Raw genomic sequence first — 115,343 nt, 5'->3', positions numbered from 1 at the left:
TTCCAGAAACGGGTCGTGGCCCGAGGCAATAGCCTCGCGTACATCCAGGTGTAGAAAGGCGTTTTGGGGAAGTTTTTCCAAAAACAGCGGAAAAACAGGGACTACGTATGTGACTTTCGGTTCTGGTTTGGTTTCCTGCTGCTGCTTTACCGTAAACCCCAGCGGTGCGAGTTTTTCAAAAAACATATCCACGTCACAGCCGCCCAAGCGGGCAGCATCGGCAATGGTGACGCGGGCCGCCAGAATTTTCCGCAGCACGGGGTTGCGCAGTTTCTCAAAGTGCTTGTTGATGCCGGCAATGGCCTCAATGGCTGCCGGGTTCGCTTTTATGAGGGCCGAGATTTTGGTGGCGGGGGCAATTTCCATGGCTGGCTTGCGGCTTAAGTGAAGGGAAGAGGTGGCGGCGTTTTCGAGCTGTTTTAAGAAAACAGGACGAAAAACAGCCATGGCAGCGTTAGGGACAAGCCCTTGTGGTTGCCCCTACTCCTTCCAGAATTCAGGGGTAAAATTATCGACCTTGGTTTCTGTCTGGTGGTGCTGCTCCATGAGTTTGCCGGCTTCTTCCAGGTCTTCCTGGGGCACTACCTTTTGCAGGTACGGGAACAGCTCGCGTTCTTCCCAACGGATATGTGACACCAGGTATTGTTCCAGGGTCTGGAATTGCTCCGGCACCAGGCGCTTTCCGTCGCAGATTGAATCCACCACCCAATGCAGGTGGCGGTGCTCTTCTTCTATTCTTACCCGCAGAATATCATTGGGCACTAAAAACCGCTGCAAAAGCCACTCCTCTTCCTGGCAATGCGGAAAAAGAATCTGGTTCCAAAAATACTTCACGTAGCCCTGCATGGCGTTCAAGTCGGTTTTATTTTTGAGGCCTTGCCTGAGTTTCCAGCAGAACAGCAGCCCAAAATGGTGCTCTCTGGATAGCGGGACCAAATTCTTATCTCGTTTTAAGGGAGTGGTTCCCTGTTCCATGGGTTTGGTGGGATAATCCCATTATTGGTATTGTGGGCAGGCCCATGTTGGGCCTGCCCTTTTCTTTAGTTTAAAATCTCTTTCTCTAGCTCCAAAGCTTTGGGAAACAGGATGTTGTTTTCCAGGTGGATGTGGCGGTGCAGGTCATCTTCAAACTCCTGCAGCTTGGAGAAAGCAACTTGATAGGTAGCGCAGGCATCGGCGGGTAGGGTAAAGTTGTCTGTAAGTTCGCGGATGGCTTCCAATTCGCCGCCGGCGGCCTCATGCTCCATTTCCATCATGTTAATAGGATTCTGGATGCTCCCGAAGCCCGGGCGGTCCAGCTTTCCGCCATTCTGCTTGGCCTCGTTCAGTTGCTTAATGAACGGAAACAGCACGCGCTCTTCTTTTGGCATGTGGCTTTCCAGCTCGTTGGCCACGTTGGTGAAATGTTTGGCCACCTGCAGCAGTTCAGGATGGTTGGCTCCGTGCACGCGGGCAATTTTAGAAGTGTACTCATTTAGCGCTGGAATAGCTTCGCGCACGTATTTGTGGTGGATGTTGACAATGTAATCAGCTAAAAAAGACAAATCCCAACTCGCAAAATCCGTTTGGACCCCGGCCGACGCCTCTGGCAAGGCCTTCAGCTCGTGCTCTACCACCGCTGGGTCAAGGCCCTTCTCCTCACACACCTGGGCTACCGATTTCTTGCCGCCGCAGCAGAAGTCTATACCGTATTTTTTAAAAACCTGGGCCTTCCGAAAATCTTTGGCCACCAGTTCGCCTATGCTTTCTTCCTCTGAGGGTGTCAGTTTGGCAATTTTCACTTCCCAAACCTCGGGGCCCTGCTCCAGGTACTCCCATTTGAAGATGTTGCCCCGCTCGCCCAGCAATTGGTAATACAGCGGTTTCGGGTCGTGGTCGTTGTGGATGATGAAGGCCTCACCGCCTTTCAATGCATCAAACCACTCAAAAATAGTGGGGTGTTTCATGCGAGGTTCCAGCATGGTAACATCTAATACTTCTATGGTTTCTGTAGTTGGCATAGTGGTAAAATTTAAAGCTGTTAGTAAATCGTGAAGTAATATTTTATAATAAAAGACAAAAATGTCTTTTATTGGATTGCGTTGATTCCAATAAAAAAAACTTCTCCTCTCAAGAAGTTAGCTTTAGGTTCTGGCTGTTATTTTGCTCAAATGTACTGGAAAGGCAAGTTCATTACGATGATGGGCGTTAGTTTCTACTATGACTTTTATCATGTTGCTCCGTTTTAGGGCTGCTTTTCAGAAACAAGACTATAAACAATTGGTCTAGAGGTATTCAACTTTAAATGCCGCTCCCTTTGCCCATGCAAGTGCGCACCTTGCGGGCACCTCCTGGTGGTCCACCATCTTCGGCTCTTCCCCTAGCTGGGCCAGGAAAAAGAGCAAAATGCCGAGCGGCAACAAAATGCTTATCCCGAACAAAAGCAGATAATAGCCAGGAATGGGCCCCAGGTTTAACCAGAAAAAGGTACCCTGCAGGAAAAGGAGCGCTTCCGTCAGAATAAAGGCTGAGAGAAACAAGCCCATGCCCCAGCGGCTCAAGCTCCTCTTAAAACTAATCCAACCCAGCTTCGCGAAAAAAGCAAAGACAAATAGGCTGATGCAACCTATCAGCACCAGGTGCAGGTAGCCAATAATAAATAACCGGAAATTAACGGCCAGTTCGGCCATGTACGGAAAGGCAGTAAGTAACTGCATTCCGGTTTTAAGCACAAAGGCCAAGCTGGCCAGAACCAGCAAACCGCGGCCCCAATTTCCAAACAAGTTTAACATCCGCCCGCGGGCGGGCCAGAGCATTTGCAACAGCAGGGCCAGCGCCACCAACTGCACCAAGGCCGCTGCTCCCGCTAACAGAAATACAAAGCTATTGGGCTTCGTCCAAAGGACGGAGAGCAGGTAAGCTGGCGAGCAGGCCCAGAACATCAGCTTAAAAAAAGCAAGGGCAGTTTTAAGAGGAAAGGTAATACTATGGTGCTCCAGCAGCCAGAACAACAGCCCCAGCACGGCAAACACAAACCATCCGTTGTATTGGAAATGCAAATAAAAATAGATGGCGTTGTAGTACATTTCGCTGCCGCTATGGCCGGTGGCCATGATGGGTGCCATGGCCAAAGGACCTAACGAAGAAAGTGCCAGAAAAAATAAGGCCGCCTTGACCAGCCGAAAGGAAAAGCGGTGTTTCCCTTGGCTAACTCTGGCGGTTTTGGCATCCTTTAGAAATTGGTAGATAAACCAGTAACTCAGCAGCAGGTGCGCTGTGGAAAAGGTAATGGAGGCCGGCGCGTAGCCCTGTATCGGGAAACTCACCAACATACCCAGTACCGCGCCCTGTGAGAGCCAGAATTGCCAGGTGTAGGTGGGCTTGTTGCGCAGCTCTTCCGGCAAAAAGGAAACCAGCAACGCCACAAAAAGGGCAGCATAAAGCCAACCCAGCAAAGCCACGTGCGAATGCGCGTGGAGCAGATACTTATAATTTACCCAAAATACCGAGCCCACAAACATATACCGCAGCAGAAGCCCCAGAAAAGCCACCACCACCAGGTTCGCCAGCGCCACCAAAAACCAGTTGCGCTTCGACGAAAGGCTCAGAACCCCTCCTTTTGCTGCCGCTGATATATTATTCTTATCCATCTGCTTTCCAGAGCACAGCTATCACACAAAACTAACGTAATGGCAAAAAAGTAATAAAAGACATTCATCTCTTTTATTTATGACATTTATCATTTTCCTTCAAATTCAGGCAAAAGATATTTGAGCACATAATCGAACAATTATTTCACTGGTTCTGAAGTTCCAATTCAACTTTATGGATGTCAAAATTTTCCATCATCTTTGGTTAGAAAGAATGGCAAAACGGCGTTTACTCTTAAGTATCAAGGCATTAGTTCTACTACTAAGCCAATTTTTTCTCTACAGGCTTCGCGCATATTTTTTTACTAAAACTAATAATCATGAAATACAAAAAACTCTGGATTGGATTCATTGTCGTTATTGTGGGGTCCTTTGCCGTTCTCGGCTACTATGGTTCTGAAATTTACCGCCAGGCACCGCCCATTCCAGAAAGGGTGGTCACGGCCTCAGGCCAAACCATCTTTACTGCCCAAGATATTATGGATGGGCAAAACGTGTGGCAATCTACGGGTGGGCAGGAACTGGGCTCCATCTGGGGCCACGGTGCCTATACCGCCCCCGACTGGACCGCAGATTGGCTCCACAAAGAAGCCATGTTCTTCTTAGACCGCTGGGCCCAGGAAGCCAAAGGCACCAACTTTGATGCCCTGGACGAGGAAACGAAAGCCATGCTACAGGCCCGCTTGCAGAAGCAGATCAGGGCTAACGGCTATGATCCCGCCACCGGTACACTTACCATCTCCGACCTCCGCGCCGAGGCCATTGCCGGGGTAAGTGGGCATTACACCGGCCTGTTCATGAACGACCCGGCCCTGGCGGAATACCGCGATGCCTACGCCATGAAAAACAACACGGTGGAAGACCCAGAGCGCATGCGCAAGCTGAACGCCTTCTTCTTCTGGGCGACCTGGGCTTGCGTAACCGAACGTCCTGGTCAGGATATCACCTACACGAATAACTGGCCCGCCGAGGAGTTAGTAGGAAACCGCCCCAGCGCGGACCTCCTCATCTGGACTGGTTTCAGCGTAATCGTGCTCATCTCGGGCATTGGGCTGCTGGCCTTTTATTATGCCTCGCATAAAGAAGAAGAACTGGACCACAGCAGGCTCCCCAAGGAAGACCCCTTGCTGGGTTTGCAGGCCACGCCCTCTATGCGGGCAACCCTTAAATACTTCTGGATTGTAACCGCGCTCATTGTCGTGCAGATTTCCTTTGGGGTAGTTACGGCCCACTATGGCGTGGAGGGCCAGGCCCTGTACGGCTTCCCGCTCTCCGATTTCCTGCCCTACTCCATTACCCGCACCTGGCACGTGCAACTGGGGATCTTCTGGATTGCCACTTCCTGGCTGGCTACCGGCTTGTATATTGCCCCAGCCGTTTCGGGCAATGAGCCGAAATACCAGCGGCTGGGGGTAAATTTCCTGTTCATTTGCTTGCTCATTATTGTGGCGGGTTCGCTGGCCGGGCAGTGGTTCGGTGTTATGCAGAAACTAGGTTACGGGAAGAACTTCTGGTTTGGACACCAAGGCTATGAATACGTTGACATGGGCCGCTTCTGGCAAATTTTCTTGCTGATAGGATTGTTCCTGTGGCTTTTTTTGATGGTACGCGCCATTTGGCCCGCCTTTAAAAGTGATGCCGAAGGTCGGCATTTGCTGGGCATGTTCCTCATCTCCTCGGCGGCCATCGCCCTGTTCTGGGCCGCAGGCCTTATGTGGGGCCAGCACACCAACTTAGCAATTGCCGAATACTGGCGCTGGTGGGTGGTGCACCTGTGGGTAGAGGGCTTCTTTGAAGTATTCGCTACCGTGGTCATTGCGTTCCTGTTCGTGCGGATGGGCTTGCTGGAAACAAAAATGGCGACTGCCACCGTGCTTTTCTCCACCATCATCTTCCTGTTTGGGGGCATTATCGGTACGTTCCACCATCTGTATTTCTCCGGAACGCCCACTTCGGTGATGGCCTTGGGGGCCACGTTCAGCGCCCTGGAAGTAGTGCCGCTGGTGCTCATTGGGTTTGAGGCTTACCATAACTTCACCATCAGCCGCTCCACCACCTGGATCAAAGCTTACAAATGGCCCATCTACTGCTTTATTGCCGTGGCGTTCTGGAACCTGGTGGGCGCGGGCGTGTTCGGCTTCCTGATCAACCCGCCCATTGCGCTGTACTACATGCAAGGTCTGAACACCACGCCGGTACACGCCCACACCGCGTTGTTCGGGGTGTACGGGGTGCTGGGCATTGGGCTGATGCTGTTTGTATTGAAAGGTTTGTCCAGCCGAAGACGCTGGAAAGACGGGGTCATCAGTTTTGCGTTCTGGTCCATCAACATTGGCCTGGCCCTCATGGTCCTCATCAGTGTGCTGCCCATCGGGCTAATGCAAACCTGGGCCAGCGTAAAATATGGCCTCTGGTACGCCCGCTCAATGGAATTCATGCAGACGGACACCATGGAAATCCTGCGGTGGCTGCGCGTTATCGGGGACACTATTTTCGCGGTGGGCGCAGGTGCCCTGGCCTGGTTTATCATCGGCCTGAAAACTGGGCACTCCTTGGAAGATGACGAAGACGTATCTAAAAACATTCCGGCCCACGAAGAATTGGTAAATAAATAAGAGAGCATTTCCACACAAAGCTGTTTTCAGGAGCGGAAGCCGTTTTAGGCCTCTTTTCCTGAAAACACTACAAAAAATTCCAGGTCTGATTCTGCCTAAGTTAAAGACTTTGTCGGTTTTGTCTAGGTTATTGAAATGGCTTTCGATGTTTTCTTAGGAGGGAGAAACCAACAGCCTCAGCACTGCCCTCTGGGCAGCCAGAACTGACAGAGTATTTTTGCTCCTCGGCCGGAAAACCACCAAGGCCACAAAGACAGCCGAAAGCCACCACCACCAGAATAAACAACGGTCATTGAAAATAGGTCTGGTATTGGCTCAGGTGCAGGGCCAGGCGGTCGCGGGACTTTGCGGCGGCTGGCAGGTCGTTGCCACTCAGCACTTTTACATCCGCCAAGATGGGCATCAGGTACGTGTGCAGCATGTCGTGCTCCGGACCTTTCATTTGGCAGTCGGCAAACACGGCCTTAAACCCAAGTTGTAAGCTCTGTCCCAGTTCATTTAATGCTGCCAACGAGTTGGTTTCGGTCAGTTGCTGGTGTTGACGCATCAGGTCCTGCAACTGCCGTAGGTTCGCCTTGGTGGCCTCGTCGGCTTGCCAGCGCTCTTCCCCGTTCAGCGCAAGGCCATGGGTGGTTGCGGGCTCTGCATGGGCGGTGTGGGCGGTTTCGGGGTTAGTAACGGGAGCGGTTTCGGGGTTAGTAACGGGAGCGTCTTGGGAAGAGCAAGATGCCAGCAGGCAAGTTGTTACGAGGAATACACATAAATTCTTCATGGGGAAGGGTTGAGCATATAATACAAATTGGCCCTTATATAAGAAGGCTGATATCCTTAATGAGCGCATCCGTTTTTAAGCAAGTGTAACGGAATTCGGGCCGATATAAAATGACATCCATCAATCTAAATCCTGTCATTAATCTGGATAAGTGCCCTCCAAATTTAGGAAAACTTTGAACGTTCTTCTCTCCTTTCCCGTGCACTGTTAACAGAGCTCACGTTTTTGGTCTGGTTTCCGGAAAAAAGCCAAAAAAACAGCACATAGGTTTCAAAGGCTCAGATGAAGATTTACGCTAAGTAAAAAGTAAAAAGTGTAGACTAGAAAGTGTAGACTAGAAAGTGTAGACTAGAAAGTGTAGACTTAAATATCCTATACTTTCTACTAATACCTTCTGTTTTAGGCCTATTTTGGCCAAATCAGGCCTAAAATAGAAATTATTAGACTATTCTTTTACTTACAGGTCTTTTCTGGAGAATATTCTCTTGGCCCAGAGCAAAGGGGCCAACACCCACACCACCAGCAACCCAAACGCGAGGGAAATACCCCAAAGACTACCCAAAATACTCTTGTACAAAGCACCCGTATAACCCATCAGAGCGGAGACATCCAGGTTCAGCAACACCAAGATGCGACCCAAGTCTACCGGGTTCAGGGCTGTCATCGCCAACGTGGCATGCTCCAAAGGGTAATCGCCGAAAGTATACAGAATGAACAGCACAATACCGTCATAAATAAGGGCGAAGTAAAACCAAAGCATCAAGGCGATACCTATACCTTTGGCCTTGTCGCGCGTAATCACTGATGCCAGAAAAGCCATCGCCACAAAGATGAAGGTGATAAAAACTCCCGTCAGCACCAGGTATACCCCCGTGAGACTAGCCCCAAAAAGCAGCACCGGAATGCCAACGCCCACCAGAAAAGCGGCCGAGAGCGCGAAAGCCACGCCTAAGTACTCACTCAGGAAAATCTTCCGGCGGTCTATGGGCTGGGCCACCAGCAGTTCTATGAACTCATAGGAGTTGTAAAAGTGGGTAGTGGCAAACACAATGCTGATGAGCGGCACCGTGAGCAGCACCAGGTTCAGCAGACTGAGGAGGCCTTTGTCTGGGCTGCCGCCCAGGTTGAACAACCCAATGGAGAGCAACAGCAGAAACAGGGTATAGGCGATGATGATTTTACTTTTGACGATGTCGTAGAGTACGTACTTTATGATCTTGCCCATGGCTTAGTTCTCCCCGTTCATGATTTTGGCAATGGCCCGGCTCAGGCGCTCCTCGTTGGTCTGCTGCTTCAGGCGGGCGATGGTCTCGTGGAATTTCACGCTTCCGTCCACCAGGCACAGCACCTCGTCGGCCACTTCCTCCACCTCGCTCATGATGTGCGAGGTGATGAGGATCAGCTTACCTTTCTTCTTCTCCTTCAGGATCTTGCCTTTCAGGATCTCGGCGGAGATGGGGTCCAGGCCAGCGGTGGGCTCGTCCAGGAGCAGCACCTGCGGGTCAAACATGAACGCCAGCGCCGCACTCACTTTCTGCTTGGTGCCGCCAGAGAGGGCACCCATGCGCTTCTCGTACATATCCGGTAGGCCATACAGGCCAATCAGCTCCTCATCCACCACCTTGCCGTCTTTGCGTATGTCCCGCACCATCTCTATCACCTGCCTGATCTTCATATTCTCTGGGTAGCGCCCAATCTGGGGCATGTACCCGATCTGGCGGCGGTAGGCGTGTTTGTTCAGCACGCTTTCGCCGTTCAGCCTGATGTCACCGCTGTTGGGCAGGGCCATGCCCAGAAGGCACTTGCCCAGGGTGGTTTTGCCTGCCCCGTTGGGGCCTATGATAGACACTACTTTGCCTGCGGCAAACTCAAGGCTCACGTTTTTGAGCACCTGCAGTTTACCGTAGGACTTGCACAAATTTTCTATCGTTATCATGGTTTATCTTCTTCATCAGCGGTTGTCCGTCAACCAGTTGTTCGGGGGTGATGCTCGGCAGCACTTTCTCTAGGTTGTCCAGCAGGTTCACCATAAAGCTGCGCATAAACATCACCGCCGGCGGCACCCGCTCCACCAGCATGGAGAACAAACTTAGGGGGCGGTAGGGCACATCGCCCTGCTGGTCTTTGTTCAGGTCATATCCGGTGTACTTGTCCCAGTAGTTTTGCTCAAAGTGGTTTTCCTGAATGGTGCCGTTGGTGCTCACGTCAAAGGAGTTCCCGGTGAAATTGTTCAGCCGGAAAGTGTCCTCCCTACAGGTGGTCATCAGCTTGACGGCCCAGCCGTTGCGCTCAAAATCGTTGTTTTTTATGTCCAGCTGGCTGGAGCCTTCCATATGAATGGCGGTGGTGTTGCGCCGGAAGGTGTTGTGGCGGATGACACTGTTGCTGATGTCCCTCAGCAGGAGACCGTAAGAGGCGGCGCCCCAGTTGTCTTCAAAGGTGTTGTGCACCATTCTCACGTGGGTGGTATACATCACAGCCACGCCGGCCCCGTTGTTCCGGAAGGTATTGTAGGTATAGGTGTTGCCGTCTGAGAACATGAAGTGCATGCCGTAGCGCATGTTCTGGTGGCTTGTGTTGTGGTGTACCTGGCTGTTCTTCACCACTTCCAGGTAGATGCCGTCACGGTGGCCCTGCACGTTGTTGCCGCTTATCTCCACGTTGTCTGTGTAGTACAGGTGAATGGCGTTGCCCAGGGAAGATTCGTTCTTGCCCTTGTTCTCTCCTATGACCTTATTCCCCTTGATCACGATCCTGTCAGAGTTTTGCAGGTAGATCGCGAAGTAGGTTTTCAGGATGGTGTTGTCCAGTATTTTGATATTGATGCGCTCAAACACCCTGATGGCGGCATCGTCCCTGGTATAGCTGGTGGCCACGTTTTTGAGGGTGAACCCTTGGATGGTCACATTGTCGGCGGTCACGCCAATGAGCTGCCCCGTGAAGTTGCCGTCAATGACCGGGTTGTTTTTCCCCATGAGGGTGAGCGGCTTGTTTATCTCTATCCTGGATTCCTGGTACACGCCGCCGTTCACCAGCACGGTATCGCCGGGCTGGGCCTGTTGCACCGTCTGCTTCACAGACGTAAGGGCACAGGTCCTGCACACCGTTAGGGTGGCCCCTGCCGCGCTTTGCGCCAGTACCAACGGCAGCAGGACACTGACTACCGTTAGCAAACTTTTAGTGGTGTTTCTCATCATTTTTCACGATTGCCAGCACCTGATCCCAGGTGAGCAGTTCTGCGCCCTGCTCCTGCTGTATTTTCTTGGCGGCCTCTGGGGTAGAAACGGCCAACAGGTTCATGCCCATGGGGCTGGGCAAGGCTGCGCTCCGCACAAAGTGGGCCCTGTTTACATTTATGAGCTCTGTGGGGTTAGAAAAGTCCGTTACCATCAGAAAAGAGGCTTTCTGGCCTTCTTCCGGCTTGCTGTTGACATAGGCCGCCAGGCATTCAACTGCGTCAAAAAAATAAGGCTTGCCTTTGTCATTCACCAACTCTGCCCCGTACCGCACATCTGTAATGGTCATGTTGCAATGCGTGCAGTTGGCGTTGCCGTAAGGAACCGGCTTGGGCTCCGTTGAGCAAGCCGTCAGCAACAGGACGGCTGGCACCACCCAGCCATAGGTGAAGGATAAGATTCGTTTCATGAGACAGGGGCTTTATTTCTAGGCCGCTTTAGGCCTGGAACTTAGATAATAGGCCAAACAGGAAAATAAGACCCCCAGCAAAACACCCAGACTGCCCCAAGCGGGCAAAGACAAAGCTTCAAAGTTGAGGAGTTGCTTTCTTCCCAGCATAGGCGGTATGTAGGTCATATTTGGTACTTTGATAGGGGCCTGGGGGTTCAGGTTGGTTCCGAACTCGTGCAACCACAGGTAAAAGTCCACTAACCCTACGGCCCCGCCTGCCATCAGCAGAATCACCCAGCCCAGCACTAGTTTTCTTTTCCCTAGAAAGGCCGCTACCAGGCCTAATACCACAAGAAAAACCACAATGTAGGGCATGATTTTGAGCTCGGCAAACGATTCTGCGTGAATGGGCGCCATGCCAATGTAATGGTTGAGGATGTTGAAGTTCTGGAGCACTGACTCAGAACTACCGGCCAGTTTATTGACCCAGATGTGCAATTCCAGCCCTTCGGGGTATTGGGGGGCTTTCAGGTAGATCTTCCACATAGGGAAGAGAAACAACAGGCCCGGCGACAAGGCCGCGAGAACCATTAATCCTTTGTGGTATGCCTTCATCCGTTTTACGTTATGGTGAAATAGAAAAGACAGCAGAGTCTTTTTAGAAGCCTCCGCTGTCTTTTTCAATTTAAAGAAATTATTTACCTATATAAGCGGTAGCAGGGGGTGCCGGCTTTTTCACGCCGGTAGAGAATTTGATAGGTACGTTAGACCCTCTCTTGGAAACCCGCACGTAGCCTTGCATTTCCTGGTGCAGCGCAGAGCAGAAGTCTGTACAGTAGAAAGGGAAAACACCTTCCTGCTTGGGTACCCACCTCAGGGACTGGGTGGAGCCCGGCATGATCAGGGTCTCTGCGTTGTTATTTCCCATGATGGCGAAGCCGTGCGGTACGTCCCAGTCCTGCTCCAGGTTGGTGACGTGGAAAATCACCGTGTCACCTACCTGTACCCCTTCAATGTTATCTGGCGTGAAGTGGCTTCTAATGGAGGTCATGTTCACCTTCACCGTTCTGCCTTGGCGGGTCACGCTCACGTCTTTCTCGTTCTTGACGGCTTGGGGGTGCTTGTTTTGATCCAGCTTGAAGAACTTGACGCTGTTAGGCGCTATCTTATTGGCGGCAATGCCCTGCGCGTAGTGCGGTTCGGCCAGAGTAGGGAAGTCCAGGAGCAGTTTCATCTTATCCCCGCTGATGTCTATGAGCTGGGCGGAGTGCAGCAACTCTGGGCCGGTGGGCAGGTAGCGGTCTTTGGTGACCTTGTTCATGGCAATCAGGTACTTGCCGTAAGGCTCCTTGGTGTCACCCCCTGGAATCATTAAGTGGCCGGGAGAGTAATACACCGGAATTCTGTCTTTCACCTTGAAGTCTTCAAGGCTCCATTTCACTACTTCAGAAGAAACGAACATGGTGGAATAGGCATTGCCTTTGCCGTCAAACTCAGTGTGCAAGGGCCCTAAGCCCGGCTCTTTCACCTCAGCGTGCAGCACAGACTCATACTTGAACACCGGAATACCGTTCACCTCCCCGTCAAAGTCTTTGTTCTGGATGGCTTTCTGCATTTTAGTGAAAGAGAACACCGGCAGTGAAGAAGCCAGTTTACCGTTTACTACCATGTACTCGCCACTAGGGTCTACGTCAATGCCGTGCGGCGATTTAGGCGCCGGAATCAGGTACATCATGCCCGGGCACTCTTCCGGAAGCAGGTAACGCACCTTTTTCTTTACGGTAGAATTGACCCTATGCGTGCCGTGGTCCATCTTGTTGTGGTAGTAGTTGGCTGGCATTTCGTGCGCCTTGCCCTCAGCGGCATACTGGGCCGCCAATTTCCAGTTAATGGCCGCCAGGTAGTCGCGGTCGTTCTGCGAGGCCCCCAGTTCCTTTAAAGTACCAGACTTCTCTGAGTTGTAGGTGGTAAAGAACACCCAGTCGCCTGAGGGGCCCTTACCGCCGTTGGCTAAATCGTAGTCAAAGCCGGGCACTAGTACCTGGAAATCCAGTTCCATGTCACCATGCTCTTTGTCAACCTTGATAAAGGAGATAGAACCCCTGAACTTGTCTTTATACTCTGACAGGCTTGCATCTCCTGTCCCCCCCTTCATGTCAAGCGGCACACTGAAGCGGGTACCGGCAATAACGTACTCGTTGTTGTTGGTGGGGTAGGGCGAACAGTGGTTACCCGCGGAGTTCGGGATCTCCATCATCTCCACGGTCTCAAACGTGGTCAGGTCTACCCGGGCCACGCGGGGCGTGTTGTTCCCGTTCACAAACAGCCAGCGGCCATCTGTGGTCCCGTTGGCGCGGGAAAGCTTGGGGTGGTGGAGGTCGTCCCAGGGCACAAACCCGTGCGAGGTCATCAGCATAGGCCTGGTCTCTTCGTTATAACCGTAGCCGTTCTCAGCAAATTGGCTAAAAACCGGGATTACCTTGAGCAGCCTGCCCGAAGGGATACCGTAAACCGCCACCTGGCCGTTGAATCCGCCGGACAGGAAGGAGTACAGCTCATCGTGTTTGCCCGGTGCCACATACACCGCCGTGGCGGCATCTGCGGCAACGGCACTTTCTTTGATATTGGCATCCTCACCCTTGCCAGAGCTGTTACAGCTTTGCAGCAAGGTCCCCGCTGCCAGCGCCACCAACAGGCCGACTTTAGGGACAATACTCTTAAATTTATTGATTCGTGTTTCCATGATTATTAGTTGTAATATCTACTAGCTTTTGCTGTCATTCTGTCTCAGGTACTCCAAAATGGCCCGGGCATCGGACTCGGTAACATTCTGGTTAGTCATCTGGGTCAGGTGCTCAGCCAACAGCTTCTTAGCCGTAGGGTCTTTCTTGGTCATTTCCTCGGGGTTGACGATCATGTTCATGATCCACTCCGGCTTGCGGCGCTCCGTTACCCCCGCCAGACCCGGGCCCACTACTTTCTGGTCACTCAGTTGGTGGCAGGCAGTACATTTGCCGTCAAAGATGGCTTTGCCGGAAGTGGCGAGCGCCTGGTCTATCTCAGTCCCCACCTCCACGTTTTTCACGGGACCAACGCCAAATCCGTTATCCGCCGCCTCTTTTTCGGCTTCCGCTACGGCGTCCTCGTGCAGAGTATACTCGGGTTTGCTGGCGGTTTCCTTCTGCTCAGAAGAGCAACCGGAAAAAAGAGCGGCACACATAATGACTACCACCTGCATCCGCAGGGGAGACTTGATTGTGTTTACGATGCTGCTGAATTGTTTTTTCATGAGGTTTGGGGTAAATGGTTGTGGTGTGAATTATGAAACAAAAGTAAAATTTATTAAAAGAAAAATAAGAGACATGTATCTCTTTTATTAATGACTTCAATCATGATTTTATTGTATTTCATTTCATACTTCAAAGGAAAGGATACAGGCAACATTCACCAGAAGTGGTTTCAAGGCTTCTGAGACCAAACGAATTCTGAATCAGTATTCACAAAGGACAGAAAACACTTTGCCGTCAATTGACATGGAGAAGATATGACCTCTGTTCAAGTAGGCCATTGTCTGTTTTATGTCATAATCCTTTATTGGCTTGTCCGTGATAGGGAAAATATAGAAGGGAAAGGCTCGTAGGAATAGATTGAACCGGGCACCCTACTAAAAATGATGGGAAGAATGCCTGTTGGACAGATAACTTCGACCTTTTCTCAAGAAATTTAATTTCGTTTCTGCACCATGGCTTTGGGCTATCCCTGCCACGGTACCCTTTACTGCTGCCGCTGGTTAATTTCTGCGGCTGATGAAACGGTGTCTACTTCAAGGTCTTTGGAGGTATCTGACTCATACTCTACCTGCGGGTTTCTATTATCACCAGATCCTATCTCTACGCTCTCATCCGAAATTTTGCTATCGAGGTTTGAGTTTTCAGCGTTGTTTTCAGTATTGCCGCAGGCAAAAGCAAAGGCTCCGAGTAGAAGAACAAGTAGTTTTTTCATAAATGCTTAATTTATTTTGATTTTGTTTAAACGTTTTAGTGACTTTTTTGTTTTGCTGACGCCTGATTTAGGATAAAACGGCACGACTTATATAGCGTTTAAAGGGGGGTGTACCCGGGCTGGGGACACGCTGTTGCATCTGAGGTTAGCTGTCAGATGGTTCTTCGCAACAGACATTGTCGTGGCATAAATGGCGCCCTTGCTCATGGAGTAGGCAAAACGGTCGGGGATGCCTACATGCAAAGCAATGGAGGCCAAGTCAGGATGACTCCTCCTCGCTATTCCTTTATCTTCGCCACAGTCGCCTGCATACAGTATTAATTAGGCTCCTATGACGTTTACTTGGTAGATTTCATCCAAATTCGTCTTCAGGAAACCAGCCAATGAAACCAGTGTTATAGTAATTGAGGCGGGTTGGGAAGACAGCGTTGCTTCCAGGCTGATTTGAGTAAACCAAGTGGTGCAGGGTCTCTAGAGGCCCTTAGATACGGGAAGAGGAAGAAAGCACTACAGGATTCCCGCACCAGCCCAGCGCAACCTCCTTCCTTTTTTCTCCCTTCCGTAAACGGTCCTTACCCGCCGCGGCCCGGGAAGGCGCGCGTTCTCCCGCCGACGGAAGGAATCCCGGTGGCGGCCGATCCCCTTTCTTGCCGCCGCGGGTGGGATCGGTTCTCCAGCCAGGCTGTATGCCCCTGTACCGGCCAGCTTGAATAAGCAACGGCAACAGATCGGCCAACATGTCATGGCACGAGTCCCATTAAAGATGAGATCAATAAACGCTCGTTTTCTGGACTCCTCCCGCCTCCCCTGCCGACCGCACCTGTTTTACGCCTGACTCGTCCTGAAAAAAGTTGCCCCCTGAAGGTTCCGGCCATTGTTCTGCACTGAAAAGCCCAATGCAGCGTCAGTTCTCCGGCGACATGGGACAGAGGCGCTGTCCCAACGAACGACGCTATAAAGATGTTCACTCCTAAATATAATTATTCTATATATATTGAACTTTCTCCGCCTAAGACAGGTTGCTTTCGCAGACTCACCCGAAACCCCACCCCACTAAAATGAGCCTTGGCAAGGTCCTGGTTATAGACTATGATGAAATATCCTGTTTTCTTGTCGAAAGGGTTATGTCCCGGAACGGGGGCACCGGGCAGCTAAGCTTTGCCAAGCACGGCAAAGCGGCCTTGGATTTACTCGAAAGGGAAGTGTTTGACTTGATTCTCCTGGAGATCAATTCCCCTTTCATGGAGGGCGCCGAGTTCCTACGCGAGCTGGACCGGCTCCAGGAAAGAAGGGGGGCGGACCTCCCCAAAGTAGTGGTGGTGACCTCCTCCGTGCGTCACACCTTCCTAGAGGTACCTCATCACCGTATAAAGGGGTATCTGCCCAAGCCGTTCTCAGACAGGCATATGGAGTTTCTGCGTGCCCTGCGGCAGGACGAGGGAATCCAGGAAGTCTCTCCCTAGAGCCCAGCTTATGGACCCATTGGATGGGACATGCAGAGGAGAACGTATTTCATGATTAAGATTTTTTCTGTACGGGATTCTCCGAAGAGATCACCAGTTAATTCATCAAATGCCCCTGCATAGCAAAGGTCTATACATTCCAGCCCAGATTTCAGGAAGGACTTATTAAGTACCTTTTAAGTAAGGGGCTTGTTTGCTGAAGCAAACTTAAGATAAGAGATATCTGTCTACTGAGGAACTTCAGTTGCCATGCTTATTTAACTGTGCTCGCCCTATCCTTTGATTTCAGGACGAGTCACCGGCAGACATCCTGATGGAACTTAAGGTATTGCTTAGGGGATAGGTGCAGATAATGCTTAAAATCGTGGATCAGCTGGCTTTGGTCATAATAGCCGCAAGCGTCTATGATCTCAAACCAATTGGCTCGGGCAAGGTCATTTTGTAAGAGGTCAACGGCTTTTAAAAAACGCCGGTAGCGGCTGATCTCCTTAGCGGTATAGCCCAGATACTTCCTGTGGTTGAGTTGGATGGTCCTCTCACTCTGCTTTGTTGCCTTCGCGATCACTTTGATAGGGTTGAATGCGGCGGAAGCATCCCTGTAAGGCATTATTTCCCCAAAGGCGGATTCCCTATCCTTCAGGTAGGGTCTGCAGAAATCCAATATCAATGGGACACGGCCGTCAGGGTCAATGCCTTTCAGTAGGTACCAAAGTTCAGTGAAACAGTTACCCCTATGCAGACCGTCCGGCTCGATGGGGGTTTGGCCAGCCGAGGGTAATTGCCCGAAAAAGCGGTAGAAGGCATCATCCCTGAAGTTGGCCACCAATATCTCGGCACCGGAGGGCATCTCATAGCCGAAGGATTGCTTTACGGGACCCAGGATAATGCATTTGCCGACTTGTATCCGGTTTCCCATATCTGAGCGGAAAGACACCTCGCTGCCAAAGCTGAAGACCATCATGGTCTGGAAGGAAGGCAGGAACGTCTTGTGGATGGTTTCCCCGGTATTATTCCCCGATATATAGAAATGCGTGAACACCTCTTCGAATTCGGCGGGTACGGCCATTCGGAAGCTGCTAGATCCGGACTTATTTTCCATAGAGAATTAGATTCGCAAAACAGGAACTGCCTGCCGACGGAGTGGTGACCCATACATTGGGGTTCTAAGATTTCCCCATCTCCGGAAGCAAGGCAAAAGGCAGTAAGGTACGAAATAGTTCGGCAATGGTGCTTCCCCTCATGCGGTGTCTTGGGCAACAGGAACCTCATGTGGGTAAGGAAGCGATGGCGGTTGTTTTAGCGGGACTTCGATCCTGCCGTAAATACCAGTCGGCCGTTGCCTTTATCCCTACCTCATAGGGGGTAGGCGTGAAGCCGAAGGCTTTCTCGAACTTGGAGGAATCAAAGCGGAAGGCAAACTCGTCCTGGTAGTTCATCTCGTAGGCCTCTCTCATGAAAGGGTTGAACAGCCCGATTATCCCCAGAAGCCATTTGGGGAGGACTGAGACCTTGCCTGGGGCCTGCATGGCTTTGGCCGCGAGCGCCGTGAACTCCCGTCCCGTCAGCGCCGGCTGTACCGAGGGCAGATGCCAGGTCTGTCCGAAGGCATGCCCGTGGGTGGCCAGCAGGTAGAGCGCTTTGGCGGCATCCGGCGTATAGCTGAAGGAGCGGGGGACGTCGGCATTGATCGGCCATTGGGCTTTCCTGCCTTTTGCCAGGTTGGAGAAAACATACACGCCCGGCGCACTTTTATCGGTAACCCCGGGACCGTAGAAATCGACGGCCCTGGCGATGATAGCCTGGATGGAACCGACCTTTATCGCCTCTTCCAGCATCCGGGCCACCTCCTCCCTTACTCTCCCTTTCCTGCTGCAGGGTCGGTAGGGTGTCTCCTCCGTCATCCCTCCCTTGACTTTCCCGTACATGTACACGTCGTCGAAGAAAATCAGCTTGGCGTCCGCCTGCTGGCAGGCAACTATCACATTCCGCATGATCACAGGCCAGTCGCGCCGCCATACCCGGTGATCGTAGGCGAGGCCGATCAGCAGGTAAACCACGTCGGAGCCTGCCACCGCCCGGCAAACAGCCTCCCGGTCCAACAGATCGGCGGCGAATGTCGCAGTCCCCGCCACTGGTTTTGGGTTCCTGGAGACCAGGCGTATGGTTTCCTTATTTTCTTTCAGTACCGGGATCAATGCGTTCGCGATGGTGCCGTTCGCCCCCAACAAGGTGTGTAATGCCATTTCCTTACGTGTTAACCGTTTATGTTATTCTTGATTGCCAGGCAAAACTACACGGTACACCCGGGTGGGAATTGTAAGAAAACGAAGCCAACCCTTCGGTTCTTGCTGCTGATGTGGTTCACATAATGGCCGGGAAGGCACATGTTCAAGGCTTTGACCCATGAAACAAAGGGATACAGCGAAGAAGGCCTAGCAGATCCAGGCCTTTTCCGCTGTATCCCCACCTCTGATGCCGCCCCATCATGGCCCAATCGGAAGCCGCGCCATTCACAGGCAGGTGATGACCGGAAACAAAAAAGAAAGTTCGCTGAGGAAGAGCTCAGCGACATTTGCCACCTCTTCCACTTCCCACGGCCCCTTTGTTTTCTAAGCTGTTCATGGTTCTGTGGCGCAAAATGAGGGTAGGGGTTTCATACCGGGGCTCAGGCCATGCCGCCATTCACCCCGATGTTCTGGGCGCTGATCCATTTGGCCTCGTCGCTGGCTAAAAACAATACTATCTGCGCAATATCCTCCGGTTCCCCGATGCGGTTGAAGGCGGAGAGGGAAGCCAGGCGGTCCATTACCTCCTGCGGTTTGCCTTTGGTGAAAAGTTCGGTATTCGTCGGGCCCGGCGACACCGAGTTTACATTGATTCCCCGATGGCCCACTTCCTTGGAGAACACCCGGGTTAGTTGCTCCACCGCGGCCTTGGTCGCTACATACGTGCCGTAGGTAGGCAGCATGAGGCGGTTTACCGAGGTAGAGAAGTTGATGATGCTGCCATTGTCCTGCAAGCGGGTGGCCGCTTCCCGCAGGGTATTGAACGTCCCCCTCACATTGGTCTCGAACTGACGGGTGAAGTCTTCGTCCGTGGTGTCCTGGATGCGTTTGGTGACCATGATACCGGCATTGTTTACCAGCACATCTATCTTGCCATACCTGGCAATGCCGGCATCGAACAGGTCTCTGACCTGGTCCGCCTTACTGACATCGGCCTGGACGGCCATGGCCTCCCCGCCTTGTTGTTCTATCTCGGAAACCAGTCGTTCGGCCGCCTGCTGGCTACCCGCGTAGTTTACGATTACCCTGGCCCCGGCAACGGCCAGTTTCCGGGCGATGGTGGCGCCGATTCCCCGGGAAGCGCCGGTAACCAGGATTACTTTTTCTTTTAAAATGCTCATTTTTTTTGCGTTTAAGTTACCTTACGGAGATGGCGGATGGGAGGCCGGGGAAAGGACGGATATCACAGCATGAAACACAGATACCTGAGGTGAGGGGGTGCAGACGGTGTTAGCGGCTGGCATTCTTGTACCGTCCGCTTTCCAAGTCGTCTTTCAGTGTCGCCAGGGCATTCCTGAGCAAGCCGTTTATATCCTCTAGCAGCAGCAGCTTGATTATTCCACGGGTAATGGAATTCTTAGGGACAACCCTATAGGTCCATTCAACTTTCACCTGCCCGTCACCAAGGTCTGTGAAAACCCAATCGCCTTCGATTCTCTCTGCTAAAAAACGCAGTTGGGAGGTGAAACTTTCTATCCTGTAGGAAAACGAGGTATGGGGCACAACCGTCAGAAGGCTTTCCTTTGAGGTGGAACCGTCTTCGAAAAAGACAGTCCTGCTCATTCCTGCTCTGATCCATTTTTCCTTCTCGTCGGTTCTTACGATTGCCGGCAATCGCCCGTACCGTTTGAAGATATGGGCCAAGTCCACGGGCACGATGTAATTGAAGGCACTATCCAGGGGGGCGTTAATGGTTGCCGTCACTTTTGTCTGGGGGAATTCCCCGTTGCTTTGGGCGAAGGCCAATCCACAGGAGAATGCCGTAAGCGCAAGTGTAATCCAGAATGTTGTCATCGTGTTTCTTTTTGGTTAGGTCGCAAAACTCGTAACCAAAGAATCGGCAACACTTGCCATTTGGCAAAAAGCGGCAATCAGATATTCCTCCTAATCCTGCTCAACGAAGACTGTGTGATTCCCAGATAGGAGGCAAGCAATGAGAGCGGGATACGGTTGGCGAGATGGGGGAATTTTTCCAGAAAGCTGAGATACCTTGTTTTAGCGTCCTCCGCCAACATTGGACTGATTCGGTTCACCTTTTCGACCAGGGATTTTGAAGTTATCTTGTTGATAATGCCGTCCCAGCCTATGATGGTCAGAGAAAGTTCCCTCAGTGCCTCCGATGAGAATACGATGAGTCTGCAGTCCGTGATGGCCTGTATGTATTCCGAGGAGGGAATCTGGGTGGAGAAGCTGTTCAGGTCAACCGCAAAGTTGTGTTCATCGATAAAATACCTGGTGATCTCTTCGCCCCTGTTGTTGTAGTAGCAAACCCTCAGAATACCGTCAGAGACAAACGCGACTTGATTGGCGATTTTTCCCGCCTCTGAAAAGTAGCCGTCCTTTTTAAGGTCTACCACTCTGGCCTTACTCTTAACCAAGTCAACCTGTTGTTGGTTTAGTTGTCCGAATTGGAGTAGATAATCTATGAGTGCTTCCATTTCCGCAAGTTGCAAAATATATCTCCGACCAGTTTTCTGTCATTCCCCAAAACAAAATAGACACTTGGTTGTCTAGCAGACCTCACGTGTAAAATTCAGGGAAAGTACAAACTTCCTTTATTTCGTACAAAAAAGAAACCAAGTATTTACCGCAACGTTTATCTATAACAGTCAAAACAACAGTGGCGAGGATTTCCAAACCACGGTTATTTCCATAAACCATACACAAACACCAAAACTATGGCACAGACAGTAATAGGTATTTTCGACAGCTCGGCGGAGGCCCAGCAGGCGGTAAGGGAATTGAAGGACCTAGGCATCAGCGAGGGCAACATCGACGTCTCCAGCTCAAGTCCCTCCGGTTCCACGGCCGGCGCGTCATACGGCAGCGCCACCGGCTCCACCACTACCGACCATGACGCCAGCGACAGCGTCGGGGGGTTCTTCCGGTCCCTGTTCAGCGATGACGACGAGCGCGCGAGCACCTACTCCCACGTGGCCCGCCACTCGGACTGCATCGTCACCGTGCACGCCCGCTCGGACGAGGAGGCCCGCAGGGCGGCCGCAATCCTGGACCAGTACGGCTCCGTGGACGTGGACCAGCGCGCCACCGAATACGGTTACCGCGGGAATTCCCAGACAGCCGGCGCCGGCACCCACACCGGGAATACCACCATCCCCATCATCGAAGAGAACCTGCAGGTGGGCAAGCGCGAGGTGGAGACCGGCGGGGCCCGCCTGCGCAGCAGGATCGTGGAGCGGCCGGTGGAGGAACACCTGCGCCTGCGCTCCGAGCACGTGAGGGTAGAACGCCACGCGGTGAACCGCCCGGCCACCGAGGCCGATTTCGCCGGGTTCAGGGAAGGCGAGATTGAGATGGCCGAGCGCGCCGAGGTACCGGTGGTCAACAAAGAAGCCCGCGTGGTGGAAGAGGTGTCTCTGGGCAAAGAAGTAGAGGAACGTGACGAAGTGGTCAGGGAAACGTTGCGCTCCACCGAGGTGGACGTGGAGAACCTGACCACCCGCACAGGCACTACCAACACCACGGGTACTAACTACGGCACCGGCAGCACGGGAACCGGCCTAGGCACTGACCTGGACAATGACCGTAGCACCGCGCTGTAGTTTGTAACTATAAGAGCAAGTAGGGCGGCTATTCATTTTGGATAGCCGCTTTTGTACTGCCTTCTTTTATGGAGGCAGAAATTTCCCAGTCCCATTTACCTAAACAAAATAAAACTATGGCTGATTTAGACGTTCAACCTAAAACCAGTAAGCCTTGGTGGCTTTGGCTTCTGATGGCTTTGATTGCACTTGCCCTATTGTTCTTCCTGATGCGCAGCTGCGGCAGCACGAGGGATGAGGCAGACAGCGCCACCTCGGCCGTCTCTGAGTCCGGCGATGCCGTGGCGGGTGCAGCCGCCACCGGTGCCGCCGCTGTCTCAAACGCCTGGGACGGCATTGACCTCGATGCCCCGGACGCCAATTACGACGAGATCACCGACCAGGACATTGAGGTGCGCGGAACTGACGGGTACGCCGTGTACAGCCTGGACGAGACCATCCTGTTCGGGAGCGACCAAAGCACCATCCAGCCGCAGGGCACCGAGAAACTGCGGCAGATTGCCGCCTCCATGGGCAAACGCTTCAACGGCGGGCAGGTACGCATCTACGGCTACACCGATGCCCAGGGCAGCGCCTCTTACAACAAGGAACTGGCCGAGCAACGGGCCCAGGCCGTGCAGTCCTGGCTGGTGCAGAACGGGAACATCACACAGGACAACGTATCCCTGCACCCGGTAGGCGAATCCCGCCCGGTGGCCTCCAACGCCACGGAAGAAGGACGCCAGCAAAACCGCAGGGTGGAGATAGTAGCCCGCAGACCTGAGCAATAAAAGCTCCGCCCAGCCTTACCGGGCTTTGAGACCGATTGAATCAACAGCATCTAAAACTTTAATCACCATGGAAAGAGACAACCATTACAGCCAAGCTAACCGCCTGCAGGAGTTGAGCGGCAGTGACTACGAAATAGCAGACCACCAACCCAATATCAAAGGCTGGACCGTGAAAGATCCCCAGGGCCAAACCATTGGGGAGGTGGACGAGCTCATCTTTGACGTGCAGTCGCGCAAGGTACGCTACATGGTGGTGGACCTGGAGGGCAGCACCCTGGACCTGGAACCCCGTGATGTGCTCATCCCCATCGGCATCGCCGATTTGCATGAATCTGAGGATGATGTGATCCTGCCCTCCGTTACGGCCGAACAGCTCCGCTCCCTGCCCACTTACCACAAGGGAAGCATAGACCAGGAGCACGAGACCTCCATCCGGTCCATCTTCGGGGGACTTGGGGCCGCCGCCGCCCTTACCGGCCATCATTCTGACCGAAATCAAGATGATTTCTACAACCATGAGCTTTTCTCTGACCGTGGCTTTACCCGCCGCCGCACTTCGTCTACAGACAACGGCTACGCAGGCACCCAGACAAACAACTCGGTGGAAGGCGGCACCGTCATCCCAATCATTGAGGAAAACCTGGAGGTGGGCAAGCGGGAGGTAGAGACTGGCGGCGTGCACGTAAGTAGCCGCATGGTGGAACGCCCGGTAGAGGAACACGTCCGTCTGCGCGAAGAGCGGGTGGTAGTGGAAAGAACCCCCGTGGACCGTCCTGCCACCGCGAGCGACCTCAACACCTTCCAGGAGGGTGAGATTGAACTGACCCAGCACGCCGAGGTACCGGTGGTGAGCAAAGAAGCCCGTGTGGTGGAAGAGGTCTCGTTGGAAAAAGACGTGGAGGAACGCGAAGAGGTAATCAGGGAAACACTGCGCTCCACCGAGGTGGACGTTGACAGACTGAATACCGGAGCCCCGGATACATCGGGTACCGGGTTGGGTATTGACCTTGGCAATGACCGCTCCACCGTAATCTAAGTAGTGGAGAAGTAAGGCTTATGGGGCGGCTATCCTTCTAGGGTGGCCGCCTTTCGCTTTTGCCCCCTGGTTTAAAAGGGCAGGGAGGGAGAAAAAGAGGGCGGATACCCGCCCTCCCTTTCATCAGTTAAACAGGGAAACAATTCTAGGCTAAAGATAGGCGTTATCCTGGGGTGGGCAAGAAAAAGCGAACGGCGCACCACGCCTTCAATTTGGCCGTTTGCGCGTAAAAACCGTATGCCCCACAGAACCTGCTCTACAGTTGGCGATGGAAAAACCACCGAGATACCCCAGGTACTGCCGGAGAAGGGCTGAGGAGCTGGCCAGGTTCGGCAGGCCTCCCGTCCGCTACTTCCTGGAAAGGAAAGGGGGCGCCTACGGACCCTTCCCCTCCTTCTACGAGGCCTTCCAGCACGGTCTCCTCCTCTTCTTCCCCAGCACCGATTTTTTGGTGCGGAAGGAAACCCATCAAGGGCTCAGTTAGGGGTATTAAGGCGAAGCCGCGGAAAATGCGGCACCTGTATAGGTCGCGGTCCTCCCTCCCTTACCTGGGTTGCCCTGGGCTATCCCCCGTAACCGGCCAGCGCCCGCTCCCCCCTTCCGATGATCATGATCCCCTCCTGCTCGGTGTCCGCCACGAACCCCTTCCGGTACAGGTCCCCGTCGATCTGGGAGGCCAGCTGACCGGTGGGGTCAGGGATGGAGAGCTCGGCCAGGATGTCCCCCACCCGCCTGGCCCTCCCGGCGTTTTCTTTGAGGTTCCGCAATACCGCGTACAATGTTTTGGTGTAGGTTGATTCCATATGGCATGGTTTACGGTTGGTTGGCCCTTATACTTGACGCGGGCCTTGATGGTTTGCCCCGGAAGGCAAGGCGTCCCAATGGCTGGGACTTCAGCGGTGGGGTGCCGGTGGGCGTCAAAGGATTGCGTGACCGGGTGAATCCGGAACTAATCCTGAGCATTCGCCCTTTATGCGGGGAAACAGGTAACGGTATGGCGAGAGGTTCGAAGGTGGTGGTGTCCCGGGAAAGGTTCCGGTGGTTCCTGGAGTTGGGTTGCCCCCCGCTTCTGGGGCAGCCGGACACCCTCTTCCAGCCGGACTCGGTAAAGCTCTACCCAACCGGTTTTGAGAAGGTCTTCACGGCGTTCGTGATGGCGGAGATCCTCTTCCATCCGGAGGGGGCCATCTACAATAGGCTCAAGCTATATTCTTCCTAATGCAGGGCAGACAATCTCTGAAAGGAAGGAATGCTCAAAGCGTCCGGTCAGAAACTCAGCCCCTGAATCGCTTATCCGATCGCAAAATTGAATTTGGGAAAAGACCCAGTATAAGTAAAAAAGGATAACAATATTCTTGGAACTGAACACTGGCTACGGCTATGATGATTTGCCCAAAGAGGGCCAAGGAAAAGATAATAAGCCGAAAGATCACCCTATCTTCCTTGTACTGCCGCCTCTTGACGATGCCCGCCATATCCTCCCAACTGTCTTGCAGAAGTGTTACGTGCTGTTCTTCCGGGTGCGGTACGGGTGAGTTGAGGTAGCGGGAATCGCCCCTCTGCGACAACGGTTTTGGCTGGGCCTCTTCACCTGCGGAGGGAAGGCTTGAACCTGCTCCGTCGCGGGCAGGTTCAAGCCGGTTGGGCTAGGCGGCCCTAACCTTCATAGCATAAATGACTTTAAAAGCAAGTCGTAAGACCCGCAACCGTACGCCTTTAATTTCGGTAATGCCTATGAACTTACCCCCGCCCGCTTATGAGTTTACCGCCACCCAACCTTTCGAACCATGGAGAAACTGAAATGCATCCTGCTGGTGGACGATGACCCCGCGGTGCTCTTCCTAAACAAGGCGATCATCCAAAGGGCCCAGGCGGCGGAACGGGTGCTCGCCGCGGCAAACGGGAGGGAGGCCCTGGCCCTGCTCCATCAGAGCTGCGGGGCCTTGGGCCAAGGCGACCCACCCTGCCCCCAGCTTATCCTGCTGGACATCAGCATGCCCGTTATGAACGGGTACGAATTCTTGGCGGAGTTTGGTCGCCTGGGGCTCAGTCCCGCCCCGGAAGTGGCCCTGCTGACCACCTCCCAGAACCCTCGGGACCGGGAGCGGGCCAGCAGCCTCGGCGTAACCGAATACCTCGCCAAGCCCCTCTCCCGGGAGTCGCTGGAAAAGCTGCTTGCCAGGAAATTCGGCGGGCATCAACCCAGCGCCTGACACCAACCCAGCCTAATACCCCATGACCTTGGCCAACCATTCCCCCTACTTCCCCCTGCTGGAACGCGTAGCCGCAAGCTACGGGCAGGCGTACTTCGTCTACCACGTGGAGGGAAGGCGTTTTCCCTACCTCAACCCTGCCTTTCAGCAGATTTGGGGCATGTCCCAGGTGCCCTGCCTAGAGGCCCCGGAGCGTTTGCTCCCCGCCGTCCACCACGAGGACCTTGGCTTCGTCAAAGGGCAATACCGGGATCTGCTCGGGGAGGGGGGAAAGCGCACGGCGGAGTTCCGCATCACCCTCCCGGGAGGCGAGACCCGTTGGCTTTGCCTCTCATGCGAGCTGTTCAAGGAGGAAAGCGGTACTTTTATAGCCGGCTTCGCCGAGGATTTCACCAAGCGCCGGGAGTACCACCACAACATCCTCAAGTTCAACGCCAAGAAGAATGCCACGCTGGAGATACTCTCCCATGACCTGGCCGCGCCTTTCACCCTGATCCAAGGGCTTGCCGCCCTGCTGCGGATGCCGGGTGAGAGGAACGAGGAAGAGCTTCTCCACGCGCTCGGGCTCATCGAGTCAAATGCCCAGCGGGGCTCCGACATGATCCGCGACTTCGTGAACAACGAATTCCTGGAGTCCTCCCAGGTGGAACTCCACAGGGAGCGGATCGACCTCGTGGAACGGATAAAGACCATGATGGAGGATTACGAGCAAAACGGCGGGATGGTCGCCAAGCGGTTCGTTACCCAGGTGCCTGGTACCCCGGTCTACCTGTACCTTGATGAGATGAAGTTTCTCCAGGTGATGAACAACCTGATCTCCAACGCCATCAAGTTCACCCAGGACGATGGCACCATCACCGTAAAGGTGGAGGACCAGGGGAGTTCCGCCTACCTGGCCGTCTCCGACGACGGCGTGGGCATCCCCGAGGCAATGCACCCCATCCTGTTCGACAAGTTCACCAAGGCCAGGCGGCCCGGGATCCGGGGCGAGAAGAGCGTGGGCATGGGCATGTCCATCATCCGCAACATCGTGGAGCTGCACGGAGGCCGCATTTGGTTCGAGAGCCAAGAGGGGGTGGGCTCCACCTTCCACCTGGAGATCCCCAAACAGTAGGAGAGCGGGGGGCCCGTAGCCCTTCATCAGGCCCAAGCCGTTTTTCCTGAAGTGACAGAGATTAATCTTCACCCTTTAACCACCCCGGCTACCTATTTCCCGGGGCCAGTGCCGCCCTGCGCCCCGGAGAGTAACAATAAACCTATGGTAAACCCTAAAATTTGGAGGGCAGGGATCGCGCCATTGACGCTCCCTTGCCCTTTCCATAGGTAGTTTTATTTTGCACGGTCTAGGTACGTGCCAATCCCCAAAGAGTTGCCACGCTGGTCAAGGCTATAAAGGGCACGGACGCTTTAAATAAAAAATTTCTCGGCAAGGAACAAAGCTGAGCGGGCAAAGGTTACCGGGTCAGCCTAACTTATCTCGTGAAGGGGTTAGGCGGCTTGCCCTTGGGTTCTGTTGGGTTGGTGCCGGGTGGAGGGGAGTTTTACGGGCGTTTTCCTGTAGAAACCCGCCAGGTTCCGGAGTTGGGATAAGGTCCGTTTGCCGCACCTGGGGTTTCCCGTGCGCAATCATATTTTAAATTTGATATATAACGAGAACACATATACAGTAAGTAGATGGAACAAGACGCCGAATATGAAGTATTTGGGAACCTGATCAGCGCGACCCGGAAGGTGCTATTTTCCTATGACGTGGACGCAGCCACCTTCATCTCCCTCAACGCCGCCTACGGCCGGATCTGGCAAAGGACCCGGGAAAGCGCGCTGGCCGACCCCGCCACCGTGTGGGAGGCCGTCCATCCCGATGACCGCGATTTCCTAGCCAAGGAGTACGACGAGCTGGTGGCCGGCATCATGAAGGAGGACCTGGAGTTCCGCCTCGTGCTGCCCGACAAGTCCGTGCGGTGGCTCCTGCTGAACCCCCACCTGATCACAGGGGCGCGGGGCGGAAAGGTGATCGAGGGGTTTGTGGACGACATCACGGCCCAGAAGGAGAACATCGGCAGCCTGCAGAAGTACGTCGCCAAGAAGGACTCCGTGCTGGAGATCCTCTCCCACGACCTGGCAGGGCCGCTCCATAACATCCACTCGCCGGCCGCCATGCTGGCCGAGACCACCGCGGCGTACGGAAACGAGGAGGTAAATAAGATTGTCTCCCTTATCGGCGACTCGAGCGCCCGCAACGTGCGCCTCATCCGGGAGTTCGTGCAGCAGGAGTTCCTGGAGTCTTCCCAGACGGTCATGAAGAAGGGCCGGGTGGACCTGGTGGCCATGGTCTCGGAGATCATCGGCCAGTACCGGGAGGGCGAGGGCCATATCCAAAAGCAGATCCGCTTCTCCTGCCAAACGGAGAAACTCTATGCCCAGGTGGACCAGTACAAGTTCTCCCAAGTCATCAATAACCTGCTCTCCAACGCCATCAAGTTCACCGAGGACGAGGGGGTAATCGCCATCGTCTTGGAGGAAAAGGAGGAGTGCGTGCTGATCACGGTGCAGGACGACGGGGTCGGCATCCCCGTGCAGTACCAGGATGAGCTGTTCGAGAAGTTCACCCGGGCCCGGAGGCCGGGGCTGCGGGGTGAGCCCAGCACGGGGCTGGGCATGTCCATCATCAAGACCATCGTGGAGTGGCACGGAGGCACCATCCGGTTCGAGAGCGAGGAGGGGAAAGGCTCCACTTTTTACATCGAGCTGCCCAAGGAGTGAAGTGAGTAGCCGGATGACTTACGCTATCAGAGAAAACCTTCCTGCATAGCTCCTGTTTTCAAAAGGCTCCCTCCTTCTCTTATAGTTTTCTTTTGCAAGGAGTTAATCGGGCAGACATTTCACCTACGCTTTAGTTAGCAAAGCATTTAAAGAGGAACTAGAGGGGGAGTAGGTCTCTCCTACTCCCGAAGTACCAGAGCCGCGCTGCTGTTCAGGCTCGTGTTCAGCAAAGAATCCCTATTTGCTGAAGATTTATCCATATCCAAGGGAAATCAGCTAGGAGTATCTACCTCCTCCCGCCACGGCAGGCAAAAACTATTTCTTCAGGGAAAGCAGGCCCTGGACCAGTTCCTCGTTGAACTCCCCGATGGTCGTTCGGTGCAGCAAGTGGTGGATCTGGTCCCTGATGGCCTTGAACTGGCTGTGCAGCGGACAGGGATTGGTCTCGGAGCACTGCTTGAGCCCCAGCGCGCACCCGCGGAAGATCCCGTCGCCGTCCACCGCCTCCACGATGTCGCTCAGGGGCCTGGACAGCGAGGCCGCATCCAGGTAAAACCCTCCGTTGGGACCCTTCGCCGAACTGACCAGACCCCTTCGGCCCAGCTCCTGCAGGATCTTGGCCAGGTAAAGCTCCGGCGAGCCGATGCCGGCGGCAATTTCCTTGATCCCGACCCTGCCGCCCTGGGCTGACCGGTGCGCGAGGAAGAACACCGCGCGGATCGCATACTCACACGTCTTCGAGAATATAGCCATAGCTTCAGGGCAAAGATAGGAAAATAATAAAAGATATTTTTGTCCTTTATTATCTGGTGCTTAAATTTACTCCCCAGGAAAAAGGATAACCATTATATAACTATAATTCAATGAGATGACGACAGAGCAGAAAGAATTGGTAAGGGGAACGGTCCCCATCCTGAGGGAGCACGGCGTGGCGCTGACCACCTACTTCTACGACCGCATGCTCACCCACAACCCAGAGCTGAGGAACGTATTCAACAGCGCCAACCAGCGGACCGGCGCCCAGCCCACCGCCCTGGCCATGTCCGTGCTGGCCTACGCCGAGCACATCGACAACCCGTCGGTGCTGGCCCAGGCGGTAAGCAGGATCGCCAACAAGCACGTGAGCCTGGACATAAGGCCGGAACAGTACGCCATCGTGGGCAAGCACCTGCTGGCCTCCATCGGGGAGGTGCTGGGAGAGGCGGCGAGCCCGGCGCTGCTAGAAGCCTGGGGTGCCGCCTACGGGCAGCTGGCCGACCTCATGATCGGCGCGGAGGCGGGACTTTACAGCGCCACCGTGGCCAAAGAGGGCGGGTGGAGCGGGTGGCGCCCGTTCTCAGTCCAGCGGAAAGTAAAAGAGTCGGAGGAAATCACCTCCTTTTACCTATACCCATCCGACGGGGGCAAAGTGGCGGATTTCCTGCCCGGCCAGTACATCAGCGTCCGCCTGTTCGTGCCCAAGCTGAAGGTGTTCCAACCCAGGCAGTACAGCCTCTCCTGCGCCCCGAACGGGGAGTACTACCGGATCTCCGTGAAAAAAGAGCAGGGGAACCGTGAACGTCCCGAGGGCTTCGTCAGCCACCTGCTGCATACCCGTATCCAGGAGGGGGATATCGTCGAGGTGACCCCACCGGCCGGTGATTTCACCCTTGACCTAAGCAAACCCACCCCATTGGTCTTCATCAGCGGGGGTGTGGGACTAACCCCTTTCATGGGCATGCTGGAATACCTTATCCAGTCTGGCAAGGGAATGGCCAGGCCAATCACCTGGGTACACGGCTGCCGGGGCTACGCCGTGCACGCCTTCCGGGACACGGTTCGGGAGCTGAGCAGAAGCCATGGTGCGATGTCCGTGCATACCTTCTATGACCGGATCGAAAAGGAAACGGAAGACGATCACTACGAGGGGTACGTGGACCTAAACAAAGTGAAAGACGCCATCGTGCCCGGGGCGGACTACTATATCTGCGGGCCGGGGGTGTTCATCAAGAAGCATTTCGAGTACCTGCGGGCCAAAGGGGTGGAGCCGCAGGCCATCCACTTCGAGGAATTCGGCCCGGCCATCCTGGTCGTGAAGTAGAAGGGAAATCCCTGGCAGATCCTTGATGCCCTTGCACCCTCCCTCACCCGTTCTTCGGTGAGGGAGGGTGCAAGGGCAATGCCCCACCTCTACAGTCAAAGGCGCATCGCAAGGGAGCTAAGGCTGGTCAGCCCCTGGAAAACAACGGGAACCGTGAAGGCATCCCAGCCGGAGAATCAAGTATTGCCGGTTCCTGGTTTTTCCGGATAAACCGGGTGGGTACGAATACCTGGGGTATTTATACCTCTCTTGCCGACAGCCTTTACAATCCCAAGGACGAGAGGAAAAAACCATCAGGAATCACCCTCACCTGCCAATCATTCGGATAGACCCCCTAAAAGCATTGTTCCCCGTTACCGCCCTTTGAACCAAGAGAAGCCATTCAGGCGGCCCAATCTCACCTGTATTGGTTCTTAGAAACATGGCACGCAGGTAGGGGAACATCCAGCGCGCCGTGTTTTCCCCGGAATTTCCCGCAACGCCTTCCCTGGCAGGGCGGGTAACTCTCCCAATGGAAAAGGGTTTGCCTAGACTGGGTAGACAACCATAGGCAAATAGCCATTTGTAGCTTCTACCTGGCCATGATTGTGGAAATGAAGATTCTGCCTTCCCCTTTCATTTTTGGAAGGACAGGGCCGGCTACGGCTTCTGGAACAAGGCCTCTTTGGCAAGAAGATTCCCCAGGGCGAACCTTGTGACCGTGAAGGCCTGGGCGTCTTTCCCCTGGTGTGCCAGGCCTTCGGCGACCGACAGGCTCTCCAGAACCCCCGACACCAAAAGGGCTGTCTCCCCATGGTGAGTATCGAAGTGAATGGTGGAGATGGTTTTCCTGACCTGGTCCAGCAGGCCAACCAACCTCCCGCGGCTCGCTTCCCCCGACTGATATTCTTTGGCCTCCCTAAGCAGGAGGCCCAGCAACAAAAATTGGTTCTCGTTCCTGCGCATCTCATAATTGTCGTCCCGAGAAAACCCCTCTTTCCTTGACAGAGTTCCACCTCGCCGCCGGTTTGCGGATAGTTTTCCCGAAGGCAGTACCCGGGAACATACCCGATGTGACTATGGCCCTGGGTAAATTTCTGTTGGTGGGTGATACTTGATATATGGTATTAACCATCTTGAAATCGCTACATTTGCAGCCCCCCGGGCAAGCCTCGCACAAGCCAAGCGCCACCGAAACCGAGATTCAGACCAAGACACTGGAAAGACTACCATGAAAGACGCAACGCCGGCGGAACTGCAGGACATGGAGGTGCTGGCCTCCTCCGACAGCTATGTGCTGCAATACTCCCCCGCACTCAGCCTAGGCCGCCTGGAGTTCACAAAGAGGCCCACGGGCGTGGAGTACCAGGCCGCCATCTCCCATTTCTGCGACCAGGTCCTAAAGCGCGGGTTCCGCCTGATGCTGTTCAACAACCTCAAGGCGGGGTTCATCTCCCAGGAGGAGAAGGTCTGGAGCCGTTTCTACATCGAGAACCTGCTGCCCAAGAGCGCGCTGCGGAGGATGGCCTCCGTGACGGGGGGCAACCTCATCCAGCGGATGATCATCTCCGACATGCACCACCAGGGCAGGCACCCTTACCAGCTGGACTGCTTCTCCTCCGAGCGGGAGGCCCTGGCTTGGCTCCTGGCCTGAGTGGAGGGAAGGGTTTCGGCGGGGAGGTCAGGGTTCCCCCCTGCTGCCATTCTCCAGGTGGCTGTTTTTTAGGCAATATCACCTCTCGGAGGCGGAAAACATGAGGGTACTGGCGGGGACCATCAGGGACTACGACGTGAAAAGTTTTTGGCCGATGCCGCCGGGACACAGTTGCCCCTAGGGAAAACGACGCCTGTAGGGTTCTGTTTAATTATGTTATCAAAACATTAAACACAATAAGGCAAGTTTCTTTTCCCTTTGGTTCCTACTCCCCCAGTATGTCCAATTCTTCCCCGCAACAGCCTTGCCGGCCATAAGCCGGCAAGCACCCTCTTGCCCTCCGGGAAATCCGTTGTGGTTAAGGAAGGAGTGGCTGTAGGATATTTCAACAACCACCACACCGCTTGCCGCGGCGGATTCACCCATTTCGGGAAAGGTAATTCCACGGGGGATAAACCACAGCCACAGGACCGGTAAAAAGCGGGCTAGCCGTACAAACACCAAAACAAAGTAAGTGTTTGTACGGTTTTGGCTGTGCGTATATCCTGTGTCACCAAAACCCTGCGATGGAAAAGCTTCCAATAAAACCCAAGGAGAGCATAAGCAAGACGGAGAAAGGCAGCAAGAAGCCCACTGGATGCTTTCTGCTGCTCAGGCAAGGGGTTGTGGAGGGTAGTTTCGATAGCTTCTACTCTGCCTGCCAGCACGGCCTGGGCAAATACGGTTCATCCGAATTCCTGGTGAGAAAAGAGGGTGAGGAGTAGGCCGTTCCCTCTCTTCCCTGCGGGGCGATTCCAGCCTCCGGCGGTTTATTGGCGTATCCCTGGTAAGCGCTTCACAAGGCTAGCTTGCCTTTACACGGCCGGGGCGCGATCCCCGCTAACCTGGTGCGGAAGGGACAGGGCCGCTTCCCCTCAGGCCCGGATGGCGGCAATCCAGTTGGCGGCCTCGCCGTAGGTCCGGAACTGCCGCACCTCCACGCTCGCCCGGTACCTGTTCCTCAGCTCCCGGACCTCCTCCCCGAACATCGCGCGGTTACCCTCGTCCTGCGAGATGATGCGGGCCACTTTCCTCAGGCGGGAGGCGGCGACGGCCGGGGCCAGCTGCCGGATGATCTCCCGCTGCAATCCCGCGATGAGTTCGCTGCGGCGAGTTTGGCCAACTTCTGTGCCGGGTGTCGGCATGTTCCCGTCCGGAAAATATTGCTCCCGGATCTGGATGAATTCCTTCTCTATTTCCCTTCTCTTTTCCTCCTCCACCAGCACAACTGTTATGGAGAAGTGGGTATCTTCCGGGGTATCGATGCCGAACCCATGGGATCCTGACTCGCTGACAAATCCGATTTTGGCCATTGCTGCTTTTATAACTGATTTACCAATTTTGCTCCCTTTGCTTTGACAGAGAAATCTGCTAATATTTTTATAGTTAGTAGCTAAAGTACTAAAAATGATAGTCTTTTCAAGTGCTTAACCTTATCTCACATACTGGTCCTGTTCCGTCTTGCGCAGCAAGCCCAGTCCATGAAGGGTTTGCAGGAGATTGTCAATTGATTGCAGGCGCTTTGGGTGCTGGGCTTTAGGCACGGGCTTGAACTGCTGGGCTAAGTCCTGTGCCGTAGCGGGACGCTCATGCAGCTGCAGGGCACGCTGTACGGCTTGCGCCTGCTCGGCCAGTGTCTTGGGCCAGGTCAACACCTCTTTAGCAGAAGTTTTAACTGTTTTGGCTGTGGTTTCTATGCCTATATCTGCCTGCTGGTTGCCCTGCGGGTTCTGGTATTCTGGGCGAAGCCACCTGATAAGGCCACGGGCTTCCTCTTGGGCGCGCTCTTTGTTTAGGACCACTAGCCGTTCCAGAATCTCTTCCTCAGAAAGGTAGGCGGGCCAGCCGTAGGCATCGGCCACAGCGACGTCCAGTTCTAGGTGCAGTTGCAGCAGAATGCTCACCAGTCCCTGCTCATGCGTTTTCTGCTCTTTGTCCGTCAGGGCCTTGCCGCTCTTCAGCTTTTCCAGCACGTTGTACATGTCTGTGATAGTGAGCGTGGGGTGCAGGGCCTGCCGATGCTTGCGGTGCGCATCCAGCTGCTCGGCAAGGTGGCGGATTTGCTCTTTTTGCGCCTCGGTAGCGGCGGGAAAAGGGAAAGTTTCAAAGCAGGCAGATTTAATGTATCTAGGTGTATTTCCGCCTAGATTACTTCCAGTAGCAATTGTCCAAACAACGTGAGTATGACTAGACAATACACCTAAAACGAAACTATCATTACTTGCAAAATTTATTAATGCGTCATCTGGAAGAACTTCTGAAGTTAAGAATTGAAATACTCTGTGCTTTGCAGTAACTACAGTAGCAATAAAACGGTCTAAACCTTCAAGTGTCTTTCTCAATTCTGTTCTTGGTTTTCCAAAAAGCCACCATAGTTTAGCATAGGCCGCACCATCCTTTGTATTTCCTTTGGCATCTCGTTCAGGTTTAACCCTTTCAAGCAACCATTGATAAACTTCTGGAAACCTACCTTTTACTTCCTCACTTGACAGACCAAATAAATCTATAATTTTTACTCCTCTAGGCTTATCTGTGAGGTCCCTCCCATTTCGATATGTCTTTATATAAGTTTCAAGGCCTTTATTACTTCCTAGTCCAATACTTGAAGCTTGTTCTTGAGTAACAATAAAACCAGAGCCATGTAGCTTTACACCAGGACTACTGATTTTTTCATTAGCCTTTAAAGGTACTGTAGAAGTTAAAGCAGCTCCAACTGATAAATCAGCTTGAATTTTCCCATCCCTCTCAGTAAAGGTAACATGCACCTCAACCCCATCAAGTTTAGCTTCAGATGCTACAGTTAAAAATCTGCCTATTGTCTCTCCTTTTTCAGCAGCAGTCATAGCAATTTCGACAGCCGCTCCATCAGCGCTATCTACCCAAGGATGGTCAGGTATGGCAAGCGTAATTGACAATGGAGGATTTGCCTGCATTTGAGCTTCAATCACACGTCTATTAAAGGTCTGCTTGATGCTATTTGTGGTAATAAATCCGAATCGCTCCGCTTTATCAGCACGCACAATTTCAGCGGCTTTATGCCACCAATACATCACGAAATCTGCACTCTCAGGGACTACATTCCTATAGGCTTTTCTTATAGCCTCTGTATAGCCATCGCCTAACGTCTCCCGCATCTTCTTTGCTCCAATAAAAGGAGGATTGCCTACTACGAAATCGGCTTCGGGCCAAGAGGCGGGCTTGGGGTTGAGGTAGTCGTAGACCACAGTGCGGGCGGTCTCGTCGGGCACCTCCTGCCTGGTGACCGGGTGCGCTTTGGTGCTGTGGCCATCCCAGCGGGTAACAGGCTGTCCGTTTTTGTCCAGCCTAGGCAGGCACCCGGAATAGCTCAGCACCGCGTCCTGCTGTTTAATGTTGCCGTACTCGCGCAGGATGGGGTTGCTCAGGCGCTGGGCGTTGCCGTGCGCCCGGAAGTGCCACTGCAGGTAACCGATCCAGAGCACCACGTCTGCGATGGCGGCGGCACGCGGGTTCACCTCCAGTCCCAACAGCTGCTGCGGGGTAACAGTATAGCCGCCCGTCATATCCAGGGTCTGCTGCCCCGGGAAGTGCGCCAGGTACTCAGTGACCTCACCTTCCAGCCGCTTAAGGTGCTCCAGGGTGACGTACAGAAAGTTGCCGCTTCCGCAGGCTGGGTCCAGCACCCGCACAGAGCACAGCCTTCTGTGGAAGTTCTCAATCTCCTTGCGGGCCCCGGTCTCGTCCCCGTTGTCCTCCAGGATAGCCGATGCCGTGCGGGCGGCCTCCCATTCCTCACGGAGCGGCTCAATAACGGTGGGCATGACCAGCCGCTCCACGTAGGCGCGCGGGGTGTAATGGGCACCCAACTTGTGGCGCTCCCGTGGTTGCAGGGCCCGCTCCAAAAGCGTCCCGAAGATGGCGGGCTCCACGTCCGCCCAACCGGCCTCGGCGGCCTGGATTAGCAACTCCAGCTGCGCCGCCGTAACAGGCAGCGCCTCGGGGTTCTTGAACAGATAGCCGTTGAACTGCGGAATAGTAGTGCGCAGCGCGGGGTCAAAGCCTCCCCGGTCCATGCTCTGCCACAAAGCCCTAAGCGCGTCCGGGAAGTGCTGCAGGTTCTGGCGGTAGTCTATCAACAGCTTAGTGAAAGACTGGTCCGGGAGCAGCTGCACATCCTCAGCGAACATGGTGAACAGGCAGCGCATCAAGAAACCGGCCACCTGCTCAGGCGTGTGTCCGGCCCCTTCCAGCGAGCTTGCCAGCTTAGCCAGCCGCTCGGCCAACTGCCGGGTCACGCGGGCGGCACGGCGGCTGGGGTCCAGCTCCAGCGGCTCGGTGAAGAGCAGGCGCAGGCGCTCCCGCACCTCGGGTTTATGTAGTTCTTCTAAAGTAATGCGGTAACTGATCGGATCCGGGAACGGCACGTAGGTCTTGCCCTGCCGCGCGAAGTCGGCGTACAGGTCTATGCAGTAACCTACATCCACCACGGCCAGGAACGGAGGCCATCCTTCGGTCGTAGGCAGTGACCTTGCGTAGCGCAGGGCTTGCTCCTTGGCCTTCTTCATCTCGCGCTCCCAGGTGCGGGTGTCACGGGTGGCGGTGCCGGTCTTGGTTTTTACCTTCTCCAGCCCTAGTAAATCGCCCTCGGTGACGGTGGCTTTGTCGGCGCCCTGCTTGGCCTCCAGCACAAAGCAGTCTTTCTTGTAGAGGTCTATGAAGTTGGTGCTGGTCCTTCCCTCCCCGTCATCGAAGACCACGGGCCGCTCAAAGGTGTAGGTGGCCTCGTGCACCTTGTCCGAGGCAGGCCTGGGCTTCTCCACGCCCAGCAGTTCGCAAAGCTCGGAAAGGAAAAGTTGGTAATTGGCCCGCTCGGAGGCACCGGAGGCTTTCCAACGGGAGATGAACTGGTCAGTGGCGGCTTGTGGGGTAAGGGGCATGTACGTTTTGCTGGAAAGAGCCTTTTGCGGTTAGGATGGGGGAAAAGGGTAGTTTTTGAGTGCCTGGTCTTCCGTGGAAAGATTCCGGCCTCTGCCAAAAATACTATCTTTTAATATATATTCTGTTTAAGATATAATGTATCATTGCGAAATAATGCATCAAATAAGCAGAGACCGTTCAAGTGAAGCACCTATTCCTGAATTTTATAATATTATCGTTTTTATTCCATTTTGCCAAGGCCGAGGTAGCACCCGTTGAGGTGGCGGAGCTGGCCCTGAATGTGCCTTCCCGGGAGACCCGGGAGGTGTACTATGGGTTTGAGGCCGGGGACGAGCTCATCTTTGAATTTTCCGATCCTTCCAGGAAAGGCTTAAAGCAGGTCGAGGTCGTGGAATACCCCTCTAACGTCCGATATTCCGGGCTTCAGGTGAACAGCGTCACCAAAGCCGTAAAGGTCAACAGGCGCGCGGTGTACCTGTTCCGTTTCACCAACTCCTCCCTGGCCAGCAGAGTGTGCAACGTTAGGATTAGCCGGAGACCGGCCACTGAGGAAACGGCGGGTTTCAACCCGGAGGTTGCCTGGCGGGAGGTTGCTGACACGTCCTACACCCTTTCGGCCAAGCAGGAGCTGGTGCGCTACGACACCACCTTCCACGCTGTCAAGAAAAGGGAGATAGCCAGGGTAGACACCATCGCACAGGAGCTGGTCTGCAAAAGCGAGCAGGTGGCCGCCCTCCTGACCATGGGAAAACCAAGCGAGTCCCTGATTTCCTTTTCCTTGCCTAAGGACAGGATAACTCCCTTTGAGACTTCGGAGGTTGTCTCCTGGGCTTATTGGATCGGGGTAGGCCAGGAAGGGCACCTGGCCTTTGAGGCCAATAAACGGAAGTACCTTCAGGCGCTCGGGGGGGTGGCGCATCTTTCAGGTAACCCGGTCGTCGGCTTGGCCCTACGACAGTTTAGCTTTCTGCCAACGGGGAACGCGGGGAGCAACGTGCACTACTATTTCATGCGGGATCCCGCCAGTGCCCAGGCCTTTCTCCAGTCCTATGACAATAAGGAGTTCCGGTATTTTGACAAGGGGAACGGGGTCTCCGGGTATGGCAGGCGCGAGGCGCCCCTGCAGGGCACGTTCTATGTGGGATTGCACAACGACAACGATTGGTATGACATCAATGTGACCGTGAAAATCGTGGCCGTCGTAGTTAGGAAGACGTACCGGGAAGTCACCGACAGGCAAGCGACCGTAATCCCTGTTTATGAGGCCAGAAGGTATAGGCAGCCTGTGGTAAGCGTTAAGAGAATGCCTTTTACCAGATAACCATGCCCATAGTGCCTGTTAGTTCTTTGGCCTTCCTTGACTATACCGCTGGTTATCATTGGTTATAATACCCCCGCCTGTGCCTTTCCCATGGTCGGGGTAAAGGGCGACTGTATAGCCCTTGACGAACCGCCGGATACCCGGCCTGGGCGTTCGGTGGTTTGGGATGCTCACCGTGGGGAATATTGCCCACGGCTGGTTACCCGATTGGGCGTTTGCTATTTTAGTGCCTATTGTCACAACTGATGTAGATGCTTTTTTCATTTTTATCCAAGAAAGATATATAAGGGCATCCAAATGAAATTGAGGTAAACCCTAAAACCACAGGTGGTTTGGCCTTGAAGAGATTTCCCGTCCATTGGTAAATACTGTTATAACTTTCTTTGCTATAGTTAAGCCTGGCAAGCTCAACTCCGTCTTCTTCAAAAAAGAACTCCTCATAAACTAATGCTTTTGTCCTTGCATGTAGTACCACAAGGCGCCTTGCAGAATTCATCTCATCACCCAGGTAGTCTTGGATAAAGTAGTGCAAGCTGTCATTTTCGAATACATAAGCATCTCCTATTCTTTTGTCTATTGTAGATTTATTGTCTTCAGCTTTCATCTTTATCTTCGGAAAGTTCCCAGGGTTGATTTTTCCCCAGGTAATGGGTTTCATTTGCCCTTTGACAAACGGATCTTCTTTACCGATGTATGCCACTGTATGATGGAAGTAAAAATCTTTGAATTTTGACAATGCCTTGGCATCTGCCTCAAAGCCAATCATATAAGCGGCTTGTGACAAATCTCCTTCCTAAGGGCTGATATAAGGGCTAAGGACGGCTACAACTTTTAACTCAGTGAGTGGGAGTACCAAAAAGTTATTTCCCTCATAGTCATAGATGAATAAACTGTCGCTTTTTGAAATCCTGGTCCTATGGTAGAATCTTTCTCTATACTTTCTATTTAGGACAAAATATGATAGGTCTTCTGTCTTCTTCTCTGAAATGTCTGGGATAGCTAAAGAGTCGGGATGCTCACTTAAAGGGTAGCTTTCTGACGCCGATATGAATACTGAACTTCTGTTGTCATTGATTTGGTGCATCCTTTGGGGCAACATACGCCTTGCTTTCAGTTGCCTCAAGGCTGTTTTCTGATTCGCTTTCTTGAGTGTTGCTTGGTTTTGTAATTTCAAGGATTTCTGTTTTGTTGGAGTTACCTTGAGTTTGGCATCCTATTAAAACGATAAGAAACAGTGATAAACAGCAAACATTTATTTTTGGCCTAATCCAATTAATAATATTTACCATCATAATATTTATGATTTATTTAATGACACCTGGCGGTTGGGTCAAAAAGTGCTTTAATGCTTTTCAGCCTTTGTTAGGCGTAGTATTTTTGAATTACAAACAAACTTTCTTGCTGTATTATTGCTATTGCCCTTTATCTATCCTTTGCAATGCGACCATTATAGAAGCTTCCACCCTTCTTATTAAGTATGTTTTTATCTGCACCATTTTCTAAAAGAAAGTCCACTAAGGCTGGGTTGTTGTCAAAATGCTTTGCCCTTATCAAGGCTGTATTACCATAGTTGTCGGTCGAGTTGATGGAAATCCCCCTATTAAGTAAATAACGGATGAACGCTATGTCTTTCTGAAAGACAAAATAAGGGTTGTTGGGCTTTTGGATGGGCAAGCCTTTTGCCTCAACCCACTCAACTAAGCCAATATCACCCCAGCCAAAGGTTTTATAATGCGCGTCAACGCCGTGGCTGTTTAAGTTTTTTAGAGTAGATCCATTATTTATCAGGAATCTGAACATGGCAGGGCTTTCCGCATAAAACAATGGTTGCCCTTCTTCCATGATGGATGAATATCCCCCTGGTTTGTCGGGCTTATTCAAGGGAGCGCCCCTTTGCAACAGTTTTTTTATACTGGTGGAATCGCTGTTCCGCACGAAAGAGTATAGCATCAAATCGTAGAACTCAAAATCTTTGAAAAGGATAGCGGGGGCTTTGTCAAGGATTAGGTCGGTTATCTCTTTTTTGTTGTACAGGTATTCGGAAGGGTAGATGTTTCTTTTTTTATGTTCCCAATAATCTATCTTGCCTAATGAAGCCCCGTGGGCAAACAGTAAATCAAACGCCTCCGCTGATTTCACAAAGCAGATAGGTGTCTTCTTATTATGGTCCGGTTTATGAATATTGGCCCCTTTCCGCAACAGGAATTCCATGATGGATACCTTGTTTTCCGAGGCAGCCGCACTGAGAATCGAGAGTCTCTCGGACGGGTTGCCTTTTGCTGAAAAGCTGATAACGGAATCAACGGAGACTCCCCTTTTGAGGATGGAATCTATCGGGGCGATATTGTTTTGGACGATAGCCCTCGAGATTATCTGGGCAGCTGTCGGAGGGTGGGTTTTCTTGGGTGGGAAGAGGCTGATAAGCGGCACACCCAGTCTTTCAACTGAGTCCATGAAGGCTATGTAGCTTTTCTCATCCATCCTGTACATGGCTGTCATGTACCTAACCACGAACTTGGCTTGTTTGGATCCCGGCTTTACCTCAAAGTCCTCTAAAAGCTTACTGTCTATAAAGGCAATGTCCTTTAAAGACAAGACCTCTTTAATCTTGTTTCCATTGTAATCATGGGTAGTGTTTCCACTCATCAAGTCTCCATAACAGGTTACATTGTCCGTTTTATAGTTTATCCGGACAGATTCACATCCACCCGCATTCCATGCTATTTTCCGATTCTTTAAATCAACCACGTAATAGGAGAATGTATCAAAAAGTAGTGCATAGTCCTGGTTTCGGAAAGGAATGACATGTAAATATTGATATTCGAATCCTAATTTATGATTGGTAACAGAGTTCCTCTTGAAACTATCAGCCCGAATTGAATTGCGGAGCATACTCAATCTGGAAGCATCAATGGGGATACCCGTTTTCAACCACCCCCTTTTGCCATTGATTTTAAGGTAGATATATTCAGATTGCGGAGTTATGATATAAGCTCCATATTTAGTATTCGCAGCGTTTATTTTAATGCTTTTAGCCGTTTTGGCAAAATACTCATCGGGGATGAAATTCTCAGGTTTAAGGTTGGCATCATGGGGTCTGGGAAATGTTCGCTTTCATGGAACAGATAACTTCCTGGCTTTACAACAATGTTAAAGCGAAAAATTGAATCCTCGTCATTTGCTGCCTTTTGACCAAGGCATGAACTTGCTAGGAACGTGAATATCACTAATGCAAAATAAAACACTTTACTGCACCTCATATTGCTGGAGTGAATTTATTGGATATAATACTAATACTAGGTTTTGCTTGATGCTTGAATATTTCACCCACAGGTTAAAGGATTATGATAGTTTGCAGTAGTAGAGGATATATATCTATATAGATATATATCCTCTCTAGGACTTTCTTAATCTTATTTGTTTTTATTTCGCTCAGCTACTGTGTATAGGGAGGACATCTAGTTATTGGCACTTTGGTTGGAGTCCAGAAAGCTGTTTCTCCCCATCCTCCTGCACCAGAATATAGGTCATGCCTTCCCTTTTATATCTGCTTCCAATATAACCATTTTACAAAGATTTTCATACGGACCTTCAATTCCCTCCAGCCCAACATAGTGATGTGGGTGGGGCTCTCAGCCGACCCAAGTAATATGGCCTAATCAAACAAAACTTTTGTTTCGTTTATTTCGTTTATTTGGTATCTTTAAACGAGATAGGTACCGATATGGAAGCATTAATTGAAAAACCGACCCGACAAGACCAGAAATTGGCTTTTGACTCTCTTATGGGGTTCAAAAGGGCAATCGCTGAACGGGAGTCCGCAGACGTTATCAAAATCCTGATACAGGAAAGTGGGGAATCTATCTCCCTCCCCCGGAAGGCGCTGGAGTTGCTTTCCTTCATCCTGTCGAACATGGCAGAGGGAAAGGCTATCTCCCTGATCCCCTCGGAGGCGGAGGTGACTACCCAGCAGGCGGCGGACATGTTGAACGTGTCCAGGCCCCATGTCGTCAAGCTGCTGGAGCAAGGCGCTATCCCTTTCAAGAAAGTCGGGAGCCACCGCAGGGTCCTGCTGGAGGATCTGCTGAAGTATGAAGCAGAACTGGAGGAACGCAGAAGCAGGAACCTGCAATTCCTGGCGCAGCAGGCACAGGAACTGAACCTGGGCTACGAATGATCCATTCCCCGAAGTTCATTGCCCTACTGGATGCTTGCGTACTTTATCCTGCCCCTATCAGGGACTTGTTGCTCCACTTGGCCAGTGTTGGTCTATATACCCCCAAGTGGACGTATCAAATCCATGAGGAATGGATCAGAAACCTTCTGTTGAATCGTCCTGATCTTAGTAGGGAACAATTGGAGAGAGTGCCTAATGTCATGAATAACTCCTTTCCTGATGCCTCGGTGGAAGGGTATGAGGATCTGACCGGCTCGATCGCGCTGCCTGATGAGGGCGACCGGCATGTCGTGGCGGCGGCAGTCCGGTGCCATGCGGATGTGATTATAACCGCCAACCTGAAGGACTTCCCAAGTGAGTATCTGCGCCGGTTTGACATGGAGGCGCAGCACCCTGATTACTTTATCGCTAATTTAATTGACTTGGATCCGGATAAGGGCTTAAGAGCGTTCCGTACCCAGGTGTCCTTCCTGAAGAACCCACCTAAGTCAGAAGCAGAGGTCTTGGGGATCTTGAAAAAAGTAGGCCTTGAGACTACTTCTGCCAAACTGCACCGATTGATTTGAAGCCTCTCCCCTACTAAAATAGGGCTCGCTTTGTATACAGGTTTATCTGTGTACTTTCCCAAGGCGCTTTGTGGCATTGCCACCCTCTTCTAATTGCCTTTTGCGGATGTGGGCGGGCGCAGCCCTATCGGTATTCCTGTTGCTTCATGCTGAGCTAAGTGAAGTCAAATTTGCCTGAAGGTGTGTCAAAATAAGTATATCCAAAATCACCCCGCTCAAGGCTCTGCAATAGGCAGAAATCTATGCCTGTTTCTGTGTCACAAGAAGCTATAGCTTTTATTGATACGATTACTATATTTGGGCTTGGGGTCAATAATCCTTCCCACTTACATGAAAGCAGCCCTGTGTCTGCGGGTATCCACCGCAAAACAGAACACCGACCGCCAACTGACGGAACTCACGGAGTATGCTTTAGGGCAGGGCTTCCAGGTAGCCTACACTGCCTGTGAGGCGGTCTCCGGCACCAGGAACATACACACGCCCCGGCATGGAGAAGGTGCTAGAGATGGCCAGAAAAGGCGAAATCACGGAGGTGGTCTGCCTGGAGCTGTCACGACTGGGGAGGGACACCATGGACGTGCGCAGCCTCATCCTGGAACTAGCCGAATCAGGCGTCTGCACCCACGTGGTGAACAGGAACCTACGCTCGCTGGACCACAAAAGAAAGGAAGACAATGTCACCATGATGGTGCTGGGCAACCTGGCCGATTTGGCGGAGATGGAGCGCGAGTCCACCGTAAAGAGGATTATCTCGGGCCAACAGGAGGCAAAGCGCCAGGCAAGGCACATCGCCAGACCCAAGGGTTCGATGAAGAGCGCGGAGAGGTTACTGCAGGAGAACAGGAAAGTGGTGGAGTACCTCAGGGAGGGCAGGTGCTCCATCAGGCAAATCACCACCTTATGCGCCGTCTCACCCAACACGGTTATGAAGGCCAAGCGAACCATTAGTGCGGAAAGTGCAGGTAGTACTGCGATGCCGAACCAGTAATAAATCCACCGACCATATGAGAGTCTGCAGCAGATTACATGGATTTGATTGGTAGTCGCAATTTCAGATTTCCATAGCCACTTGCTGCATGGATGAATCAACCCTCCGCATGAAAAAACGGACCTACCCAGTCTGATCCAAGGCGTTCCAATCTGGTCAACATACCCCCACCCCATAAATACCAAGCACCCAAAGAAGAAGCCCAGATACTACTTGTTGAGGGAGTATTTACTAACTTTACAATTACCCTTTGTTATCCTATAAAATCACTCCGTTCGTCAGTATTCATGAAGAGTTGGTATGTTGTATTATCCTTATTTTTCTTTTTTCTATCAACTCCATTAGTTGTTTTGTCGTCATCGAGTACTGATAGCTTACTCAATGATCTAACTAACACAATAAAAAATAATAACAGGTACATAGATCAAAAGAACAATCAACTCAATAGGCTCAAAAAGAGCCTTAAGGAGACCACTTCACCACTTCATCAATTTGCTCTCTATGATAAACTGGTATATCAGTATAGAGCCTTCAAATATGATTCGGCTTTTGCGTATGCGCTAAAACTGCAGGAAGTAGCCAGAGACCTGAACGATCCTGTCAAGATTACGCATGCTAAGCTGAAGCTGAGCTTTATCCTAGTTTCTTCCGGCATGTACAATGAGGCGCTGGATTCACTGGAGACCATTAGGATGGTGAATATGCCTGACAGTATCAAGGTAGACTACTACGCCCTTAAGTCACGGGCGTACTACGACTTGTCTGGCTATACACAAGATACCTACTATTCCGCACGCTACAGGAACAAAGGTGAAGCCTATGTAGACTCCGCCTTAGCAATGCTCACCGGCAGTGATCTGCGGTTCCATGCCCTGAATGGGATGCGATCGGAGATAGCTGGGAAACCAGACGAGGCGCGTGACTACTTTCAGACCATTCTAGACAGGTTCCACCCCTCGCTAAACCAATATGCCATGGCGGCAAACTCCCTGGGCAATATCTACTACAACAAAGGTGACAAGGAAAAAGCCATTGAAATGATGGCCAAGGCCGCCATAGCCGACCTGAAAGGCTCGGTGAAAGAAGGTGTGGCGCTCATGACCCTTGCGGAGTTCCTCTACAAAACCGGCGATGAGGTAAGAGCCTATGAGTACATCAAACAGGCTTTGAAAGATGCCACCTTTTACGGGGCCAAACAACGCACTATTCAGGTAGCAGCCATTCTGCCTATTATTGAGGGCGAGCGTCTGATTACGGTGGAAGGGCAGCGCCAACGGCTTTACGTCTACGCCATCGTGGTTACCGTATTGTCCTTGTTGGTGCTGGTCTTCGCCTACATCATCTTCCGGCAATTGAAACAGCTGCGAGAGACAAAGCGAACCCTTACCGAGGCGTTTGACAAGTTGCAGAAAACGAATGATGAGTTGGTGAAAGCCAAGCAGACCCTGACTGATGCCTATGACCAACTGCGTGAAACCAATGATAAGTTGGTTGAGGCAAACGTGATTAAGGAGGAGTACATTGGCTACTCGTTCAACTTCCAATCCACGTACCTGGACAAGATAGACAAGTTCAAGAAGTCCATTGACCGCAAACTCATGGCTAAGAAGTATGACGAGATAGGTCATGCCATGAAGAGCATCAATGTGCAGAACGAGCGCGAGTTGCTGTTCCAGAGTTTTGATCAGACCTTCCTGAAACTGTTCCCTAACTTCGTCTCCACTTTCAACTCCTATTTCAAGGAGGAAGACAAAATCAGGCTCAGAGACAAGAATTCCCTCAACATTGAACTCAGAATCTTTGCGCTCCTGCGCTTGGGCATTACAGACCACGAGCAGGTGGCTCAATTCCTAGACTACTCCGTGAGAACCATCTACAACTACAAAACCAAAGTCAAGAACCGGTCTATCTTGCCTAATGATAACTTTGAGGAGAAAATCATGGAGATAAAGGCCTTTTAGACTGGGCTAGAGAATCTCTGAAACCACCCCAAACCAAAAAAGCAAACCCCTTTTCGGACTCTTTTTTTGAAAAGAGCCCGAAAAGGGGTTTGCTTTTTTGGTTGTGGTCTATAATGTATGATGGTTTCGGTAATAGAATACTAGCTTCATAGCACTGTGATGATTCTGTTTTTTTAGAGAAGCAGGCCGTTTTTCTGACCAATCTTCTGTTTCTAGTTCTCAGGCACAGGTTCACGCCTTCAATGTTTCTGGTGGATTCCTTTCCAACCATGTGCTTTTCTTTTGGCAGTACTTTGGTGAAAGCCGGCCAGTCATCGGTGCAGAACCTTCCGATGTCCAGCGCCTGCAACTGCTTGTATAGCTTTGCGACTGTGTGCTGGCCGCGGTTTCCCCAGCTCCAGGCCAACACCTCGTCCGTTTCGGGCGCGTAGGCGTTTAAGAACCATCTTTTGCACTTCTTCCTCTGCCCCACAAACGTCCACACCTCGTCTATCTGCACCTGGCCGTAATGCCGGAGCCGGGGGATTACCTGCAGGCTGTCCGCCTTCTGCCTGAGCCACCTGAGCACGGTCTGCCAGTGTACGCCGGTCACCTTTTCAATGTCCCGGATGCCCGAGTTTCTGACCAGCATCCGCAGCACCAGGCCCTTCACCTCAGGTCGGCATCCTGCTTTGCGGTACCCATGCTGGAACTGCCTGCCGCAAGCACGGCACAGAAAGTTCTGCCTGCCCGTGCGCTTTACCCCGTTTCTTACTACCTTCAGACTGTGGCAGTAGGGGCAGTTTACCTGGATAGTTATCTCGCACATAACTTCCTGTCAACACCCTTGCTGCCATACCTACTCCAACATCATACCTTCTAGACCACAACCCCTTTTTTACCCAGTTCCAAGCTGTCAGCTGAGAACCTCTTGGAGTTTTGGTACATACTGATTCCTTTTGCTGACAAAATGTATTTTTTGAGATTTTGTTAAAACCAATGCGCTGGCAATGCTTCCCCAGAAGAGCCTAAATCTAGGTCCAAAAAGTTAAGAATGTTCTAAAAATCAACAGCAAGTAGCCTCGCCAAACTATAAATCATTTACTTTTTCCTTTCACTTAAAAGGGTGACTATAGTATTTAATTGATTAGTAATTAACTAGTTAAATACAGTATACCTTTGAAAATAGTTACTTTCTATTTCACTTTCTTCTAGTTGGCTGATAAGAATCTCAAATTTGTCAACAGGAAGTAAGTACACTCCTCCCTTGCCTCATTTCTGTTTCTCCTTTGTGAGTATCCAAGCCTCAGAATTAACAAAATGACAATTTTGAATAAATAACATAATCTACTTCACACCTATATGACCAAACTTTTAACTCAATGGCCGCCAAAGCTCGGTTCTTTTGTGGCAAGTGCATTTTGCAGGAATGGATCCTGGTCCTACGGATACCGCCAGATGGCTGTACTATTAGGCTTTCTTCTGATGGCTGTACCCACTCTGGCTCAAAGTAGCCGCTCTGTGTCTGGAACAGTAAAAGACGCTACCGGTACTGGGCTTCCCGGGGTTTCAGTAGTAGTGAAGGGCACCACTATAGGAGCCTCCACTGATGGTACAGGGAGCTTCAGCCTTTCTGTACCAGAAACTGGTGGAACGTTGGTGTTTACGTACATAGGGTTCGTGACGCAGGAAGTGTCCGTTACTTCGCAATCTAGAATAGAGGTAGTCCTGCGGGACGACGCCAAAGCCTTGGATGAAGTAGTGGTAGTTGGTTACGGTACCCAAAACAGAAGGGAAATAACTGGTTCTGTTTCCTCGGTGAACATGGAAGAAACCCGGTCACTTCCGGTACCAGATGCGGGTCAGGCCTTGCAGGGACGCGCCGCCGGGGTACAGGTAGTGGGTTCAGGGGCTCCGGGCAGCAACGTAACTATTAGAGTAAGAGGTACTGGTACTATTGGGAACAGTGATCCCCTCATTGTGATCGATGGCGTACCCACTGACCTTCCGCTGAATGCCATCAACCCAGATGACATTGCCACCATGGACATCCTGAAAGATGCCTCTGCTACTGCTATCTATGGCTCAAGAGGTGCCAATGGGGTAGTACAGATTACCACCAGAAGAGGTACTGACAAAGGACGTCTGGAATTTAAAGCATATACGGCCGTACAGCAAGCCACTAATATGGTGGAGATGTTGAACTCTGCCCAATTTGCTGCTTTGCACAATGAGATTATGGCTAATAATGGTCAGCTTCAGAACCCGGCCTATGCTGATCCTGCGGCAATTACTACCAATACAGATTGGTTAGGTGAATACTTCCAATCGGCACCGCAGCAGAACTATTCTCTTTCTTACTCAGGTGGTACCGAGAAGTCTAACTACTATGCATCTGGTACCTACACAGACCAACAAGGGATTGTGATCAATAACCGGTACAAACGGTACACCTTAACCCTCAACAGCGAAAATAATTTTGTCAAGTGGTTTAAACTTTCCAATAATCTGTTATTGAGCCATGACAAAAAAAGCAGTGGGTCCATAGATATCAGGAATGCCATGGCAGCCCTGCCGGTTCAGCCGATCTACAACCCTGATGGCACTTGGTCTGGCCCGGAAGGCCAAAGCAGCTGGTATGGCGATGTGCGCAACCCCATAGGCCAAGCGCTCATCAATGACAATACTACAACCGGTTACAATGTATTAGGCAACCTTAGCGGAGAGTTCCTTATTCTGCCGCAGTTAACGTTCAAAACTACACTAGGTATTCAAGCTGCCTTTTGGGACAGCAGAAGTTGGTCGCCGCAATATGCTTGGAAACCTATTGCCAATGAGTTTAGCAACCTTTATCAGGGATCTAACAAAAGCATCACCAAACTTTGGGACAATTACCTTACCTATAATGCCACATTTGGGGACAAGCACCATCTTACCATTCTGGCAGGAACTAGCGCCCAGGACAACCGCTATGACCAAATCAATGCCGCCGGTCAGGACTTCATCAGTGATGATGCCCAGCAGCTGGACAATGCCACTTTAACTCTTCCTTCCGGCGGAAACGCCAGTGATTGGGCCCTGTTCTCGCTTTTAGGGCGGGTGAACTACAACTATAATGACAAATATTTACTTACCGCCAACATCCGCCGCGATGGCAGCAGCCGCTTCGGGCCTAACAACCGCTATGGTACCTTCCCGTCTGCCTCGGCTAAGTGGCGGATCTCAGAAGAAAGCTTCTTGAAAGAAATAGGTTGGTTAAGTGATTTATCATTAAGGGTAGGTTACGGTATTACCGGTAACCAGAACATTGGCAACTATGCTTATGCCTCCCGATTAACCATTGGGGAAGCAACATTCAACAACACTGTGGTAAACTCAGTGGTACCAGTGGTGCTGCCAAACGCAGACGTACGCTGGGAAGAAGTGGAGCAGTCTAATATCGGTTTAGACCTTGCTTTCTTAAATGGCAGAATAAACGTGACGGTAGATGCTTACCTGAAAAATACCAATGACATGTTGGTGCCTATGAACGTGCCTGTAACCACTGGGTATTCAGACATCTTTGTGCCGAGTATCAACTTCGGGAAGGTCCGGAATAAAGGGCTTGAGTTTGCTGTAAATACCCAGAACCTGACCGGCGCAATAGATTGGAGTACGAACTTCAACTTCTCCATCAACCAGAACGAGGTTCTGAACCTGAACGGCGATGTGCCTTTGTACGGGGGTATCGGGCAGATTAACCGTCAAAAAGTGGGCTACCCTATCAACTCGTTCTACGGCTTCATTATGAATGGAATTTTCCAAACCCAAGAAGAAGTAGACAACTATGCCCGCCAGCAGCAAGGCGCTGACCCATTCAACAGCACCGCCCCTGGGGATGTCAAGTTCCTGGACATCAATAACGACGGCCAGATCACTGATGCGGACCGCACCTACATTGGCGACCCTAACCCACGGTTCACCTTTGCCATGAACAACACCGTGGCTTGGAAAGGATTTGATTTTACTCTGTTCCTGCAAGGGGTGGAAGGCAATGACATTTTCAACGCCAACAGAATCTTCCAGGAAGGCATGGCGGTGGCGCAGAACCAGACCACGGCCGTCCTAGGCCGCTGGACCGAGTCTAATCCCAGTACCACCATGCCACGGGCGGTTTTCAACGACCCAAACAAGAACACCAGAAACTCTACCCGCTTTATTGAAGACGGTTCTTACCTGCGGGTAAAAAACGTGACCCTGGGTTATACCCTGCCGCAAAGCCTTACTCAAAAGGTGAAAATGAGTTCCGCCAGAATCTATGTATCGGGACAGAACCTGTTCACCTTCACAGATTACACCGGGTTTGACCCAGAAGTGGGTACCAGCGGGGTAGACCTGAGTGTGTATCCATTGTCCAGAACCCTGAGTGCTGGCATCAACATTGGTTTTTAATCCTTTAAACGAACGAGCATGAAATCATTTATAAAATATACGGCGGCCCTATTGCTCACCTTGGGGCTTGGAAGCTGCGAAGATTACCTAGACAGAACCCCCTTAGACACTATTAACCCGCAGAATTTCTACAAAACAGAGAAAGATGCCATTGCGGCCATTAATGGTGCTTACCAGCCCTTGATGTGGCCCAAGCTGTACAATTTCCAGATTTGGGGATCAGACATCTGGGCGGGTAACAGCATTGTGGGAGCTGGGGGCGGTACCGATGGGATCGGGACGCAGGATGTCTCCAACTTTGTGCTGACCACCGCCAACGAGGCCGCCCTAGACTTATGGCGGGGTCCTTCCCCCGGAATCCTGCGGGCCAATGTGGTTTTGAAATACGTACCAGCCATTGAAATGGAGGAAGGCTTGAAGAACCGCATACTGGGTGAGGCCAAGTTCTTGAGAGGTCTCTACTACTTTATTCTGGTTAGGGCGTTTGGGGACGTTCCTTTGATCACCGATGCTCCCGATACTCCAACCCAAGAATATCTTTATCCTTCGCGTACACCTAAAGAGCAGGTATATGCCCAGATTGTTCAAGATTTAACCGAGGCCATTGAATTATTGCCAACAAGAGAAACGTACTCCGGCGCCGATATCGGACGTGCATCTAAAGGTTCTGCCACTGGCTTATTGGCCAAGGTGTACCTGACGTTAGGCGATTATGCCAAAACCGTGGAATTGTGCGAGCAAGTGACCGCTCTGGGATACACCTTGAATCCGGACTACAGTACCAATTTCAACCCTTTAACTGAAAACGGACCTGAATCCCTTTTTGAGGTACAGTACGCTGGCAAAGTGAACACCGCTGATTTCTTTGGCGGCAATGAGCAGATGGCCTCCTGGGTGAGCACCTTCACGGGGCCTAGAAACGCCAACATGGTAGCGGGGGGCTATGGCTGGAACCAGCCTACCCAGGAGTTCGTGAACCAGTATGAGGCGGGTGATCTAAGAAAAGACAAAACCATACTGTATGAAGGCGGCCCTGATTTTGACGGGCAGGTGTACAAGAAATCATACTCCGTGACGGGCTATAACCTGCGCAAATTCCTGGTGCCTAAGTCTGTCTCCCCGGAATACAACACCAACCCAGCCAACTTCCCTGTTTTGCGCTATGCCGATGTTCTCTTGATGCAAGCCGAGGCCCTTAATGAATTGGGTAGAACGACAGAAGCACAGGCCCCGGCAATCAACATTAACAGCGGAGGTCCTTTGAACCGGGTACGCCTGAGAGCAGGACTGCCAAATATCACCGGACTTAATCAGGCTACTCTGAGGACGGCCATCAGAAAAGAGCGTCGTGTTGAACTGGCCTTTGAGGGGCAACAGTGGTTTGACATCATCCGGTATGACAATGGACAGTATTTTGTGCCTTACCTGCACTCCCTAGGCAAGACAAACGCCAGCACCAAGCACATGCTTATGCCTATCCCGCAGCAGGAAGTAACGGCAAACCCTAACCTTGTTCAAAACCCTGGTTACTAACCTTTGGCCTATTTATTCTCATAGACAGATATGGAAAATATTTTAATCCTTCCTAAAAGAGCAAGCTGGTTCTCTGCCGTGCTGCTACTACTGGTCACCTTATTAGGGGTCTCTTGTAAAACCGATATTTACGACGAGTTTGACCAAGGTGTAAATGCACCCCTAGCCCTTTCTACCAGCAAGGAGAGCGTGGTCCTGCAGGAAACCATAGCAGCCAGTGAAGCCGTGGCCTTCAATTGGACTACCGGCTCTAACTATGGCACCAACAATTCAATTTCCTATACCCTTTACCTGGACCGGCAAGGAAACAATTTCCAGAACGCTGTGGTAGCCGATATGGGCAAAGCCAGCTTCCAGAAGAAGTACAGTGTTAAAGAATTTAATGATCTTTTGCTAGGCCTAAATCTTACCCCTGGAGTGGAGACCACAATAGAAGCTAAAGTAGTTTCTAAAGTTTCCGGCACAGATTTATCAGACTCCACTAGTACCACGTTGAAAGTGACTCCTTACCAACCAGTCTCTACCACCTTGTACTTGATTGGTGACGCCACACCAAATGGCTGGAGTGCCGATAATGCCACCCCCCTAACGTTGAATCCCTCCTCCCCAGGCAGATTTAGCTGGCAGGGCAGGCTTAAAGCCGGGTCTTTTAAGTTCATCACTACCAAAGGTGCTTTTCTGCCTTCTTACAACAAAGGTGCTACGGAAAACTTGTTGGTTTATCGCACCTCAGACAGTGAGCCAGATAACCAATTCACCATTACAACCCCAGGACTGTATAGTATCTCTATTAGTCTTCTGGATAAGACCATCTCCATTGAAGAAGGCTCTGCGCCACCTTACTCAGAACTCTGGATAGTGGGGGATGCTACGCCAAACGGTTGGAACATTGACAACCCCAATAAGCTGCGGGTAGATCGGTCAAACCCGTACGTGTTCACCTACAATGAAGTGCTGAAAGCCGGTGAATTTAAGTTTCCAACCTCCACCGGCAACTGGGGAACTGACTTCTATATGCCCTTAACCAATTATCAGGATTTGTCTCTGACAGGAGTTCAACTCGTGAGAGGCGGCAGCCCAGACCTGAAGTGGAAAATCACTACGCCAGGGGCTTACAAGATAAAGCTGGATCTGGAAACCATGAAGATTGACATCAAGCCGTTCACCCCTCCTACCCAAATCTGGTTTGTAGGGGACGCTACTCCAAACGGGTGGGATATAGGCAATGCCACGCTGCTGGTTAGTGATGCCGCCAACCCCAATATTTTCACTTACACCGGTGCGCTTAAAGCGGGAGAGTTTAAGTTCCCGCTGCAGAAAGACTTCAGTGGCGATTACTATATGCCCATAACTGCCAACGAAGATGTTACCGGCACAGAGATGAAATTTGTACCGGGTGGTCAGCCAGATAACAAATGGAAAATCTCTGCTGCACAGGCCGGCAACTACAAGATCACCATTGATGTATTGCACGAGACCATCAAATTTGAAAAACAATAGTCTTTCCTTACTTACATGACACCGGTCTTTCCTCCAGTAGGAAGGCCGGCATCAAATTACCATATTATGACATCTAAACTTTTTTGGTCTTGTTTGCTTGTGCTGTCAACAGGATTTGGTTGCAAAGAAAGCAATAGTGATGCTGACCCCACACCCGTTGAAGTTCCGGCAAACTCTGGTACTCCGGCGTACGGTAACGTAGCTATCTCCACTGATAAAGCAGCCTATGCACCTGGCAGTGACATTACTTTTACGGTAGATTTCTCCAGGTTACCCGCCAACGTAAAAGTCAGATACAAATACCTGGACCAAGTGGTAAGTGAAGCATCGGTAACGGCTGGTACCTGGACCTGGAAAGCACCCACCACAGATTTCAGGGGCTATCTGGCCGAGGTGTTTAGCACTGCCAATGACACAGAAACTATACATGCCACTATAGGGATAGATGTTTCCTCAGACTGGATCAAGTTCCCGCGGTACGGATTTGTGTCTAAGTTTCCTCAGTTGAATAATGAAGAAATAAAGGCAGTTACCACCAATCTGAACCGGCACCACATCAACGGTATCCAATTCTATGACTGGCACAACAAACATCATATGCCGCTCCCAATGAATGGCTCCACCCCGGCCAATACGTGGAAAGACATCATCAACCGTGATATCTACTTCAACACCGTTGAAAAATACATCAGCAGCGCTCATGGCTTCAATATGAAAGCCATGCAGTACAACTTGATCTATGGGGCTTGGGATAACGCCGAAGCAGATGGCGTGAGTAGGGAATGGTTTGTGTACAAAGACAACACCCGCACTAACAGAGATTTCCATCCGCTTGGCTCTCCGTTCCTAAGTAACATCTACCTGCTAGACCCTTCCAATACCGGCTGGCAGCAGTACCTAATCAACCAAAATAAGAAAGTGTACCAGGCCCTGGCGTTTGATGGTTTTCACATGGACCAACTAGGCAACAGAGGCACTACTTTCAAATACGATGGAACTGCATTAAATCTAGCTTCTACCTTTAAGCCGTTTATCAATGCGGTAAAAGCTGAGTCGCCAAACAAATACGCCGTTCTAAACGCAGTAGCTCAATACGGACAACAAGGGATAGCAGAATCTAATGCAGATTTCCTTTATACCGAGGTCTGGAGCCCGTTTGACACCTATAATGATCTAGCGAACCTAATCAAGCAGAACAACACTCTTAGCAACAACACCAAGAATACCGTACTGGCGGCCTATGTGAACTACGATTTGTCTAAGAACGCAGGCTTCTTTAATACGCCCTCGGTCCTAATGACTAATGCCGTAATCTTCGCGTTTGGCGGTTCCCACCTGGAACTAGGAGAACACATGCTTGCCAACGAGTACTTCCCTAACAGCAATCTGGTGATGAAGCAGGATCTTAAAAATGCCATGGTCAACTACTATGACTTTCTGGTGGCCTACCAAAACTTGCTGCGCGATGGCGGTACGTTCAACAATGTGACGCTCTCCTCTACTGATGGCAAGATGAGCATAACCAACTGGCCAGCCTCCACAGGAGCAGTAGCGGCGGTTGGCAAGCAGGTAGGCACTAGTCAAGTCATCCACCTGATCAACTTCAAAAATGCCAAAACCCAGAACTGGAGAGACAACACAGGCATCCAGACGGCACCCCTTCAGGTAAAGGATTCCAAGCTAACATTCACGGCCTCAGGTACAGTGAAGAAAGTATGGTGCGCATCACCCGATAACATTGGCGGCACTTCCAGGTCACTGAACTTTGCTCAGAACGGTAACAGTGTCAGCTTTACGCTACCGGAACTACAGTATTGGAGCATGATTGTGGTAGTATATTAAATTTTAAACCTAAGTACTTGGGTTGCTATCGATGGCAATCTCTTGTTCTTGGTAGTTCTCGTTTTAGAGCTGTTTTATTAAAAACAGTTCTAAAACAGATTACCTCTCTATAAAATATCAGTCCATCTGAACGCTTAAAATGAAGTGATGAGTCCGGCGTGGCTTATCACCCGGGGCCACTTGTGCCTAAATAATCTCTTCCAAAAGTTTTACCTGCTAACCGCCATGAGCAACAAACCTGTACAATTAAGCCTAGCGCTGTCTCTCCTTTTATTTTGTGCATGCCAAACACAAAAAGGAAACAGTCCTGTTGCAACTGCAACGCCGGTTGTGCAAGAGCAGCCCATTTACCAATCAGAACAGTACACCATTTACCCTAACCGGGTTGTTCAGGGCCAGTTTGAGGCGAAAGTACTTTCCCCTACAGAACTAGTTTCCAATTACAAGAGCATGGCCAAGGAGTTCCTAAGCCCTGAGCTGAAATTCAAGTTTAGCATCAATGGCAAGGACAATGAGATGCTGTCTGGCAGGGACCATTCCTTTGCCTGTATCTCAGAAAATGGTGGCTGTGAAACACCTTTGATCGTCTTCGGAACGCAGAATACCATCGGCTCCAAAATCCCGGCCAATACTTACCTGGCCCCCAATACCAAACTGAAAATCCGACTGGACATGCGCCCTGTTTTAGAGGCGTTTTCCAAAAAAGGCTTCTATACAGCTTTCAACGGCGACAAAATTTACAAAGAAGACTTCAAGGGTGTTTTTGTGGCCGGGGGAACGGCTCCCCTGACCTGGGACTTTGACAACCTGCACAATTACAAGAACCTGGAACTGAAAGATGCAGACAAAGACGGCATCTATGAACTGGATTTGGTTTTGAACCCATCTAAGGATGAAACCATCACTGCCTCTACCTGGAAGATGACCCACAATACCTCCGCTTTTCCACAGTACAGATCAGACTATCCTGTCTTGGATGCCTTGTACAACCAAGCCCTAGAAGAGATGATCAATGCCGTGGAGCCAGACAGCACGTTCAGAACCGGGAAAGAATGGGCGGGTGTCTGGACACGTGACATTAGCTACAGTATTATTCTTTCTATGGCGGCCCTACAGCCCAAGGTTGCCCAGTACAGCCTTATGCGTAAGGTGAAAAACGGGCGTATTATCCAAGACACTGGTACAGGCGGCGCGTATCCAGCATCTTCAGACCGCATTGTTTGGGCCGTAGCCGCTTGGGAACTGTACAAAGTGACCGGTGACCAAGCGTGGCTTCAGGAATCGTATCAAATCATCAAAAACACTATGGAAGATGATTTGAAGAACGTGTATGACCCTAAAACGGGCTTGTTCCGGGGCGAGTCCTCTTTCCTAGATTGGAGGGAGCAGACATACCCTGAGTGGATGCAGCCCGTGGACATTTACGCTTCGGAGAACTTGGGTACTAACGCGGTTTTCTACCAAGCCAATAAAATTCTGGCAGAAATGGCGGGTTTGCTGCAAGATGCCCCGACTGCGGCCAGATACCAGGGGATTGCCCATAAAGTGAAGCAGGGTATCAATGACTACCTCTGGATGCCCGAAAAAGGCTACTACGGACAATATCTTTACGGAAGAAACTACCTGACCCTTTCCCCCAAAGCAGAAGCACTAGGAGAGGCCTTGAGCGTGCTGTTTGACATCGCAGATAAAGGTAAACAGAAACAGATTGTGGCCAATACCCCGGTGACTCCGTTTGGGATCACCAACATCTATCCGCAGATTCCTAACATTCCGCCGTACCACAATAACGCCACCTGGCCCTTTGTGCAGTCATACTGGTCCTTGGCGGCCGCAAAAGCTGGGAACGAGGCTGCTTTGGTGGAGAGTATGAGTGCCATTTACCGTCCCGCCGCCTTATGGCTCACCAACAAAGAAAACTTTGTGGCCACCAACGGGGACTACGCTGGCACCCAGATTAATTCCAGCAACATGCTCTGGAGTCTGGCCGGGAACCTGAGCATGACCTATAAAGTCCTCTTTGGGATGGAGTACCGCGCCAATAGCCTGGTATTTAATCCCGTGGTGCCGCAGGCCTTCGGCGGTAAGCGTCAGCTTACCAACTTCAAATACCGCAATGCCGTGCTGGACATTGAAATGGACGGCTACGGTGACCAAATCCAATCCATTACCATAGACAATCAGCCGTTGCCCAACTCAGAGATTTCGGGTAATCTGACAGGGCTACACAAAGTGAAGATAGTATTAGCCAACAAACCTTTCGGGGAAGGCAAAGTGAATCGGGTGGCCGTTGAGTTTGCCCCGGCTGCTCCTTCCGTAACCTTCGCAAACGCCACGCTTTCCTGGAATGCCGCAGAGGGTGTGAAACGATATCTGGTACTTAAGAATGGTCAGCGGATGGAAGAAACAGACAAGACCCTGTTCAAAGTAAATCCCAATGAATATGCCGAGTACCAGGTGGTTGCTGTAGACACCAAAGGGCATGAGTCCTTCGCGACAGAGCCAATTACGGTAGTGCCAAACGGGAAGCAAATCATTCATGAAGCAGAGACCAGCCTAGCCAAGGCTACCCAAGCATATAAAGGTTTCTCAGGAAAGGGGTTTGTGGAAATCAGCAAGACGAAGAACACGGCCCCAGTATTTACGGTGTCGGTGCCGGAAAGCGGCGTCTATGCCATTGACTTCCGGTACGCCAACGGTGAAGGTCCTATCAATACCTCAAACAAATGTGCCATCCGCACCCTGAAGCAAGGCAATAGCCTCCTAGGCACTATCGTGTTGCCGCAAAGGGGAACAGACGAATGGTCAGACTGGGGCTTTACCAATGCAGTGCAGGTAAAACTGGAGAAAGGCAGCCATGAACTGACCCTAGCCTTAGATCCTGCCAACGAGAACATGAACGGAGAGGTAAACCGCGCCATGTTAGACTATATGCGCCTGATTAAGATACAATAGAGAGCATGGGAGGTTCTGACGAGGCCGCAGAACTCTTCCTTGTCCATTTCTGATCTTCCGGTTCTACAATTCACCATTCCATGGCGCAGTATGCCATCACTGGCATGAGTTATCATCACTCAGATTGTACTACTGCAAAAACTGATTTGCGCCTCCTTTCGGAAACTAACCTGAAAACACATTTTGCCAACTGAGTTTCTATACCACTATGAGATACTATTTTATTTTTCTTCAATTTCTCCTTCTAAGCAGTCTTGCTTTTGCCCGGCAAACAGCACCTACAGCCCTAAGTCCTGGTAAGGTCACCTCTTATAAAATCACCGGCAACCAAGTAGTGTTTACCGCACAAAAAAACCAAAAAGTCATGCTGGAGCTATGCAGCAGGGGCGTGGTAAAGGTGTGGTATGAACCTACCGGCGTTTTTCAACGGAACAATGCATCTTTTGCGGTGATCAATGAAAAGCTAGAGGACGTGGGCACCGTGCAGGTGAATGAACAAGCGACAGTGTACGAGATCTTCACTGATTTTCTGCGTATCCGGGTCAATAAAGACCCGTTTCAACTCCAGATTTTTGATAAATACCAGAAACTGCTGCTCAGCGATTTCAAAGACCGAGGGCTGGTAAAAGAAGGTGACCGGCTGGTGGCATACAAATCATTGAAGGCTGATGAACAGTTTTTTGGCCTAGGGGAGAAATCGGGTCCGTTGAACAAGCGTGGATTGACGTACAAAATGTGGAACAGTGACCAACCATGCTATAGCCCCACTCAGGACCCACTCTACAAAAGCATTCCGTTTTTCATAAGCAGTTACAAATATGGGATCTTCTTTGACAACACCCACAAGACAGAATTCAAGCTTGGCAGCGAGTCAAATGACTACTTTTCCTTTGAGGCACCCGGAGGCGAGATGCTGTATTACTTCATCTTCGGCAATAACTATAAGCAAATCATTGAGGGCTATACCCAATTGACAGGCAAGCCTATTATGCCGCCTAAGTGGGCGTTTGGGTTCTCGCAGAGCCGGGGTCTTATGACCCGCGAAGACATGACACGTGACATAGCCAAAGAATATCGCGCCCGCAAAATTCCCATCGACATAATGTACCAGGACATAGGCTGGACCAAGAACCTGCAGGATTTTGAGTGGGGACGCGGTTACCAGAATCCGAAACAGATGGTGAAAGACTTGGCCGCTGATGGTTTCAAGATGATTGTCTCCCAAGATCCGGTGATTTCCCAGGCAAACAAGAAGCAATGGCGCGAGGCTGATTCTTTGGGTTATTTCGCCACCGATATCCGCACCGGGAAATCCTATGACATGCCTTGGCCGTGGGGTGGTAACTGCGGCGTGGTGGATTTCACCAAACCCGGCGTGGCCGATTGGTGGGGTACCTACCAGCAAAAACCGGTGGCCGACGGGGTGAAAGGTTTCTGGACGGACATGGGTGAACCTGCTTGGACCAATGAAGATGCCGTGGATCGCCTCTACATGAAACACCATCTAGGCATGCACGAGGAAATCCACAACGTGTACGGCCTCACTTGGGACAAAGTAGTGAAAGAACAATTTGAAAAGCATAACCCCAATCAACGGGTTTTCCAGATGACACGGGCCGCCTACGCCGGGTTGCAGCGGTACACTTTTGGTTGGTCCGGTGACTCCGGTAACGGCAGTGATGTGTTGGAAGGATGGGGGCAATTAGCGAACCAGATTCCCATGAGTTTATCGGCGGGCATGGGCCTAATTCCGTTCTGGGCCTGTGACATTTCGGGGTATTGCGGCGACATCAAAGACTATCCTGCAATGGCAGAGTTTTACACTCGTTGGATGCAGTTTGGCGTGTTTAATCCTCTGAGCCGTGCGCATCATGAGGGTAACGTTGCCGTAGAGCCTTGGCTGTTTGGTCCAGACGCGGAACGTAGATCTAAGGAAGCCATTGAGTTAAAGTATAAGCTATTTCCTTACATCTACACCTATGGACGTGAGGCACATGATACCGGTGTTCCGCTCATGCGGGCTCTACTTCTGGAGTTCCCCAATGATGTGGAAACGTTCAAAGCCGATGCCCAATTCATGTTTGGGAAAGAACTCTTGGTAGCCCCGGTAGTGGAGAAGGGCGCCGTGACAAAGAAAGTGTACCTGCCAGAGGGGCAATGGATAGATTTCAAGGATGGGAAAACCGTTTACAACGGCTCTCAATGGATCATCTATGATGCCCCCTTGGACATAACCCCGGTCTTCGCGAAAAAAGGCTCCATTATCCCTATGATGCCCCTGATGCAGTACCTGCATGAGAAACCCACTTACCCCATCATTTTAGAGGTGTTTCCGGCAAACGAGGGCCAAACTGCTTCTTTTGAACTATATGAAGACGACGGCGAAACCAACAATTACCTGAAAAACATCTACGCGAAAACCAAAATTACCAGCACCACCGGTAAACAGGACTGGAGCGTGCGCGTGAACGAACGCGAAGAGAAAGGTTATACCCTTACTGGTACCCGGAATCTGGTGATCAAGCTGCACACAAGCCAAGAGCCTAAGTCGGTTATCCTTGGCACTACTAAAGTAAAAAAAGGCAAGTTGAAGTCCCTTCAGGAGGGCATGGAGAATGACTTCAAAGCTGCCTGGACCTGGGACAAAGAAAATGGTATCTGCTTCATCAAACTACAGGATACGGGTAAATCCCAGGAGATCAAAATCAGCAAATAGGATAAGGCAACTGCTCAACAATCATTTCTTCACCTACTAGCCAACCAGAACATGCATGAGAATAAACTTTACTTGAAGAATCTTTGGAAAAAGGGCGCAGGCTTTGTGTTTGCCCTCATGTTTCAGTTGCTATCTATTGATGCAGTTGGTCAGATGCCTTCTAATCCACACAAAGGTCCTTTATACTGGAGCGTGTATGAGCACCATATTGTAAAAGAGCAGAACGGGGTGAAGGAAAATTACATCCCTGAATCTGTATTGATGGCCAATGTGGATTGGGTGGATGCCAACCTGAAAAGCTTGGGTTACAACATGATCTGTATGGATGGCTGGGGTGATGTAACACAGCTAAATGAGAACGGGTACCGGAAATCGCACTCCAGTAAATGGGAGCATGACTTTGCCTGGTGGTCTACCCACTTGCAGGGGCGTGGCATGACCTTGGGAATGTATGGCAACCCGCTGTGGGTCCACGTAGCCGATAATGACCAGACTACCAAAATAAAAGGAACTAACATTCTGGTTTCCAGCCTGAAGAATTCCTCTGAAAACGCCTATTTTCCTTGGGTGCAGGTAGATCGGCCAGGCGCTGAAGAATACGTGAAAGGGTACATCCAATACTACGCAGATTTGGGCATCAAATACTTTCGAGTAGATTTTCTCTCCTGGTACGAAACCGGCCAAGACCGTTACTTGGGCAGAGTGGGTCCTAGTCGGCCGCGCGAGCATTACCTGACCGCCCTTAAATGGATGAAAGAAGCCGCTGATGCCAATGGCATGTTCCTTAGTTTGGTAATGCCCCACTTAACCAATGAAGCTGAAGCAGAGGTGCAATACGGCCACATGTTCCGGATCAACGAAGATACCGGCGAGGGCAAATGGTGGAAATGGAGTGATAACGCTCGGGGCGAGAAGCGCGTGGGCTGGTCAGTGTACGCCAATGCCATGGACGGACTTACCTACTGGTCTTATCTGGCGGGCCGCAACAAGGTTATTCTAGACCCCGATTTCCTTAGGATTAACACTTTCTCAGGCAACGATGAAAAGAAAAGCGTGATTTCCGCCAGCATTATCTCTGGAGGAGCCGTAACGGTTTCTGACCAATACAATACCATTGGCCCAGACCTTTGGTTGTACCAGAACAAAGAATTACTGGCCCTTAGGCAGGACGGGTTTGTAGGCAAGCCGCTCACCAATGATCCAACCCAGGAGAACAGCCAAATTTGGACCGGCCAACTATCTAACGGAGACTGGATCATTGGCCTGTTTAACCGCGAGACCAGCAGCAAGACTAGGAGCATCAACTTCAGCACACTGGGCATTACTGGCAGTGCTCAGGTTAGGGATTTATGGAGCCACTCCAACTTAGGTGGTATGACTTCCTACTCTACCAGCGTTCCGGCCCATGGCTGCGTAATCCTGAAAGTAGTTCCAGGTACCACGGTACCTCAGGATGAAGCCAGTGTCCATGTGGCCTCTTTGGTCACTGGCACGCAGGCGACCACCGGAAGCGTCATGAAAGGAACCGCTATGGTAATCATTCAAGACAAAGAAGGCAATCCGGTGAACGAGGCTCCCGTTTCCGTGTCGTTTTCTGGATCTTTCACTGAAACTGTGACTGGAACTACTAATGCCCAAGGGACAGTGGTCTTGACTACCAATGCAACTGCTACGGGTGTTCTGAAAGTGAATGCCTGCGTAACCAACGTAAGCCATCCCTCGGCTGTTTATGACGGAGGCATGAATGCCGTTAATTGCAGGGGAGAATACATGTTCGTAGCCGGTACTTTCAGCAGTTGGAATCTTACCTTAAATCCAATGCAGTGGAACAATGGGCAATGGGAAGTGCGCAACCTGCAATTAACTGCGGGGGAGCATGAACTAAAGTTTGCCAACACCAACAACTGGTCAGGCAACGACTGGGGCAATGCAACCGGCCTCACCGGAACAGCTTCTCTCACAACTGGTGGGGCTCCCAACATCAAATTTACCATTGCTAAAGCCGGCCTGTATACTATTTCTTTCAATGAGCAGACCTTGGCATACGCTATCAAAGGCCAACATCAAGAGAAAATGTTTGTGGGCGGCACCTTCAACAATTGGACTTTGGGCAACACTCCAATGATTCTGGAGGACGATGTTTGGAAAGCCAGCGCCGTGCAGATATCAGCCGGTAACCATGAACTCAAATTCGCCAATACGGACAACTGGTCCGGAGATGATTGGGCAGATGCAAGTGGTTTGACCGGCACCGCCAAACTTAGTACTGGTGGCAAGCCAAACTTAACCTTCAGTGTTGCACAGAGCGGTCAGTTTGATATTTCATTCAATGATCTTACCCTGGCCTATTCCATTTCTCCAAAAGTACTAACCTCCATTAGGGAGAACCTGAGCACTGAAACTGACTTGAGGGTGTACCCGAACCCTGTTCAAGACAGGCTGTTCATTAGAGTACCCAAAAGGACAGGAGAAATACAGATTTTAACTATGCTTGGGAAATCAGTATCGACCTTAAGCTTGAACGGGAAGGAAGAACTATCAGTAGACACTTCAATTTTGCCAAACGGTATTTACCTAATCCGTTTTTCCGGAAAAGGCAATGTGCAATTGACTAGGAAAGTTATGGTGGTAAAATAGAAAATTTTTATTGGATTAGGACCATAAAAAAGGGGACCTAATAATTACATCTTTAAAACCAAACGGCCTGTTTCTATTCTTGTTTTCAGAAAAAAACCTGAAAACAAGCAGTGGATCTGTTTGCCATAGAATCAAAATACCAATCAATTTTTTTTGGAACATGCGTAGATTTTCTTTAGTAACACTCCTTATGCTTTGTTTCTTGGGCTTAGCCAATGCCCAAGACCTGAAATCCCCCAACGGCAAGTTCACTATGACGTTTGCCCTACTGGGTAATGGTTCCCCCACTTATACCCTTACATACAAAGGCAAGCAAGTCATCAAGCCCAGCAAACTAGGTTTTGAGCTGATAACCAAAGGTGCGGCAGCCTCGGGGGGCTCCGATGCCAACATGGACCAGAAGGCCGTGAATCTCCAATCTTCGCTGCACAACAATTTCACACTGGTAAGCAACCAGACTACCAATTTTGATGAGACTTGGGCACCCGTGTGGGGCGAAGTGAAGACCATCCGGAACCACTACAACGAGCTCGCCGTGACGCTCAACCAGAAAGGCACTGACCGGCAAATGCTGGTGCGCTTCCGGTTATTTGATGACGGTCTGGGATTCCGCTATGAGTTTCCTACCCAGAAGAACCTGACCTATTTCGTGATCAAGGAAGAGAGAACGCAGTTCGGCATGGCCGGTGACCATACCGCCTTCTGGATTCCCGGCGACTATGACACGCAGGAATATGACTACACCACCTCCAAGCTCTCTGAGATTAGGGGCATCATGGCCAAGGCCGTGACGAGTAACCTGTCGCAGACCACTTTCTCGCCCACCGGCGTGCAAACGTCCCTTTTGATGAAATCGGCAGACGGGCTGTACATTAACCTGCACGAGGCGGCCTTGATTGATTACCCGGTAATGCACCTGAACCTGGACGACAAGAACATGGTATTTGAGTCCTGGCTTACGCCTGATGCCGTTGGTGACAAAGGCTACATGCAGGTCCCACGTAGCACCCCTTGGCGCACAGTGATAGTGAGTGATGATGCCCGCGATATTCTGGCTTCCAAGATGACTTACAACCTGAATGAGCCCAGCAAGATCAAAGAAACGTCATGGATCAAGCCTACCAAATACGTGGGTGTCTGGTGGGAGATGATCACCGGCAAGAGCACCTGGTCTTACACCAATGATTACCCATCGGTACAATTGGGCATCAGTGATTACACCAAAGCCAAACCCAACGGGACCCACGGTGCCAACACTGCCAACGTGAAGAAATACATTGACTTTGCAGCCAAGCACGGCTTTGACGCAGTACTGGTGGAAGGCTGGAACATAGGCTGGGAAGACTGGTTCGGGAACTCCAAAGACTATGTGTTCGATTTCGTGACACCGTACCCGGACTTTGACGTGAAGGGCATTGCTACATATGCTAAGTCGAAAGGCGTAAAGATGATCATGCACCACGAGACTTCTTCCTCGGTGCGCAACTATGAGCGCCACATGGACAAAGCCTACCAGTTCATGAAAGACAACGGCTACGATGCGGTTAAAAGCGGGTACGTGGGCAACATCCTGCCGCGAGGAGAGAACCACTATAGCCAATGGATTGTGAACCATTACCAGCACGCCATTGAGAAAGCCGCCGATTACCAGATCATGGTGAACGCCCACGAGGCAGTGCGCCCCACCGGTATTGCACGAACGTATCCAAACCTGATTGGTAATGAATCTGCTCGTGGTACCGAGTATCAGTCTTTCGGGGGCTCCAAACCCAACCACGTAGCGGTTCTTCCTTTCACTCGCCTCATTGGCGGTCCGATGGACTATACTCCTGGCATCTTCGAGATGGATCTGAGCAAGCTGAACCCCGGCAACAACTCGCACGTGAACAGCACCATCGCCAACCAATTGGCTTTGTACCTGACCATGTACAGCCCGCTGCAGATGGCCGCCGATTTGCCCGAGAACTATGACCGTTTCCTGGATGCGTTCCAGTTCATAAAAGACGTAGCCGTTGATTGGGATGACAGCAAGTACCTGGAGGCCGAACCGGGCGAGTACATCACGGTAGCCCGCAAGGCCAAAGGCACCGGCCAATGGTTTCTGGGCAGCGTGGGCGGAAACAATGCCCGTACGTCTAACATCAAACTGGATTTCCTGGACAAAGGCAAAAAATACGTGGCCACCATCTACGCCGATGCCAAAAATGCCCACTACAAAACCAATCCGCAGGCGTACACCATCCGGAAAGTGAACGTGACCAGCAAATCCAAACTGTCGCAGTTTGTAGCACCGGGCGGAGGATACGCCATCAGTTTTGTGGAGGTTGATAAACCTAAGCCAAATAGATAAGAAGAGACAAAAGTCCTTGGAGCACATTACTACACAATAAACTATGCCCTTAAATTTGAGATAATGTAGGGAGTACTACGCTAACCAAACAACATCTCTGGTTATAACTACTAAGCCCAAAGATTAAGCTGATCTTAATTTACTTAATCCTGTCTGATATAACCCCATTACAAAAGAGGCGAGGACTATCGAATATTTAAATATGTCCGATATGTGTCTGGAATAAAACAAAAATCCCGTAAATCTTTAATTTACAGGGTTTTTGTTTTAATGTGAGTGGAGATGCAGGGATTGCTCCCGAAGCCGAATGAACTTTGCCTATATTTTCCTTCGCTTCCTCCACCAGAGCATGCCTGAAGGCAAAGTGCGAGTCCTCAAAGGAATCGGTCCCAAACTCTTATGATCCTGACTTGCAGACATACCCAATTTTTCCACCGCATTTATCGAGCTGACCCATTTTTGTAGGGGCATCAACTGATGTTACTCCCTTTTGTTGAAGTTGACGGGCGAAGCCTTGACGATTTCCCGGTTGCCCACTTCCATGGTCATCACGCGGCCCCCGTTCTTCTCGTACATCTCCACGACCAGCATCTTTTTATCCGGGATGGTGAATTTCTCCAGGCAATACACCCGCTTCAGCTCGGATCGGCCCACGATGGTGTTTTGCCCTTCGGGATAGACAAAGATCGGTGTTACCTCTGTTTCCTGAACCGCCGTCCGCTTGCGCTGCTTTCTGTCCCGGACGTAAAATTTGATGAAATCAATGTCATAGTTGATGTTGCTTTTGTTTTTGGCGGTGATGGGGAAGAACATGACGTTGTTCTTGATATAAATCCCGTCCACCCCAAAGTTGATCTTGTTTTTATTCATGCCAATCCCGGAAATATAATCGCTTCGCTGCGCTATTTCATGGCTATAGTACGCCAGCTCCGCCTCGTTCATGAGGGCCGATTCAAACGAGACGGGTGCCGTGTTCAGGGAGGCTGTCAGATAGATGGCCGGGGCTACTTTCCCTTGTGCCTGGACAGCTGGGCCGGTGGTGCCGGTATTGTCTCCCCCTTCAATCTGATAGGTAAGGGAGGCCGGTTCCTCCTGGTAACGCACGTGAAAGGAGTAGAATCGGCCATCCTTGGTGATGACCGAGAGGTTGGTCTCTGGGAAGCCCTTGGTATTGGCTTTCACCCGCAGGACGTTCTCCACCCCGGAGAACTTGTCGGCAATCACCGAGCCGGAGCCCAGGTCCACGCTGTGCACCCCGCTGGGGAAAATCAGGTTGACCGTTTTGGCGTAAGATACTCCCAAGGAGAATGATTTCAGCAGCTGGGTATCCTTGAAAGGCTGCCGGTTCTGGGCCAGCGCCGATACGCCCGCCAAAAGGAATATACCAAGGGAAAAGAGATGCTTTTTCATCGATGCTAAGGTTTAACATTTGAATTAGAAATTCTCGGGGATCAGGTATACCCGGTAATTGGCCTTTACGTGGACCCTCTCCAGCCTCGCCTTTTTGGAGGCTAAGGCCTTCACTCCGTTTATCCCGCCCTGCGCAGCTTGCATGGCTACCTGCTCGCCTACCCCCTGCGCCATCGTTACGTTATAGCTGCCGCTGGAGGCCATAGAGCCCATCGCCTGCTTGCCCGCTTCCCGGTCCAGGGAACCAGGGATGGAGACCCCGGGCAGGCCGTCGTTGTCGTATACCTTCATGGCTACCGGCAGAATATCCTTGCCGTGCCGGATGTTCTCCACCGTAATATCCAGGCGCTCATTCTTGACCGAGGCGACCCCGTAGACAAAGGTGTTTTTGGGAATAAGCGTCCCCTCCAGCTTGATATCGTTCAACAGGCGCAGTTTCACCGTGGCGCCGGATACCAAGGTCTGGTCACTGTGGATCACGGCGCTGATGGTATTGCCGTCCCTCTGGCCGCTGTTTCCGCCCAGCGAGTAAAAGGAATTGCCCTGCTGCCTGTTGGGTTGCCCCTCCCCTCCCCTTCCCTGGGGCAGGCTGCTGGCCACTTTGGGTTGGTGCCCAGCCACCTCCACCAGCTTCCTTTTCGGTTTCCGTACGACCGTGTCCTGCCTGGCCCGTACGGGCTTCTCCCCGGTGAAGGGACCGCTGGCCAGGGTGCGTTGGAGGTACTGCAGGTACTGGTTGTTTCGGAGTTCTCTATCCACGTCTACCGGGTTTGGGTTTCCGTTTTGTTCTTTTTCCATCAGTTCCAACAACCGGTTCATCTTCGCCTCCGAAAGGGAGGAAGTATTGGCTGGGGTTCGGTAAAAGTCGTTTACCTTGCCGGTCAGGTGTTCGTACTCCCGGCGGTCATAGCTGGGAGTTGACCGGGGAGCAGAGCGAGGCGCGGGGGAATAGGCCAGCCCACTGGCTTCCGGAGCTACGGCACCGGTATCCAACCCAGGGGAAGCTGAAACCGGGCTCACATGGTACTCATCGAGGGAACGCATCCTTTCCGCATCCGCCTCCTGTTTTTCTTTCTGCTGGTAGGCCGTCAGTTTGTCACTGATGGCGGTTTTAAAGGTGGCTTTCGGGACTTCCGTATTCAGCCCGCTGGCCTGCAGCGTCGCCTTGGCTGCCGGGGTGCCACCGCCGAAAAGGAAAAAGATGATCCCCAGAAACGGGACTACGAACACCGGCAGCACCACCGCCATTTTTCGCTTGTGCAGGAATTCCGGAGAGTGCTGAATTGAGGAGGTATCCATACGTCGGGTTATTAAAGGTAAGATGTATATCACGTGCCTTGGGCATCTAATAGAAAGGCGGTCACTTGGATTCTGCCGGACACAGAAACCCTCCGTCAACGCAGGTCCAGGCAACTCCTGATCTATTGCCCGGGAAATCTTCGGATGTACCAGCCAAAGACTCCTTGTTTCTCTTACTTAATGGAATCCGGCGGTGGGGCCTGGTGTTTGACAAGGGGGCGTTTGAGGGGGGGCACCCCGAATCCTATACTGCCAAACCCAGCCAAGCCGGAGACCAAGCTGTATAGGAAGAAGCCCCCGAAAGAAAAGACAAACAGGAAAAAGTAAACCTTCTTCCGTCGGAGCGTCAAGCCCCTTTCCTTTTGCTCCAGGTAGCCGACCAGGGATCCTTGGAGGGTCTTCCATTGGGATTTCACCCAATCCAAAGGGGTACTTTGCATAGCTACCGGGCTGTCACCTGTAAATCCCGGTTCTCCAAGACGCGCCATTTCTCCATCAGAAAACCGTGCGGGTTATCGTCACTCCGGGAAACATCGCGCAACTGGCATTGGGAGACCAGGGAGCGCTTGGTCTCGGAGGTGGACCGGATAATGGTCTGGGTGGCATAGCAGCGGGCCGTATAGGGATATTCGTTGAAATCCGTCAGCACGCTATCGATTCTGATTTCCTGGCTCACGTTCCCCGCGATCAGGCTGGAGAAGTACCCGGCCTCCTTCAGGTTGGCGTATTCATCCTGGGCGGACTCATCACACAGGTACAGGGCCTGGTTGATGGTGTACTCGATGGCCTTTTGGTCGGGGGCCAACGTGAAGAAAAGTTCATGGAAGCGTTTGACGTGATCCCGGGCCTCCACCGGCCGGTTTTGCTTCATATCCTGGGAGATGGCCAACATCAGGGATTTGCCATTGTCCAGGACGTATATTTTCTCCCGGGACTTCTTGGCGAAGCTGAAAGACATGTACACGACATAGGCCGATAGGCAAAAGGTCAGGCCGATGAAGATGAGGAGGAACAGCCTCATCTGTTTGAAGCTGGTCTCCAGGTTGGATAGACTCTTAAATTGCATATTTTTCCCTTCCCTTAAAGTTTTTGGTACCCGGCCATGACCTGACTGGGGGCATTCGCAAGATTCTTGGCGGCCGTCACACTTCGTCCGGCAATAGCCCCGGCCCCGGCTCCGGCCGCAGATCCGGCACTTCCCACCACGCTGGAGGAGGCATGGGTGATACTGGTCATAAACCGTCCGCCGCCGCAGGATTGCACAATCCACCCCGCCACCGTCGGAACGCAGGTATACCCGAAAATCCCAATCAGCAGAAAGACCAAGTACGCCGTGTTGGTGGCATCAAAATCACCGCCGCTCTTCAGGTCCGCAATATCTTTCTGCAGCATGAGTACATTGATTTTGGAGATAATAGCCCCGAAGATATTAGCGACCGGTAGCCAGAGGAATACATTGATGTACCGGGCTATCCAGTTGGTCAGGGTGCCGTGGAAACCGTCGAAAACCGCCAAACCGAAAGAGATCGGGCCGATGATCGCCATCACGATCAGGAAAAAAGTCCGGATGGTATCCAGCACCAGGCTTGCCGCTTCGTACAGCACAATGAGGACTTCTTTAAACCATTCCCTTACGTTCGTTTGTAGCTGGTACATAGCCCGTTCTGTATACATTCCGGTCATCCCACCTACATCAATAGGGTTTAATTCCTCTAATTTCTTTTCAAATTCTGCATCATCGACCATCCAGCCTTTCCCCTCCTTTTTCATGCCTGCTTCCTCCAGTTTGGTTAACTGTTCCTGGAATTCCCGTACCTGAACATTCTGGGTGTCTACCAAGGCGTCCGTGGCCATGGCCACAGGATTCATAATGCCATTCAAAGCCCCGATGACCAACGGGAAAAGCATGATGCACCAGCCGATGACGAAGGGCCGAAGCAAAGGGTAAAAATCAATCGGCTCGTTGTTGGCCATGTGGCGCCACACCCGGTTGGCAATGTAGAAGATCGCCCCTAAACCGGCGATACCCCGGGCCACCCCGATCAGGGAACCGCACAGCGGCAACATCTCCTCATAGAGCTGCCGGAGGATCTCGTGTAGGCTTACCCATTCGTTGTTCATACCGATATCCTTTTCTTCGTTACTGTGCTAAGCCATATAAGCGCAGCACTCCTTCGGTATTGTTTTTCTTTTTCGCGCGCAGGTAGGAGAGGGAGATGTTCTTGTTGGTGTAATACTGGACCAGCGCCTTGTGCTGCCGTACCTTCTCGAAGGTCGTGCTGATCATGTCCAGCCGTTCCTTGTCGGTCAAACTCAGGCTGCTCGCCTTCGCCCCTAAGTTCAGGTCGTCCACCAGGCGGGAGCTTTCCGCCAAAAGTTTGCCGTATCCATCGGTGATGTAGGCAACCTCCGCCGGGGAGAAGTTTTTGTCCATCCGGAAACGGCTGATGTTCGTACCGTACAGATCCACGATCTCCGCGGTGAGTTGCAGGGTTTCGTAGATTTTCTGGTACTCCGCCACGGTCGTGCTCACCCTTTTCAGGCCATCGTACCACTCTTTCCCCTGGTTGTAGATCTTGGAGGTTTCCTTGAACGTCCGGACCAGTTCGTGCTTCTGCTGAATCTGTTCCGTGATGTTCGTGATCTGTTGCAGGGCCCGTTGGGAGAAAGCCGTCGGATCGGCCACCACAAACTGCGCGGAGGCGGTGAAATTTAAAAGTGCCCAAAACGCCCCCATGAAAATTACCTTTTTCATACTTCTTCCATTCTAAATTTTTCCTCTATGAATTACGTTGTCATTTTTCCGACACCCGGCGGTATTTGCCACCACTGCCAAACACAATCATATCTTCATTTTCGATGTACATGATGTCCATGGGCATCCCTACATTCATCCGAATGATGTTGTTTTCTTCATCCCAAACCCCAGGTACCGTTTTTTTACCTTGTTGAATCAGGAAGTTTCCCCCGTTGCGTGTTATTATGGTATGATCTCTTCCCTCACTTTGTACCGATTTCCATTCACCAATAAATTTATCAGCATCATCAGTTGCCATCGGTAATTTCTGGTTTGGGCCAGAGGAACCTTCGTTGTTTGGCTCTGAGCTAGTATCAGCGGTAGGGTCTGTCGTCGTACCCACTGTTTCGGGTTGGGAGGAACAGGCGGCCAGCAGAGAGAGGGCCATTCCTACGACATATCGTTTGGCTTTTTGCAATTGGGGCTTTTTCATGGGTCCAGAAGTTAAGTTATACAGGTAGTTACTTAACTGGCTCGGGCGAGGTTCGCCATTTCCGTGATCGCTGCCTCCATGTTCCCTTTCCGCTCCGCCAATTCCAGCAGTTTTACTTTTTCGGTTTCCTCGGTTGTGTAGGTAAAATATTCCTCCTGGGAAACCTCCGTCGCATACACGGCGCTCTTGACCCCTCCCAGCCCGATCCACACCTCTTTGTACCGGCGGCGGGGGTTGTTGTCCAGGTTGATGGACAGCACCTGTTCTTTTTCCTTCTCGGACAGGCCCAGCAGGTTCTGGATCTGGTCGAACTTGTTGAGGTACTTGCGCTGGTCGAGCAGGATCTTACAATCCGAGTTGTTGATGATGGTGTCTTTCACGATGGGGGAATGGATGATGTCGTCCACCTCCTGGGTCACGACCACGGCCTCCCCGAAGAACTTACGGACGGTCTTGAAGAGGTACTTGATGTATTCGGCCATCCCTTCCTTGGCGATCGCTTTCCAGGCCTCCTCAATCAGGATCATTTTCCGGATCCCCTTCAGGCGGCGCATCTTGTTGATAAAGGTCTCCATGATGATCAGGGTCACCACCGGGAACAAAATCTTATGGTCTTTGATGTTATCCAGCTCAAAGACGATGAACCGCTTATTCAAGAGGTCCAACTCCTTCTCCGAGTTGAGTAGGTAGTCATATTCCCCTCCTTCGTAATAGGGGGCCAGAACATTGATGAAGTTGTCGAGGTCAAAGTCTTTTTCCCTTACCTTCTTCTCCTCCAAAATCTTGCGGTAGGCACCGTTCACAAACTCATAGAACGTGTTGAAGCCGGGCTTGATCTCCGTTCTTTCCCGCAGGGCCACCAGGTAGTAGTTCACCGCGTTGGACAGGGCAACCTCCTCGGCCCGGGTAGGAATATCGGTGTCTTTTTTCCAGAGGGTCAGGATCAAGGTTTTGATGCTTTCCTTCTTTTCGATGTCGAACAGCCCGTCCTCGGTATAGAATGGGTTGAAGCTGATGGGGTTCTCCTCGGTGTAGGTCAGGTACACGCCATCCTGTCCCTTCGTTTGCCGGTTGACCAGGTGGCACAGCCCTAAATAGGAGTTCCCGGTGTCGACCAGCAGCACATGGGTCCCCTGTTCATAGTATTGCTTCACCATGTGGTTGGTGAAGAAGGATTTACCGGAGCCCGAGGGGCCCAGGATGAACTTGTTCCGGTTCGTGGTGTAGCCTTTTTTCATCGGCTCATCGGAGATGTCCACCAGAAGGGGCTTACCGCTCATGCGGTCCACCATTTTCAGCCCAAACGGGCTGCTGGAGGAAACGTAGTTGGTCTCGTGGTTGAGAAAGCAGCAGGCTTGCTCCAGGAACGTGTAAAACGTTTCCTCACTGGGGCAATCGGAGGCATTCCCGGGAATTCCCGCCCAGAACAGGGAAGGCAAGTCCTTGGTGTTCAGGCGGGGCTTGCAGTCCATGGCCGCAATCCCGGCCGAGGTCAGGTTGCGGTACTCTTTCAGCTGTTCGGGGTCTTCCGACCACAACAGCACGTTGAAGTGCGCCCGGACCGAGGTTTGGTTGAAGCTGAGGGCCTCGTTTAGATACTGGTCGTACCACTCTTTGTTGACGGCGTTCTCCCGGCTATACAAGGCCAGGGAATTCAGGTTGCGGGCCTTGCGCTCGAATTCCCGCAGGTTCTCGGCGTGGTCGTCGAGGAAGAGGTATTGGTTGTAGAGATGGTTGCAGGACAGCAGCAAGCCCACCGGGGAGGCAAACCCCAGGTGGCAGCTGCTCTTATCGGTGCTAAGGCGCTCATACCGTTTCTCGGTACTGACCGCGCCGGGCAAATCATCCAGGTTGGAGAGGGTGAACAGGTTGAAATGGTTCGCCCCGATCTGTAGGCCCTGGGAGAAATCAAGGTCGGACAACAAAGGCTGGTTTTCCTGGCTCACGGCCAGGTATTTTTCGATGATCCCCGCTTTCCCCGCCGAGCCCAGGATCTCCGGCTCCGTCAGGCGGACCAGGCCCACCGCCCCGCTATCCGTCAGGATGCGCTGGAACTGGCTGACCGTTTCAAAAAAGGCAGTGAGGACCTGGGGCGAGTCTATCTCCTTCGGGATGAGCTTTCCCCGCACGAGGGAACCCCATAGGCTGTTTTTCCGGGCTTTCTCCGGGTAGGAAAGAGTCAGGAAAAGGTAGCAGTAATGGTGCAGGTAGGGGCGTTCGTTGAAATGGCGCTCAAAGGCCCGATCCAGGAAGCTTACATTCTCTTGGCCGAAATCCGGGCGGTACCTTTCCTCCACAAACCAATCCTGCTTGTGGACGATGGTGTAGTTCGGGAGGATCCGCAGGGCTTTGATCCACGATTGGTGCAGGCTTTCATATTCCGGTTGGGACAGGGTGAAAATCTCCTTCAGGTCCACCCGGAAGCATACCGTGATCTCCGCAAACTTGTTGATGATACAATCGTGCTCCACCTTGTACAAAGGCAGTTTCGATTCGAGGGTATCCGACTTGTATACAATGCCCATATCCTATCGCTTTTTCTTATACCGTAACACTCTTAAGAACTTCCCCTGGTTGATCAGGTAGTTCGGTCGTCGGCGGGCCGCGGCGTTTTTCATAAACCCATGCTCGCCGTACACCCGGTTCCATTTGAAGACAAAATGGAATAACAGGCTGGTCGCCCCGATGGCCACGGCCGTGCACCCGTAGAGGTTGACCCCGAGGATGTAGAGGATGGTGAAGGCCAGGAAGATGCCCAGCAGCCCGGCCGCGAAATACACCAGGTACTGCGCCTTCAACCCCTTGAATTCGACCGGCTTGTTAATCCCTTTGTTGATGTGGTAACTGGACAAGGGAACAGGGGCCTAAAGGAAAAACGACCGCAGCACCGTCGCGACGATCACCAGGAAGATGCAGCTGCCAAACCATCCCGCCGCCACTTTCTGGGTGTCGGGATCGCCGCTGTTCCATTTGGAGTATACCTTCACCCCCCCGATCAGGCCCAGCACCGCCCCTACCGCATACATCAGTTTCGTGGCCGGGTCAAAATAGCTGGTCACCTCCGCCGTGGCCGCCTCAATGCCGGCCGCGCCGTTCCCCTGGGCAAATACCTCCGGGGCGATCCCCACCAGGGTGACCACGGCCACGGCCCATCCTACCTGTCTTGTTGCTACTCGTTTCATGTTTCTAGAGATTTGAGGGTTAAAAAATGAAGGGTTACACTATCTTATTCATCAGCTTGGTCACGTCCACATCGGCAAAGGAATCCTTGATCACCTGTTCCCCTTTCACTGTCTCCTCTTCGGCTGCTTCGTGCCACCTGTCCCCGATCAGGGAATCCAGCTTTTCCCGAACCCGGGCATTGCCGGAAAGGAGGGATTGGAGGAGCAGGGTATCCTCGATCAATTCCAGGTTTTTGGACAGCTCCCCTTTTTCGCTGCCGGAAATATCCTCCTGCTGGAGAAGCTCTACGGTCCGGCTAAGCTCCTGCACGGAAATCCCACCCGTTTCCACTTCCGGGGAATCTGCCGCCTCGAAAGGGATAAATTGTTTTTCCAGGTCTACCTCCTCCCCGAAAAGCAGCTCTTCTTCCTCTGAAAGCCCCTCCCCTACCGGGTACTCTTCCTCTCGGTATTCATCCTCCAGGTACTCCTCTTCCTGGTATTCCTCTTCCTGGTATTCCTCTTCCTGGTATTCTTCTTCCTGATCCTGCCCTTCAAACCCTTCCGCTTCAAAGGCATTCCCTGCCTTCGTGTCCTCAAAGGTGCCCGGCGCAGAAACGTTGGACAGGCTATGGCCATAATCGGGCGTACTGCCTACCGCCGAGAATGTCGGAACCGGGGCATTGGCGGGGGCGGGAACCAGGCCGTCCGGTTTCCGCTTCTTCCCGAGCATCGCCAGCACCTCTGCCCGGTAATACACCGCCCCTACCCCGAGATAGTAGACGGTGACCGCGCCTAACACGAAAAAGCAGAATTGTCCCCAGGTAATGCTTTCAAACATAATCGTAACATTTTGGCCTGTAGGGCCGGGATAACGAACTCACTTCCGGCCGGTTCTTACGCCATGAAGTACTTGGAATAGTTTCGTGAACGTGCTGTCTGCCGCGGATCGTCAGGTTTCAGGTTAAGGATGATAGCTTTCGGTAAGTGTCGCCAATATATTTATAATATGAATACTTTAGAAGCTATACGGTAATTAATATTTATGGGATAAATATTTTTAACAATTTTTACATTTGTTCCCCGGTTTACAATTGGAAAAAAAAGAGGCTACCCGGGGGTTTCCCCCGTGGTAGCCTCTGCCTGGCAATGCCTAAGATAGGTTAGCTTCCCAGGTGTTTTGCGTATAGTTCCTTGATCTGGGCTTCGTGCCGCTCAAAGTGCTCCTCCAGGACATTCTCCAGGTAATCGGTGATGCCGATTTTCTTGTCCGTGAAGGCCAGGATCCTCCTTATTTTGTTGTGGTGGGCTTCCGAGATGTACGCCCGGGCGTCTTTGCGGCCCGGGGTGCCTTGCAGGAAACGCTCGTACTCCCAACCCTTCCCCTGGGATTTGGCGGTAGCGGTCGGTTTGGGTTCTTTCTTTCCTTTGCTTTCCCCCTCGGCTGGCTCCGGGGTGCTGGCCGGTGCCTCTCTCTTCTCTGGTTCCGGTATAGCCTTGTTTTCCAGCGGGGGTACCTCCTTCGGCGGTAAGGGCTCGGTGGCCGCTGGCTGCTGGGGAGCCGGTGACGGTTGCGGCGCTGCTTCTTTGTTTCTGTTCAAACCGCTTATGCTTCCAATCAGGAGACTTTCATCAAATGCTGGGCTCTTTCTGTTCTTTGCCATCTTGGTTATTATGTTATCTAGGGGAGACATTGATTTGCGCTAAGACTTCCTCAATCAACGGGACCATGTTGGTGTCTTTAATCAGGGCGGGTTGCATCGGGAAAATGGTCGACCTGAATTCAGGTTTCCTGAATTTCACGCTTTGGCCGATCACGGTTTCCAAGCAATGCAGGCCCGCCTCCCGGATAAGGGAGTTCGTCACCTCGTACAGGTGAGACTTTTCCGACTTGACGACATTGTTCCAGAAGAAGTGAAGGGACTTCAGATTGACGTTCGGTTTCCCGATCAGGTTATCATTCACCAGTAAGCCGAATTCGAGGCTGCTTTTGATCACGAGCTGATCCGCTATCAGAGGAATGAAAATGTGATCCAGTTGGCTGATGGTTTGGAGCACGCCGGGCGTGTTGATGGTACCCGGCAGATCCACGAACACAATATCGTACGGCTCCTCCCCTGCTTCCAATTCCAGAAAGATATCCATCTCTTTCACGGATTCGGCCGGGTTGGTGTTCGCAATCGGGTAAACCGGTCTGCCTAGGCCGGCAAAGGCTTCCTGGTAGGCTTCATGCCGCCGCACCATGTTGATCTCATCTTCCCTTAGCTTATGGATGTTCAGCTGGGGATAGTCCGCATCCAGGATGGCTACCTTCAATCCCAACACATTGTGGCAGTAGCTGGCCATCAAAATTTCCAGGGTAGATTTCCCTACCCCTCCCTTCTGGTTAAAAAATGAAATAAATTTCGTTTCTCTCGTCATTATTGTCTTTTGCTTTTCTACTTACTCAATCGTCTACTTACATATCTATTTAGACAAGTAAGTAGATGTTTGTTTACTTGGATGCTTGCTTGTTAGCGTGGCCTCTTATGTAATTCCTAATCGGCGTTGATTTTCCTCCTACTTAGTTGTGCAATTACTTAAGTACCCATATGCCTATTTACTTAGATGACCAACTATCTAACTACTTGTCTGCCTCTTTACTTTCCTACTTGCTTGTCTACTTATTGTCCTATCTAAATAATTACTTGTCTACTTACTTAATTATCTAGTTGTGTAAGTACTTATCTAAACATTTACTTATATAAATGGTTACTTATCTGTTTGTCTAAGTGGTTGCTTGCATGTCTTTATTCTTACTTATCAAAGCAAGCATAAAGATAAATATTTAAATACTTGGTTTGATGATTACTTATTTGTCTAATAATATACATAAGTAGTTGATTAGATGTTTGTCTACTTGTATATCTGAGTACTTGCTTAGTTAGTTATCAGTTTACTTGCTTGGTGACCTACTTGTTTCTTTATTTACTTATATAAGTACGTAAGTAAATGGGCATCTGTCTAGTTGTTTATCTAGGTATTTGGTTGCTTGTCTGCTTAAGTGGTTGTCTAAATAAATATTAGGAGAAGTGGGTGAGTAGATTGTGGGATATATGTATATCTGCTTACCTATCTAACCACTTGTTTCTCTTTATACTTATGTATCTTTTAACTTAAGTGCCAGATTACTTATTTGACTTTATGCTTAGTTAAATAAATACCAAAGTAAGTATGTACTTATCTGTCTACCTAAGCAAACGGTTTGCTATCGACATAGACGCCTGCTTAATTACCCTTTTACGTAATTCCCTAAATAGCTATCAATATATTTAGTTAAGCATCTATCTACTTATTTACTTATACGTCTATTTGTCTACTTACCCGTTTGGTTCCCCAAAGGTACAGATAAGTCTTTTGTTTCCCAATTGTTTACTTGCCCCCCTACCTAGATACCTACCCCTTTACCTATCTGTCTAACTACTTACTTCTATGGTTAGATAACCACTTAATTACTTACATCGCTATTTACTTAGGTCGCTTTCAGGCCCCTGTTGGAACAGTTTCCCCGCACGCTTTCTAGATTCTACTAAACCATCCTTTTGCAATTCCAGTATAAAGTGGTATGTTTTGCGTTAGCAAAAAGCAAGATATGTTTTTGTTCCACAAAAACTAAAATGGTTTCCCAGTGAGGTCGCTAATGCCAGGAGGAAAACCGCTTTGCCGCCGTCGTCATGAAAGAGCACGCCCATGGAAAATGAAGAGAAACCCGCCGAGAAAAAGAAGGGGAGGGGCGGGCGTAAGCCCAAGCCTGCGCAGGAACTAGCCTCCGAGGAAATCAAGTTCCGGGTCACCGAGAAGGATTACAAAAAACTGGACGACTGGTTCCGGCAATCCTCCTACCGGCATAAATCCGAGATGTACCATGACATCATGTTCCACCAGAAGCTCGCCCTGCGGGACAGCACGAACGTGCTGCTGGCCACGGAAATGCAGCACCTGGTCCGGGAGATCAAGGCCATCGGGACGAACTATAACCAGGTCGTCAAGAAGATAAACTCCCTGACCGACGGGAGGCCCGTCCCCCCTGAAGTGGCCAAGCTGGTGGAGTTGACCGCCCAACTGGGGAAGGCCCAAAACGAATTCCACACGATCCTACTTCAGCTTAGGGAAAAATGGTTGCAAGGATAATCAGAGGGAAAGACATCGTCGGTCTGATCAAGTACAATGAGAAGGAGCACTCCAGCGTCTTGTACGCGCAGTTGATCAATGACCTCAAGGATCCGGAGGAGCTGACGCTGCAGGACAAGATCCAGGGGCTGCAGGCCTATCTCCGGCTGAACCCGAAGATCGGGAAGCCGACCTTCCATGTTTCCCTGAACCCAGACCCGGAGGACAGACTCAGCGACGAGCAGCTGACGGAGATCGCCCGGGAGTACCTGGAGCGGATGAACTACGGCCAGCAACCCTACCTCATCTACAAGCACGAAGACATTGAACGGACCCATCTGCACCTCGTCTCGGTCAGCATCGGCCTGGACGGCAAAGCCATCCCCAGCAGCCAGGACCGTTACCGGTCGGAAGAGATCCGGAAAGACCTGGAGGCGAAATACGGGTTGGTGCCCGCCGGCGAGAAGATAAGCAAAGGGAAAAATGTCTTCGAGCCGATTGATGTGCCCGCCATCGAGTACGGCAAGACGGACACGAAAAGCGCCATTGCCTCCGTGGTGCGCTCCGCCGCCCGGGAGTATCGGTTTTCCTCCCTGGCGGAATACAAAGCCCTGCTGAACCAATACCACGTGACCGTGGAGGAGGTAACCGTCCCCAACGATCCAAGCAAGACGCTGGGATTGTTTTACGGGATCATAAACCCGGCAGGGGAGAGGGTAGGCAGCCGGATCAAAGCCAGCAGCATCGGGAAAGAGGTGGGCTGGCCCGCCCTGTCGGCCAAGTTCACCGTGGACGAGCGGAAGATTAGGGATAGCAACGTACGGGCAACCCTCTGCGGCAAGATAACCGCCGTTTTAACCGCATATCCTTACCTCACGTTGGCTCATTTCAAGGAAAGGCTACAGGAGCAGGGGATACAGGTGGTCTGCCGGGAGAGCAAAGAAAAGGGCCTGGCCGGCCTCACCTTTATCGACGCCCACACGAAGACCGTCCTGGATAGCCAAGCCCTGGGCTCCGCGTATTCCGCCGCTACTCTTGGCCAACGGTTTGCCGGGGCGACCCTAGCCCGTCCCGAACTTCAGAAGGCGAACCGGGAACTGGTGCGGATCTACCATAGCTACCGGAAAACAGACCAAAACTACTTCTTTGAAAGCAGCCTCATCAAAGCCTTGCCGCAGCTGACAGGGGCCCTTGCTTTGCAATTACAAAAACAGGTTCCCCAGCTGGAGGGGAAGCAGGCCGAGTTGGCCGTCCGCCATTTCATGGAATACCGGCAACGGCAATTGCCCCTGGTGCAGGAAAAGGAGAACGGGTATTTCCGGGCGAATACGCCGCCTCTGCTCCACTATGTCCAATCCAACGGGGAATTGCCCCTGCGCCAAAAACTAAGCTTCCTGTACGCCCTCCGCATTACATTTTCGCAGAGAGGGGAGGACCTGCTCATCCACTCCTCTAAAAGTCCCGCCGTGGGGTATACCGTGCCGAATACGACCCTTTCCCACCTGCTGGGCGTCCCGGTCCCCCCAGGGAAACTAACGGTGTCCGAAAGGGAGATCCCGGTGCTCCGTAAGATCGACCGGGAGATCCTTAAAATGATGAGCCAGGCTCCGGAAGAGCGGGAGTACGGTACTTTGCGGCTAGGGGAGCGGATCGGGGGGCTGGACCGTTCACCCCTCCTGCCTTTCCTGACCAACGCGGACCGGCATCTGCTGTTGAGCCATGCCAACCGGGAGTATGCCGCCGAAGTCTTCCAAGGCATGGACAAAGGAGGGGGCTACCCCCAGATCCTTTCCCATCTGCTGGAAAACGGGTTGCTCATCAAATCGATCACCGGAAGGGGAGGGGAGAGGAGGGGGTATCTGCTCGGGTACCATACCCTGCCGGAGAGCACCTTCGTGAAAGCGGGAACAATGTTAACCAACCTGCTGACCTCCCATGGATTCAGCCCGGAAACCGAGGCCAGTGTCAAGCGTCTCGTCTTCCGTGAATCGCAGAACGGGGGAGTCACCGTCTCCCCTAAGTACCGGGTGCTGGTCACCCTGAGCCAAGCCCTCCAACGGAATGACTTGAAAGCTACCCGTGACGTCCTACGTTTGATTCACAGGATAAATAAACCGCTGGCGGACCGAATAGAGCAACGCCTGGCGGAAACCCTGCCCCGAAGCCGGAAAGACCCCGGGGCGGAGAATCGGCAAGCCACCGATCTGATCCCCCTCATCCGAAAGGAAATCGCGGAATACCCGTCCGATACCTTGCGGGAACCCAGCCAGAATGCCGCCTTGATCCGCCTTTACCGGCCGGAATCAAGGCACGGGGCCCATTTGCTGGAGGGATTGGGGATTCTCTTCCGTGATTTCGCCGCCGCCGTCTTCGGGAACGAGCAAGGGGAGAAGGAGGAACACCGGCCGGAGCAGAAGCGGAAAAGGCGCCGCCGCCCGCGGTGGTAGACCCTTGGTGATTATTATTCATCCCATGAATAGGGCTTGCCCGTATACCCTCTGGAAGAATGGGGTCTTTTTCCCGCCTTTTCTCGTCGGGGTGGGGCCGTACATATAGTCGGAATCTATATATTTGCCTTGGGGCTGACCTTCCCCGGAACCTAACACGACTCACTGCCCCGAAATTTGATTGGACCTTACCCTTTTTGAGCAGATGCACGAAGATCAAAGAGCCTTATCCAAGCTGATGGACTTCACCCGGTTCCTCAGTATTTTATTACTCGGGATCCACGTGTACTGGTTTTGCTATTCCGCTTTTCAGTCTAACAGCTGGACGGTCCCTTTCCTGGATTCCGTTTTGCTGAAGCTGGCGAAAGGAAGCGGTTTTTTCTCCGAGCCCCTCTATTCCAAACTGGCCGGTCTCCTGCTGCTGGGAATCTCCTGCTTTGGTACCAAAGGCGTCAAATCAGAGAAAGTCTCCGGGAAAAGCATCGGTTTCTACGTGCTTCTGGGTTCCTTGCTGTTTTTCGCCCCTGACCTGCTGGTGCGTCTCTTCCCCCTTTTGGCCCTCCCTACCCTTCTTTACATCGGTACCCTGGTCCTTGGCTACCTGCTGCTGCTGAAGGGCGGGAATTACCTGACCCGGCTATTCCACTTGGACCTGATGCAGGACATCTTCAATGCCGAAAACGAATCGTTTCCCCAAGAGGAGGGGTTGCTGGAAAATGAGTTTTCGGTCAACCTGCCCACGGAGTACCAATGGAAGGGGAAAAAAAGAAAAGGGTGGATCAACGTCGTCAATCCCTTCCGGGCCACCGGGGTCACCGGAACGCCCGGTTCCGGTAAGTCCTTCGCGGTGGTCAACCAGTTCATCCGGCAGCACATCGCCAAGGGATTCGCCATGTACATCTACGACTATAAGTTCGATGATCTCTCCCGCATCGCCTACAACACCCTTCTGCGGAACTACGACAAGTACCCCGTGAAGCCCTCCTTTTACGTCATCAATTTCGACAACCCGGCCAAGAGCCACCGGTGTAATCCGCTTCTGCCCTCCATGATGAGCGATATCATCGATGCCTACGAGAGCTCCTATACCATCATGCTCAACCTGAACAAGAAGTGGATTGAGAAGCAGGGGGAGTTTTTCGTGGAATCCCCGATCAACTTCCTGGCGGCCATCATTTGGTTCCTGCGGCTGTACGAGAACGGCAAGTACTGTACGTTCCCCCACGCCATCGAGTTCCTGAGCCGGAAGTACGAGGAGATCTTCCCGATCCTGGGGAGTTACCCGGAGATAGAGAACTATGTCAAACCCTTCGTCTCCGCCTTCGAGGGAGGGGCCATGGAACAGCTGGAAGGCCAGATCGCCAGTGCCCGGATCCCCTTGTCCCGGCTGGCCTCCCCACAGCTCTACTGGGTCATGAGCGGCAATGACTTCACGCTGGACCTGAATAACCCCCAGGCCCCGAAAGTCCTGTGCGTAGGCAACAACCCTGACCGGCAAGCCATTTACGGGGCAGCGCTGGGGCTGTACAATGCCCGGATCATCAAACTGATCAACCAGAAACACAAGCTGAAAAGCTCCGTCATCATCGATGAGCTGCCGACCATCTACTTCAAAGGGCTGGATAACCTGATTGCCACCGCCAGAAGCAATAAGGTGAGCACCCTGTTGGGGTTCCAGGACTTTTCCCAATTGGAAAGGGATTACGGCCGGGCAGAGGCCACGGTCATCAAGAACACCATCGGGAACATCTTCTCGGGACAGGTGGTAGGGGACAGCGCCAAGCAGCTCTCGGAGCGGTTCGGCCGGATCCTGCAGAAGCGCCAAAGCGTCTCCGTCAGCCGGGATTCCACCTCTTCCTCTACCTCGACCCAATTAGACAGCATGATCCCGGCCAGTAAGATCGCCAACCTGTCCCAGGGGATGTTCGTCGGGGCGGTGGCGGATAACATGGGCCAGGAAATCACCCAAAAGGTATTCCACGGGAAAATCAAGATCGATGTCAAGGCAGTGCAGGAAGAGGAACGTAGGTACCAGGAAATCCCGGTTATCACTAACTTCACGGATGAAACCGGGAGAGACCGCATGGAGGAGATCATCCAAAAAAACTACCTGCAAATCAAAGCCGATATAGCAGACCTCGTCCGGGCGGAGCTTGCCAGGTTAACGGCAGAAGCCCCGGCACCAGCATCTAAACAAACATAATGGAGCATATTGAGGAAGCATCAGAGCATATACCGCCCGGCGATACGGGTGTCCCCATGGATACGGCAGCGTTTCAGGCCCTCGTCGGGAAGAGGCTGCTGGAGATCCGCACGTCCATCAAGCCGAAACTAACCCAGATGCGGTTGGCCAAGGAGCTGGATTTAAACCAAGGCAACATCCAGCGGCTGGAATCCGCCGGCAGGGGAACGGTGGAAAACCTGCTGGTGCTCCTGAATTACTACCTGAAGCAGGACTTCAACCTGAATTATATTCTGGCGGAGGACAATTCCATGTTTTCCCCCCGGCTAAGGCCGGAAGACAAGGTGGAAAACCTGGATTCTTATTTTGAGCGTCTGGAATAGGGGGTGCCTGCTTCCGCCCTGAACTTCTCGTACATCAAAAAGCAGAAAGGCAGGGGGTCCAGGGCCTGCCCGTTTTTGACGACAATGTAATGCAGGTGATTCCCCGTACCCAGACCCGTCTGCCCCACATAGCCCACCACCTGTCCCTGCTGCACGGGTTGTCCCGGGGAGACGATAAACCGGAGCAGATGGCCGTAGACCGTGGAGAACCCATTCCGATGGTCCAGCTGCACGAAGTTCCCCAGCGAGGCATGGAGGGATACGGACTGGGAAACAACCGCATCAGCCACGGCATACACCGGGGTGCCGTTCGGAGCCGGTATGTCAATCCCCCCATGGAAAAGAACCGCGTCCTTCACCGGATGCTTCCGGTACCCGAACCGGGAGCTAACCCTGAAATCCTTAACCGACGAATGCTTGAGCGGCACCAGGCTGGGAATCGTCCGGAGGAGCCGGGCATCAAACCGGGAGATCCGGAGGAGGTGCAACACTTCGCCGTAGGTGGCCGATTGCCTTAATAGATCCTCCGTTATGCGGGTGATCTCTTCCTGCAGGGCCATTTTTCGCAGCCAAAGCAAGGAGGCCCGGCGTTTTTCCGCCTCCGATTTCTTCTCCCAGGGCAAAGAATCCTGGGGAACCGGGAAAGATTGGGCCTGACCTTGCAGCTTCCCCAGCCCGAGCAAGGCGAACGCAGCATATTTTAAGTAAAACGTCATGCCATTTTTTAAATTATTCGTAATATGAATTATAACAGCAAAAAATACGGCCGTTTATTCATGTGGTGAATAACTTGTGTCTTTCTTTCGGCCAGTTGATTTTTTTACCTTAAAAAATTAGAGCCATGGCAACGACAGCATCGCCCCTGATGGGGATAGGAAATAAGGACCTCGGGGAACGCGGGGTGACGAAGGGCAGGGAAGCGATATCCGGCCTGGAAGAGGAACCTAACAAAGCCGAGGGAAACGTTCAGCACCCAGGGGAATCCCCCCAGCACCTTTTCACCTTGAGCAAAGAAACGGGGGAGGTCCACCTCCTCGGGAAGGATCCCCAGGGAAAAACAGGGCTCCCTAATCCCTCTTCCTCCAGGAAAGCGGAGGCCCCCGTTTTTGAAATAATTCCCCACAAAGGGTTTCTGGGTAACTTTATTATTAATTTCAAAAACAATTACGGTACTTCCGATTCTTTAGAAGGGTTGGCGGCACCGGTTTCCAAATCGCCCGGTACCGCGGCCCGGGAAATAAAGGAGCGCTGGCCGGAGGTGAAAGCCGATCTGACCAAAGGGGGTAAACCCCTGGAAGGCAAAACCGGGACCTCCGGGATGACCGATCCCACGGAAAGGGCCTTTGTTTATCTTCCGGACGACAGGCAGCAACAACTGCTGGAAAAGCTACCCCATGACCCGGAAGGGAATAACTCCTTTGTGTTGAAGGGGAAAAAGGATAGGTGGCAATACCCGGAGGAGGACACGGGTAAGCTGACCTGGCGGCAGAATCTTAGTAACATGGCCCTTTTGATCAAAGGGGAGGACGGTAGTCCAAAGACAACGTTACGACAGGATTTCAGGAACATGGTTTCCTTCGTAAAGAATGATGCGGTAGGATCTTCCGAGATCGACGAGGGCCTGCCTAAGGCTGCCCAACCATCCTATGACAAAACATTAGACATGCAGAAAACAAAATTCAACCCGGAGGACATCAATTGGAAAGATGCCGAGAAACTAGGTCTCACGAAGGATCTGTTGGAAAAAACCGATAATCTAACCAAGCTTCTGAATGGGGAAAAGACCTCCCTGCTCCAAGGGCTGAAAGGGGACTTAGGGGGCGTGAAAGTGTCCCTCGACGGAAAGTTCCGGTTGGCGGAAGACCCCTCCGGAAAGCCGACCTTTGTGTTCCATGGCGTTCGGGCCCACCTGGATATCCCCAAGACCTACCTGGGCTATGCGTTTTCCCCCGAAGACCGGCAAAACCTGAAGGAAGGCGGAAACCTGAACAAACAGGTAACCCTCACCGATAGGTCCACCAACAAGGAATTCCAAGCCTATATCGGGGTAGACCGGGATACCCAGGAACTGGTGGCCGTCCGGGCCGACCGGATCAAGATCCCGAATACGTTGAAGGGGGTCCTGTTGACCGACGAGCAAAAGAAATCCCTGGAGCAAGGCAAGCCTACCCCCATCGCCGGGATGAAAGACGAGAAGAACCAGGAGTTTTCGGCCACCGTGCAAATCGATCCCGCCAAAAAGGGTTTCTCTTTCCGCCCTTTGCCCGCCACCTCGGTCCACCAAATCCTCCCACCGGAACATAAAATTCCCGTGGCCGCCAACAAAGAGGGGAACAAAGCCGAAACGGTGAAGCACACCGACCCCGTGAAAAGAGAGCAGCAGCAGGAGCCGGAACCGAAGGCTGCCAAAAGAAGGGGGCCAAAACTGTAACCCGCGCTGGGGCTGCCTGCCCGGCGCGAAAACGATCGGTCTAGACTACTTCCCCCTTTCCTTTATCCATTCTTACTCTATTCTTATGGAGGATTTCAGAAGTAAATACCCGGATGCCAAAAGCTTTGAGGACTTCCGCCGGGAAATCTCCATCATCGAGCTGGCCACTGCCAACGGTTACCACCATGAGGTGAAAAAGGGTTCCCGAACCCCGGTTTTCTTCAACCCGCAAACCAATGACCGGATTATCATCCTCAACCCGGCAAACCCGGGGAACCAAGGGTATTGGAACCCCGAGGATGACACGGACAAAGGCAGCCTGATCCATTTCGTGAAAAGGAGGCTGGGCACCCTGTTTCCGCAAAACAGCAACCGGAACGAAAACGCCAACGTGAATTCCATCCTGTACAATTACCTTAAACTGCCGGAACCGGCCAGGCAGCGGAACCGACAGTTGGTGGATACCGGAACCCTCCACAACATCGAGGCGCATCCCTTTCTGATCGACTACTACCAACTCAAACCACTTTATAAAAAAGATTTCTTCCGGGAAAGGGGGATCTCCCTGGAAACCCTGGAGAAACCGGAATTCATCGGGCGTATCTACAATGTGCAGTACCAGGATCCGGCCAAACCGGGACCCGTCTACACCAACGTGGCGTTTCCCTACCACTTGGCCCATGACACCCGGATGGTGGGCCTGGAGATCCGAAACAGGGACTACAAGGCCCACGCGGAAGGCTCCGACCGGAGCAACGGGGTCTGGCACTCCAACATGCCCCAAAAGCTGGACCGGATCGTGCTGGTGGAAAGTGCGGTGGACGCCCTAAGCTACCGGGAACTCCGGCAACCGCAAAATACCCTGTTCGTTTCCTACGGGGGGAACCTGACCAGCCACCAGATCCAAACCATCAAGGAGCTGAAAGCCAAAGGCAACACGGGCCCTGATTTTAAGTACGTGGCGGCCAATGACAATGACCAGAAAGGGGCCTACTACGATCTGATGTTCCTGCGGGAACTGGCTGCCGAACAATTCCCCTCCCAACGGTTGGCAAACCCCAAAAACATCTTTAAGCTGGCTTTCTCCAGCCTCCAGACAGAACCTGGGGCTCTCGTGGAGCTGGCCGACCGGCTGATGCGGGCCCTGCAGCCGTACCATGCGCAAATCGACGAGGAACTCCGGAAGGAAGGAATCGGGAACGTCGTCAAAAACGAGTTGGAGAAGGATAAAATCAAATTCAACCTGACCGGGAATCAATTTATCGTGGAGATTCCGACTACTTTCTTCGCGCTCCACCAGTTCAACCAGGCGTTGGTGTCAGCGGCAGGGTTGGAGAAAAATATAAAGATCGAGAAGGCCGTCTTGAATGACTATAACGAGGATCTGAAGCTGATCAAAGCCATCCATAAAAACCCGGAGTTGCTGGCGGACATCAATAGAAATGACCTGAAAAAGAGCCCAGGGGAAAAGCTGACGCAGGACGATCTGAAGTTCGTGGTTCTGCAGCCAGGGCGCTACGAACAGCTCCAGAAAACCTTCGGGTTGGGGAAAGAGAATGAGGAGAGCCAACAGATTCTACAGATGGAGAAGAAAGGGGAGGGAGTATCGGACCGGGAAAACAAAGAAGTAGTGCGGAAGAATAAACCAGTAGACGGCCCCGCGAACACCAAGGAGAAAATCTCCCGCGTAAGCCACAAACGGTAGACCTCACCGCTGGGCAAACAGCGAAAACCAGATCCGGAAACGGGTTTGGTTTTTTTGTGAAGGGGGAGGCTCCCTACCGGTCGAACCCTTTCCAGCGGACGCTTTGCTTCGGTCATAACGACAAATCTGCTCCCCAGATTTTCCTCCAGGCTTCTAACCCTGAATCTATCTGGTCTATCCTTCCAAATCAGATACAAAGCAAGGTAGGGGTTGGCTTTTATTTAGGTAGTACGCTGATAAGCAGGGGGAAATCAAAAGAAAGCAAAGGGGGAAAAGTTAGGGGTCTAAGATGCTGTGGGTAAATAAATACATACGTAAAGTATCTTTATTTTTATACAAAACGTATATATAGTATAGGAAACGGTTTACCAATTGTACTTAAAACCCCAAGACCATGACAACCCAAAGCGCACCTCTCGAAAGATCAACTTCCTGGGAACAACTCTGTTTCCCGGTTAGGGAAGAGAAACTGCAGGTTCTATTACCCGAATCGTACAGGCTGTTGCCCTCCGACCGGCAACGGGCGATCGTGGGCGCTATGCCTGATGGCACGCAGCACGTCTTTGCCTTGCAAAGTGATGAATACACCTTGATCCCCAATGCGTTGCTGCGGGAGGTGGTCAACAGCGTGGCCCCCGAGTATCTCCTCGATGCCCGCTTTACTCCGCTGGGGGATTTCGGGATCAACATCGTGTTACCGGACAGCCTGAACGTAGGCCCCGAGCGCATCTACAAGAACCTGATCATCACGAATTCCTACACCGGAAAAAGCCCCTTTACCATTCAGGGCTCCTCCATTGAATCCACCAACGAGGAAAAAGTAAAGGTTTCCTATTACCGGCAGATCTGCGCCAACGGGCTGATGGGATGGGCCGACGAGTTTATGGGGTATGAGGAGTATTTTCATTGGCTCGCGAACGGCCAACCTAAAAAGTACCGGGATGCCTTGCAGGAAAATGAGGAGCACGTCACGATCGAACGGATCCGGAAAGAGGAAAGGATCCTGGCCGAGACGTTCCTCCACAAAGGATTGAACCTGACGTTTTTCAAAGAGCACCTTGCCCAGATCCTGGAAAATTTCACCGCCCAACGCCACTCGGTCACCGGCACTATTTACCAAAGATTGGTGGAAGTGCCCGTCCCCACGGAGGCAGACGTCCAGAAAGTCATCCTCCAGGCGGGGTTGCCGAAGAAACTGGCTTCTTTGGCCGGGGAGCGGTTGCGGTTCGAGGAAAAGGAGTTGCAGGCCGAAGCGAACCTATGGCTTTTGTACAATGCCGCCAACTATGCCCTGTTCAATGGGAAATCGGCCTTGAGTATTAACGAGCGGTTCAAGGCCGACCAGAAAGCCTTTCACCACATCGCCGAGATGGCGCTATAAGGGAAGTGGGGAAAGGGTGGGTAATGGTATCTGCCCCTTCCCCTTCCCCACTTCTCCTGTAACCGTTTTACAATTGTAAAAGCAGACCCTTCCCGAAGGCCTGAATTTGCCCTTTCTTTTCCCTTTGTTCTACTCCCGCCCCAGGGCGGTACCGTGCCCGGTCCGCAACTTCCATTCTCCTGATCGGGGAGAGGCAAGCTTTTCAGTTAATTGTTCTGATTTACGCCTCGCCGCTTGCTTACAGGAATTAACCTCGCTCCCCTTTGGTTTTATAGGTATACCTTGTCTATCTGACTTGGCCGGTTTTTTGTCGTATATTACCTATTTAAACTACTTTGGTGTATGCTGTTAGACGTATTCAAGCCAGCGCACCCGGGATTGACCCCGGAGCAGGTGGAGGCCAGGAACGCAAGGGAGAAGTCCGCATTGAGTTCCCTGGCGGGGATCCTGACCAATGCCCCCATGCCCGATAGTTTCGCGGTCGATCTGATGCAAGGCTACGTGGACGGGGAGCTTTCCCTGGCAGAGGTAAAGGAACGGATCATCGCCGAAACGAAGCGTCGGTACAGCTCTGTCCCTTCCCAGTAGCCGATGGCTGATGCATTTACCGACAGCCAAGGCGTTCTCCTGAATAAATTAGGGATCACCGATGCCTTCACACTGTCGAAGGCGGAAGCCAACATCGCGTGGGCCAGTGTGGAGGACCTTAAGCAAAGGGGAGGGGTACCGGGCGGCAAATTCGACAGAGACCACTTCCAGCAGATCCACCGGTTTACCTTCGGGGATATCTATCCCTGGGCAGGGGAAACCAGGGCAGCCCGCCAGTTCCAGGGGCACAAGCCTACCTATGCGACGGGCAACCGGGAAATCATGGTTTTTGCCCCCTATCCTGACATCGACGGGAACCTGGAGGCCTTGGCCAGGCAATTGGAAAAGGAAAACTATCTGAAAGGCCTGCCTCTCGACCGATTCATCGACCGAGCCGCCTTCTACCTTGACCAGTACAACTATACCCACCCCTTCCGGGAAGGCAACGGCCGCAGCCTGCAGGGCGCCTTCACCCAATTGGCTTTGCAGGCAGGATACAGCCTTGATTTCAACCAGCTGAAGAACAAGGAGGACTACAACCACGGCCGGGATCTGGCCATGGTTCGGGTCCATGGGGCCCCAGGCAGGGACCTTGAAGGTCTGAGAAACATGCTCCGCACGGTGACCGGTCCGGTGCCCACCCAGGAGGGCGAGCGGCTCCGCCGCACCCCCGCCGCGCCCACGGCCCCCTTACCGCCGGAACTCCTGCGAATGGAGGCGAAGCGGGAGTTTGACGTTACCTTCCTCCGGTTGACCGAGGTGTACCCGGCGCTGAGGGGGATGGAACCGATCGATGCTTTCCTGCAGCGGTTCCATGCCGTGCGATTTGACGGAAAACAAATCACCCGGCACAAAGATGCTTTCCAAACCGTCATCCAGGCAATTGTGAACCACCCCGGGGTGGCACCCGCCTCCCAAGACTTCCAAGACGCCAAACGGTTCGGGCAATCTATTCTGCAATTGGAAAAAATTGCCCAAGGGCAGATACTAGGGGAGGAGCCAACCCAAAAACCGAAGGGCCCCAGGCTGGGATAAAAATTGCCTCCCCACCGACCCCTAGGGCCTAAGGGGCACTGCGCCTTTGCCCATGCCAAGAGTGCTTCACCCCCCGTTGAGCAGGACACTTAAACATAGGAAGCTACCCGTGATGTTGAAGATAAAGGAGATGACGCTGATGGCTTTATAGGTCTCCTGTCCCAGGTAGGGCTTTCGGTCATGGAGCCAGAGTAGAAAGGTGCAGATAACCCCTATCGTAAGGCTTAGGAAGATGATTGTATTGACTGTCTCCATCGCATTCCCCTTAACTTTATACCAACCCCTGAAGTTCTATCATACGGTTACCGAACGATCTGGATTTTTTCCCGGCGGGTAGTGCCGCCAGGATCAGGCTCTTGCCTCTTTTGCAGTTGTTAATTGGTAGGCTGGCCGAACGTACCCTTCGGAATAAACCCTTCACCGGGGTGTCGTATATCTGTACTTTTTGTAGTCATTTATTGGCACGTATCGTATATAACAGTAAAGGAAATGACTTTCGTGCCGGAGGTGACTGTTGGAACGGTTCCCCTGCCGGCAACGGTATACGAACGGGTTACCGGTTGTAAAACCAGGCAGGGCCTCCTCCCGTCGTCTGTTGCTTCTATCTTTTGTGTGTAGTAGGGTATTCCTGGTCATGCGATGGGAAGTTGTTTTCCGAGGTCGGAAAATCCCGGCTTCTTTCGGGGGGATATTTTTTTTCGGCTTTCGTGTCCCGCTTGTTTGCAGGTATTCAGAGGGATTCGTATTTTACTTAACTAAATTGACCTATTGCGCTTCACTCACTACCAGAACTTGCAGGACAGGGCTTCATAGTTTTAGATGCTTTGTCAAAGATTTCAATTACGCCCCCGATGAAAACAACTGAGATAAACTTTGAGGATGACTTACGCTACGTGAAGGTGAAGATTGGCTTGGAGGAAGGTAAGATAAAGAGCCTCGGGGAGGTAGTTGCGATCATCCCGGTTTCCCATATCGCTAAAAAACTCAGCCTGAATACCGTACGGCTGCAGGCGAAGATAAAAGATACCAGCACCTTCCGGGTATCCGAGCTGCAGGCCTTCGCAAAGCTCGTCAACGTTGATTTCCTGACCTTGGTAAGAATCATCTACGCTTCCCCCCAACCGAGTAACCACGAATGCCATGAATCACAGCCATGAAATTGTACTGCACACGAAAGAAGGATTTATTGTAAGGGTGCAGAGCACCGAGTTAAGGGAGAAGTTCCTCGCCTCTCCCCAGTACAGGATGAAGGGTGATTGCCCCCTGGAGAAAATAACCGCATTTATCGAAGAGGTGATGGATTGCCGGGTGCCGGCGCAGAGCCAGACCGGTCTGCACGATGTCCTGGAGGCACTGGGCCACCCAACCCATCTGCTGTCCGCCTAGATTCCCTAAACTGGAATAGCCCGGGCTGCCCCCGGGCTATTCCAGTTTTACCTTTCCTACCTGTTCCGATTCCGAAGAAAAGACCGATAGCCCTCCTTAGGATTTAACGGGGGTCAACTCTGTAAACCAGGGGGTGTTCATCCTAGCACTTGCAGAAGGATTGTTTCCCATTTTTTGGGTAATTTCACCCATCAGGAACGTTCTACCTACTGTATAATGCCGGAACAGCATAATATCGAGTACAAGCAAAGCTGGCACGATGACTACCTGAAATGGGTAGCCGGGTTTGCCAACGCCCAAGGCGGCACCATTTTCATCGGCGTGGATGACAGCGGGAACGTGGTGCACGTGCCGGACTTCAAGAACCTGATGGACCTCATCCCCCATAAGATCAAGGACCTTCTGGGAATCCTGGTGGAGGTCAATCTCCACGAGAGGGATGGAAAGCATTACATCGAGATCATCACCCCTCCCTACTCCATCGCCATCTCCCTCCGGGGCAGGTACTACTACCGAAGCGGCAGCACCAAAATGGAGCTGACTGGCCACAGCCTGACAGAATTCCTGTTGAAGAAATCGGGCAAGACGTGGGACGATGTGCTGGAACCCGCCGCCACGCTGGAGGATATCGACGGGGAAAGCGTCCGAACCTTCCTGAAGGATGCCCAAAGGGCAGGCCGTTTGCCCGATGTGTCGGGGCTCAGTGTGCCGGAGCTCCTGGAGAAGCTGCGGCTGTCAGAGAACGGACGGCTGAAGCGGGCGGCCATCCTTCTTTTTGGCCGGGACCCGGGCCGGTTCTATCCTAACATTCAGGTCAAAATGGGCCGGTTCGGCCAGGACGACGCGGACCTGAGGTTCCAGGAGACGGCCGAGGGGAATCTCATCCGGCTTTTGGGCGAGGTGTCCGGGCAGCTTAACCAAAAGTTCCTCTCCAAGGCCATCGAGTTCGAGGGGCTGCAGCGGGTGGAGAAGGGGGAGTACCCCGTGGCAGCCATCCGGGAGATGCTCCTGAATGCCCTGGTACACCGGAGTTACCTGGGCAGCATGGTGCAGATCAGGGTGTACGATGACCGGTTCAGCATCTGGAATGAGGGTACCTTGCCGGAGGGACTGTCGCTGGAGGCCCTTAGAAGGCAGCACCCTTCCCGGCCGAGGAACCCGGTGATCGCCGATGTCTGCTTCAAAGGCGGGTACATCGATTCCTGGGGGAGGGGTACCCTCAAGATCATGGAAGCCTGTCGGGAGGCCGCGCTCCCCGAGCCGGAGATGAAGGAGCAGGACGGCGGATTCCTGATCATTCTCTCCAAGAACCAACTCACCGAGGAACACCTGAGGAGAATGGGGCTCAGCGACCGACAGCTGACGGCAGTCTCCTTTGCGAAAGAACACGGCTTTATCGACAATTCCCACTACCAGGAAATAAACAGCATCGGTAAGACTACGGCCACCGAAGAGCTGCGGCAGCTCGTCGGAAAAGGCATCCTGGTGCAGACCGGCAAGGGAAGGGGCTCAAAGTATCTGCTGGCTAAGTGAATCGGCCGCTAATTGGCCGAATCAACCGCTAATTGGCCGCTAATTGGCCGAACCGACCGCTACTCATACGGCATCCGGCGATTCTGGCCTAGGCGAAACAGATCATTGGCAGGAATGCAACTTGTAGTCCAGTATCACAATAGTCGTAGTACAAAAGGGAAGAAAAGAGGCTCTCCCGGTGCGTATGTGCATAATTAAATAGATACATAATGTATCTTGATTTTATACGAAACGTATATATTATTATACGTGACCGATTAAGGGACAGCACTCAAAAAGAACCTCTTATGCAACTTTCATTATTAGCGGAATTCGATAGCGCAAAAGGCGAACAACTCAGCAGGTTAGAAGAAGAACTGGTGGGGGTTCCGCAGATAGAACTCTCCTATCGGGTCGGGAAGCCTATCACCGGATTAAGGAGAATCACCTGCTCGGATGACTGCGCCGCCGCTTTCCGGGAGAACTGGGAATCTGACAAAATGGAGTTTGTGGAGCAGTTCAAGGTGTTGCTGCTCAACCGCAACAACCGGGTCCTAGGGGAGTACGGGGTCTCGACCGGGGGCGTCTCAGGTACGGTGGTGGATATAAAGCTCATTCTGGCCGCTGCCCTACTCTCCTGCGCCAGCGCGATCATCCTGGGCCACAACCACCCGAGCGGCAATACCCAGCCCAGCGCAGTGGACAAGGCCCTGACCAAGCGGGTGAGGGAGGCCGCCGCCCAGATGGACATCGCCGTGTTGGACCATATCATCCTGACCGCAGACTCTTTTTACTCCTTTGCCGATGATGGGGAGCTTTAAACTCTTCTCCCAATAGGGCATACGGGAAAGCCGTATCCACTGAAAAACAAAGACGATGCCACTTACCTTGTATGATTTCCTCCGGCTGGGGCAGGAGGGACGGGCCGAAGCTGTCTTCCGGGAGGGGGAGTTCCTGACCTCCTGCGCGGAAAGGGGCAACCTGTACCACATGGGTACCTTCTATGCGGAGGTGCTCTATGATGGGGAAAGGAAAGAGGTCCGGGGTTTCCGAACCCTGCGTAACCTGGAGCCTTACCTGGACCATCTCTCGGTCACCGGCAACGGAGTAGGCCATGGCGGCACGAAACCGGGCAGCGGACCGGAGGATTGAGGTCCGGTAGTGGTCGGTGCTCAGGAGGTCTATCACCTCCATTTTCTTAGGATTGATTTTGCAGACCTATCACTTCTTATAAGTTCCGTCTATTATGGTTTTAAAAATAGCTTGTTTTACCATCCCCATCCCATGAAAGAGGTAGATGTACTTAACAGAAAGTTCGGGATCGCGAAGCTGCTTTTTGAACAAGGGTTGATCAAGGAGTTCTAAGACCTTTTTGAGGTGGTATCCTACAGCGGGGACGCCAGAAAGCTGAACACTACCAATGTCAAAGTCAAGCTTAAGCAGCCTACGTTACTCCGGCTTGGGTAACTTGTGCGGATCGCAACCATTGGCGGCATAGATCCAGTTGCGTTCTTTTTCCTTATCCGCCTAGGCCCGCATGCACAAGGGTTAGCCAGGCTGGAACAAAATGATTCCTAACTGCATCTATCCTGTGTAGCCGTCTTATAGATTTGGATGGCCTTGAGGCGGTGGAGCAACGACTTGCAATGCTTTACATATACCCAATAAAGCATAAGAAGGGAAAAGCAGGTCTGTTTTACATGATAGTGGTTATAAGCTTGGATCTCAGGTCAGGTCCCCGGCTGCCCGGCCTGTGGGCGCCATCCGCCTAGCGGCACTATAGGCTGACACTAACTAGCGCATGCCACTCATGCTCTCCAGAAACGAGCGCAGGTTGCTTTGGGCGGTCTGGAGCGCTTCCCCAGGCCTGAGGTTGTAGGCGAGCATCATCGCCTCCAGGAGGCCTACCTGCGCAGCAATCAGCGGGGGGTGATCTCTGTGTGCTGTCTCCAATAGGCCCAATTGGACCTGCGCTTCCCTGACCAGGCTTCCAATCTGCTGGAGGGTCGGGTTCGCCTTATGAGCCAACACCGCCAATTTGCCATTCACTTCTACTAAGTTTCGAAGGAGAATCTCGGTGGAGGTCCTATGGTCCATATTCTTTTCCTATCCATATTCTTTTCCTAAAGGATAGGTTGGCAGATGGTATGCTAAGGTGACGGAAGGAAGAGGGTAGATGGGGAACCGAGAGACCTATGGAAAAATTCCCCGCCTGTTGCCTAGTGGTGGAATCAGTTGGCTTTTCCACTATATTTGAAAGATATACTCAAGCAAATGCAGTTCAGGAAAAAGAGCAACGGGGAGTTAGCGCAAATCCTCGCCAAGGTCGAGGGTCTGGGGAGCGTACAGGGCGACAACGGCATGGCCCTGGCCGACTACATGCGGGAGGCCCTGGAGGTATTCGGTGGCCTGGTGAACCACGGCCATACGGAGGACCACCTGGACCACATCATCAGCTACTGCCGCTCGCGGGTGGAGTATGTGCTGTACCTGGCAGAGCGCGAGGAGCGGGAGGACGCGCTCCAACTCGCCACGCAGACCCTGAGGTACTATCTCAAGAACAGCCACCTGGAGAACGGCAGCGGGGTGGAACTCTGACAAGGGAACTGAGGTTTATCTCGGGACGAAAATTCTAAGATGCGCCGGAACGAGAACCAATTTCTGTTGCTGGACCTCCTGCTCCAGGAGGCCAAAGAATACCACCTGAAAGAAGCAGATACCCAAGCTGGTCTGGTCCTACTGGACCAGACCAGGAAAGCCATCTCCCTTATAGAATACGATGAACACCGGAAGGGGATATCCCCCTTGGTGCTGGGCGCCTTGGAGAGCCTGTCGGCCGCCGAGGGTCTGGCACACCAGGGGCATGTCGCCGCTGCGTTTACCTCTCTGAAACTTGCCCTAATGAACCTTCTTGCCAAAAAGGCCTTGTTCCAGCAGCCCTAGCTGACCCTTGCCCGCTACGGCCAGGCCTGCCCGGCTTCCTTGCCTCCTGCTTGGGCAGCTCGATGAAAAAGGCATTACCTTTCCCCTCCTCGCTCTTGAACAAATGTTGATATAGTTAAGTGATCAACCTCCCTCTTTCTCTACCAGGAAGTCCTCCGAGCAGAAACGGTTCAGGGCGTGCATGTAGGCCTCGTAGACGCTGGCGAACCTTTCCCCCAGCGCATGGCCATGCCACACCACGAGGTAGGGCCTGGTGGCCCGGCGCCTCCTTGACCTATGGGGCAGGCGCTGGGAAACCTGCCTGACCCCGCCTTTGAAATGCTCCGCTTTCTTCATCCCTGCCTGGTGGTGGTAGTAAACAACAGCCGATGGGCAGGATAGGTTACGGTTGGTTGAAAAAGCGGTACAAGCACGGTGGGGAGCCGTTTTCTACGGTGGGGTTACGGCTTGTCCTCAAGTGAGGTAATCGACGGATGGGGTGACAACCTGAAGGGCTACAGGCCGGCCCCCTCGAAGGCCTTCCTTAGGAACTCCCCAGCGACTGGGCCGTGAGGGGTTTGGCCAGGTAGGCGTCCACCCCCCGCCCGTCCGCCTGCCGCAGGTCCCGCGGGTTTTGCGAGGAGGAGAGCATGGCGACGACGGGCCTCACCGGGAACTCCATGGTCCCCAGCGCCCCGACGAACTCGAACCCGTCCATGACGGGCATCTTCACGTCCACCAGGATCAGCCTGGGGCAAAGGGCCGCCCGGTTGGGCTCCGCGCAGGCGCTGCGGATCAGCTGGAGGGCCTCCTGCCCGTTGTGGGCTGTGAGGACCAGCTCGGCGACGCCCAGTCTCCTGAGCACGTTTCGGGCGATGTAGAGGGCGGTGGGGTCGTCGTCCACCAGCAGCACGGTTCCTATCGTTCTCGTCATGGGGGAAGTCGAGGTTTTTGGCAATATTTGTATAAATACACAGGCTATCCCGTTTTTACTCGGTTTCCCCGGGAAAGTTGGAATCTTCTACTCCGTTTTTAGAAAGTCCCATGGAAAACGCGATACGATCCTATCTGGATCAACCCTAGTCGACTTTGGACCAAACCCTCCCCGCCCAGGTAAAGGAAAGTACAAATCCAAGGGACGGATTTTCCGGATCAATCCATAACACCCACCGAGGTTTCGGATTAAAAGACCCATATCCCTATATAACTATACTGAATGACAATAATGAGTACCGACGCCATGCACGACCACCATGACTCCGACCTCCTCAAGACCCTTGCCGCCCAGACCGGCAAGGTGCTGTTCTCCTATGACCTGGATTCCTGCCGCCTCACCTTCCTCAACCCCGCCTTCAGCCATATCTGGGGCCGGACGCGAGAAAGCGCCCTGACCGACCCGGCCACCGTCTGGGAGGCCGTCCACCCTGACGACCGTGACTACTTGGCGAAAGAATACCGGGAGCTAACAGCGGGCATCATCCGGCAGGAGATCGAGTTCCGCATCGTGCTGCCCGACAAATCCGTGCGGTGGCTCTCGGTGAGCCCGCATGGTCACCGAGGCGCAGGGGAAAGAGACCATAACAGGTATCGTGGACCACATCACCGCCCAGAAGGAGAGCGTCGCCAACATGCAGAAGTTCGCCGCCAAGAAGGACTCCGTGCTGGAGATCCTCTCCCACGACCTGGCCGGTCCGTTGAATAACATCCACGCCCTCACTGAGATTCTCTCGGAAAGCACGGAGAGGTACGGGGACGAGGAAGTGAACGAGACCATCCGCATCATCCGCGAGAGCTGCGCCCGGAACGTGCGCCTGATCCGGGAGTTCGTGCAGCAGGAGTTCCTGGAGTCCTCCCAGACGGTGATGAAGAAGAGCCGGGTGGACCTGGGGAAGATGGTCTGGGACATCATCGAGCAGTAACGGGAGGGCGAGACATTAAAAAGGAGATCCGGTTCACCTCCTCGGCCGACAAATTCTACGCCCAGGTGGACGAGTACAAGTTCTCGCAGGTCATCAACAACCTCTTCTCCAACGCCATCAAGTTCACCCAGGACGACGGGGTAATCAGCATCGGGCTGGAGGAGAAGGACGGCTGCGTGCTCATCATGGTCCAGGACGACGGCGTCGGCATCCCCGCCAGGTACAGGGACGAACTGTTCGAGAAGTTCACCCGGGCCCGGAGGCCGGGCCTGCGGGGGGGAGCCGAGTACGGGGCTGGGCATGTCCATCATCAAGACCATCGTGGAGTGGCACGGGGGCCGCATCCGGTTCGAGAGCGAGGAGGGCAAAGGTTCCACCTTATACATAGAGCTGCCCAAGGAATAGGCGAGACAGGCCGTCCGGCGGGTTGGGGCAAGAGAGGTCCGACTACGGCTGCCGGAACAGGGCCGCTTTCCTGAGCAGGTGGAGGAGGGCCAGCCTCGTGCCGGTGAACGCCTTGGGGACATGTCCCCGGCGGGCCAGGGTCCCGGCGAGGGAGAGGCTCTCCAGGGTCGCCAGCACCAGGACGGCTACTTCCTCCTGTCGGTTATCGTAGTCTATAATGGAAACGGTCCCCTTGATCTGGTCCAATAGGGCAACGGCCACCTCCATGCTTGCTTTTTTCAACTGGTACTCCCTGACCTCCCGGAGCAGAAGGGCCAGCAACAGGAATTGGTTCTCGTTTGTGCGCATCTGGGGAAAATCTTCCGGGGAAACCCTTTCCGAGGGGTCAGAGTCCCACCTCGCTGCCGGCCCCCAGCTGGCTGTTCTTGAGGTAGTAGCTCAGGGTCTGCCTGGCGAGTTGGAGCGCGTCCTCCCGCTCCTCGCGCTCCACCAGGTAGAGCGCGTACTCCACCCGCGAGCGTCAATAGTTGATGATGTGGTCGAGGTGGTCCTCGGTGAAACCCTGGTTGGCCAGGCCGCCGAATACCAGTAGCGCCTCTCCCATGTGGTCGGCCAGGGCTTGGCCGTTGTCCCCGTACGCGTCCCCCAGTTCCTCGACCCTGGAAAGGATCCGCTCTAACTCCTCGTTGCTTTTTTCCTGAACGGCATTGCTTGTATATATAGCCCGAAGATAGGGGAAAAAACAATCCCCGCTTGCTGTGCGCAAGCGGGGCGGGAAATTCCTGGGCATGCTCAGGCAATGCTTAACCTTCCTTTACCCGTGGGGTCTACCTTCAGTTAAAGATTGTTCAGCCAAAGATTGTAAGTCCATAACGAAGGTTATGTTCAGCCGGAGGAGATTTGCTTAGCCTATAATGCCTGTTCTGTCCAGGAGGCTAATAGCATGGATTGCTAGCAAGGCTGAGTTTTGTCTTGTAAAGTTGCAGGCTCTTGGGATTTGACATAAGAGGTACTATGGGCCTGCCATGTCGTGGAGGACGGCCACAGACACCTGGGACATGTTCTATCTGGGGAATGAGGGTAGCTTTGTTGGAAATAGGTCTAAAACTGGGGTTAGTTTTTTCTCCTCTTTTCTGATTTAAGGCTATAATCATAGGAGGGACATGCAAAAAGGGAAGGGGCGCCATTTAGTGCCCCTTCCCTTTTTGCAGATTTGGTTTTAAGGTTATTGCTTCACCACGCGGGTGACGGTCTCAAAGTCTATGCCTGTCATCTGTAGCAGGTAGGTTCCTGCCGCGACCTTGGTTAGATCAACTTTCTGTACCGACCCGCCCGTAACCTCCAATGATTCCATAAGACGCCCATCCAGGGCAATTACCTTGATGGTCACCGGTGCGGTGGCTACTTTGGTTAGATCCAGGTTTACAGCATCAGCAGTTGGGTTCGGATAGGCCTTCAAGGTTGCCTGAACCGGAGCAATTCCTTTCGTCTGCACGGCGATGGTTTTGCTGTACTCGAACTTTCCGTCAATGTCCACCTGCTTGAGGCGGTAGTACACGGTACCTTCAGGGGTAGCCACGTCGTTGAAGGAGTAGCTGACCAGCACGTTACTGTTACCGAGGCCTTTCACCTGACCGATAGCCACAAAATCCTTTCCATCTGCGCTGCGCTCCACCTGGAAGAAGCTGTTGTCCTTCTCCGAGGCGGTGGCCCACACCAGTTGCACGCCTTCTTTCTGGGCTTTGGCGGTGAAGCTGATCAACGTCACCGGAAGTGGAGTGGCCAGGGCGCTGCTGCGTGCGGCGTACTCATACTTGTCTGTGGTGCCGGGGAGTAACACTAACGGTTGGTTAATGGTTGCGCCTCCATTGCTTGTGTCAAACAGGTCTACTATTCCGTCCAGATCGGTGTCATGGTAGTACTTGTTGCTTGGGATGAGGAAGGCATAGGTTCCGTTCACTCTCTCCAGCCAGTTAGGAATGCCATTGTTGTTGCTGTCCGAAGTGGTGTAGTAGCCCAATCCAGTTTTGGCCTCGAAGGCGGCTGCGCGGGTTTTGTAGTCACCCAGGGTGATGCCGTCCTGGTCATCGTCCAGAGACTCCACGTAGTCTTCGTACTGGTCATTGTCGCTGTTGGTGTCCAGGTAGTCAGGCTTGTCCGTTGCATCGGTGTTCACAAGGGCTACTGCGGTTCCGTTTGTGCTGCAGCCGCAGGTTGGATCATAGGCGTTGTCCAGACCGTCACGGTCACTGTCTGCCCCGGTCCGGGCCACATATCCGAAGGTAGACTGAGCTTCCAAGTTGTCCAGAAGACCGTCATTGTCTGAGTCAATGTCCTGGAAATCACGGTGGCCGTCGCCATCGGTATCCGTATTAGGTAGTTTCATGTTTCCGTTGGCATCCAGTACGGCCAGCGGAATGCCGTATTGGTTCACTGGTCCGGTGAAGGTTCCGGTCAATGGGTTGTAACCGGCAGGGGCCACACCGCCGTTTGCCTCAATGGCATTCGGGATACCGTCTCCGTCAATGTCAATGTCGTATCCTCTGATCAGACCGTCCAGGTCAATGTCAAACGCATCGTGGATGTCATCATGGTTCACGTCTCTGAAGGCTCCGTATACCGGGTGCACAAAGTCAGTGTCCAGGTAGTTGTAGATGCCGTCGCCGTCAGCGTCTGCGGTTGGGTTCACGGCTCCCGGTTCAGTGATGATGCCGTCATTGTTATCATCCAGGTCGTCTACATCGGCTACGCCGTCATTGTCCCAGTCGCCGGAGATCACGTAGGTGAAAGTGGTTGCACTTACCCCGCCGGTGGCATCGGTGGTTCTCACGGTCAAAGTATAAGTCCCCGGAACCAGGTTGAACTTGTTGTCTACTTCCAGTGCCCCGTCATTACCCAGGCGCACACCGCCAGGTAAAGAGCCGTTGATGATTTCCGCACTCTGGATTGGGCCATCTGGGTCAGTGAGTTCAGCAATGTGGTCTCCGGTGTTGAAGAAGAACATGTGCCTGTCGGTGAGCAGCACCTGGGCAGCGGCTTCGCGGTCTTGAACCTCAAATACTACCGCGGTGCTGTTGTTGCCGTTAGCAGTGTTGCCACCGTTAGGGTCAAATTCAGCTTGGGCAGTTTTCACTCCGTAGCTGTTCAGGATTCCGGAGGTGATAGGCTGAGCCAGGAACGTCAGGGTCTTGGTTTCATTCACCCCGATGGTACCGATGGTCCAGATACCCGTGGCTGCATCAATGGTAGTTCCATCTGACTGTTTACCGCTGCCTGGCACCAAAGTTACCCCAGGGGCAACATGTGCCGACACCACTACCCCAGTAGCTGGGTCTGGTCCGTTGTTGGTGGCCGTGATGGTGACCAGGTACTGACCATTTACATAATAAGGCCCAACTTCTATAGAACTTGCTATAGCTACATCAGCGGTTTTCTCTGTTGCAATTTGCGCGGTGGCGCTGTTGTTGGCCGTATTATTGTCATACTCATTGGCTGTTTTCACCGAGGCGGTGGTTGTATAAACGCTAGTACCGGAAGCGGGCTTCACCATGATAACCAGTGTTTCTGTAGAGCCTGGAAGCAGATCTGTGCCCAGGGTCCAAATTCCCGACTTAGCATCATAGATTCCTACAGATGCGGTAGCTTGTTCAAAGTGTAGATTAGCAGGAAGGATATCCTCAATCTTCACACCTGTGGCCGCGTCTGTGCTGTTGTTTTTCACAGTGACAGTAAAGCCAGTAGATCTTCCGTTATGATATGGCCCTCCCGCCGGAGTGTTGGTCACTTGCAGATCTGCCACTGGTACTACGTTCAACAAGGCAACAGCTTTGTTGTTCTCCAGGTTGAGATCGGTCTGGTCCAGGGAGGCAATGTTTCCTCCCAGGTTCAGGCGGCCGGTGGTGTTGGGAATTCCTTTCACCACCAAGGTCACAGATTCGCCGGGGTTCAGGGAAGGAATGATCCATTTACCAGTGGTTGGGTTATATCCCTTGTCCAGCTCTGCGGAGGTGATGTCGATGGTTCCGGTGCGAGTGTCATATCCCACCAGATTAGTGGCTCTGTCTGGGCCGTTATTAGTCACGGTCAAGGTGAAGGTAGCCTCCGTGATGCCTTTGTAGAAGACACCATTCACATCGCCAGTTACTGCCACGCTTACCGTTGGGTCTGCCGCTTTCTGCACCGTGAAAGTGGCGGAGGCAGTGTTGTTGGCGGTATTGGTGTCAGACTCGTTTCCTGTTCTTTTCGTGGCGGTGAAGGTATACTCCTTGCCGGTGGTCACGGTATTGTCAATGTTGGGCACTACTACCAGGTTCATTCCGGTAAAGCTTCCGGCCGCCAGGTTGCCCAAGGTCCAGATGCCGGTTGTGGCGTCATAGGTGCCTACTTTAGGGGTAGCGCTCACCAAAGTGAAACCAGCCGGAATCAATGCGTTGATAGAAACGCCAGTGGCCGCATCAGGACCCACGTTGTCTACCCGCACACCCAGGGTAATAGGCTTGCCGGTGTAATACGGACCGGCAGACATACCGGTGGTCACCTGGATATCGGCGGTGATGGTGCCGGTGCCGGAAGTGATGGAATTGGAGGCGCTGTTGTTCCCGTTGGTGTTGTCGTACTCGGTGTGAGTTTGCGTAGCGGTGGTGGTGATGATGGCACTTTGGTTTACTTTCCCCACCAAAGTAAGGGTGGCGGAGGCGCCGTTGGCCAAGGTTCCCACAGACCAGGTTCCCGAGGTCAGATTATAAGAACCTGTGCTGGTGGAGTTGTTCACCAACGTCAGAGAAGCCGGAAGCTGGTCAGTCACCACCACATTGGTAGCCGTGCTTGGGCCATTGTTGCTAACGGTTACGGTATAGGTCACCTCGTCACCATTGGCGTAAGTGGCTTTGAAGGGCGAGGTAATCACGTTAGTCACGGCCACATCGGCGGTTGGTTTCACCGTGATGGTGGTGCTGGCGGTGTTGTTGGTGCTTATAGCGTCATACTCTGTGTGGGTCTGGGAGGAGGTTACGGCTAAGGTCCCCGTCAAGGTAGGTTTTGCCGTGATGGTCAGCGTCTGTGATCCGTTCGTGACAATGGTTCCCACCGTCCAGGTACCGGTAGCGGCATCAAATGTACCGTTGCTGGCCGTATAGCCTGTGATGGTTAACCCGGCCGGCAGTTGGTTCGCCACTGAAACATTAGTGGCGTTGCTAGGGCCGTTGTTTACCGCTGTAACGGTGTAAGTGATGGCGTCTCCCTGCCCCGGATTGACATTGGAAACTGTGTTGGTGACCGCTACGTCCGCGGAAGGCAGAACGGTAATGGTGTTGGACATGGTGTTGTTGCTGCTGTTCAGGTCCAGTTCGTAGCCGGTTCTGCTGCCTACCGTTGCCGTAGTGGTATGCGTTCCTTGTTGAGAGGCTCTCGCAGTCAGGGTGATGGTTTTTGTCTCGTTCACGGTGAGGTTACCCACGGTCCAGACTCCGGTAGTGGCATCGTAACCCGTTGGAGTACTTCCTTGTAAGATTAGTCCTGTAGGTAACTTATCTGTAATGGTAACTCCAGTGGCAGCATTGGGGCCTAAGTTCTGGGCCATGATGGTATAGGTCACCAATTCTCCATTGTAGTAGCTGGTTCTGGGAACAGTGTTGGTTACTGCAATATCCGCGGATGGTTGCACGGTGATAGTAGCCGAGGCACTGTTGTCGGTAGTCACGTTATCTGCTTCGGTATGGGTTTGGGAGGCAGTGGTGGTGATGGTACCTATCGCCAGCGGCTTGGCCGTAATAGTTAAGGTCTTGGATGTTCCTACCGCCAAGGTTCCCACGTTCCAGGCACCGGTAGTGCTGTTGTAAGCGGCATCTGAGGAGCTCACGAACTGTAGTTTTGTGGCATCCAACTGGTCGGTTACCACCACGTTGGAGGCGGGGAGCGGGCCGTTGTTGATGACGGTCACGGTGTAAGTAAATTCTTTACCAATGGCGTAAGGAGCTGTGGAGGCAGTGTTGGTGACGGCCACTTCTGCGCTACAGTCATAGGCGAAGGTGGCAGACTGTTGGCTGGAGCCTGTGTAGCCGTAGGTCCAAGTATTGACCGTTTTCAAGTCACCGGCGGCGGCGGTGGAAGTTCCCCACCGGTGTACCCCGCTGGAAGAAACCACCCCGAACAGTTCAGACTGAGGAGTTGGGAACGATGAGGTAGGCAGGTTGGTGTCATCCCAGAAAAGGAGCCCGTCATAGTTGGACCCGGCCATTGGCCGTATATCCTGCACCCGGAAACCATCCAGGTTTTTCTCCGCGTCCCACACCGGGAAATGCACCGGAGCGCTCCCGTTCCGGAAGAAGTAGTTGAGCGTGGTGTTTTTAGGCACCACTTGGCCGAGGCCGTTCAAGCCGTTCCATTCCACCGCCCGGGTGCCTTTGACCCCCGAAGATTGTAGCAACACGTCGGCAGATCCTGGTTGGTACCCATTCACCCCATTCAGGTTGATCAAGACAATGAACGTGCTGCTCTCAGTTGTATTCAGGTTGAAAGTCGATTTCCCTCCATTAGTAGTGGGATTGCAAGTGTTGTTGATGGAAACGGTGAAAGTGGGAGCTGCCGCGCTGAGCCAGATGCTTTCATCCGGGTTGTTCACGAAGTTGAAAAGCTCCGGGTAGTCTATCTGGCTGTTCTGGCTTTTTCTTCTTTCCTCTGCCGTGGTGCCCGCGGCCGTAGTGGACCCGAAGCGGTTGGTCACAAACCGGAAGAAGTTCTGCGGGGCTATGCCGGCCAGCTCGATTTTCTTTACAAAGAATTTTCCGGCCTGGTCCTCGCTTGGGATCAGGGGGTACATGTTGAAGTCTTTGGAGAACACGTTGTCTGCTCCGCCCGCAGAGAAAGACCACAGCTTGCCGCGCATCCGGCCCTGTCTCTCGGCGCCGGTTGCGTCAATCACCGTGAAATCCCATAGGTCATACACCGAGAAACGGCGTCCATCGTCGGTCCAGCCAGATTCTCCTACCTGGGTGAACTCTACATAGTAATCTTGGTCTACCCCAGTGGTGTTGGTGATGCTGAGCGGCGTATACCCATTGGTTACGGCAGCAAAGGCCCCTCGGGCAGGGCGGTTAGGTCCGTTGTTCGCTTCGGTGGCATTGTCAATTACCCCGTTCTGGTTTGCCACCAGCAACATGTCTCTGGTAGAGTTGGTGTTCGCCCTTAACGTATTGGCTTGCGAGAAACCAGCGTCATCTACGCCGTCCACACTGGTGCGTCTGAGGGTAATGGTCAGGTCTGCTTGGTTGGCAGTGGTTTGGTCATGGACGGCCCGACGCACCCCGTAGTAAAGCGTCTCCCCGGCCTTCACCCGGATGTAGAGGCGGTGGTCTTTGGAATAAGTAGCCCCGTTACGGCTGAACCCGGCAGGCTTCAGGAAACTGAGGGAGGTGATGGCTACCCCGGTGGCGCTTGGAAAGTTCGCGTCGTGCGCCAGGTACCCAACCCTGTCGTTGAGGGTGCTGGTTAAAGCTGCCGTGGAAGCGTTGGGCGTTAACTGCTTTGACCCTTCCCCGTACATGGTGAACGGGAACAGGAGCAAGGCAAAGGTGAGGAGTCGTAGAGTTCGCACCATATAAAAGGTTTAATTGGAAATTTAGGGCCAATCCATCTACTATATCAATCAAACAGTTTGACAATTCGAAGAGAGTTGCTTTACTAACTAGACTGCATTAAAGATGATGACGCAAAATTATTCAATTTTTCCTAAACACCTTCTTTCGAAGGTATTTAGGTTCTTTTTTTTCGACGAACGGGGGCTTTGGCTCGGCAAATGATGAAATCTTAGTTAATAAGCGGTATTTATTGAGTATTCATGGGTACATTTTGAATATAGCTAAACCCATTATTAAGTCTAATTGCCATGTAAAAATACAAATATATGTTTTAACATATTATAATTATATAAATAATTTACTATGACTATTTATATAATTATAAATTCTTTGACAACCGCTACACTCTTAGGTGACATAGTTTTTGAAAGAGGCATAGATAAGCCAGGTAGCCTAAAGTCTTCTACAAGCCCATTTACTCAGGGTGAGCATGGATAGGTGAACCTTACCAAGGTCGCGAAGGACACAGCCTATATCTCTCAAATATCAAGACAGGTATTCCCAACTCTAGGGCAAAGAAGAGGGACTACAATCGGTTGTTGCCGCCTTCCATCAGGCGACAACTTCCCGAACTCTGGGCGAGTTCCTGGAGGGGGCTTACGACGGGGAGGGACTCTGGCTTTGCTAGGTTCCTACCGGCTGGAAAGCAAGGCAGGCGACCCCGCCGTTCGCCGGGTCGCCTGCCTTAAAAGCTTAAACTAGCATTCCTCTCTACGGATGCGCGGCGCCAGGGTTTTCTAGCCTTCACTCTGCAGCAGCCACGCCACGGCCTGCTCTTCTGATTCGAAGAACCGCATGTCGTAGGGAGACTCGGCCCCGCGGTGCATGTTGGAGATGAGCAGTCTTTGGATGAAGTCGCCCCCCACCACGCAGGCCATCTTCCGCAGTGCGCTTTTGGGCAGCAGGTTTTCGATATAGGACCTGCTCAGCGCCTGGCTTTCGGGTGAGATCAGCCCCGCGCTCAGATTGTTGAACAGCATCAATCGCACCTCCTCCTTGAACAGTAAGTCGAAGAAGTTGGCGATGGCCGATTGGTACTCCAGGTCCGAGGGGCGACGCCGGAACACCATTCGGGCCAAGCTAGCTGAGGGGTAGAAATCAAGGGCGTAGCTGCCCGTAGAGGAGATGATCTTCCTTTTCTCTAGGTGGGTCAGGGGCCGTATCTCTTCCATGGTTTCCTTTGTTTAATTGGGTAGTAGGTTGGCCAGGGCCTGCGTGGTGAGAGGCTTCACTAGGAAGTCTACGGCTTCGAGCCTTTGGTCCTGGTTCATTGCCCGTAGGTCACCGGTGACGGACAGGAAGACGACCTTCGGGGTCAGGGCCGGGGACAGTTTCCGGTACTCCTCCATCAACTCAAAGCCGTCCATGCCGGGCAGCATGGGATCGATGAAAATGAGGTCGGGGCAGTCGTGGGCGGCCTTGCCGGAGGTGCAGCCTTTGAGCATCTCGTAGGCCTGCTCGCCGCTTCGGGTGGTGATGATCTCTTCCGCGAATCCTTCTCTTCCCATGATGGATGAGGTGATATAAGTACTGATCGGGTCGGCATCGACCAACAGGACCTTTCTGAATTTCTTCATATCTGTTTCTCAGCACCCGGAGGTAGGTGTTCTGTCAGGGTTTTAGGATTGAACCGCTCGGGGGGAAGGGGATGCGAAATTACGAAGAAAGGCGGACATAAGAAAAGCCGCACATTTGGGTGTGCGGCCTTCCAGGAAACCTCTCATATGACGTAGGTTCTAGGCCGTGCCTCGCCAGAGCGCAAGCGGATAGGAGGCAGCTGTCCTAGAATGGGTTGAGTGAACAATAGTTCGTTTACGCGCTCTCACCCAGCGGGTTTCACCATAGCCCCCGGGAGGGAGAGGGAAACCTAGGTCCCCATGAGAGGCGGTCCCTTGACAGGTCGGCTAGGAAGGGCTTGACCAGGAAGCCGACACGGCAATGAACATTGAACATGGCTTAGGCCCGCGGTGAGACAGGAAATTGCCCGGGAAGCCCGTCTGACGACCAGGGCGCTTTCTTTGCGACCAAGCCTGGGCTTCTGGAATAGTCGGGGGCAGGCGCCTTGGCGCTTGTCCATTGCAGAGGGAGCAACGCCTAAAGGGCTGCCTTTGAGAATTCTGGTCAGACCTCAGACACAACAAAGTAGATTTCTGTTTACCTTTGGGCCTTGTCCCCCCCCCTTTATGTCCAATTCCCTATCCCCCACCGACGGTGCTGTTGAACAGCCCGAAAGCCCCCTTTTACCCTCCGGGAAATTCGTTTTAATCAAGGACGGAGCAATTATTGGGTACCTCAACCACTATTACACCGCTTGCCGCTACGGGTTCACCCACTTTGAAAGGGCAATTTCGCCGTGGAGAGATCATCCCTGAAAGATTAAGGACCAAGACCTCCCCCCTCTAAAGTAAGAAGCCACAGGTAGGGTTTGGCTTTTGCGGAAAGATGCCGGAGGGGCTTTGAAAAAGCTTTGCTTGCAGAACTTTTCAGGGTATAATGTAGGTTTCCAAGCTGGAATCAACGATTTGTTTCAACAGCCCAAACCTACTACACCAATGAGCATTGGTCAGATTCTTGTCATTGACAACGACGACACCGCACGGTTTCTCCTCTCAAGGGTGATGTACCGGATGAACCGGACCGAAAGCCTATTCTTCGCCAAGAACGAAAGGGAAGCCCTGGAATTGATGGGGCGGCAGGAGTTCAGCCTGATCCTGCTTGATCTACACCAACCGAATGCGAACGGCTTTGAGCTTCTGCAGGGTTTGGGGCAGTGGCAGGAAGCCACGGGCAAATCCCTCCCCAGAATCGTCGTGCTTTCTTCCGGCGACACGGACAACGCCTACAGCAAAGCCAGGACGGAGTATTTCCATATGGTCAGTGCCCACCTGGAAAAGCCGTTCACAGAGCACCACGTGCTCCAGTTGCTGGAGGTGGAAGGGGAATAGGCGCAGGGCCAAGCCCACCCCGGAAAAAACGTTTTAAGCCCTGAAAGACGAACGAAGGCCTTCTTCAGAACAAGCGCGCCTGGGCGAGCCTAAGAACCACCCAAAGCCCGCCTGTTTCATGCGTACAAATCGGGTATTCCCCTGTTTAAACACGCGATACGCCTGCATCCGCGGGATATTCGTTGGATTGGCGGTATTTTTGTGTTCACCATTCATTTTCAAGGACATGGAGAACGCGGTTGGATGGTCACAAGAAGCAGAGGTGGCCTCTTCTAAGCAGGGGCTGGGCCGGTATTCCGTGGCAAGGCACGGAATCGTTTCGGAGGAACGCTTTGCCAGCTTCTATGAAGGGTACATGTACGCCCTCAACCTTTTCTGCTCGGAGTACTTCGTGGTGCTGATAGACGGGGAATAAAGCTTATTGGGTTTTTTGGTATATTTTCCGGCCATTTGCGGATTATTGGCGTACCTTCAGGCACATTCGCATGGCCCAAAGCTAGTTCGCCTTTACATACGGGCATGTGTTTTCACCCCTTAGTCTCTGGCCCACTCGTACCGTAGCTTGTATCTGTTCGCCCTGGATTAACTTCAAAGTTAACCATTATGTACGCACAGAAAGGCTCGGTTGAACCCCAAGGGGCCAAAGCCAACTACGGGACCATCGTCTCCAAGCTTAGGACCGCTATCGCCAGGCACAAGGCCGCCTTTCCGCACCTGGCGGCAATCGAGGACTTTCTCTCCGTTTCCATGCCCGACACAGACAAGGACAGGGACTACCTGCTGCGGCTGGAGGAACTCTGCTCCTTCCTGGACAGGCTGAGCACCGGCTCCTACGTCATCCGCCACCTGCACAACAACCTCTGCTCGGACGTGGAGGCGGCAAGGAGCGGCTTGCCCGTCGGGCAGGACACCCCCTACATCCACCTTCCGGGGTAATCCAAGGCGAACAGGCGGTTGGGGCTTACCTCAACTATCTCAAGTCTGCCTTTCGGAGGTGCCGTTTCAAGGGACTCCCTAAGGCGGGGTTCCAACTGCAGTTAGCCCCAGGGCAAGGCAACAGTGAACGCAAACCATACCCCTGGAATGCCCCACTTCCCCTGGAACACCCCATTTGCCCCTAAACACCCTTCTATCTACGGCACATAGCCCCACTAGGGCCTGTAGGCGAGAATCGCCGCTGCTGGTCCAGTTGCCTCCCTAGATGAGTTTAATGCTCCACTCCAGGGCTGTGGTCAACGCTGGGTTAACACGGCAATCAGCGTTGACCATGGTTTAGGCCAAGATCTGTAAGGCCCGGGAAGCGTTGAACCGACCTTTAGGAATGGATACCAAAATTTGGCTCGGGGAAGTACCGTTCTCTGGAACATTTAACCTACTGTTACGTTTTGCATTGGCTCTGATAGCCCGGTAGGCAGGAGCGGCTTTAGCTTTGCCCAAGATTTGCTTACCTTTGCATTTTTTACAGATTCATGCTACCGCTACCCCGTAACCCCCCCTCTTTACGCAAGCCCTAGACCCATCCTTAAAGATTTTACCGTGAAACACCAGGAGAGGGGACGCCAGGCCCCGCAAGCCCAGCAGGCGCACCTGCAGGCCGACGACATATACGGCATCTTCATGCAGTCCGCGGCGCTCATGTGCGTCTTCTACGGCCCCACGCACGTCTTCAAATTCGTCAACCCGCCCTACCAGGCCCTAGTAGGGGACCGTCCGCTCCTGGGGAAACACATCGCGGAGGCGATGCCCGAACTCGCGGGGCAGCCCATCTTCGACCTTCTGGACCGGGTCTACCGGACAGGGGAGCCTTTCCATGCCCCGGAGATGCTCGTGCGACTCGATCACGTCAACTCCGGGGATTCCCTGGGGGAGAACTACTACAACTTCGTATACCAGGCCCTGAGGGACCCTTCCGGGCAGATCACCGGCATCCTGGTGTTCGCCTACGAGGTGACGGCCCAGGTCCAGGCCAGGCAGAGGGAACAGCAGCTGAACAGAGTGCTGGAAGAGCAGGTGCGGCAGCGCACGCGGGAGACAGAGGAGGCCCGGCAGGAGGCCGTCCGGGAGCGGGAGCACCTGGAGCGGGTCTTCATGCAGGCCCCGGGCGCGATCTGTATCCTGGAAGGGCCCCTGCTCGTGTATCGGTTGGTAAACCCCACCTACCAGCAGATCTTCCCCGGCCGCACCCTGCTCGACAAGCCGCTGCTGGAGGCCCTGCCTGAGCTGACGCAATCGCAGGTCCCCGAGATCCTCGCCCGCGTGTACCGCACGGGGGAGACCTACGTGAACGCCGAGCTGCCCCTCCTGCTTGCCCGCCATGAGGGGGATGCCCCGGACCAGATGTACTTCTCCTTCACCTACCAGGCGCGCCGCAACGGCCTAGGCGAAGTCGACGGGGTGCTGGTCTTCGCCCACGAGGTGACGGAGCAGGCAAGGGGGCGCCAGGCGGCGGAGGACAGCGCCCGTCAGCTGCGGATGGTCACCGACGCCCTACCCGTCCTCATCGGCTACCTCGACCAGCAGGAGACCTACCGTTTCGCCAACAAAGCCTACGAGAGCTGGTTCCCTCTCAAGTCCGGGGAATTGCTGGGAAGGAGGGTGACCGACGTCGTGGGGGAGCAGGCCTACGGAAAGGTGAAAGAGTACCTGCACAGGGCATTGGCAGGGGAACGGGTGGATTTCGAGGCCACCATGCCGTACCGGGAAGGCTTCACCCGGCATATCCGCACCAGCTACGTCCCCGACGAGCGGGACGGCGAGGTGCTGGGCTGCTATACCCTGGTGACCGACGTGACCGCCCAGGTGGAGGCGCACCGGAAACTGCAGGAGAGTGACCAACGTAACCAGTCCCTGGCCCGGGAGCTGCAGGAGTCGAACGGGAGCCTGGTGGAGTCCAACGCCAAGCTCGGCAGGCTGAACGACCAGCTACGGCACATCAACGCAGACCTGGACAACTTCATCTACGCGGCCTCCCATGACCTGAGGAACCCGATCCTCAACATCGAGGGGCTGCTCGGCGTGCTGGAGGAGAACCTAGCCTCAGCCGGCCAGGGGACAAAGGACACGCATCGGGTCATGGGGATGCTCAGAGGGGCGGTGGGACGCTTCAAGCAGACCATCGGCCAACTCGCCGAAGTCACCAAGCTGCAGAAGGAGTCCGCTGAGGTCGTACGCCCCGCCGAGCTGGCGCCGATCATCTCCGGTTTGGAGCTGGACCTGGCCTTCGATATCCAGCGCAGCGGGGCTCGGATAGAGGTGGAGGAACCCGGCTGCCCGAACTTCCCGCTTTCGGAGAAGAACCTGCGCAGCATCGTCTACAACCTGCTCTCCAACGCCATCAAGTACCGCTCCCCGGAGCGCCCGCCCCATATCCGGTTGGGCTGCCGCCGGGACAGGGACATATGGACCCTGTCCGTCCGGGACAACCTTTAGATTGCCCCGATATAAATTTTCCCACAACCACAGTTCTTTATTACCAGCCACAGGTTTAACTTCACTGTAGCTGAAGGGGCAGCCAGCGCACTACTCGCTAACCAGGCGAAAAATCAACCTACAGACCGATTCAGTCTGGCTGCCTTATTTGTAAACCCGCAGGCAAGGGTCATATAGATTTTCGGGACTTGAGGGCCCATGATAAAGGTTTCGATCCGCCGTCTGCACAACCTGATGAAAAGATATGGAAAAGCCTACCCATTCCCAAGCGCCCGCCTTCATTCTGGGCGTCGATGTGAGCAAGGACAGCCTGGACGTGTGCCTGGTCTGCTGCGCCGGCGGCAGAGAACTAAGCCGCAAAACCAACAACAACCCCTCGGGCTTCAGGCGCCTGAAGGCCTGGCTCAAGCAGCACGGCTGCGAGGCGGGGCCTGAGACCCTCTGCTGTCTGGAGCACACGGGCCTCTACACCAGGCAACTGGTGCATTACCTGCTGGCCAGGGAGGTCAGGGTATGGATGGAGAGCGCCCTGCAGATAAAGAGGAGCATCGGCATGGTCAGGGGAAAGGACGACAAGGTGGACGCGCAGCGGATCGCCCGCTATGCCCTGCTGCACCAAAGTCAGGCAAAGTGCGTGAATCTCTCCGGGGTGACGCTGGAGCGGCTCAAGGACCTGCAAGCCAACAGGTCGAGGCTGCAGAAGGCGCTGCAGAGCATCAAGGTCACCATAAAGGAACTGCTGGCGGTGGACCCCGTCTCTGGCAAAACACTTGAACAGGTGAACAAGAAAGCCGTCCAGGGACTGGAGAAGAGCATGGAGCAGGTGGAGGAGAAGATGCAGGAGTTCATCGCCAAGGACGATGCCCTGAAGGGTAAATATGACCTGCTTACCTCGGTGAAGGGTGTGGGCAAGGTGCTTGCCGTCTCGCTGCTGGTCTACACCCAAGGCTTTACGAGGATGGATGACGGACGGAAACTGGCCTGCTACTGCGGGGTGGCCCCCTTCGAATACCGCAGCGGAACGAGCATCATGGCCAAGGCGGGTGTCTCCAAGTTCGCCAACAAAAACCTCAAGCAGGTGCTGCACATGGCCGCCCTCAACAGCGTGCGCTACAACCAGGAGATGAAGGCGTATTTCGACAGGAAAGTGGCGGAGGGCAAGAGCAAGATGAGCGTTCTGAACGCGGTGAGAAACAAGCTCCTCCACCAGATCGTGGCGGTTATAAAGAGAGGCACCCCCTATGAGATCAGATTGGATAAAATTTAGCGCAGAGTGCTTGTTTTACTCATAGATTTCGGTCTAGTATAAACGACGGCGAAGGCCGTCGGCCGAGATGACGTTTATACCTTTATATTTGCCCATCTGCGAGAGTGCAATTTCCTATATTTGAAATGGGAGAGGAGAACTAAACGTTTATATAGGTTTT

General features: G+C 52.6%; 97 protein-coding genes and 4 pseudogenes (1 of these 101 running past the window's edge). 52 read left to right on the top strand and 49 right to left on the bottom strand.

Annotated features, from left to right (window positions below; translation table 11 throughout):
- The 4 genes from H7U12_RS05005 to H7U12_RS04990 form a co-directional block, all read right to left on the bottom strand.
- Positions 1–366, bottom strand: partial view of a DUF2249 domain-containing protein gene (locus H7U12_RS05005; RefSeq protein WP_186633874.1) — the 5' end (the start) only. The gene continues 465 nt to the left of window position 1, outside the view; only the first 366 of its 831 coding nucleotides appear in the window; it begins with the start codon at positions 364–366; the stop codon falls past the left edge of the window.
- 114 nt (positions 367–480) lie between these two features.
- Complete coding sequence (locus tag H7U12_RS05000; RefSeq protein WP_186633871.1) at positions 481–975, bottom strand: hemerythrin domain-containing protein; 495 nt, start codon at positions 973–975, stop codon at positions 481–483.
- Positions 976–1,040: 65 nt separating this feature from the next.
- On the bottom strand, positions 1,041–2,000 hold the full coding sequence (gene ric / locus H7U12_RS04995) for an iron-sulfur cluster repair di-iron protein (RefSeq protein ID WP_186633868.1): 960 nt from the start codon (positions 1,998–2,000) through the stop codon (positions 1,041–1,043).
- A 264-nt stretch (positions 2,001–2,264) separates the two neighbouring features.
- Positions 2,265–3,629, bottom strand: a complete 1,365-nt coding sequence (locus tag H7U12_RS04990; protein WP_186633865.1) for a hypothetical protein — start codon at positions 3,627–3,629, stop codon at positions 2,265–2,267.
- A gap of 320 nt (positions 3,630–3,949) precedes the next feature.
- On the opposite strand from H7U12_RS04990, the gene H7U12_RS04985 reads away from it, so the two are divergent.
- Positions 3,950–6,244: a nitric-oxide reductase large subunit gene (locus H7U12_RS04985; protein ID WP_186633862.1), complete on the top strand. Its 2,295-nt coding sequence runs from the start codon at positions 3,950–3,952 to the stop codon at positions 6,242–6,244.
- Between the two features lie 289 nt (positions 6,245–6,533).
- Here the strand turns inward: H7U12_RS04985 and H7U12_RS04980 are convergent, their stop codons facing one another.
- The 10 genes from H7U12_RS04980 to H7U12_RS22565 all read right to left on the bottom strand — a co-directional run bounded on the left by H7U12_RS04980 (position 6,534) and on the right by H7U12_RS22565 (position 14,852).
- Entirely contained in the window at positions 6,534–7,016 is a 483-nt protein-coding gene (locus H7U12_RS04980; RefSeq protein WP_186633859.1) for a hypothetical protein, read from the bottom strand.
- A 457-nt stretch (positions 7,017–7,473) separates the two neighbouring features.
- Positions 7,474–8,241, bottom strand: a complete 768-nt coding sequence (locus H7U12_RS04975) for an ABC transporter permease subunit (RefSeq protein WP_186633856.1) — start codon at positions 8,239–8,241, stop codon at positions 7,474–7,476.
- A 3-nt stretch (positions 8,242–8,244) separates the two neighbouring features.
- Complete coding sequence (locus H7U12_RS04970) at positions 8,245–8,952, bottom strand: ABC transporter ATP-binding protein (RefSeq protein WP_186633853.1); 708 nt, start codon at positions 8,950–8,952, stop codon at positions 8,245–8,247.
- Positions 8,915–10,210 (bottom strand): nitrous oxide reductase family maturation protein NosD, encoded by a 1,296-nt coding sequence (locus H7U12_RS04965; protein WP_186633918.1) that lies wholly within the window; start codon positions 10,208–10,210, stop codon positions 8,915–8,917. The genes H7U12_RS04970 and H7U12_RS04965 overlap by 38 nt, the downstream gene beginning before the upstream one ends.
- Positions 10,194–10,661: a nitrous oxide reductase accessory protein NosL gene (locus tag H7U12_RS04960; protein WP_186633850.1), complete on the bottom strand. Its 468-nt coding sequence runs from the start codon at positions 10,659–10,661 to the stop codon at positions 10,194–10,196. Before H7U12_RS04960 ends, H7U12_RS04965 begins: the two co-directional genes overlap by 17 nt.
- Positions 10,662–10,679: 18 nt before the next feature.
- The gene (locus H7U12_RS04955; RefSeq protein ID WP_186633847.1) at positions 10,680–11,258 is read right to left on the bottom strand and encodes a hypothetical protein; all 579 of its coding nucleotides are present in this window, start codon (positions 11,256–11,258) and stop codon (positions 10,680–10,682) included.
- A 79-nt stretch (positions 11,259–11,337) separates the two neighbouring features.
- Complete coding sequence (nosZ, locus tag H7U12_RS04950) at positions 11,338–13,386, bottom strand: Sec-dependent nitrous-oxide reductase (RefSeq protein ID WP_186633844.1); 2,049 nt, start codon at positions 13,384–13,386, stop codon at positions 11,338–11,340.
- A 21-nt stretch (positions 13,387–13,407) separates the two neighbouring features.
- Positions 13,408–13,932 carry a c-type cytochrome gene (locus tag H7U12_RS04945; RefSeq protein ID WP_241749133.1) on the bottom strand — a complete coding sequence of 175 codons (525 nt, stop codon included), beginning with the start codon at positions 13,930–13,932 and terminating at the stop codon, positions 13,408–13,410.
- A gap of 485 nt (positions 13,933–14,417) precedes the next feature.
- Complete coding sequence (locus H7U12_RS04940; protein ID WP_186633841.1) at positions 14,418–14,645, bottom strand: hypothetical protein; 228 nt, start codon at positions 14,643–14,645, stop codon at positions 14,418–14,420.
- An 87-nt stretch (positions 14,646–14,732) separates the two neighbouring features.
- On the bottom strand, positions 14,733–14,852 hold the full coding sequence (locus H7U12_RS22565; protein WP_241749141.1) for a hypothetical protein: 120 nt from the start codon (positions 14,850–14,852) through the stop codon (positions 14,733–14,735).
- A gap of 851 nt (positions 14,853–15,703) precedes the next feature.
- Between H7U12_RS22565 and H7U12_RS04930 the strand changes: the two genes are divergently transcribed.
- Positions 15,704–16,108 carry a response regulator gene (locus H7U12_RS04930; RefSeq protein ID WP_255897518.1) on the top strand — a complete coding sequence of 135 codons (405 nt, stop codon included), beginning with the start codon at positions 15,704–15,706 and terminating at the stop codon, positions 16,106–16,108.
- A 295-nt stretch (positions 16,109–16,403) separates the two neighbouring features.
- On the opposite strand, the gene H7U12_RS04925 is transcribed toward H7U12_RS04930, so the two are convergent.
- The 5 genes from H7U12_RS04925 to H7U12_RS04905 all read right to left on the bottom strand — a co-directional run bounded on the left by H7U12_RS04925 (position 16,404) and on the right by H7U12_RS04905 (position 20,831).
- A complete protein-coding gene (locus H7U12_RS04925) occupies positions 16,404–17,174 on the bottom strand; it encodes an AraC family transcriptional regulator (RefSeq protein ID WP_206683872.1) in 771 nt (256 codons plus the stop codon).
- Positions 17,175–17,373: 199 nt separating this feature from the next.
- Positions 17,374–18,351 carry an NAD-dependent epimerase/dehydratase family protein gene (locus tag H7U12_RS04920; protein WP_186633832.1) on the bottom strand — a complete coding sequence of 326 codons (978 nt, stop codon included), beginning with the start codon at positions 18,349–18,351 and terminating at the stop codon, positions 17,374–17,376.
- Between the two features lie 422 nt (positions 18,352–18,773).
- Positions 18,774–19,514 carry an SDR family oxidoreductase gene (locus H7U12_RS04915; protein WP_186633829.1) on the bottom strand — a complete coding sequence of 247 codons (741 nt, stop codon included), beginning with the start codon at positions 19,512–19,514 and terminating at the stop codon, positions 18,774–18,776.
- A gap of 109 nt (positions 19,515–19,623) precedes the next feature.
- Positions 19,624–20,187, bottom strand: a complete 564-nt coding sequence (locus H7U12_RS04910; RefSeq protein ID WP_194362503.1) for an SRPBCC family protein — start codon at positions 20,185–20,187, stop codon at positions 19,624–19,626.
- A 77-nt stretch (positions 20,188–20,264) separates the two neighbouring features.
- Positions 20,265–20,831 (bottom strand): Crp/Fnr family transcriptional regulator, encoded by a 567-nt coding sequence (locus tag H7U12_RS04905; RefSeq protein ID WP_186633826.1) that lies wholly within the window; start codon positions 20,829–20,831, stop codon positions 20,265–20,267.
- A gap of 240 nt (positions 20,832–21,071) precedes the next feature.
- Between H7U12_RS04905 and H7U12_RS04900 the strand changes: the two genes are divergently transcribed.
- The 3 genes from H7U12_RS04900 to H7U12_RS04890 all read left to right on the top strand — a co-directional run bounded on the left by H7U12_RS04900 (position 21,072) and on the right by H7U12_RS04890 (position 23,762).
- Entirely contained in the window at positions 21,072–21,956 is an 885-nt protein-coding gene (locus H7U12_RS04900) for a YsnF/AvaK domain-containing protein (RefSeq protein ID WP_186633823.1), read from the top strand.
- A gap of 116 nt (positions 21,957–22,072) precedes the next feature.
- Positions 22,073–22,726 (top strand): OmpA family protein, encoded by a 654-nt coding sequence (locus H7U12_RS04895; RefSeq protein WP_186633819.1) that lies wholly within the window; start codon positions 22,073–22,075, stop codon positions 22,724–22,726.
- A 67-nt stretch (positions 22,727–22,793) separates the two neighbouring features.
- Positions 22,794–23,762 (top strand): DUF2382 domain-containing protein, encoded by a 969-nt coding sequence (locus H7U12_RS04890; RefSeq protein WP_241749129.1) that lies wholly within the window; start codon positions 22,794–22,796, stop codon positions 23,760–23,762.
- 563 nt (positions 23,763–24,325) lie between these two features.
- On the opposite strand, the gene H7U12_RS04885 is transcribed toward H7U12_RS04890, so the two are convergent.
- Complete coding sequence (locus H7U12_RS04885; protein ID WP_186633816.1) at positions 24,326–24,565, bottom strand: hypothetical protein; 240 nt, start codon at positions 24,563–24,565, stop codon at positions 24,326–24,328.
- A gap of 191 nt (positions 24,566–24,756) precedes the next feature.
- Between H7U12_RS04885 and H7U12_RS04880 the strand changes: the two genes are divergently transcribed.
- The 5 genes from H7U12_RS04880 (at position 24,757) to H7U12_RS04860 (ending at position 28,738) form a co-directional block, all read left to right on the top strand.
- Entirely contained in the window at positions 24,757–24,981 is a 225-nt protein-coding gene (locus H7U12_RS04880; RefSeq protein WP_186633813.1) for a hypothetical protein, read from the top strand.
- 136 nt (positions 24,982–25,117) lie between these two features.
- The gene (locus H7U12_RS04875) at positions 25,118–25,297 is read left to right on the top strand and encodes a hypothetical protein (RefSeq protein WP_186633810.1); all 180 of its coding nucleotides are present in this window, start codon (positions 25,118–25,120) and stop codon (positions 25,295–25,297) included.
- Between the two features lie 252 nt (positions 25,298–25,549).
- Entirely contained in the window at positions 25,550–25,975 is a 426-nt protein-coding gene (locus H7U12_RS04870; RefSeq protein WP_186633806.1) for a response regulator, read from the top strand.
- Between the two features lie 22 nt (positions 25,976–25,997).
- Positions 25,998–27,089: a PAS domain-containing sensor histidine kinase gene (locus tag H7U12_RS04865; protein ID WP_186633803.1), complete on the top strand. Its 1,092-nt coding sequence runs from the start codon at positions 25,998–26,000 to the stop codon at positions 27,087–27,089.
- Between the two features lie 560 nt (positions 27,090–27,649).
- Positions 27,650–28,738 carry a PAS domain-containing sensor histidine kinase gene (locus H7U12_RS04860; protein WP_186633800.1) on the top strand — a complete coding sequence of 363 codons (1,089 nt, stop codon included), beginning with the start codon at positions 27,650–27,652 and terminating at the stop codon, positions 28,736–28,738.
- 315 nt (positions 28,739–29,053) lie between these two features.
- On the opposite strand, the gene H7U12_RS04855 is transcribed toward H7U12_RS04860, so the two are convergent.
- Positions 29,054–29,491 carry an RrF2 family transcriptional regulator gene (locus tag H7U12_RS04855; protein WP_186633797.1) on the bottom strand — a complete coding sequence of 146 codons (438 nt, stop codon included), beginning with the start codon at positions 29,489–29,491 and terminating at the stop codon, positions 29,054–29,056.
- A gap of 115 nt (positions 29,492–29,606) precedes the next feature.
- Between H7U12_RS04855 and hmpA the strand changes: the two genes are divergently transcribed.
- Positions 29,607–30,818, top strand: coding sequence for an NO-inducible flavohemoprotein (hmpA, locus tag H7U12_RS04850; protein WP_186633792.1), 1,212 nt, complete (start codon positions 29,607–29,609; stop codon positions 30,816–30,818).
- A 639-nt stretch (positions 30,819–31,457) separates the two neighbouring features.
- Here the strand turns inward: hmpA and H7U12_RS04845 are convergent.
- Positions 31,458–31,763, bottom strand: coding sequence for a hypothetical protein (locus H7U12_RS04845; RefSeq protein WP_186633789.1), 306 nt, complete (start codon positions 31,761–31,763; stop codon positions 31,458–31,460).
- Between the two features lie 265 nt (positions 31,764–32,028).
- Here H7U12_RS04845 and H7U12_RS04840 point away from each other — a divergent pair, with 265 nt between their 5' ends.
- Both H7U12_RS04840 and H7U12_RS04835 read left to right on the top strand, forming a co-directional pair.
- Positions 32,029–32,451, top strand: coding sequence for a hypothetical protein (locus tag H7U12_RS04840; RefSeq protein WP_186633786.1), 423 nt, complete (start codon positions 32,029–32,031; stop codon positions 32,449–32,451).
- 566 nt (positions 32,452–33,017) lie between these two features.
- Positions 33,018–33,215, top strand: a complete 198-nt coding sequence (locus H7U12_RS04835) for a hypothetical protein (RefSeq protein WP_186633783.1) — start codon at positions 33,018–33,020, stop codon at positions 33,213–33,215.
- Positions 33,216–33,365: 150 nt separating this feature from the next.
- Here the strand turns inward: H7U12_RS04835 and H7U12_RS04830 are convergent, their stop codons facing one another.
- Together H7U12_RS04830 and H7U12_RS04825 are read right to left on the bottom strand one after the other, a co-directional pair.
- Positions 33,366–33,635 carry a hypothetical protein gene (locus H7U12_RS04830; RefSeq protein WP_186633780.1) on the bottom strand — a complete coding sequence of 90 codons (270 nt, stop codon included), beginning with the start codon at positions 33,633–33,635 and terminating at the stop codon, positions 33,366–33,368.
- A 288-nt stretch (positions 33,636–33,923) separates the two neighbouring features.
- Complete coding sequence (locus H7U12_RS04825) at positions 33,924–37,406, bottom strand: class I SAM-dependent DNA methyltransferase (protein WP_186633777.1); 3,483 nt, start codon at positions 37,404–37,406, stop codon at positions 33,924–33,926.
- A 182-nt stretch (positions 37,407–37,588) separates the two neighbouring features.
- Here H7U12_RS04825 and H7U12_RS04820 point away from each other — a divergent pair, with 182 nt between their 5' ends.
- Positions 37,589–38,728, top strand: coding sequence for a hypothetical protein (locus tag H7U12_RS04820; protein ID WP_186633774.1), 1,140 nt, complete (start codon positions 37,589–37,591; stop codon positions 38,726–38,728).
- Between the two features lie 223 nt (positions 38,729–38,951).
- Here H7U12_RS04820 and H7U12_RS04815 read toward each other — a convergent pair whose 3' ends face one another.
- From H7U12_RS04815 to H7U12_RS04805, 3 genes are all read right to left on the bottom strand, one after another.
- Complete coding sequence (locus H7U12_RS04815; RefSeq protein ID WP_186633771.1) at positions 38,952–39,494, bottom strand: hypothetical protein; 543 nt, start codon at positions 39,492–39,494, stop codon at positions 38,952–38,954.
- Positions 39,495–39,795: 301 nt separating this feature from the next.
- Complete coding sequence (locus H7U12_RS04810) at positions 39,796–40,020, bottom strand: hypothetical protein (RefSeq protein ID WP_186633768.1); 225 nt, start codon at positions 40,018–40,020, stop codon at positions 39,796–39,798.
- Positions 40,021–40,150: 130 nt separating this feature from the next.
- A complete protein-coding gene (locus tag H7U12_RS04805) occupies positions 40,151–41,374 on the bottom strand; it encodes an ankyrin repeat domain-containing protein (RefSeq protein ID WP_186633766.1) in 1,224 nt (407 codons plus the stop codon).
- 1,078 nt (positions 41,375–42,452) lie between these two features.
- On the opposite strand from H7U12_RS04805, the gene H7U12_RS04800 reads away from it, so the two are divergent.
- The 5 genes and pseudogenes from H7U12_RS04800 (at position 42,453) to H7U12_RS04780 (ending at position 46,420) form a co-directional block, all read left to right on the top strand.
- The gene (locus tag H7U12_RS04800) at positions 42,453–42,905 is read left to right on the top strand and encodes a helix-turn-helix domain-containing protein (protein WP_186633763.1); all 453 of its coding nucleotides are present in this window, start codon (positions 42,453–42,455) and stop codon (positions 42,903–42,905) included.
- A gap of 200 nt (positions 42,906–43,105) precedes the next feature.
- Positions 43,106–43,471 carry a hypothetical protein gene (locus H7U12_RS22960; protein ID WP_377164463.1) on the top strand — a complete coding sequence of 122 codons (366 nt, stop codon included), beginning with the start codon at positions 43,106–43,108 and terminating at the stop codon, positions 43,469–43,471.
- Positions 43,472–43,801: 330 nt separating this feature from the next.
- Positions 43,802–43,879: pseudogene (locus tag H7U12_RS22955) on the top strand (hypothetical protein); the annotation flags it as partial.
- A 79-nt stretch (positions 43,880–43,958) separates the two neighbouring features.
- Positions 43,959–44,459, top strand: a complete 501-nt coding sequence (locus H7U12_RS22950; RefSeq protein WP_186633757.1) for a recombinase family protein — start codon at positions 43,959–43,961, stop codon at positions 44,457–44,459.
- A 701-nt stretch (positions 44,460–45,160) separates the two neighbouring features.
- On the top strand, positions 45,161–46,420 hold the full coding sequence (locus H7U12_RS04780; RefSeq protein WP_186633752.1) for a DUF6377 domain-containing protein: 1,260 nt from the start codon (positions 45,161–45,163) through the stop codon (positions 46,418–46,420).
- A gap of 108 nt (positions 46,421–46,528) precedes the next feature.
- Here H7U12_RS04780 and H7U12_RS04775 read toward each other — a convergent pair.
- Positions 46,529–47,228 (bottom strand): annotated as a pseudogene (locus H7U12_RS04775) (IS1 family transposase).
- A 656-nt stretch (positions 47,229–47,884) separates the two neighbouring features.
- Between H7U12_RS04775 and H7U12_RS04770 the strand changes: the two are divergent.
- The 8 genes from H7U12_RS04770 to H7U12_RS04735 all read left to right on the top strand — a co-directional run bounded on the left by H7U12_RS04770 (position 47,885) and on the right by H7U12_RS04735 (position 66,363).
- A complete protein-coding gene (locus H7U12_RS04770; protein WP_206683871.1) occupies positions 47,885–50,830 on the top strand; it encodes a SusC/RagA family TonB-linked outer membrane protein in 2,946 nt (981 codons plus the stop codon).
- 18 nt (positions 50,831–50,848) lie between these two features.
- Positions 50,849–52,363, top strand: coding sequence for a RagB/SusD family nutrient uptake outer membrane protein (locus H7U12_RS04765; RefSeq protein ID WP_186633743.1), 1,515 nt, complete (start codon positions 50,849–50,851; stop codon positions 52,361–52,363).
- Positions 52,364–52,393: 30 nt separating this feature from the next.
- Positions 52,394–53,863, top strand: a complete 1,470-nt coding sequence (locus H7U12_RS04760) for a SusF/SusE family outer membrane protein (protein ID WP_186633739.1) — start codon at positions 52,394–52,396, stop codon at positions 53,861–53,863.
- Positions 53,864–53,962: 99 nt separating this feature from the next.
- Complete coding sequence (locus H7U12_RS04755) at positions 53,963–55,705, top strand: endo-dextranase (RefSeq protein ID WP_255897519.1); 1,743 nt, start codon at positions 53,963–53,965, stop codon at positions 55,703–55,705.
- Between the two features lie 330 nt (positions 55,706–56,035).
- A complete protein-coding gene (locus tag H7U12_RS04750) occupies positions 56,036–58,660 on the top strand; it encodes an alpha-L-rhamnosidase-related protein (RefSeq protein ID WP_255897515.1) in 2,625 nt (874 codons plus the stop codon).
- 364 nt (positions 58,661–59,024) lie between these two features.
- The gene (locus tag H7U12_RS04745; protein ID WP_241749125.1) at positions 59,025–61,376 is read left to right on the top strand and encodes a glycoside hydrolase family 31 protein; all 2,352 of its coding nucleotides are present in this window, start codon (positions 59,025–59,027) and stop codon (positions 61,374–61,376) included.
- Positions 61,377–61,529: 153 nt separating this feature from the next.
- Entirely contained in the window at positions 61,530–64,013 is a 2,484-nt protein-coding gene (locus H7U12_RS04740) for a T9SS type A sorting domain-containing protein (protein ID WP_186633727.1), read from the top strand.
- Between the two features lie 190 nt (positions 64,014–64,203).
- The gene (locus H7U12_RS04735; RefSeq protein WP_377164452.1) at positions 64,204–66,363 is read left to right on the top strand and encodes a glycoside hydrolase family 97 protein; all 2,160 of its coding nucleotides are present in this window, start codon (positions 64,204–64,206) and stop codon (positions 66,361–66,363) included.
- Positions 66,364–66,843: 480 nt separating this feature from the next.
- On the opposite strand, the gene traN is transcribed toward H7U12_RS04735, so the two are convergent.
- From traN to H7U12_RS04675, 12 genes are all read right to left on the bottom strand, one after another.
- On the bottom strand, positions 66,844–67,773 hold the full coding sequence (gene traN / locus H7U12_RS04730) for a conjugative transposon protein TraN (RefSeq protein WP_186633721.1): 930 nt from the start codon (positions 67,771–67,773) through the stop codon (positions 66,844–66,846).
- A 24-nt stretch (positions 67,774–67,797) separates the two neighbouring features.
- Positions 67,798–69,072: a conjugative transposon protein TraM gene (traM, locus tag H7U12_RS04725; protein ID WP_186633718.1), complete on the bottom strand. Its 1,275-nt coding sequence runs from the start codon at positions 69,070–69,072 to the stop codon at positions 67,798–67,800.
- Positions 69,073–69,514: 442 nt separating this feature from the next.
- A complete protein-coding gene (gene traK / locus H7U12_RS04720) occupies positions 69,515–70,138 on the bottom strand; it encodes a conjugative transposon protein TraK (protein ID WP_186633715.1) in 624 nt (207 codons plus the stop codon).
- A gap of 14 nt (positions 70,139–70,152) precedes the next feature.
- Positions 70,153–71,193: a conjugative transposon protein TraJ gene (traJ, locus tag H7U12_RS04715; RefSeq protein ID WP_186633712.1), complete on the bottom strand. Its 1,041-nt coding sequence runs from the start codon at positions 71,191–71,193 to the stop codon at positions 70,153–70,155.
- Positions 71,194–71,212: 19 nt separating this feature from the next.
- Positions 71,213–71,827 (bottom strand): hypothetical protein, encoded by a 615-nt coding sequence (locus H7U12_RS04710; protein ID WP_186633709.1) that lies wholly within the window; start codon positions 71,825–71,827, stop codon positions 71,213–71,215.
- A 40-nt stretch (positions 71,828–71,867) separates the two neighbouring features.
- Entirely contained in the window at positions 71,868–72,302 is a 435-nt protein-coding gene (locus H7U12_RS04705) for a hypothetical protein (RefSeq protein ID WP_186633706.1), read from the bottom strand.
- A gap of 32 nt (positions 72,303–72,334) precedes the next feature.
- Positions 72,335–74,827, bottom strand: coding sequence for a TraG family conjugative transposon ATPase (locus H7U12_RS04700; protein ID WP_186633703.1), 2,493 nt, complete (start codon positions 74,825–74,827; stop codon positions 72,335–72,337).
- A gap of 3 nt (positions 74,828–74,830) precedes the next feature.
- Positions 74,831–75,154, bottom strand: a complete 324-nt coding sequence (locus H7U12_RS04695) for a DUF4133 domain-containing protein (RefSeq protein ID WP_186633700.1) — start codon at positions 75,152–75,154, stop codon at positions 74,831–74,833.
- A gap of 12 nt (positions 75,155–75,166) precedes the next feature.
- On the bottom strand, positions 75,167–75,484 hold the full coding sequence (locus H7U12_RS04690; protein WP_181308359.1) for a DUF4134 domain-containing protein: 318 nt from the start codon (positions 75,482–75,484) through the stop codon (positions 75,167–75,169).
- Between the two features lie 34 nt (positions 75,485–75,518).
- Positions 75,519–76,304 (bottom strand): hypothetical protein, encoded by a 786-nt coding sequence (locus tag H7U12_RS04685; protein WP_186633698.1) that lies wholly within the window; start codon positions 76,302–76,304, stop codon positions 75,519–75,521.
- Positions 76,305–76,626: 322 nt separating this feature from the next.
- A complete protein-coding gene (locus H7U12_RS04680; RefSeq protein ID WP_186633696.1) occupies positions 76,627–77,064 on the bottom strand; it encodes a DUF3408 domain-containing protein in 438 nt (145 codons plus the stop codon).
- Between the two features lie 76 nt (positions 77,065–77,140).
- The gene (locus H7U12_RS04675) at positions 77,141–77,884 is read right to left on the bottom strand and encodes a ParA family protein (RefSeq protein ID WP_186633693.1); all 744 of its coding nucleotides are present in this window, start codon (positions 77,882–77,884) and stop codon (positions 77,141–77,143) included.
- Positions 77,885–79,192: 1,308 nt separating this feature from the next.
- On the opposite strand from H7U12_RS04675, the gene H7U12_RS04670 reads away from it, so the two are divergent.
- The 4 genes from H7U12_RS04670 (at position 79,193) to H7U12_RS04655 (ending at position 84,624) form a co-directional block, all read left to right on the top strand.
- The gene (locus H7U12_RS04670; RefSeq protein ID WP_186633690.1) at positions 79,193–79,633 is read left to right on the top strand and encodes a plasmid mobilization protein; all 441 of its coding nucleotides are present in this window, start codon (positions 79,193–79,195) and stop codon (positions 79,631–79,633) included.
- Positions 79,618–82,059 (top strand): relaxase/mobilization nuclease domain-containing protein, encoded by a 2,442-nt coding sequence (locus H7U12_RS04665; protein WP_186633687.1) that lies wholly within the window; start codon positions 79,618–79,620, stop codon positions 82,057–82,059. The genes H7U12_RS04670 and H7U12_RS04665 overlap by 16 nt, the downstream gene beginning before the upstream one ends.
- A gap of 205 nt (positions 82,060–82,264) precedes the next feature.
- A complete protein-coding gene (mobC, locus tag H7U12_RS04660) occupies positions 82,265–84,262 on the top strand; it encodes a conjugal transfer protein MobC (RefSeq protein WP_186633684.1) in 1,998 nt (665 codons plus the stop codon).
- Positions 84,262–84,624 (top strand): hypothetical protein, encoded by a 363-nt coding sequence (locus H7U12_RS04655; protein ID WP_186633681.1) that lies wholly within the window; start codon positions 84,262–84,264, stop codon positions 84,622–84,624. Before mobC ends, H7U12_RS04655 begins: the two co-directional genes overlap by 1 nt.
- Here H7U12_RS04655 and H7U12_RS04650 read toward each other — a convergent pair.
- Positions 84,603–85,340 carry a M23 family metallopeptidase gene (locus H7U12_RS04650; protein ID WP_186633678.1) on the bottom strand — a complete coding sequence of 246 codons (738 nt, stop codon included), beginning with the start codon at positions 85,338–85,340 and terminating at the stop codon, positions 84,603–84,605. The genes H7U12_RS04655 and H7U12_RS04650 overlap by 22 nt on opposite strands.
- 125 nt (positions 85,341–85,465) lie before the next feature.
- Between H7U12_RS04650 and H7U12_RS04645 the strand changes: the two genes are divergently transcribed.
- The 5 genes from H7U12_RS04645 to H7U12_RS04625 all read left to right on the top strand — a co-directional run bounded on the left by H7U12_RS04645 (position 85,466) and on the right by H7U12_RS04625 (position 91,764).
- Positions 85,466–87,055, top strand: coding sequence for a DUF3945 domain-containing protein (locus H7U12_RS04645; protein ID WP_186633675.1), 1,590 nt, complete (start codon positions 85,466–85,468; stop codon positions 87,053–87,055).
- Between the two features lie 85 nt (positions 87,056–87,140).
- Positions 87,141–88,760: a toprim domain-containing protein gene (locus tag H7U12_RS04640; RefSeq protein WP_186633672.1), complete on the top strand. Its 1,620-nt coding sequence runs from the start codon at positions 87,141–87,143 to the stop codon at positions 88,758–88,760.
- A gap of 394 nt (positions 88,761–89,154) precedes the next feature.
- Positions 89,155–90,141 carry a hypothetical protein gene (locus H7U12_RS04635; protein WP_186633669.1) on the top strand — a complete coding sequence of 329 codons (987 nt, stop codon included), beginning with the start codon at positions 89,155–89,157 and terminating at the stop codon, positions 90,139–90,141.
- A 342-nt stretch (positions 90,142–90,483) separates the two neighbouring features.
- Positions 90,484–90,729, top strand: coding sequence for a hypothetical protein (locus H7U12_RS04630; RefSeq protein ID WP_186633666.1), 246 nt, complete (start codon positions 90,484–90,486; stop codon positions 90,727–90,729).
- 3 nt (positions 90,730–90,732) lie between these two features.
- On the top strand, positions 90,733–91,764 hold the full coding sequence (locus H7U12_RS04625; protein ID WP_186633663.1) for a Fic/DOC family protein: 1,032 nt from the start codon (positions 90,733–90,735) through the stop codon (positions 91,762–91,764).
- A 66-nt stretch (positions 91,765–91,830) separates the two neighbouring features.
- On the opposite strand, the gene H7U12_RS04620 is transcribed toward H7U12_RS04625, so the two are convergent.
- Positions 91,831–92,019: a hypothetical protein gene (locus H7U12_RS04620; protein ID WP_186633660.1), complete on the bottom strand. Its 189-nt coding sequence runs from the start codon at positions 92,017–92,019 to the stop codon at positions 91,831–91,833.
- Between the two features lie 596 nt (positions 92,020–92,615).
- Here H7U12_RS04620 and H7U12_RS04615 point away from each other — a divergent pair.
- The 5 genes from H7U12_RS04615 to H7U12_RS04595 all read left to right on the top strand — a co-directional run bounded on the left by H7U12_RS04615 (position 92,616) and on the right by H7U12_RS04595 (position 95,814).
- On the top strand, positions 92,616–92,921 hold the full coding sequence (locus H7U12_RS04615) for a hypothetical protein (protein WP_186633657.1): 306 nt from the start codon (positions 92,616–92,618) through the stop codon (positions 92,919–92,921).
- Complete coding sequence (locus H7U12_RS04610) at positions 92,905–93,150, top strand: hypothetical protein (protein WP_186633654.1); 246 nt, start codon at positions 92,905–92,907, stop codon at positions 93,148–93,150. The genes H7U12_RS04615 and H7U12_RS04610 overlap by 17 nt, the downstream gene beginning before the upstream one ends.
- Before the next feature lie 216 nt (positions 93,151–93,366).
- Positions 93,367–94,683 carry an ATP-binding protein gene (locus H7U12_RS04605; protein ID WP_186633653.1) on the top strand — a complete coding sequence of 439 codons (1,317 nt, stop codon included), beginning with the start codon at positions 93,367–93,369 and terminating at the stop codon, positions 94,681–94,683.
- Positions 94,684–94,970: 287 nt separating this feature from the next.
- Positions 94,971–95,483, top strand: coding sequence for a JAB domain-containing protein (locus H7U12_RS04600; RefSeq protein WP_186633650.1), 513 nt, complete (start codon positions 94,971–94,973; stop codon positions 95,481–95,483).
- Between the two features lie 55 nt (positions 95,484–95,538).
- Complete coding sequence (locus H7U12_RS04595) at positions 95,539–95,814, top strand: hypothetical protein (RefSeq protein WP_186633647.1); 276 nt, start codon at positions 95,539–95,541, stop codon at positions 95,812–95,814.
- A gap of 642 nt (positions 95,815–96,456) precedes the next feature.
- On the opposite strand, the gene H7U12_RS04590 is transcribed toward H7U12_RS04595, so the two are convergent.
- Positions 96,457–96,759 (bottom strand): hypothetical protein, encoded by a 303-nt coding sequence (locus H7U12_RS04590; RefSeq protein ID WP_186633644.1) that lies wholly within the window; start codon positions 96,757–96,759, stop codon positions 96,457–96,459.
- Positions 96,760–96,936: 177 nt separating this feature from the next.
- Here H7U12_RS04590 and H7U12_RS04585 point away from each other — a divergent pair, with 177 nt between their 5' ends.
- On the top strand, positions 96,937–97,260 hold the full coding sequence (locus H7U12_RS04585) for a hypothetical protein (protein WP_186633640.1): 324 nt from the start codon (positions 96,937–96,939) through the stop codon (positions 97,258–97,260).
- Between the two features lie 39 nt (positions 97,261–97,299).
- The gene (locus tag H7U12_RS04580) at positions 97,300–97,605 is read left to right on the top strand and encodes a hypothetical protein (protein WP_186633637.1); all 306 of its coding nucleotides are present in this window, start codon (positions 97,300–97,302) and stop codon (positions 97,603–97,605) included.
- Positions 97,606–98,128: 523 nt separating this feature from the next.
- On the opposite strand, the gene H7U12_RS04575 is transcribed toward H7U12_RS04580, so the two are convergent.
- The gene (locus H7U12_RS04575) at positions 98,129–98,518 is read right to left on the bottom strand and encodes a response regulator (protein WP_186633634.1); all 390 of its coding nucleotides are present in this window, start codon (positions 98,516–98,518) and stop codon (positions 98,129–98,131) included.
- 282 nt (positions 98,519–98,800) lie between these two features.
- Here H7U12_RS04575 and H7U12_RS22945 point away from each other — a divergent pair.
- From H7U12_RS22945 to H7U12_RS04560, 4 genes and pseudogenes are all read left to right on the top strand, one after another.
- Positions 98,801–99,067 (top strand): annotated as a pseudogene (locus H7U12_RS22945) (PAS domain-containing protein); the annotation flags it as partial.
- 64 nt (positions 99,068–99,131) lie between these two features.
- Complete coding sequence (locus H7U12_RS22555) at positions 99,132–99,503, top strand: histidine kinase dimerization/phospho-acceptor domain-containing protein (RefSeq protein ID WP_241749123.1); 372 nt, start codon at positions 99,132–99,134, stop codon at positions 99,501–99,503.
- A gap of 65 nt (positions 99,504–99,568) precedes the next feature.
- A pseudogene (locus H7U12_RS22940) lies at positions 99,569–99,724 on the top strand (ATP-binding protein); the annotation flags it as partial.
- Positions 99,725–99,803: 79 nt separating this feature from the next.
- Positions 99,804–99,908: an ATP-binding protein gene (locus H7U12_RS04560; protein WP_186633627.1), complete on the top strand. Its 105-nt coding sequence runs from the start codon at positions 99,804–99,806 to the stop codon at positions 99,906–99,908.
- A 42-nt stretch (positions 99,909–99,950) separates the two neighbouring features.
- Here H7U12_RS04560 and H7U12_RS04555 read toward each other — a convergent pair whose 3' ends face one another.
- From H7U12_RS04555 to H7U12_RS04535, 5 genes are all read right to left on the bottom strand, one after another.
- Entirely contained in the window at positions 99,951–100,256 is a 306-nt protein-coding gene (locus H7U12_RS04555) for a hypothetical protein (RefSeq protein WP_186633624.1), read from the bottom strand.
- Positions 100,257–100,428: 172 nt separating this feature from the next.
- Positions 100,429–100,698 (bottom strand): hypothetical protein, encoded by a 270-nt coding sequence (locus H7U12_RS04550; protein WP_186633620.1) that lies wholly within the window; start codon positions 100,696–100,698, stop codon positions 100,429–100,431.
- Between the two features lie 435 nt (positions 100,699–101,133).
- Positions 101,134–107,502, bottom strand: coding sequence for a T9SS type A sorting domain-containing protein (locus H7U12_RS04545; RefSeq protein ID WP_186633616.1), 6,369 nt, complete (start codon positions 107,500–107,502; stop codon positions 101,134–101,136).
- Between the two features lie 777 nt (positions 107,503–108,279).
- The gene (locus H7U12_RS04540) at positions 108,280–108,714 is read right to left on the bottom strand and encodes a hypothetical protein (protein WP_186633613.1); all 435 of its coding nucleotides are present in this window, start codon (positions 108,712–108,714) and stop codon (positions 108,280–108,282) included.
- 12 nt (positions 108,715–108,726) lie between these two features.
- Positions 108,727–109,119: a response regulator gene (locus H7U12_RS04535; protein ID WP_186633610.1), complete on the bottom strand. Its 393-nt coding sequence runs from the start codon at positions 109,117–109,119 to the stop codon at positions 108,727–108,729.
- Between the two features lie 975 nt (positions 109,120–110,094).
- Between H7U12_RS04535 and H7U12_RS04530 the strand changes: the two genes are divergently transcribed.
- From H7U12_RS04530 to H7U12_RS04510, 5 genes are all read left to right on the top strand, one after another.
- Complete coding sequence (locus H7U12_RS04530) at positions 110,095–110,487, top strand: response regulator (RefSeq protein ID WP_186633607.1); 393 nt, start codon at positions 110,095–110,097, stop codon at positions 110,485–110,487.
- A 226-nt stretch (positions 110,488–110,713) separates the two neighbouring features.
- Entirely contained in the window at positions 110,714–110,902 is a 189-nt protein-coding gene (locus H7U12_RS04525) for a hypothetical protein (protein WP_186633604.1), read from the top strand.
- A gap of 188 nt (positions 110,903–111,090) precedes the next feature.
- Positions 111,091–111,423: a hypothetical protein gene (locus H7U12_RS04520; protein ID WP_186633601.1), complete on the top strand. Its 333-nt coding sequence runs from the start codon at positions 111,091–111,093 to the stop codon at positions 111,421–111,423.
- Between the two features lie 600 nt (positions 111,424–112,023).
- Positions 112,024–113,916, top strand: a complete 1,893-nt coding sequence (locus H7U12_RS04515) for a PAS domain-containing sensor histidine kinase (protein ID WP_186633598.1) — start codon at positions 112,024–112,026, stop codon at positions 113,914–113,916.
- Between the two features lie 244 nt (positions 113,917–114,160).
- Positions 114,161–115,183: an IS110 family RNA-guided transposase gene (locus H7U12_RS04510; RefSeq protein ID WP_186633595.1), complete on the top strand. Its 1,023-nt coding sequence runs from the start codon at positions 114,161–114,163 to the stop codon at positions 115,181–115,183.
- The last annotated feature ends 160 nt before the right edge of the window (positions 115,184–115,343 follow it).

The organism is Rufibacter sediminis, from assembly GCF_014269285.1.
GTDB lineage: Bacteria > Bacteroidota > Bacteroidia > Cytophagales > Hymenobacteraceae > Nibribacter > Nibribacter sediminis.
The sequence above is the reverse complement of the archived record's forward strand: the minus strand, read 5'-3'. Positions and strand labels throughout refer to the sequence as shown.

Coding starts and splice junctions, on each gene's coding strand:
- ric (WP_186633868.1), bottom strand. CDS start 2,000: ATGCCAACTACAGAAACCATAGAAGTATTAGATGTTACCATGCTGGAA.
- H7U12_RS04970 (WP_186633853.1), bottom strand. CDS start 8,952: ATGATAACGATAGAAAATTTGTGCAAGTCCTACGGTAAACTGCAGGTG.
- H7U12_RS22960 (WP_377164463.1), top strand. CDS start 43,106: ATGAATAACTCCTTTCCTGATGCCTCGGTGGAAGGGTATGAGGATCTG.
- H7U12_RS04740 (WP_186633727.1), top strand. CDS start 61,530: ATGCCTTCTAATCCACACAAAGGTCCTTTATACTGGAGCGTGTATGAG.
- H7U12_RS04690 (WP_181308359.1), bottom strand. CDS start 75,484: ATGAAACGAGTAGCAACAAGACAGGTAGGATGGGCCGTGGCCGTGGTC.
- H7U12_RS04975 (WP_186633856.1), bottom strand. CDS start 8,241: ATGGGCAAGATCATAAAGTACGTACTCTACGACATCGTCAAAAGTAAA.
- H7U12_RS04600 (WP_186633650.1), top strand. CDS start 94,971: ATGCAACTTTCATTATTAGCGGAATTCGATAGCGCAAAAGGCGAACAA.
- H7U12_RS04890 (WP_241749129.1), top strand. CDS start 22,794: ATGGAAAGAGACAACCATTACAGCCAAGCTAACCGCCTGCAGGAGTTG.
- H7U12_RS04710 (WP_186633709.1), bottom strand. CDS start 71,827: ATGAAAAAGGTAATTTTCATGGGGGCGTTTTGGGCACTTTTAAATTTC.
- H7U12_RS04765 (WP_186633743.1), top strand. CDS start 50,849: ATGAAATCATTTATAAAATATACGGCGGCCCTATTGCTCACCTTGGGG.
- H7U12_RS04535 (WP_186633610.1), bottom strand. CDS start 109,119: ATGAAGAAATTCAGAAAGGTCCTGTTGGTCGATGCCGACCCGATCAGT.
- H7U12_RS04930 (WP_255897518.1), top strand. CDS start 15,704: ATGAGCCTTGGCAAGGTCCTGGTTATAGACTATGATGAAATATCCTGT.
- H7U12_RS04625 (WP_186633663.1), top strand. CDS start 90,733: ATGGCTGATGCATTTACCGACAGCCAAGGCGTTCTCCTGAATAAATTA.
- H7U12_RS04990 (WP_186633865.1), bottom strand. CDS start 3,629: ATGGATAAGAATAATATATCAGCGGCAGCAAAAGGAGGGGTTCTGAGC.
- H7U12_RS04845 (WP_186633789.1), bottom strand. CDS start 31,763: ATGCGCAGGAACGAGAACCAATTTTTGTTGCTGGGCCTCCTGCTTAGG.
- H7U12_RS04955 (WP_186633847.1), bottom strand. CDS start 11,258: ATGAAGGCATACCACAAAGGATTAATGGTTCTCGCGGCCTTGTCGCCG.
- mobC (WP_186633684.1), top strand. CDS start 82,265: ATGCACGAAGATCAAAGAGCCTTATCCAAGCTGATGGACTTCACCCGG.
- H7U12_RS04760 (WP_186633739.1), top strand. CDS start 52,394: ATGGAAAATATTTTAATCCTTCCTAAAAGAGCAAGCTGGTTCTCTGCC.
- H7U12_RS04670 (WP_186633690.1), top strand. CDS start 79,193: ATGGAAAATGAAGAGAAACCCGCCGAGAAAAAGAAGGGGAGGGGCGGG.
- H7U12_RS04530 (WP_186633607.1), top strand. CDS start 110,095: ATGAGCATTGGTCAGATTCTTGTCATTGACAACGACGACACCGCACGG.
- H7U12_RS04735 (WP_377164452.1), top strand. CDS start 64,204: ATGCTTTGTTTCTTGGGCTTAGCCAATGCCCAAGACCTGAAATCCCCC.
- H7U12_RS04825 (WP_186633777.1), bottom strand. CDS start 37,406: ATGCCCCTTACCCCACAAGCCGCCACTGACCAGTTCATCTCCCGTTGG.
- H7U12_RS04555 (WP_186633624.1), bottom strand. CDS start 100,256: ATGCGCACAAACGAGAACCAATTCCTGTTGCTGGCCCTTCTGCTCCGG.
- H7U12_RS04655 (WP_186633681.1), top strand. CDS start 84,262: ATGGAGCATATTGAGGAAGCATCAGAGCATATACCGCCCGGCGATACG.
- H7U12_RS04595 (WP_186633647.1), top strand. CDS start 95,539: ATGCCACTTACCTTGTATGATTTCCTCCGGCTGGGGCAGGAGGGACGG.
- H7U12_RS04920 (WP_186633832.1), bottom strand. CDS start 18,351: ATGGCATTACACACCTTGTTGGGGGCGAACGGCACCATCGCGAACGCA.
- H7U12_RS04700 (WP_186633703.1), bottom strand. CDS start 74,827: ATGGGCATTGTATACAAGTCGGATACCCTCGAATCGAAACTGCCTTTG.
- H7U12_RS04630 (WP_186633666.1), top strand. CDS start 90,484: ATGCTGTTAGACGTATTCAAGCCAGCGCACCCGGGATTGACCCCGGAG.
- H7U12_RS04945 (WP_241749133.1), bottom strand. CDS start 13,932: ATGAAAAAACAATTCAGCAGCATCGTAAACACAATCAAGTCTCCCCTG.
- H7U12_RS04635 (WP_186633669.1), top strand. CDS start 89,155: ATGACAACCCAAAGCGCACCTCTCGAAAGATCAACTTCCTGGGAACAA.
- H7U12_RS04585 (WP_186633640.1), top strand. CDS start 96,937: ATGCAGTTCAGGAAAAAGAGCAACGGGGAGTTAGCGCAAATCCTCGCC.
- H7U12_RS04805 (WP_186633766.1), bottom strand. CDS start 41,374: ATGAGTGGAAACACTACCCATGATTACAATGGAAACAAGATTAAAGAG.
- H7U12_RS04525 (WP_186633604.1), top strand. CDS start 110,714: ATGGAGAACGCGGTTGGATGGTCACAAGAAGCAGAGGTGGCCTCTTCT.
- H7U12_RS04510 (WP_186633595.1), top strand. CDS start 114,161: ATGGAAAAGCCTACCCATTCCCAAGCGCCCGCCTTCATTCTGGGCGTC.
- H7U12_RS04545 (WP_186633616.1), bottom strand. CDS start 107,502: ATGGTGCGAACTCTACGACTCCTCACCTTTGCCTTGCTCCTGTTCCCG.
- H7U12_RS04915 (WP_186633829.1), bottom strand. CDS start 19,514: ATGAGCATTTTAAAAGAAAAAGTAATCCTGGTTACCGGCGCTTCCCGG.
- H7U12_RS04900 (WP_186633823.1), top strand. CDS start 21,072: ATGGCACAGACAGTAATAGGTATTTTCGACAGCTCGGCGGAGGCCCAG.
- H7U12_RS04855 (WP_186633797.1), bottom strand. CDS start 29,491: ATGGCTATATTCTCGAAGACGTGTGAGTATGCGATCCGCGCGGTGTTC.
- H7U12_RS04810 (WP_186633768.1), bottom strand. CDS start 40,020: ATGATGGTAAATATTATTAATTGGATTAGGCCAAAAATAAATGTTTGC.
- H7U12_RS04905 (WP_186633826.1), bottom strand. CDS start 20,831: ATGGAAGCACTCATAGATTATCTACTCCAATTCGGACAACTAAACCAA.
- H7U12_RS04620 (WP_186633660.1), bottom strand. CDS start 92,019: ATGGAGACAGTCAATACAATCATCTTCCTAAGCCTTACGATAGGGGTT.
- H7U12_RS04640 (WP_186633672.1), top strand. CDS start 87,141: ATGGAGGATTTCAGAAGTAAATACCCGGATGCCAAAAGCTTTGAGGAC.
- H7U12_RS04580 (WP_186633637.1), top strand. CDS start 97,300: ATGCGCCGGAACGAGAACCAATTTCTGTTGCTGGACCTCCTGCTCCAG.
- H7U12_RS04840 (WP_186633786.1), top strand. CDS start 32,029: ATGAAAGACGCAACGCCGGCGGAACTGCAGGACATGGAGGTGCTGGCC.
- H7U12_RS04870 (WP_186633806.1), top strand. CDS start 25,550: ATGGAGAAACTGAAATGCATCCTGCTGGTGGACGATGACCCCGCGGTG.
- H7U12_RS22950 (WP_186633757.1), top strand. CDS start 43,959: ATGGAGAAGGTGCTAGAGATGGCCAGAAAAGGCGAAATCACGGAGGTG.
- H7U12_RS22555 (WP_241749123.1), top strand. CDS start 99,132: ATGGTCACCGAGGCGCAGGGGAAAGAGACCATAACAGGTATCGTGGAC.
- H7U12_RS04575 (WP_186633634.1), bottom strand. CDS start 98,518: ATGACGAGAACGATAGGAACCGTGCTGCTGGTGGACGACGACCCCACC.
- H7U12_RS04705 (WP_186633706.1), bottom strand. CDS start 72,302: ATGAAAAAGCCCCAATTGCAAAAAGCCAAACGATATGTCGTAGGAATG.
- H7U12_RS04925 (WP_206683872.1), bottom strand. CDS start 17,174: ATGGCCGTACCCGCCGAATTCGAAGAGGTGTTCACGCATTTCTATATA.
- H7U12_RS04780 (WP_186633752.1), top strand. CDS start 45,161: ATGCCTGACAGTATCAAGGTAGACTACTACGCCCTTAAGTCACGGGCG.
- H7U12_RS04860 (WP_186633800.1), top strand. CDS start 27,650: ATGGAACAAGACGCCGAATATGAAGTATTTGGGAACCTGATCAGCGCG.
- H7U12_RS04605 (WP_186633653.1), top strand. CDS start 93,367: ATGCCGGAACAGCATAATATCGAGTACAAGCAAAGCTGGCACGATGAC.
- H7U12_RS04800 (WP_186633763.1), top strand. CDS start 42,453: ATGGAAGCATTAATTGAAAAACCGACCCGACAAGACCAGAAATTGGCT.
- H7U12_RS04560 (WP_186633627.1), top strand. CDS start 99,804: ATGTCCATCATCAAGACCATCGTGGAGTGGCACGGGGGCCGCATCCGG.
- H7U12_RS04685 (WP_186633698.1), bottom strand. CDS start 76,304: ATGTTTGAAAGCATTACCTGGGGACAATTCTGCTTTTTCGTGTTAGGC.
- H7U12_RS04610 (WP_186633654.1), top strand. CDS start 92,905: ATGAATCACAGCCATGAAATTGTACTGCACACGAAAGAAGGATTTATT.
- H7U12_RS04880 (WP_186633813.1), top strand. CDS start 24,757: ATGGCGAGAGGTTCGAAGGTGGTGGTGTCCCGGGAAAGGTTCCGGTGG.
- H7U12_RS04965 (WP_186633918.1), bottom strand. CDS start 10,210: ATGAGAAACACCACTAAAAGTTTGCTAACGGTAGTCAGTGTCCTGCTG.
- H7U12_RS04770 (WP_206683871.1), top strand. CDS start 47,885: ATGGCTGTACCCACTCTGGCTCAAAGTAGCCGCTCTGTGTCTGGAACA.
- H7U12_RS04540 (WP_186633613.1), bottom strand. CDS start 108,714: ATGGAAGAGATACGGCCCCTGACCCACCTAGAGAAAAGGAAGATCATC.
- traJ (WP_186633712.1), bottom strand. CDS start 71,193: ATGAACAACGAATGGGTAAGCCTACACGAGATCCTCCGGCAGCTCTAT.
- H7U12_RS04830 (WP_186633780.1), bottom strand. CDS start 33,635: ATGCCGACACCCGGCACAGAAGTTGGCCAAACTCGCCGCAGCGAACTC.
- traM (WP_186633718.1), bottom strand. CDS start 69,072: ATGGATACCTCCTCAATTCAGCACTCTCCGGAATTCCTGCACAAGCGA.
- H7U12_RS04960 (WP_186633850.1), bottom strand. CDS start 10,661: ATGAAACGAATCTTATCCTTCACCTATGGCTGGGTGGTGCCAGCCGTC.
- H7U12_RS04745 (WP_241749125.1), top strand. CDS start 59,025: ATGCTGGAGCTATGCAGCAGGGGCGTGGTAAAGGTGTGGTATGAACCT.
- H7U12_RS05000 (WP_186633871.1), bottom strand. CDS start 975: ATGGAACAGGGAACCACTCCCTTAAAACGAGATAAGAATTTGGTCCCG.
- H7U12_RS04815 (WP_186633771.1), bottom strand. CDS start 39,494: ATGATTGGCTTTGAGGCAGATGCCAAGGCATTGTCAAAATTCAAAGAT.
- H7U12_RS04895 (WP_186633819.1), top strand. CDS start 22,073: ATGGCTGATTTAGACGTTCAACCTAAAACCAGTAAGCCTTGGTGGCTT.
- H7U12_RS04615 (WP_186633657.1), top strand. CDS start 92,616: ATGAAAACAACTGAGATAAACTTTGAGGATGACTTACGCTACGTGAAG.
- H7U12_RS04865 (WP_186633803.1), top strand. CDS start 25,998: ATGACCTTGGCCAACCATTCCCCCTACTTCCCCCTGCTGGAACGCGTA.
- H7U12_RS04550 (WP_186633620.1), bottom strand. CDS start 100,698: ATGCCCAGGAATTTCCCGCCCCGCTTGCGCACAGCAAGCGGGGATTGT.
- H7U12_RS04675 (WP_186633693.1), bottom strand. CDS start 77,884: ATGACGAGAGAAACGAAATTTATTTCATTTTTTAACCAGAAGGGAGGG.
- H7U12_RS04520 (WP_186633601.1), top strand. CDS start 111,091: ATGTACGCACAGAAAGGCTCGGTTGAACCCCAAGGGGCCAAAGCCAAC.
- H7U12_RS04650 (WP_186633678.1), bottom strand. CDS start 85,340: ATGACGTTTTACTTAAAATATGCTGCGTTCGCCTTGCTCGGGCTGGGG.
- H7U12_RS04940 (WP_186633841.1), bottom strand. CDS start 14,645: ATGAAAAAACTACTTGTTCTTCTACTCGGAGCCTTTGCTTTTGCCTGC.
- H7U12_RS04910 (WP_194362503.1), bottom strand. CDS start 20,187: ATGACAACATTCTGGATTACACTTGCGCTTACGGCATTCTCCTGTGGA.
- H7U12_RS04980 (WP_186633859.1), bottom strand. CDS start 7,016: ATGAAGAATTTATGTGTATTCCTCGTAACAACTTGCCTGCTGGCATCT.
- H7U12_RS04835 (WP_186633783.1), top strand. CDS start 33,018: ATGGAAAAGCTTCCAATAAAACCCAAGGAGAGCATAAGCAAGACGGAG.
- nosZ (WP_186633844.1), bottom strand. CDS start 13,386: ATGGAAACACGAATCAATAAATTTAAGAGTATTGTCCCTAAAGTCGGC.
- H7U12_RS04985 (WP_186633862.1), top strand. CDS start 3,950: ATGAAATACAAAAAACTCTGGATTGGATTCATTGTCGTTATTGTGGGG.
- H7U12_RS04645 (WP_186633675.1), top strand. CDS start 85,466: ATGGCAACGACAGCATCGCCCCTGATGGGGATAGGAAATAAGGACCTC.
- H7U12_RS22565 (WP_241749141.1), bottom strand. CDS start 14,852: ATGAGCAAGGGCGCCATTTATGCCACGACAATGTCTGTTGCGAAGAAC.
- H7U12_RS04885 (WP_186633816.1), bottom strand. CDS start 24,565: ATGGAATCAACCTACACCAAAACATTGTACGCGGTATTGCGGAACCTC.
- H7U12_RS04590 (WP_186633644.1), bottom strand. CDS start 96,759: ATGGACCATAGGACCTCCACCGAGATTCTCCTTCGAAACTTAGTAGAA.
- traN (WP_186633721.1), bottom strand. CDS start 67,773: ATGAAAAAGCATCTCTTTTCCCTTGGTATATTCCTTTTGGCGGGCGTA.
- traK (WP_186633715.1), bottom strand. CDS start 70,138: ATGCAATTTAAGAGTCTATCCAACCTGGAGACCAGCTTCAAACAGATG.
- hmpA (WP_186633792.1), top strand. CDS start 29,607: ATGACGACAGAGCAGAAAGAATTGGTAAGGGGAACGGTCCCCATCCTG.
- H7U12_RS04665 (WP_186633687.1), top strand. CDS start 79,618: ATGGTTGCAAGGATAATCAGAGGGAAAGACATCGTCGGTCTGATCAAG.